The organism is Pseudomonas sp. FW305-3-2-15-C-LB1, assembly GCF_058787615.1.
Genome location: NZ_JBYSZX010000003.1, coordinates 346029 through 461371, shown reverse-complemented (window position 1 = coordinate 461371; position 115343 = coordinate 346029). Strand labels below are relative to the sequence as shown.

General features: G+C 61.8%; 97 protein-coding genes and 3 pseudogenes (2 of these 100 cut by a window edge). 64 read left to right on the top strand and 36 right to left on the bottom strand.

The window, feature by feature from the left end:
• A protein-coding gene (locus tag AC3WP7_RS08860; RefSeq protein WP_102591532.1) for a TonB-dependent receptor family protein crosses the window boundary here: on the top strand, nt 1-1115 show its 3' portion. Its footprint begins 970 nt before the window's first position; only the last 1115 of its 2085 coding nucleotides appear in the window; the start codon falls outside the window, past its left edge; its stop codon occupies nt 1113-1115.
• Here the strand turns inward: AC3WP7_RS08860 and AC3WP7_RS08855 are convergent, their stop codons facing one another.
• The 8 genes from AC3WP7_RS08855 to glnE are packed head-to-tail and all read right to left on the bottom strand — an operon-like array spanning nt 1116 to nt 11059.
• The gene (locus AC3WP7_RS08855; protein ID WP_102591531.1) at nt 1116-2558 is read right to left on the bottom strand and encodes a lipopolysaccharide kinase InaA family protein; all 1443 of its coding nucleotides are present in this window, start codon (nt 2556-2558) and stop codon (nt 1116-1118) included.
• Entirely contained in the window at nt 2558-3310 is a 753-nt protein-coding gene (locus AC3WP7_RS08850; RefSeq protein WP_093121299.1) for a lipopolysaccharide kinase InaA family protein, read from the bottom strand. The genes AC3WP7_RS08855 and AC3WP7_RS08850 overlap by 1 nt, the downstream gene beginning before the upstream one ends.
• Nucleotides 3307-4041, bottom strand: coding sequence for a lipopolysaccharide kinase InaA family protein (locus AC3WP7_RS08845; RefSeq protein ID WP_092246544.1), 735 nt, complete (start codon nt 4039-4041; stop codon nt 3307-3309). Before AC3WP7_RS08845 ends, AC3WP7_RS08850 begins: the two co-directional genes overlap by 4 nt.
• Complete coding sequence (gene rfaP / locus AC3WP7_RS08840) at nt 4041-4847, bottom strand: lipopolysaccharide core heptose(I) kinase RfaP (protein WP_102591530.1); 807 nt, start codon at nt 4845-4847, stop codon at nt 4041-4043. Before rfaP ends, AC3WP7_RS08845 begins: the two co-directional genes overlap by 1 nt.
• Nucleotides 4844-5968, bottom strand: a complete 1125-nt coding sequence (locus AC3WP7_RS08835; protein WP_092246541.1) for a glycosyltransferase family 4 protein — start codon at nt 5966-5968, stop codon at nt 4844-4846. The genes rfaP and AC3WP7_RS08835 overlap by 4 nt, the downstream gene beginning before the upstream one ends.
• Nucleotides 5968-7029: a lipopolysaccharide heptosyltransferase I gene (waaC, locus tag AC3WP7_RS08830; protein WP_093513455.1), complete on the bottom strand. Its 1062-nt coding sequence runs from the start codon at nt 7027-7029 to the stop codon at nt 5968-5970. The genes AC3WP7_RS08835 and waaC overlap by 1 nt, the downstream gene beginning before the upstream one ends.
• Before the next feature lies 1 nt (nt 7030).
• A complete protein-coding gene (gene waaF / locus AC3WP7_RS08825; RefSeq protein WP_102591529.1) occupies nt 7031-8065 on the bottom strand; it encodes a lipopolysaccharide heptosyltransferase II in 1035 nt (344 codons plus the stop codon).
• 54 nt (nt 8066-8119) lie between these two features.
• Complete coding sequence (gene glnE / locus AC3WP7_RS08820; RefSeq protein WP_071492321.1) at nt 8120-11059, bottom strand: bifunctional [glutamate--ammonia ligase]-adenylyl-L-tyrosine phosphorylase/[glutamate--ammonia-ligase] adenylyltransferase; 2940 nt, start codon at nt 11057-11059, stop codon at nt 8120-8122.
• A gap of 383 nt (nt 11060-11442) precedes the next feature.
• On the opposite strand from glnE, the gene aceE reads away from it, so the two are divergent.
• From aceE to msrA, 4 genes are all read left to right on the top strand, one after another.
• Nucleotides 11443-14088: a pyruvate dehydrogenase (acetyl-transferring), homodimeric type gene (gene aceE / locus AC3WP7_RS08815; RefSeq protein WP_058423512.1), complete on the top strand. Its 2646-nt coding sequence runs from the start codon at nt 11443-11445 to the stop codon at nt 14086-14088.
• A gap of 11 nt (nt 14089-14099) precedes the next feature.
• Nucleotides 14100-15737 (top strand): dihydrolipoyllysine-residue acetyltransferase, encoded by a 1638-nt coding sequence (aceF, locus tag AC3WP7_RS08810; RefSeq protein WP_102591528.1) that lies wholly within the window; start codon nt 14100-14102, stop codon nt 15735-15737.
• 315 nt (nt 15738-16052) lie between these two features.
• A complete protein-coding gene (locus AC3WP7_RS08805; protein WP_071492324.1) occupies nt 16053-18746 on the top strand; it encodes a putative bifunctional diguanylate cyclase/phosphodiesterase in 2694 nt (897 codons plus the stop codon).
• Between the two features lie 73 nt (nt 18747-18819).
• Nucleotides 18820-19467 carry a peptide-methionine (S)-S-oxide reductase MsrA gene (gene msrA / locus AC3WP7_RS08800; RefSeq protein WP_071492325.1) on the top strand — a complete coding sequence of 216 codons (648 nt, stop codon included), beginning with the start codon at nt 18820-18822 and terminating at the stop codon, nt 19465-19467.
• A gap of 127 nt (nt 19468-19594) precedes the next feature.
• Here the strand turns inward: msrA and AC3WP7_RS08795 are convergent, their stop codons facing one another.
• Nucleotides 19595-20431, bottom strand: a complete 837-nt coding sequence (locus AC3WP7_RS08795) for a 23S rRNA (adenine(2030)-N(6))-methyltransferase RlmJ (RefSeq protein ID WP_102591527.1) — start codon at nt 20429-20431, stop codon at nt 19595-19597.
• A gap of 174 nt (nt 20432-20605) precedes the next feature.
• On the opposite strand from AC3WP7_RS08795, the gene AC3WP7_RS08790 reads away from it, so the two are divergent.
• Nucleotides 20606-21883, top strand: a complete 1278-nt coding sequence (locus tag AC3WP7_RS08790; protein WP_093121305.1) for an O-acetylhomoserine aminocarboxypropyltransferase/cysteine synthase family protein — start codon at nt 20606-20608, stop codon at nt 21881-21883.
• Here the strand turns inward: AC3WP7_RS08790 and AC3WP7_RS08785 are convergent.
• From AC3WP7_RS08785 to putP, 3 genes are all read right to left on the bottom strand, one after another.
• Complete coding sequence (locus AC3WP7_RS08785; RefSeq protein ID WP_102591526.1) at nt 21869-22552, bottom strand: DUF4123 domain-containing protein; 684 nt, start codon at nt 22550-22552, stop codon at nt 21869-21871. The genes AC3WP7_RS08790 and AC3WP7_RS08785 overlap by 15 nt on opposite strands.
• 26 nt (nt 22553-22578) lie before the next feature.
• On the bottom strand, nt 22579-24552 hold the full coding sequence (locus AC3WP7_RS08780; RefSeq protein ID WP_102591525.1) for a type VI secretion system Vgr family protein: 1974 nt from the start codon (nt 24550-24552) through the stop codon (nt 22579-22581).
• Between the two features lie 204 nt (nt 24553-24756).
• Entirely contained in the window at nt 24757-26241 is a 1485-nt protein-coding gene (gene putP / locus AC3WP7_RS08775) for a sodium/proline symporter PutP (RefSeq protein ID WP_071492330.1), read from the bottom strand.
• A 460-nt stretch (nt 26242-26701) separates the two neighbouring features.
• On the opposite strand from putP, the gene putA reads away from it, so the two are divergent.
• Both putA and AC3WP7_RS08765 read left to right on the top strand, forming a co-directional pair.
• On the top strand, nt 26702-30655 hold the full coding sequence (putA, locus tag AC3WP7_RS08770) for a trifunctional transcriptional regulator/proline dehydrogenase/L-glutamate gamma-semialdehyde dehydrogenase (protein WP_102591524.1): 3954 nt from the start codon (nt 26702-26704) through the stop codon (nt 30653-30655).
• A gap of 204 nt (nt 30656-30859) precedes the next feature.
• Nucleotides 30860-32662, top strand: coding sequence for an acyl-CoA dehydrogenase (locus tag AC3WP7_RS08765; RefSeq protein ID WP_102591523.1), 1803 nt, complete (start codon nt 30860-30862; stop codon nt 32660-32662).
• On the opposite strand, the gene AC3WP7_RS08760 is transcribed toward AC3WP7_RS08765, so the two are convergent.
• Both AC3WP7_RS08760 and AC3WP7_RS08755 read right to left on the bottom strand, forming a co-directional pair.
• A complete protein-coding gene (locus AC3WP7_RS08760; RefSeq protein ID WP_071492333.1) occupies nt 32659-32952 on the bottom strand; it encodes a cell division protein ZapA in 294 nt (97 codons plus the stop codon). The genes AC3WP7_RS08765 and AC3WP7_RS08760 overlap by 4 nt on opposite strands.
• Nucleotides 32949-33179 (bottom strand): hypothetical protein, encoded by a 231-nt coding sequence (locus AC3WP7_RS08755; RefSeq protein WP_058423524.1) that lies wholly within the window; start codon nt 33177-33179, stop codon nt 32949-32951. Before AC3WP7_RS08755 ends, AC3WP7_RS08760 begins: the two co-directional genes overlap by 4 nt.
• Before the next feature lie 277 nt (nt 33180-33456).
• On the opposite strand from AC3WP7_RS08755, the pseudogene AC3WP7_RS08750 reads away from it, so the two are divergent.
• From AC3WP7_RS08750 to selO, 5 genes and pseudogenes are all read left to right on the top strand, one after another.
• Nucleotides 33457-34179 (top strand): annotated as a pseudogene (locus AC3WP7_RS08750) (MCP four helix bundle domain-containing protein); the annotation flags it as partial.
• Between the two features lie 30 nt (nt 34180-34209).
• A complete protein-coding gene (locus tag AC3WP7_RS08745; RefSeq protein ID WP_371917382.1) occupies nt 34210-35082 on the top strand; it encodes a methyl-accepting chemotaxis protein in 873 nt (290 codons plus the stop codon).
• 234 nt (nt 35083-35316) lie between these two features.
• Entirely contained in the window at nt 35317-37059 is a 1743-nt protein-coding gene (locus tag AC3WP7_RS08740) for a potassium/proton antiporter (protein ID WP_058423526.1), read from the top strand.
• 50 nt (nt 37060-37109) lie between these two features.
• Nucleotides 37110-40448, top strand: a complete 3339-nt coding sequence (gene mscK / locus AC3WP7_RS08735; RefSeq protein ID WP_071492335.1) for a mechanosensitive channel MscK — start codon at nt 37110-37112, stop codon at nt 40446-40448.
• Between the two features lie 48 nt (nt 40449-40496).
• Nucleotides 40497-41960 carry a protein adenylyltransferase SelO gene (gene selO, locus AC3WP7_RS08730; protein ID WP_102591521.1) on the top strand — a complete coding sequence of 488 codons (1464 nt, stop codon included), beginning with the start codon at nt 40497-40499 and terminating at the stop codon, nt 41958-41960.
• 45 nt (nt 41961-42005) lie between these two features.
• Here the strand turns inward: selO and AC3WP7_RS08725 are convergent, their stop codons facing one another.
• Nucleotides 42006-42407: a helix-turn-helix domain-containing protein gene (locus tag AC3WP7_RS08725; protein WP_038846491.1), complete on the bottom strand. Its 402-nt coding sequence runs from the start codon at nt 42405-42407 to the stop codon at nt 42006-42008.
• A gap of 8 nt (nt 42408-42415) precedes the next feature.
• The gene (locus AC3WP7_RS08720; protein ID WP_093513466.1) at nt 42416-42703 is read right to left on the bottom strand and encodes a type II toxin-antitoxin system HigB family toxin; all 288 of its coding nucleotides are present in this window, start codon (nt 42701-42703) and stop codon (nt 42416-42418) included.
• A 237-nt stretch (nt 42704-42940) separates the two neighbouring features.
• On the opposite strand from AC3WP7_RS08720, the gene trxC reads away from it, so the two are divergent.
• Complete coding sequence (trxC, locus tag AC3WP7_RS08715; RefSeq protein ID WP_092246493.1) at nt 42941-43375, top strand: thioredoxin TrxC; 435 nt, start codon at nt 42941-42943, stop codon at nt 43373-43375.
• Nucleotides 43376-43432: 57 nt separating this feature from the next.
• On the opposite strand, the gene AC3WP7_RS08710 is transcribed toward trxC, so the two are convergent.
• Nucleotides 43433-44203, bottom strand: a complete 771-nt coding sequence (locus tag AC3WP7_RS08710) for a ParA family protein (RefSeq protein ID WP_071492339.1) — start codon at nt 44201-44203, stop codon at nt 43433-43435.
• Nucleotides 44204-44552: 349 nt separating this feature from the next.
• On the opposite strand from AC3WP7_RS08710, the gene AC3WP7_RS08705 reads away from it, so the two are divergent.
• The 20 genes from AC3WP7_RS08705 to AC3WP7_RS08610 are packed head-to-tail and all read left to right on the top strand — an operon-like array spanning nt 44553 to nt 61900.
• Entirely contained in the window at nt 44553-45272 is a 720-nt protein-coding gene (locus AC3WP7_RS08705; RefSeq protein ID WP_092246490.1) for a beta-ketoacyl synthase chain length factor, read from the top strand.
• Complete coding sequence (locus AC3WP7_RS08700) at nt 45248-46060, top strand: lysophospholipid acyltransferase family protein (RefSeq protein ID WP_092246487.1); 813 nt, start codon at nt 45248-45250, stop codon at nt 46058-46060. Before AC3WP7_RS08705 ends, AC3WP7_RS08700 begins: the two co-directional genes overlap by 25 nt.
• A complete protein-coding gene (locus tag AC3WP7_RS08695; RefSeq protein ID WP_071492342.1) occupies nt 46038-46307 on the top strand; it encodes a phosphopantetheine-binding protein in 270 nt (89 codons plus the stop codon). The genes AC3WP7_RS08700 and AC3WP7_RS08695 overlap by 23 nt, the downstream gene beginning before the upstream one ends.
• A gap of 9 nt (nt 46308-46316) precedes the next feature.
• Nucleotides 46317-46571, top strand: a complete 255-nt coding sequence (locus AC3WP7_RS08690) for an acyl carrier protein (protein WP_016979215.1) — start codon at nt 46317-46319, stop codon at nt 46569-46571.
• Nucleotides 46568-47113 carry a COG4648 family protein gene (locus AC3WP7_RS08685; RefSeq protein WP_092246484.1) on the top strand — a complete coding sequence of 182 codons (546 nt, stop codon included), beginning with the start codon at nt 46568-46570 and terminating at the stop codon, nt 47111-47113. Before AC3WP7_RS08690 ends, AC3WP7_RS08685 begins: the two co-directional genes overlap by 4 nt.
• Entirely contained in the window at nt 47110-48780 is a 1671-nt protein-coding gene (locus tag AC3WP7_RS08680) for an acyl-CoA synthetase family protein (protein ID WP_092246481.1), read from the top strand. Before AC3WP7_RS08685 ends, AC3WP7_RS08680 begins: the two co-directional genes overlap by 4 nt.
• Entirely contained in the window at nt 48773-49507 is a 735-nt protein-coding gene (locus AC3WP7_RS08675; RefSeq protein ID WP_092246478.1) for a glycosyltransferase family 2 protein, read from the top strand. Before AC3WP7_RS08680 ends, AC3WP7_RS08675 begins: the two co-directional genes overlap by 8 nt.
• On the top strand, nt 49504-50439 hold the full coding sequence (locus tag AC3WP7_RS08670; protein ID WP_092246475.1) for a lysophospholipid acyltransferase family protein: 936 nt from the start codon (nt 49504-49506) through the stop codon (nt 50437-50439). The genes AC3WP7_RS08675 and AC3WP7_RS08670 overlap by 4 nt, the downstream gene beginning before the upstream one ends.
• On the top strand, nt 50423-51964 hold the full coding sequence (locus tag AC3WP7_RS08665; protein ID WP_092246472.1) for an HAL/PAL/TAL family ammonia-lyase: 1542 nt from the start codon (nt 50423-50425) through the stop codon (nt 51962-51964). Before AC3WP7_RS08670 ends, AC3WP7_RS08665 begins: the two co-directional genes overlap by 17 nt.
• The gene (locus AC3WP7_RS08660; RefSeq protein WP_093528536.1) at nt 51957-52382 is read left to right on the top strand and encodes an acyl-CoA thioesterase; all 426 of its coding nucleotides are present in this window, start codon (nt 51957-51959) and stop codon (nt 52380-52382) included. Before AC3WP7_RS08665 ends, AC3WP7_RS08660 begins: the two co-directional genes overlap by 8 nt.
• A gap of 29 nt (nt 52383-52411) precedes the next feature.
• The gene (locus AC3WP7_RS08655) at nt 52412-53065 is read left to right on the top strand and encodes an outer membrane lipoprotein carrier protein LolA (protein ID WP_092246465.1); all 654 of its coding nucleotides are present in this window, start codon (nt 52412-52414) and stop codon (nt 53063-53065) included.
• Nucleotides 53055-55367, top strand: a complete 2313-nt coding sequence (locus tag AC3WP7_RS08650) for an MMPL family transporter (protein ID WP_102591520.1) — start codon at nt 53055-53057, stop codon at nt 55365-55367. Before AC3WP7_RS08655 ends, AC3WP7_RS08650 begins: the two co-directional genes overlap by 11 nt.
• 33 nt (nt 55368-55400) lie before the next feature.
• The gene (locus AC3WP7_RS08645; protein WP_093121333.1) at nt 55401-56648 is read left to right on the top strand and encodes an NAD(P)/FAD-dependent oxidoreductase; all 1248 of its coding nucleotides are present in this window, start codon (nt 55401-55403) and stop codon (nt 56646-56648) included.
• Nucleotides 56645-57379 carry a class I SAM-dependent methyltransferase gene (locus tag AC3WP7_RS08640; protein WP_092246456.1) on the top strand — a complete coding sequence of 245 codons (735 nt, stop codon included), beginning with the start codon at nt 56645-56647 and terminating at the stop codon, nt 57377-57379. The genes AC3WP7_RS08645 and AC3WP7_RS08640 overlap by 4 nt, the downstream gene beginning before the upstream one ends.
• Entirely contained in the window at nt 57376-57858 is a 483-nt protein-coding gene (locus AC3WP7_RS08635) for a hypothetical protein (RefSeq protein WP_092246453.1), read from the top strand. The genes AC3WP7_RS08640 and AC3WP7_RS08635 overlap by 4 nt, the downstream gene beginning before the upstream one ends.
• Nucleotides 57855-59021 carry a beta-ketoacyl-[acyl-carrier-protein] synthase family protein gene (locus AC3WP7_RS08630; RefSeq protein ID WP_102591519.1) on the top strand — a complete coding sequence of 389 codons (1167 nt, stop codon included), beginning with the start codon at nt 57855-57857 and terminating at the stop codon, nt 59019-59021. The genes AC3WP7_RS08635 and AC3WP7_RS08630 overlap by 4 nt, the downstream gene beginning before the upstream one ends.
• Nucleotides 59018-59479: a hotdog family protein gene (locus AC3WP7_RS08625; protein WP_092246447.1), complete on the top strand. Its 462-nt coding sequence runs from the start codon at nt 59018-59020 to the stop codon at nt 59477-59479. The genes AC3WP7_RS08630 and AC3WP7_RS08625 overlap by 4 nt, the downstream gene beginning before the upstream one ends.
• Entirely contained in the window at nt 59476-60204 is a 729-nt protein-coding gene (locus AC3WP7_RS08620; protein WP_092246444.1) for a 3-ketoacyl-ACP reductase FabG2, read from the top strand. The genes AC3WP7_RS08625 and AC3WP7_RS08620 overlap by 4 nt, the downstream gene beginning before the upstream one ends.
• Nucleotides 60204-61430 carry a beta-ketoacyl-ACP synthase gene (locus AC3WP7_RS08615; RefSeq protein WP_071492357.1) on the top strand — a complete coding sequence of 409 codons (1227 nt, stop codon included), beginning with the start codon at nt 60204-60206 and terminating at the stop codon, nt 61428-61430. Before AC3WP7_RS08620 ends, AC3WP7_RS08615 begins: the two co-directional genes overlap by 1 nt.
• Nucleotides 61431-61456: 26 nt before the next feature.
• Nucleotides 61457-61900, top strand: a complete 444-nt coding sequence (locus AC3WP7_RS08610; RefSeq protein ID WP_093513474.1) for a hypothetical protein — start codon at nt 61457-61459, stop codon at nt 61898-61900.
• Nucleotides 61901-62060: 160 nt separating this feature from the next.
• Here AC3WP7_RS08610 and AC3WP7_RS08605 read toward each other — a convergent pair whose 3' ends face one another.
• On the bottom strand, nt 62061-62954 hold the full coding sequence (locus AC3WP7_RS08605; RefSeq protein ID WP_093528528.1) for a LysR family transcriptional regulator: 894 nt from the start codon (nt 62952-62954) through the stop codon (nt 62061-62063).
• 124 nt (nt 62955-63078) lie between these two features.
• On the opposite strand from AC3WP7_RS08605, the gene AC3WP7_RS08600 reads away from it, so the two are divergent.
• Entirely contained in the window at nt 63079-64353 is a 1275-nt protein-coding gene (locus AC3WP7_RS08600; RefSeq protein WP_092246434.1) for an MFS transporter, read from the top strand.
• Nucleotides 64354-64472: 119 nt separating this feature from the next.
• On the opposite strand, the gene hemE is transcribed toward AC3WP7_RS08600, so the two are convergent.
• From hemE to AC3WP7_RS08545, 11 genes and pseudogenes are all read right to left on the bottom strand, one after another.
• Nucleotides 64473-65540, bottom strand: a complete 1068-nt coding sequence (gene hemE / locus AC3WP7_RS08595; RefSeq protein ID WP_093121351.1) for a uroporphyrinogen decarboxylase — start codon at nt 65538-65540, stop codon at nt 64473-64475.
• Nucleotides 65541-65781: 241 nt separating this feature from the next.
• A complete protein-coding gene (locus tag AC3WP7_RS08590; protein ID WP_092246428.1) occupies nt 65782-67200 on the bottom strand; it encodes an FAD-dependent oxidoreductase in 1419 nt (472 codons plus the stop codon).
• A 32-nt stretch (nt 67201-67232) separates the two neighbouring features.
• Nucleotides 67233-71678 (bottom strand): glutamate synthase large subunit, encoded by a 4446-nt coding sequence (gene gltB / locus AC3WP7_RS08585; RefSeq protein WP_092246425.1) that lies wholly within the window; start codon nt 71676-71678, stop codon nt 67233-67235.
• Between the two features lie 351 nt (nt 71679-72029).
• Nucleotides 72030-73589, bottom strand: coding sequence for an SPOR domain-containing protein (locus tag AC3WP7_RS08580; protein ID WP_093121355.1), 1560 nt, complete (start codon nt 73587-73589; stop codon nt 72030-72032).
• Nucleotides 73590-73599: 10 nt separating this feature from the next.
• Nucleotides 73600-74700, bottom strand: coding sequence for a 3-dehydroquinate synthase (aroB, locus tag AC3WP7_RS08575; protein WP_102591518.1), 1101 nt, complete (start codon nt 74698-74700; stop codon nt 73600-73602).
• 125 nt (nt 74701-74825) lie between these two features.
• The gene (aroK, locus tag AC3WP7_RS08570; protein ID WP_003171222.1) at nt 74826-75344 is read right to left on the bottom strand and encodes a shikimate kinase AroK; all 519 of its coding nucleotides are present in this window, start codon (nt 75342-75344) and stop codon (nt 74826-74828) included.
• A 4-nt stretch (nt 75345-75348) separates the two neighbouring features.
• A pseudogene (locus tag AC3WP7_RS08565) lies at nt 75349-76605 on the bottom strand (type IV pilus secretin PilQ); the annotation flags it as partial.
• A 139-nt stretch (nt 76606-76744) separates the two neighbouring features.
• Nucleotides 76745-77710, bottom strand: a complete 966-nt coding sequence (locus AC3WP7_RS08560; RefSeq protein WP_102591517.1) for a pilus assembly protein PilP — start codon at nt 77708-77710, stop codon at nt 76745-76747.
• A complete protein-coding gene (locus AC3WP7_RS08555; protein WP_102591516.1) occupies nt 77707-78261 on the bottom strand; it encodes a PilN domain-containing protein in 555 nt (184 codons plus the stop codon). Before AC3WP7_RS08555 ends, AC3WP7_RS08560 begins: the two co-directional genes overlap by 4 nt.
• A complete protein-coding gene (pilM, locus tag AC3WP7_RS08550; protein ID WP_093121363.1) occupies nt 78258-78911 on the bottom strand; it encodes a type IV pilus assembly protein PilM in 654 nt (217 codons plus the stop codon). The genes AC3WP7_RS08555 and pilM overlap by 4 nt, the downstream gene beginning before the upstream one ends.
• 23 nt (nt 78912-78934) lie before the next feature.
• Nucleotides 78935-79081: a hypothetical protein gene (locus AC3WP7_RS08545; RefSeq protein ID WP_156682174.1), complete on the bottom strand. Its 147-nt coding sequence runs from the start codon at nt 79079-79081 to the stop codon at nt 78935-78937.
• 51 nt (nt 79082-79132) lie between these two features.
• Here AC3WP7_RS08545 and AC3WP7_RS08540 point away from each other — a divergent pair, with 51 nt between their 5' ends.
• The gene (locus AC3WP7_RS08540) at nt 79133-81592 is read left to right on the top strand and encodes a penicillin-binding protein 1A (RefSeq protein ID WP_371914370.1); all 2460 of its coding nucleotides are present in this window, start codon (nt 79133-79135) and stop codon (nt 81590-81592) included.
• A gap of 206 nt (nt 81593-81798) precedes the next feature.
• On the opposite strand, the gene AC3WP7_RS08535 is transcribed toward AC3WP7_RS08540, so the two are convergent.
• The 3 genes from AC3WP7_RS08535 to rpmE form a co-directional block, all read right to left on the bottom strand.
• Nucleotides 81799-83067, bottom strand: a complete 1269-nt coding sequence (locus AC3WP7_RS08535; RefSeq protein ID WP_071492370.1) for a malic enzyme-like NAD(P)-binding protein — start codon at nt 83065-83067, stop codon at nt 81799-81801.
• Between the two features lie 181 nt (nt 83068-83248).
• Nucleotides 83249-84055: a thermonuclease family protein gene (locus AC3WP7_RS08530; protein WP_102591515.1), complete on the bottom strand. Its 807-nt coding sequence runs from the start codon at nt 84053-84055 to the stop codon at nt 83249-83251.
• Between the two features lie 14 nt (nt 84056-84069).
• On the bottom strand, nt 84070-84303 hold the full coding sequence (gene rpmE / locus AC3WP7_RS08525; RefSeq protein WP_005784030.1) for a 50S ribosomal protein L31: 234 nt from the start codon (nt 84301-84303) through the stop codon (nt 84070-84072).
• Between the two features lie 215 nt (nt 84304-84518).
• Here rpmE and AC3WP7_RS08520 point away from each other — a divergent pair, with 215 nt between their 5' ends.
• The 10 genes from AC3WP7_RS08520 (at nt 84519) to AC3WP7_RS08475 (ending at nt 97195) form a co-directional block, all read left to right on the top strand.
• A complete protein-coding gene (locus AC3WP7_RS08520; protein WP_092246398.1) occupies nt 84519-86738 on the top strand; it encodes a primosomal protein N' in 2220 nt (739 codons plus the stop codon).
• Nucleotides 86739-86848: 110 nt separating this feature from the next.
• On the top strand, nt 86849-88585 hold the full coding sequence (gene argS / locus AC3WP7_RS08515; RefSeq protein ID WP_092246395.1) for an arginine--tRNA ligase: 1737 nt from the start codon (nt 86849-86851) through the stop codon (nt 88583-88585).
• A 1-nt stretch (nt 88586) separates the two neighbouring features.
• Entirely contained in the window at nt 88587-89288 is a 702-nt protein-coding gene (locus AC3WP7_RS08510) for an SPOR domain-containing protein (RefSeq protein ID WP_025858692.1), read from the top strand.
• 195 nt (nt 89289-89483) lie between these two features.
• Nucleotides 89484-90014 (top strand): ATP-dependent protease subunit HslV, encoded by a 531-nt coding sequence (hslV, locus tag AC3WP7_RS08505; protein ID WP_010563201.1) that lies wholly within the window; start codon nt 89484-89486, stop codon nt 90012-90014.
• Nucleotides 90015-90051: 37 nt separating this feature from the next.
• The gene (gene hslU, locus AC3WP7_RS08500; protein WP_092246392.1) at nt 90052-91389 is read left to right on the top strand and encodes an ATP-dependent protease ATPase subunit HslU; all 1338 of its coding nucleotides are present in this window, start codon (nt 90052-90054) and stop codon (nt 91387-91389) included.
• A 148-nt stretch (nt 91390-91537) separates the two neighbouring features.
• Nucleotides 91538-91915, top strand: a complete 378-nt coding sequence (locus AC3WP7_RS08495; protein ID WP_071492374.1) for a gamma-butyrobetaine hydroxylase family protein — start codon at nt 91538-91540, stop codon at nt 91913-91915.
• Between the two features lie 249 nt (nt 91916-92164).
• Nucleotides 92165-93844 (top strand): class II poly(R)-hydroxyalkanoic acid synthase, encoded by a 1680-nt coding sequence (phaC, locus tag AC3WP7_RS08490; RefSeq protein ID WP_102591514.1) that lies wholly within the window; start codon nt 92165-92167, stop codon nt 93842-93844.
• Nucleotides 93845-93929: 85 nt separating this feature from the next.
• Nucleotides 93930-94775: a poly(3-hydroxyalkanoate) depolymerase gene (phaZ, locus tag AC3WP7_RS08485; protein ID WP_016979176.1), complete on the top strand. Its 846-nt coding sequence runs from the start codon at nt 93930-93932 to the stop codon at nt 94773-94775.
• A gap of 89 nt (nt 94776-94864) precedes the next feature.
• Complete coding sequence (phaC, locus tag AC3WP7_RS08480) at nt 94865-96547, top strand: class II poly(R)-hydroxyalkanoic acid synthase (RefSeq protein WP_102591513.1); 1683 nt, start codon at nt 94865-94867, stop codon at nt 96545-96547.
• Between the two features lie 27 nt (nt 96548-96574).
• Nucleotides 96575-97195, top strand: coding sequence for a TetR/AcrR family transcriptional regulator (locus tag AC3WP7_RS08475; protein ID WP_071492378.1), 621 nt, complete (start codon nt 96575-96577; stop codon nt 97193-97195).
• Nucleotides 97196-97231: 36 nt separating this feature from the next.
• Here AC3WP7_RS08475 and AC3WP7_RS08470 read toward each other — a convergent pair whose 3' ends face one another.
• Nucleotides 97232-97906, bottom strand: coding sequence for a response regulator transcription factor (locus tag AC3WP7_RS08470; RefSeq protein ID WP_256572950.1), 675 nt, complete (start codon nt 97904-97906; stop codon nt 97232-97234).
• Between the two features lie 368 nt (nt 97907-98274).
• Between AC3WP7_RS08470 and AC3WP7_RS08465 the strand changes: the two genes are divergently transcribed.
• The 6 genes from AC3WP7_RS08465 (at nt 98275) to AC3WP7_RS08440 (ending at nt 104724) form a co-directional block, all read left to right on the top strand.
• Nucleotides 98275-98856 (top strand): fimbrial protein, encoded by a 582-nt coding sequence (locus AC3WP7_RS08465; protein WP_092246382.1) that lies wholly within the window; start codon nt 98275-98277, stop codon nt 98854-98856.
• Nucleotides 98857-98949: 93 nt separating this feature from the next.
• On the top strand, nt 98950-99738 hold the full coding sequence (locus tag AC3WP7_RS08460; protein ID WP_102591512.1) for a fimbrial biogenesis chaperone: 789 nt from the start codon (nt 98950-98952) through the stop codon (nt 99736-99738).
• A complete protein-coding gene (locus AC3WP7_RS08455; protein WP_093513482.1) occupies nt 99735-100493 on the top strand; it encodes a fimbrial biogenesis chaperone in 759 nt (252 codons plus the stop codon). The genes AC3WP7_RS08460 and AC3WP7_RS08455 overlap by 4 nt, the downstream gene beginning before the upstream one ends.
• Nucleotides 100494-100636: 143 nt before the next feature.
• Complete coding sequence (locus AC3WP7_RS08450; protein ID WP_093121386.1) at nt 100637-103180, top strand: fimbria/pilus outer membrane usher protein; 2544 nt, start codon at nt 100637-100639, stop codon at nt 103178-103180.
• A gap of 56 nt (nt 103181-103236) precedes the next feature.
• Nucleotides 103237-104175: a fimbrial protein gene (locus AC3WP7_RS08445; protein ID WP_092246369.1), complete on the top strand. Its 939-nt coding sequence runs from the start codon at nt 103237-103239 to the stop codon at nt 104173-104175.
• 21 nt (nt 104176-104196) lie between these two features.
• Entirely contained in the window at nt 104197-104724 is a 528-nt protein-coding gene (locus AC3WP7_RS08440) for a fimbrial protein (RefSeq protein ID WP_102591511.1), read from the top strand.
• Nucleotides 104725-104795: 71 nt separating this feature from the next.
• Here the strand turns inward: AC3WP7_RS08440 and AC3WP7_RS08435 are convergent, their stop codons facing one another.
• The 3 genes from AC3WP7_RS08435 to AC3WP7_RS08425 form a co-directional block, all read right to left on the bottom strand.
• On the bottom strand, nt 104796-105746 hold the full coding sequence (locus AC3WP7_RS08435) for a phasin family protein (RefSeq protein ID WP_102591510.1): 951 nt from the start codon (nt 105744-105746) through the stop codon (nt 104796-104798).
• A 12-nt stretch (nt 105747-105758) separates the two neighbouring features.
• Entirely contained in the window at nt 105759-106181 is a 423-nt protein-coding gene (locus tag AC3WP7_RS08430; RefSeq protein WP_102591509.1) for a phasin family protein, read from the bottom strand.
• Between the two features lie 105 nt (nt 106182-106286).
• Nucleotides 106287-106562: a polyhydroxyalkanoic acid system family protein gene (locus tag AC3WP7_RS08425; RefSeq protein WP_071492386.1), complete on the bottom strand. Its 276-nt coding sequence runs from the start codon at nt 106560-106562 to the stop codon at nt 106287-106289.
• Between the two features lie 144 nt (nt 106563-106706).
• Here AC3WP7_RS08425 and ubiE point away from each other — a divergent pair, with 144 nt between their 5' ends.
• From ubiE to AC3WP7_RS08365, 12 genes and pseudogenes are all read left to right on the top strand, one after another.
• A complete protein-coding gene (ubiE, locus tag AC3WP7_RS08420; RefSeq protein WP_016972732.1) occupies nt 106707-107477 on the top strand; it encodes a bifunctional demethylmenaquinone methyltransferase/2-methoxy-6-polyprenyl-1,4-benzoquinol methylase UbiE in 771 nt (256 codons plus the stop codon).
• A complete protein-coding gene (locus AC3WP7_RS08415) occupies nt 107477-108100 on the top strand; it encodes a ubiquinone biosynthesis accessory factor UbiJ (protein WP_093121393.1) in 624 nt (207 codons plus the stop codon). The genes ubiE and AC3WP7_RS08415 overlap by 1 nt, the downstream gene beginning before the upstream one ends.
• Nucleotides 108097-109701 (top strand): ubiquinone biosynthesis regulatory protein kinase UbiB, encoded by a 1605-nt coding sequence (gene ubiB, locus AC3WP7_RS08410; RefSeq protein ID WP_071492388.1) that lies wholly within the window; start codon nt 108097-108099, stop codon nt 109699-109701. Before AC3WP7_RS08415 ends, ubiB begins: the two co-directional genes overlap by 4 nt.
• A gap of 41 nt (nt 109702-109742) precedes the next feature.
• Nucleotides 109743-110135, top strand: coding sequence for a phosphoribosyl-AMP cyclohydrolase (gene hisI, locus AC3WP7_RS08405; protein WP_058423690.1), 393 nt, complete (start codon nt 109743-109745; stop codon nt 110133-110135).
• Between the two features lie 2 nt (nt 110136-110137).
• Nucleotides 110138-110470 carry a phosphoribosyl-ATP diphosphatase gene (locus AC3WP7_RS08400; protein WP_071492389.1) on the top strand — a complete coding sequence of 111 codons (333 nt, stop codon included), beginning with the start codon at nt 110138-110140 and terminating at the stop codon, nt 110468-110470.
• Between the two features lie 26 nt (nt 110471-110496).
• Entirely contained in the window at nt 110497-110775 is a 279-nt protein-coding gene (locus AC3WP7_RS08395; protein WP_016979166.1) for a twin-arginine translocase TatA/TatE family subunit, read from the top strand.
• 10 nt (nt 110776-110785) lie between these two features.
• A complete protein-coding gene (tatB, locus tag AC3WP7_RS08390) occupies nt 110786-111190 on the top strand; it encodes a Sec-independent protein translocase protein TatB (RefSeq protein WP_102591508.1) in 405 nt (134 codons plus the stop codon).
• Entirely contained in the window at nt 111187-111975 is a 789-nt protein-coding gene (gene tatC, locus AC3WP7_RS08385; RefSeq protein WP_058423693.1) for a twin-arginine translocase subunit TatC, read from the top strand. The genes tatB and tatC overlap by 4 nt, the downstream gene beginning before the upstream one ends.
• Nucleotides 111972-112679 carry a 16S rRNA (uracil(1498)-N(3))-methyltransferase gene (locus AC3WP7_RS08380; RefSeq protein WP_102591507.1) on the top strand — a complete coding sequence of 236 codons (708 nt, stop codon included), beginning with the start codon at nt 111972-111974 and terminating at the stop codon, nt 112677-112679. Before tatC ends, AC3WP7_RS08380 begins: the two co-directional genes overlap by 4 nt.
• A gap of 172 nt (nt 112680-112851) precedes the next feature.
• A pseudogene (locus AC3WP7_RS08375) lies at nt 112852-113910 on the top strand (methyl-accepting chemotaxis protein); the annotation flags it as partial.
• The gene (locus AC3WP7_RS08370) at nt 113896-114768 is read left to right on the top strand and encodes a methyl-accepting chemotaxis protein (protein ID WP_371322038.1); all 873 of its coding nucleotides are present in this window, start codon (nt 113896-113898) and stop codon (nt 114766-114768) included. The pseudogene AC3WP7_RS08375 and the gene AC3WP7_RS08370, both read left to right, overlap by 15 nt.
• A gap of 106 nt (nt 114769-114874) precedes the next feature.
• Nucleotides 114875-115343, top strand: the 5' end (the start) of a protein-coding gene (locus AC3WP7_RS08365; RefSeq protein WP_093121397.1) for a methyl-accepting chemotaxis protein. Its footprint extends 1439 nt past the window's final position; the window shows 469 of its 1908 coding nt (coding positions 1-469); it begins with the start codon at nt 114875-114877; the stop codon falls past the right edge of the window.

The following is a 115343-nucleotide window of genomic DNA, read 5'->3' as shown; positions in this document are numbered from 1 at the left end:
TGGTGCAATTCGACCGCAAGTTCTATGGCGGCAGCGTGCGTTGGATACAGCCTATTGAAAGCGCACCGGGCGAGCTAATGATCATCTCCGGCCTGGATTTCGATCAAAGCGAAGACAGTCGCCACGGCTACCAGAACTACAGCGGCAACACCCTCGGCGTAAAAGGCCAACTGCGCCGCGATGAAATCGACACCGCCCGCAGTCTCGACCCCTATATCCAGGCCAACTGGGCCCTCGACCGCTGGACCCTGCAAGCCGGCGTCCGGCACAGCACCATGCAGTTGGACGTTGACGACCAGTTCCTCAGCAACGGCGATTCCAGCGGCAACAAGACCTATCAGAAAAATACGCCGTCAATGAGCGTGATGTATGCGTTCACGCCTGAACTGCATGGTTATGTGAGCGCGGGCAAAGGCTTCGAAACACCAACCCAGGCCGAATTGGCCTATGCGCCGGGCAATGTGGAGGGCTTCAACTTCGGCTTGAAACCGTCAGAGAGCACACAGTACGAAGTGGGATTAAAGGCCCAAGTGAAAAATACCAGGATCAATGCGGCCGTATTCCAGATAACTACAGAAGATGAGTTAGTGGTCGCTCAATCCAAAGACGGCCGCACCAGTTACCAAAACGCCGGCCGCACCCTGCGCCGCGGCTTCGAACTGGGCATCGAAAGCCAGCTCAGCGAGCACTGGAGCGCCAACCTCGCCTACACCCGCCTGCAAGCCACCTACGACAGTGACTTCGTCAGCGGCAACACCGCCGTCGACAAGGGCAACTACCTGCCGGGAGTCCCTCAAACCACGCTGTTCGCAGAACTGAGCTGGAAACCAAGGGACTGGGTCAGCACCGCACTCGAAGGGATGTACCGCAGCCAGGTCTACGTCGAAGACACCAACAGCCAACACGCCGCCCCGGCCTACAGCGTATTCAACTGGCACGCCCGCTTTGAGCAGAAAGTCGAACACTGGACCTTCCACCAGACCCTGCGCCTGGACAACCTGCTCGACCGCCAGTACGTCGGCTCGGTGATCGTCGGCGACGGCAATAACCGCTACTACGAAGCGGCGCCTGGACGTTCGTGGTATGCAGGCGCCGGGGCGGAGTATCGGTTCTGATCAGTTGATGTCTCGTGGCAACCGCTGATCAATCAATTGGTACAACGCACTGCTTTCGGGCCAGTTACGCATGAACCGCGCCCGGTCCTTGGCATACGCCGGGGCGAAGCTCGCCTCGGAGCCGTGCTGACACATGGCGTCCAGGTCGATCAGCGACCAGCGGCCCTGGTCCCAGAACAGGTTGTGGCCCTTGAAATCGCCATGGCTGATGCGTTCACGGATCAGCTCGGCGAACAGGTGATCCAGCGCCTGCAGTTCGTTTTCCGGCGCGTCACCATTTTCAACGTACGGTGCGAAGCGCTCGATGATGTCCGGGCCCGGCAGGTATTCGGTAACCAGGTAAGCGCGACGGCGCAACCAGAAGAAGCGTTTTTCCAGCACCGCCAGCGGCTTGGGCGTGGCGATACCGAGGAACGCCAGGCGGTTGCCTTCGCGCCAGGAGTGCCAGGCACGGCTCGGACGCCAGAAGCGTTTGAGCCAGTGGGCGAAGCCCTTGATGTTATAGCGCTTGATCACCAGCGGCCGACCGGCCACCTCGACCTTGGCCACGCTGGCGGCGCCGCCGGTCTTGTACAAATGCCCCTGGTCCAGCAGTGCGTCAGCCTGTTCCAGCACCGGTAGCATGGCCGGTTCCTCTTCCCGCCGGATCGCGCGCAAGGCAAAGGCGCCGCGCACCACGCTGAACAGCGTGCATTCACGGCCGACCTTGCTCAGGAAGTCCTTGAGGCGCCAGGCACTGACTTTACGCACCTGTTTCTCCAGGGCTTCCAGCGGCAGGGCGTGCTCGCCGTTGCTCAGCAGGTAGTACACCAGCAGCTCTTCGGTAAACGGCTCGATATTCTTCGGCAACTGGGCGAAAAACACCCCGAGGTTTTCCAGCACACGGTTGCGTGAGAGCGGTTTACCCGCTTCTTCGACGCGGATCCCGGCGCCATCGATCAGGTACAGCTTGCCGTCCTGGCGCAGCAGGTTGTCCAGGTGCAGGTCTTCCTGCCATAGGCCCCTGGTGTGCATCTGCGCAATGACACCCAGCGCTTCGGCCAGCACGGCGGTTTGTTCGTCAGCCAGCGGCGGCAGGTCTTCGACGGCCTGCCAGGCAGCGGCCAGGCTTTCGGCGCCCTCGATGAACTCGAACAGCAGCCAGCCGCCCTCGCCTTCCTGCAAGCCATCGGCCAGCAGCAACGGCGTGGTCAGGCCTTGCTCGGCGAGCAGGCGCACGCCGCTGAGTTCACGCTGAAAGTGCCGCGCCGCCTTGCTGCCCACCAGTAACTTGGCCAAAACCGGACGACCGCGCCAGACCGCCGCCCCCACATAACGCTCGCCCGGCAGCACACGTAACAGGCTCAGCAGTTGCAACTGGCCCGGGCCGGCCGCATCGGCCAGTTCGAGGGTCAGTGGCAGCCCGGGGTTACGGCCGGCGGCTTTAAGCTCGGACAGACGCATCAACGGTTTTCCTTGTGACTACGGCGCGCGGTCAGTTTCTGCAGCCAGCTGGTGACCAGCGCGCTGTCCTTCGATTGATCAAGATAGGCGGCCAACAGTTGGCGCACCTGTTCATCCGACCACTGCGGTGCACGTCGCAACAACGGCTCCAGGTCCTTGACCCGATCGCGCCAGCCGAACAGCAGCGGGCGGGTTTTCTCAAGGTCGATCAACTGCGCGGCATAGCCGTCGCCGGTGGCCTGCATAAAAATATGCTTGGGATAAAAACAGCCATGCACCTGGCCGACGCTGTGCAACCGACGTGCAAGCTGACCGCAGGCCAGCAGGATCGCGTGGTGCTGGGCGTCGCTCAATTGAGGCCACTGCCCCAGCAGCGAATCCAGGTCATTCCAGCCGTCCAGGGCACGGGTCAGCAGCATGGCGCGATGCTCGCCGCCCACCTTGCGCTCGCCGTAGAAAGCCGCCTGCAAGGCAGGGATGCCGAGCTTGCGGTAACGACTGATATTGCGGAACTCGCGGGAGAAACTCGGCTCGCCAAAGGGACGGTGCAGGCTGCGCGTCAGGTAGTTGCTCTGACGCTTGAGGTAATAACCGTGGCCGTCCAGCTCCAGACGAAACACGCTGCTCCAGCCGCCGCGACTGGTGTTGGGTTCATCCACTGCATCCAGTTGTTTGGCCCACAGGGCGTCGAACGTCGCCAAGCCGTTGCGCTCCAGCAGCGCCCGGTCTTCAGCCGCCAGGAAATCACTCATTCACGTCCCTCGAAAAACTTCACCACGTGGCGAATACGCTGTTTGTCCGCTGCACTCAGGTGTCGGCGCTGACGGTATTGCATGTAGAAACGCAGGCGCTGGGTGGCGGACAAGTGATACTTGGCCACCTTGTCCAGGCAGGCCAGGTCTTTGGTGATGCGGTACTTGAGCCAGAACCCGCGCCAGAAATCGCCGTTGGGGCAGTCGATCAGGTACAGGGTCTGCTGGTCATCGATCAACAGGTTGCGCCACTTCAAGTCGTTATGGGTAAAGCGATGATCGTGCATGGTGCGTGTGTATTCGGCGAGCTGACGGCTCACCGCGTCGACCCACTTGGGGTCGCGCAGGCGCGCATCGTTGCGCTCGGCCAATACCGAGAGGTCTTCGGTCTTCGGCAGCTCGCGGGTGATCATTGCCCCACGATCATAGGCCAGGCCCTTTCGCTCCAGCCCCCAGGCAACCACATCAGCGGTGGGAATACCCCATTTGGCGAAACGCTTGAGGTTCTGCCATTCGGACTTGACCCGCGGCTTGCCCAGGTAGCGCCGCAGCCCTTTGCCGGCACCAATGTAGCGCTTGACGTAATAGTTGACCCCGCAACGCTCCACGCGGATCACTTCCGACAGCGGATCGCGGGTCAGGCGCTCGCCCTGCAGGGCGAAGACCGCTTCGAGGTTGCCGAAATCATCCGCCAGGCTGGCGTACGCAGGTTCCAGGTTCCAACCCGCCATCAGATCGCATCCCCATAACGCAGCTTGCGCGCATACAGCTTGTCGGCCTTGCGCTGCATCAGGCTCAGTGACGCCGATTGCTCAGCGAGGATCTGGCGCAGCGGCTGGCGGAAGTAGCCCTTGAGGAAACGCAGCTTGTCGCGACGGGTGAGGCCGATATCCAGCGCCGAGTAGTACAGCGCGGACAGGTCCTTGTCGCGCCAGCGCAGCGGCAGATGGGCACGCAGTTGAGCGCGGTGCAGGTCGATCACCGACAGCTTGATGTTGTTCGCATCGATGGGCCTGGCGGTGTCCAGCAGGAAGTGGCACAGGTAGCAGTCGCGGTGGTTTACGCCACCCCGGTGCATATCGCCAACCATGCGCGCCAGCTCGGCCGTGAGGGCATGACGCAACGCGGGCGCAGGCGGTTCGGCGACCCAATTGATCGTGACGTCTTCGAGGCTGAGGGTCGGCGCCAGCTCTTCGGTGATGATGAACGAGTGCTGGTCCGCCGGGTTGCTGCCCTTCTCGCCGAAAGCCACGCTGGTCATGGTCGGCACGCCGAGTGCCTGAAGTCGATGAATCGCCGCCCATTCAAGGCCTGCGCCCAGCACCGGCAGCTTGGCGGTAATCAGGTTCTTGAAGATTTCGCCCCAGCCGATGCCACGGTGGATCTTCACGAAATACGGACGGCCATCCACCACGGTGCGCAGCGTGCGGCGCGCCGCCAGCTCACGGAATACCTGGCCTTGCAGTTTCTCGACTTCGGCGAAGGCATCAAGCCCGGCCCACAATGTCTTGAACGGTTCGGCAAGAATCAACTTCATCGTTTTGGCTCCGCCAGAATCACATCCGCAGCGCGCTGCGGCATGCTGTAAAGGTCGGCCGTCTCAGCGAAGGCCAGGCCATTGCGGCTCCAGGCCGCGCGCTGTGCAGTGTCGGTGAGCATGTGCGTCAGGTACTGGTTGAGCTGCGCTTGTTCAAACGGCTCATCCAGTACCAGGCCACTGTCGGCCTCGGCAATGTAGTGGGCATACCCACATACCGCCGAGACCAGCACCGGCAACCCGGCCACCAGGGCTTCGAGCAAGACGGTGCCGGTGTTTTCGTTGTACGCCGGGTGAATCAACAGGTCGGCGCCCAGCAGGAAACGCGGGATATCGCTGCGGCCCTTGAGGAACTGCACGTTATCGCCCAAGCCCAAGGTGGCGCTTTGCAGTTGGAATACCTTGGGGTCGTCCTGGCCGATTACAAACAGGCGCGTGCGTTTTTTCAATTCAGGCGGCAACGCGGCCACGGCCTTGAGGCTGCGGTCGACCCCTTTGGTCTTGAAGCCCGAGCCGATCTGCACCAGCAGCAACTCGTCGTCGCCGAGGTTGAATTCCTTGCGGAAACCCTCACGGATTTCGGCGGCATTCGGCGGTGCGCGGCGGTCCTGGGCAATGCCCGGTGGCAGCAGGTGGAAGCGCTCCACCGGGGTGTTGTAATGCTTGATGAACAGCGGCTGCTGCACTTCGGAAATCATCAGGACTTCGGTCTTGGCGTCCTTGGCGAACACTGCGCGTTCGTACTCGGCGAAGTGCTTGTAGCGGCCGAAATAGCGGTACAGCGAGTGGCGCAGGTTTTGCGCCTTGTCTTCAAAGCAACCGTCGGCGGCGTAGTACACGTCCAGGTTGGGCATTTTGTTGAAGCCGATCAGGCGGTCCACTGGGCGCCTGGCCAGGTCGGCAGCCATCCAGGCGCTGAGCTTTTCATTGCGCCGATGGTTGAAGAACGCCTTGACCGGCGCCACCAGCACTTCGAAGCCGGGCGGGATGTCGCCCTCCCAGATCAGCGTGTACACACGAATCTGATGGCCGCGCTGCTGGCACTCCAGGGCGATGCGCATGAAGTCGCGCTGCAGGCCACCGAAGGGGAAATATTTGTACAGCACAAAAGCCAGTTGCATCAGTGCAGCTCCTCAGCCAATAACAACGTGCTCAGTCGGCTTGCCACACGCTCTGGGTTCAGGCGCGTGAAGCACAGGGGCGACTCGCGCTTGAGGTCGAACCGACGCAGGTCGTCGGCCGTCGGTTGATAGGTACATTGCTTTTGCAGGCACGGCGCGCAGGGGAAGTCGCTGGCCAGATGAATCTGGCGCTTGCCGTAGGCACCGGTCAGGCCGGGGTTGGTCGGGCCGAACAGGGAGATGGTCGGCACATCCAGCGCGGCGGCCAGGTGGCCGAGACCGGTGTCCACCGCCACACAGGCGCGAGCGCCGGCCAATACACGAGCCACACCGGCCAGGTTCAGCTTGGGTAGCACCTCGGCGTTTTGCAGGCCCTGGGCCAGGCGTTCGGCACGGGCTTTTTCGGCGGCGTTACCCCAGGGCAATTTCACGTCGACACCCAGGCGCCCCATGCGCTCGGCCAGCTCGCGCCAGTAGGCTTCGGGCCAGTGCTTGGTGTCCCAGGTGGTGCCGTGCAACAGCAGCACAAAAGGTTTTTTCGGCGGCAGGCCCAGGAGCTTTTCAGTGCTCAGGCCGTAGTCGCCCAGGCCTTTGGGCAGGTCATATCCGAGCGCCACGGCGAATAACTGGCGCAGACGCTCCACCGCGTGTTGCCCTCGCGCAACGGCGAGGCGTCGCGAATAGAAACGCGCGGCCATCGGCTCGCGGGCGGAGTTTCTGTCGAAACCCGCGACGGGCGCACGCACATAACGGGTCAGCCAGGCGCTTTTCAGCAGGCCCTGGGCGTCGATCACCAGATCGTATTTGGTCGACTGGACTTGCTGCTTGAAGCGCCGCCATTCGCCACTCTTGATGGTTTGCCAGATGTTTTTGCGCCAGCGACGGATCGCCACCGGGATCACCTTGTCGACTGCCGGGTGCCAGGTGGGAATCTCGGCAAAGCCTTCTTCCACTACCCAGTCGAATTGAATGCCGGGGATCGCCCGCGCCGCGTCGGTCAGCGCCGGCAAGGCGTGGATCACGTCGCCCAGGGATGAGGTCTTGATTACCAGTACGCGCAAGCTATCGGACCTCGACCGCAGAGCCCTGCAACCGCTGCAAGGCCTCGTTCACCGGCTGTGGCAACAACTGGCGCATGCAATTGTAGTGGCCGAAACGGCAGGTACGGTCAAAACATGGGCTGCACTCCAGGCCCAGGCGCACCACTTCGACCTGATCGGCCAAGGGCGGCGTGAAGCCCGGCGAGGTGGAGCCATACACCGCCACCAGCGGGCGGTTCAGCGCAGCGGCCACGTGCATCAGGCCGGAGTCGTTGGACACCACCGAATCGGCGCAGGACAGCAGGTCGATGGCCTCGGCCAGGGACGTGTCGCCACTGAGGTTCACTGCCTCTTCACGCAGGCCGGGGATCAGGCGCTGGCGAATGTCTTCACCTACCGGATGGTCCTTCTTCGAACCGAACAGCCACACCTGCCAGCCTTCGCGGATCTTCGCCTCGGCCACCTTCGCGTAATGCTCCGACGGCCAGCGCTTGGACTCGCCAAACTCGGCGCCGGGGCACAAGGCCAACACCGGCCGGTCCAGGCTCAGGCCGAACTTGGCCAGGGCCGCGTCGCGGCTCAGCGGGTCGATCTGCAGGCTCGGGCGCGGATACGGCTTGGGCAACTCGGCACCCGGCTCATAGGCCAGGGCCATGAAGCGTTCGATCATCAGCGGGTAGCGGGCTTTGTCCAGCGTGCGCACGTCATTGAGCAGCACGTAGCGGAACTCGCCGCGCCAGCCGGTGCGCTTGGGGATACCGGCAAAATACGGCACCAGCGCCGACTTGAGCGAGTTGGGCAGCAGGATCGCCTGGTCGTACTCACCCGCCAGGGACTTGCCGATGCGACGGCGGGTTGCCAGCTCCAGGGCACCGTGGCCGAGCGGGAAGCTCAAGGCCTTGCGCACCTCGGGCATGCGCTCGAGGATCGGCCGGCTCCACTCGGGGGCGAGCACGTCGATCTGGCAGTCCGGGTAACGCACGCGCAGGCACTGGAAGAGTGTCTGCGCCATCACCATGTCACCGACCCAACTGGGCCCAACGATCAGAATATTCATGTAGTTTCCACAAACGATGCGGGGAGGCTTATGCCTCCCCGCCGTAATAGTGTTTCAGCTCAGCCCCAGCGCCTGCCAGATTCGCATTACCTGGCGCCGTTCGTCGGCAAACTGATCCCCGGCCACTGTACCGGCCTCGTTCTGCAAGGCCTGGCGGTGCGCGGCGGATCGGTAGGCCTTATACACCTCACGCAGCAGATGGGCATCGGCGGCGGGCATCAAGCCTACCTGCTCCAGGCCTTCCAGAATGCGGATATTGTCGGTGTAGCGCAGCAACGATGGATGTTGCGCAGACCACGCCAAAGCCGCGTATTGCACCATAAATTCAATATCGACGATACCTCCGGCGTCCTGCTTGAGGTCGAACAGCGCCGTGGCTTCGAAGGCATTGGCGCCGGTGCCGGCCGCCGTGCCCTTGGTGCCCAGGTTGTCACGCATCTTGGCGCGCATCTCGCTGACCTCCTGGCGCAGCTTCGCCAGGTCCCGCTCCTGCCCCAATACCTTAGCCCGTACCCGCTCGAACGCCTGGCCCACATCCTGGCTGCCCACCAGCACCCGCGCACGAATCAGGGCCTGATGCTCCCAGGTCCAGGCTTCATTTTGCTGATAGCGCTCAAACGCCCCCAGCGAACTCACCAACAAACCGGATGCGCCGGAAGGTCGCAGGCGCATGTCCACTTCATACAACTGGCCCGAGTTGGTCTGGGTGGTCAGCAGGTGGATGATGCGCTGGCCCAGGCGCGTGAAGAACTGCGCACCGTCGATGGGCTTGGCGCCATCGGTTTCCGCCTGGGGATCACCGTCGTGGATAAACACCAGGTCCAGGTCCGAACCATGCCCCAGTTCTATACCGCCGACTTTCCCATAACCGACAATGATAAACCCAGGATCGCACAGGGTGCCGTCCAACCGCTGCGGCGAGCCATGGCGCGCCACGGTCTGGCGCCAGGCCAGGGCCAGCACCTGTTCGAGGATGGCCTCGGCGAGCCAGGTCAGGTAGTCGCTGACTTTCATCAGCGGCAGGCTGCCGGCAATCTCCGAGGCCGCCACGCGCAGGCGGTGGGCCAGCTTGAAGTGCCGCAGGGCTTCCATCTGTTGCTCAAGGTCATCTTCGGGGATGCGTGTAAGACGCTCGCGTAGTTCGGCGGCCAGTTCCGGCGCCAGCGGTGGCTTGAACAGGCGGCCTTCGTTGAGCAATTCGTCGAGCAACAGCGGGAAACGGGTGATCTGCTCGGCGATCCACGGGCTCGCGGCGCACAGGGTCAGCAGACGGCGCAGGGCATCGGGGTTTTCCGTGAGCAGCACCAGGTAAGCGGAACGCCGGGCGACGGCTTCCACCAGCGGCAACACGCGCTCCAGCACCAGGTCCGGGTTGGCGTGCTCGACCGCCTGGGCAAGCAGGCGCGGTATAAAAGCATCCAACCGTTCGCGCCCCAAACGCTGCATGGCCCGCAGTTGCGGGCTGTTGCGCAGGCCGGCCAACGCCTTGAGCGCCTTGGCCGCGTCGGTAAAACCACCTTCGGCCAACTGACGGCAGGCCGCCTCTTCATCCTGGGATTCCTCCCAAAGCGGCAGCCACTCACCGCCCACCACCAACTCGCTTTCTTCGCCCTCTTCTTCATCCGGATCGGCGATCACCTGGCGGAAGTGCCAGTCCACCCGACCGCGCCAGTACATCAGGCGCTCGTGGAAAGCGTCCCAATCGGCAAAGCCCAACATAAAGGCAATGCGCGCCTGGTCTTCGGGGCTGTCCGGAAGCATTTGTGTCTGGCGATCGGCAATCGCCTGGATCGCGTGCTCGGTGTAACGCAGGAATTCGTAGCCATTGCGCAATTCGGCAATCACCGCCGGCGGCAGGTAACCCTGGCCTTCCAGGGTGCCGAGCACCTTGAGCAGCGGGCGCTGTTGCAGGCTCAGGTCGCGGCCGCCGTGGATCAACTGGAACGCCTGGGCGATAAACTCCACTTCGCGGATGCCGCCCGAGCCCAGCTTGATGTTGTCGGCCATGCCTTTGCGCCGTACTTCCTGCTGAATCAACTGCTTCATCGTGCGCAGCGCTTCGATGGCGGAAAAGTCCAGGTAGCGGCGATAGACGAACGGCCGCAGCATGTCGAGCAGTTGTGCACCGGCCACCTGGTCGCCGGCCACGACCCGCGCCTTGATCATGGCGTAGCGTTCCCAGTCACGGCCCTGATCCTGGTAATACTGCTCCAGCGCGTTGAAGCTCAGTACCAGCGCACCGGCCGAGCCGTAGGGGCGCAGGCGCATGTCGACGCGAAACACAAAGCCGTCAACGGTGATCGGGTCGAGGGCCTTGATCAGTTTCTGACCAAGGCGGATAAAGAATTCCTGGTTATCCAGGGCGCGTTTCACACCCACCGTCTCGCCACCTTCGGGGTAGGCGAAGATCAAGTCGATATCCGACGACAGGTTCAACTCCACCGCACCGAGCTTGCCCATGCCGAGGATCACCATGTGCTGCGGCTCGCCGCTGCGCCGCCCGGTGGGCGTGCCGAACTGTACGCAGTGACGTTGGTACAGCCACTGGTAGGCCTGGTCGATGCAGGCGTCGGCCATGTCGGAAAGGTCGCGGCAGGTTTGCACCAGGTCGGCCTGGCGGGTCAGGTCGCGCCAGATGATGCGCACTTGCTGGCGCGTGCGCTGGCGACGCAGCACACGGCCGAGTTCATCTTCTGTTTCGACTTGTTGCACAGCGCCAGCAATCTGCCCGCACAGCTCGCCGGGCGCAAAACCCCGGTCCAATTCGCCCCAGGCGGCCAGTTCGAGCAACATCAAAGGGTCACGAACACTCTGTTCAATGACGAAATCACTGGCGGCGCACACGCGGGCGAAGTCGGCCCACCGTTGCGGCGTCCACGCAGAAAGTCCATGATCGTCGTCCAGCGCGGCCACTGCGTCACGAAATGACTGCTCGGCCCGCTGGGCTTTTGGCAAGAGAATGGCCGGTAGTTGGGCCAGTGTTGGAAGGCTCATGGTCTATCCTTGATCGGCGTGTAATTGGCTACGTGTTGTGAACGCAAGGACCACGCTCTATGAAGGACTGTCGAACAAAGGTTAGAAATAGCTGAAATTAATTTCATTTTGGCAGCCAACATCAAGCTTTCACCTTTTCTTGTTCGCAAAAGATCAACAATAACGATTATGCTCACCAGCCAGACCGAGCCATACGCTCAGTCTTGTGTAGTTTTACTACTCGTATATACATTCGAAAGGCTGAAATGGCCGACGATTTGTAGTAAAACTACAGGACGCCGAAGCAACCTTCGGCCATCCAAGAATTTATGTCGTCTGCCCACAAGGCCAGTCGCAAACTTCAGGCAACCGATTCTGGTAGCCTTTCCGCCCTGGAGCAAGCCATGCAAGACCTCGATCCCGTCGAAACCCAGGAATGGCTGGACGCCCTGGAATCGGTTCTCGACAAAGAAGGCGAAGACCGTGCTCACTACCTGATGACCCGTATGGGCGAACTCGCGACCCGCAGCGGCTCGCAACTGCCTTACGCCATCACTACGCCATACCGCAACACCATCCCCGTTACCCACGAAGCACGCATGCCTGGCGACCTGTTCATGGAACGCCGCATTCGCTCGCTGGTACGCTGGAACGCCATGGCGATGGTAATGCGCACGAACTTGAAAGATTCGGACCTGGGCGGTCACATCTCCAGCTTCGCTTCCAGCGCAACCCTGTATGACATCGGCTTCAACTACTTCTTCCAGGCCCCGACCGACGAACACGGCGGCGACCTGATCTACTTCCAGGGCCACACCTCGCCAGGCGTCTACGCCCGTGCGTTCATGGAAGGCCGCATCAGCGAAGAACACATGAACAACTTCCGCCAGGAAGTGGACGGTAACGGCCTGTCGTCGTACCCGCACCCTTGGCTGATGCCTGATTTCTGGCAGTTCCCGACCGTATCCATGGGCCTGGGCCCGATCCAGGCGATCTACCAGGCACGCTTCATGAAGTACCTGGAAGCCCGTGGCTTCATCCCTGAAGGCAAACAGAAGGTCTGGTGCTTCCTGGGCGACGGCGAGTGCGACGAGCCGGAATCCCTGGGCGCCATCTCCCTGGCCGGCCGCGAGAAGCTGGACAACCTGATCTTTGTCATCAACTGCAACCTGCAGCGCCTCGACGGCCCGGTTCGCGGCAACGGCAAGATCATCCAGGAACTCGAAGGCGTGTTCCGCGGCGCCCAGTGGAACGTGACCAAAGTCATCTGGGGTCGTTTCTGGGACCCACTGCTGGCCAAGGACGTCGACGGTATCCTGCAGCGTCGCATGGACGAAGTCATCGACGGCGAGTACCAGAACTACAAGGCCAAGGACGGCGCGTTCGTCCGCGAACACTTCTTCAACACGCCTGAACTCAAGGCGATGGTTGCCGACCTGTCCGACGACGAAATCTGGAAACTCAACCGTGGCGGCCACGACCCGTACAAGGTCTACGCGGCGTACCACGAAGCGGTCAACCACAAAGAACAACCGACCGTCATTCTGGCCAAGACCATCAAGGGTTATGGCACCGGTGCCGGCGAAGCGAAGAACACTGCGCACAACACCAAGAAAGTCGATGTCGACAGCCTGAAGTTGTTCCGTGACCGCTTCGACATCCCGGTCAAGGATGAAGAGCTGGAAAACCTGCCGTTCTTCAAGCCGGAGCCGAACAGCGCCGAAGCCCGCTACCTGGCCGAGCGCCGCGCCGCACTGGGTGGTTTCGTGCCACAACGCCGCGCGCAGAGCTTCAGCGTACCGACGCCGGACCTGAGCACCCTCAAGGCTATCCTTGACGGCTCGGGCGACCGTGAAATCTCCACCACCATGGCCTTCGTGCGGATCCTCGCGCAGTTGGTCAAGGACAAGGACATCGGCCCGCGCATCGTCCCGATCATCCCGGACGAAGCCCGTACCTTCGGTATGGAAGGCATGTTCCGTCAGTTGGGCATCTACTCCTCCGTCGGCCAGCTCTACGAGCCAGTCGATAAAGACCAGGTGATGTTCTACAAGGAAGACAAGAAGGGCCAGATCCTCGAAGAAGGCATCAACGAAGCGGGCGCAATGAGCTCCTTCATCGCTGCCGGTACTTCGTACTCCAGCCACAACCAGCCGATGCTGCCGTTCTACATCTTCTATTCGATGTTCGGCTTCCAGCGTATCGGCGACCTGGCCTGGGCAGCAGGCGACAGCCGTACCCGTGGCTTCCTGATCGGCGGCACCGCCGGTCGTACCACGCTGAACGGCGAAGGCCTGCAACACGAAGACGGTCACAGCCACATCCTGGCTGCCACCATCCCGAACTGCCGCACCTTTGATCCAACCTACGGCTACGAGCTGGCGGTGATCATCCAGGACGGCATGAAGAAGATGACCGAAGAGCAGCAGGACGTTTTCTACTACATCACTGTGATGAACGAGTCCTACCAGCAGCCAGCCATGCCGGCCGGCGTGGAAGAAGGCATCATCAAGGGCATGTACCTGCTCGAAGAAGACACCAAGGAAGCAGCGCACCACGTACAGCTGATGGGCTCCGGCACCATCCTGCGCGAAGTGCGTGAAGCGGCCAAGATCCTGCGTGACGAGTTCAACGTCGGCGCCGACGTATGGAGCGTGACCAGCTTCAACGAACTGCGTCGCGATGGCCTGGCCGTAGAGCGTCACAACCGCCTGCACCCTGGCCAGAAGCCACAGCGCACCTTCGTTGAAGAGTGCCTGACCGGCCGTAAAGGCCCGGTGATCGCTTCGACCGACTACATGAAACTGTTTGCTGAACAAATTCGCCAGTGGGTCCCGTCCAAGGAATTCAAAGTCCTGGGCACCGACGGTTTCGGCCGCAGTGACAGCCGCAAGAAGCTGCGTCACTTCTTCGAAGTTGACCGTCACTTCGTGGTGTTGGCAGCCCTGGAAGCCTTGGCTGACCGTGGTGAGATCGAACCGAAGGTGGTGGCTGACGCTATCGTCAAGTTCGGGATCAACCCGGAAAAACGCAACCCACTGGACTGCTGAGGAGACTTTTTGTGAGCGAACTCATTCGCGTACCTGACATCGGCAGCGGTGAAGGTGAAGTAATCGAGCTGTTTGTGAAGGTCGGCGACACCGTCGAAGCCGACCAGAGCATCCTGACCCTGGAATCGGACAAGGCGAGCATGGAAATCCCTGCTCCCAAGGCCGGCGTGGTCAAGAGCCTGAAAGTGAAGCTGGGCGACCGCCTGAAAGAAGGCGACGAACTGCTGGAGCTGGAAATCGAAGGTGCCGCTGATGCGGCCCCTGCGCCGGCGGCCCCTGCTGCCGCCGCTGCACCTGCGCCTGCTGCTGAAAAACCTGCCGAAGCGCCTGCCGCTGCCGCACCTGCCGCCGCCACTGTCCAGGACATTCACGTCCCGGACATCGGTTCGTCGGGCAAGGCCAAGATCATCGAGCTGCTGGTCAAGGTCGGCGACACCGTCGAAGCCGACCAGTCGCTGATCACCCTGGAGTCTGACAAAGCCTCCATGGAAATCCCTTCGCCGGCTGCCGGCGTGGTGGAAAGCATTGCGGTCAAGCTGGAAGACGAAGTCGGCACCGGTGACTTCATCCTCAAGCTGAAAGTACAAGGCGCTGCGCCTGCCGCCGCCCCAGCCCCGGCCGCTGCTCCAGCCGCCAAGGCTGAAGCCGCACCGGCTGCCGCTGCACCTGCACCTGCTGCAAAAGTCGAGGCCGCTCCGGCCGCTGCTGCTGCCGCACCTGCGCCAAGCGGTGCCAAGGTTCACGCCGGCCCTGCCGTGCGTCAGTTGGCCCGTGAGTTCGGCGTGGAGCTGAGCGCTGTGTCGGCCACTGGCCCTCACGGTCGCGTGTTGAAGGAAGACGTGCAGGTTTACGTCAAGGCCATGATGCAGAAAGCCAAGGAAGCGCCAGCTGCTGGCGGCGCTACCGGTGGTTCGGGCATTCCGCCGATCCGCACCGTGGACTTCAGCCGCTTCGGCGAAGTCGAAGAAGTGCCGATGACCCGCCTGATGCAAATCGGCGCGGCCGGCCTGCACGCCAGCTGGCTGAACATCCCACACGTAACGCAGTTCGACCAGGCCGACATCACCGACCTGGAAGCTTTCCGCGTTGCGCAGAAAGCCGTGGCCGAAAAAGCCGGCGTGAAACTGACCGTGCTGCCGCTGCTGCTCAAGGCCTGTGCCTACCTGCTCAAGGAGCTGCCGGACTTCAACAGTTCGCTGGCGCCAAGCGGCAAGGCGATCATCCGCAAGAAGTACGTGCACATCGGTTTCGCGGTGGACACCCCGGATGGCCTGCTGGTACCGGTGATCAAGAACGTCGACCAGAAGAGCCTGCTGCAACTCGCTGCCGAAGCCGCCGCGCTGGCTGCCAAGGCCCGCGACAAGAAGCTCACCCCGGACGACATGCAGGGCGCATGCTTCACCATCTCCAGCCTCGGTCACATTGGCGGTACTGGCTTTACGCCAATCGTCAACGCGCCGGAAGTGGCGATCCTGGGTGTGTCCAAGGCGACTATCCAGCCGGTTTGGGACGGTAAAGCGTTCCAGCCGAAGCTGATGCTGCCGCTGTCGCTGTCCTACGATCACCGTGTGATCAACGGCGCCGCCGCTGCGCGCTTCACCCAGCGTCTGGGCCAAGTGCTGAACGATATCCGCACGATCTTGCTGTAAACCGTCACGGCCTCCTCTTCACTGAGGAGGCCTGGCTGTATCGATTTTCGAGCGCCACGCTCGTACCTCAACCCCGCCACTTGGCGGGGCTTTTTTTGCCGGCTTTCCGGCAGGAAACTGGACATACAAGACAGGTTTGTACACCTTCCATCACCTCGATTGCAGAAATCCCTTCCGCAGCCGATAACCCCGTTATAGCACTTAGCCTTCATCCTCTCTTGTCAGCCCGCGCCGCATGATGCAACCTTGCCGCAGGCAACAGAAAAGAGGGCGTGAGCCCGGCGCCGTGCGCGTTATTTCAAGTGAGTCTCCCCCATGAAAAGCCAGCCCGATGTCGCCCGAATGGCGGCCGAGGTAGTGACGCAGTTACCGGTGCCTTCGCGCCTCGGTATGCTGCGTTTCGAGCGGCTTAATGAGGCAAGCTGGGCCCTCCTTTACCTCGACCCCAATTGCGAGCGCCAATTCGGCCTACCGGCGGTCGAGCTGTGCGCGCTGATCGGCACTCCTTACGCCAGCCTGATGGAGCCCCAGGCGCGCTATCAACTGCACGACATCATCCAGCAGCAACTGAACCAGAGCCCGCACTACCTGGTGCGCTACACCCTGCACACCAGCGACGGCCCGCTGAGCCTGCTGGAAATGGGCGAAGCCTACAAACAACACAATCGCCACCTGCTGCGCGGCTACCTGATGGTGGTCGATGGCCTGTTCAGTGAAATCCCCACTGCCGTGCCCACGGCAGACCTGGAGAACCAGAACAGCCGCCTGCAGATCGCCCTGGAACTCAACCAGCGGGCCCAGCAGGAACAGTTGCAGCACCTTGAGCGGGTGCGCGCCCAACAGGAGTTGATCCTGCTGCTGGCCCGTCAGCGCTACACCACTAACAATTCGCTGCAGGAAGCTGCCGAGCTGATCACCCGCAGCGCCTGCGATATCTACCAGATCGACTGCGCCAGCATCTGGAACCTTGAAGGCCAGCGCCTGGTGCCGATCTCCGCTTACCACCGCGCAGACGGGCAGCATCACTTGCCCGAGCCTATCGACGCCAGTTGCTTCCCGGACTACCTGGAAGCCTTGCACTCCAGCCGGGCCATCGACGCCACCAACGCACTGCGCGACCCGCGCACCCGAGAAATGGCCGACAGCCTGCGCGACAAAGACATCCACGCGATGCTTGACGCGAGCATTCGCGTCGATGGCCATGTGGTGGGCGTGCTGTGCCTGGAGCAAAGCGGCAGCACCCGCGCCTGGCAGGCCGATGAAATTGCCTTTGCCGGCGAGCTGGCCGACCAGTTCGCCCAGGTGATCAACAACCACAACCGCCGCACCGCCACCAGCGCCCTGCACCTGTTCCAGCGTGCCGTGGAACAAAGCGCCAACGCCTTTCTGCTGGTCAACTGCGATGGTGTAGTGGAGTACGTCAACCCAAGCTTTACTGCGATCACCCAGTACAGCGCCGAAGAGGTCCACGGCCACCGCCTGGCCCAATTGCCGGCGCTGGAGAACCTCAGCGAATTGCTGTTCGACGCTCCCTCGAGCCTGGCCAAAAGCAACAGCTGGCAGGGCGAATTCAAGAGCCGGCGCAAGAACCTGGAGCCCTACTGGGGGCAGCTGTCGATTTCCAAGGTGTATGGCGACAACCGTGAGCTGACGCACTACATCGGCATCTACGAAGACATTACCCAGACCAAGCTGGCCCAGCAGCGTATCGAGCGCCTGGCCTACACGGACAACCTGACCAACCTGGGCAATCGCCCGGCGTTCATCCGCAACCTCGATGAACGCTTCGCCCGTGACAGCGACAGCCCGATCAGCCTGCTGCTGGTGGACATCGACAACTTCAAGCGCATCAACGACAGCCTAGGCCACCAGACCGGTGACAAGCTGCTGATCAGCCTGGCCCGGCGCCTGCGCAACAGCCTGAGCACCGGTGGCAGCCTGGCGCGCTTTGCCAGCAACGAGTTTGCGGTGCTGCTCGACGACACCGACCTGGAAAGTGGCCAGTTGGTGGCCAGCCAATTGCTCGCGACCCTCGACAAGCCGATGTTCGTCGACAACCAGTTGATCAGCGTCACCGGCTCCGTGGGCCTGGCCTGCGCGCCACTGCATGGCCGCGACCCGCAGACCCTGATGCGTAACGCCGGCCTGGCCCTGCACAAGGCCAAGGCCAACGGCAAACATCAGGTGCAGATCTTTACCGAAGCGCTGAATGCCGAGGCCAGCTACAAGCTGTTCGTCGAGAACAACCTGCGCCGCGCCCTCACCCAGAACGAACTGGACGTGTTCTACCAGCCCAAGCTGTGCCTGCGCAGTGGCCGTCTGCTGGGCATGGAAGCGCTATTGCGCTGGAACCATCCGGAAAAAGGCATGATCCGCCCTGACCAATTCATCAGCGTGGCTGAAGAAACCGGCCTGATTATCCCCATCGGCAAATGGATCGCGCGCCAGGCCTGTCGCATGAGCCGTCAGTTGACCGCCGCTGGCATGGGCAACTTGCAGGTGGCGATCAACCTGTCACCCAAGCAGTTTTCCGATCCGGACCTGGTGGCCTCGATCGCCACGATCCTCAAGGAAGAAAAACTGCCGGCCAACCTGCTGGAGCTGGAACTGACCGAAGGCCTGTTACTGGAAGCCACCGAAGACACGCGCCTGCAGCTTGATCAATTGAAGAGCTTCGGCCTGACCCTGGCCATGGACGACTTCGGCACCGGTTACTCGTCGTTGAGTTACTTGAAAAAATTCCCTATCGACATCATCAAGATCGACCGCAGCTTCATCCACGAAATCCCGGACAACCAGGACGACATGGAAATCACCTCGGCGGTGATCGCCATGGCCCACAATCTCAAGCTCAAGGTGGTGGCCGAGGGCATCGAGACCGCCGAGCAACTGGCGTTTCTGCGTCGGCACCGTTGCGATGTGGGCCAGGGCTACCTGTTCGACCGGCCGATCCCCGGCGCCGAGCTGCTGGCGATGCTGAAACGCTACCCGCGCGGCCCTATCGCCTGACAGCGCTGTAACACTCGGGCACACTGGCGGTCTCAATCTTTATTGCTAACTCAACCTGACGAGAGGACTGATCATGGTCTTGCGCTCGGAAATTCTGGTGAACAAAAACGTGCTACCTACTCAAGAACAAGCTCTGCCTGGCCGTGAAACCCCGATGGCATTGCCGGAGACGCACTTCGTCAATGGCAACCCGCTGCTCGGACCGTTCCTCGATGACGTCGGCTTTGCAATCTTCGGCCTGGGCTGCTTCTGGGGTGCCGAGCGTCGGTTCTGGCAGCGCGATGGCGTGGTCAGCACTGTGGTCGGTTACGCCGGCGGCTACACGCCCAACCCGACCTATGAAGAAGTCTGCTCGGGCCTGACCGGCCACAGCGAAGTGGTGCTGGTGGTGTATGACCAGGCCAAAGTGAAATACGAAGACTTGTTGAAAATGTTCTGGGAACTGCACAACCCCACCCAGGGCATGCGCCAGGGCAATGACATCGGCAGCCAGTACCGCTCAGTGATTTATGCCACCACGCCGGAACAACTGGCGGCGGCGCAGGCCAGCGCCAAGGCGTATCAAGCCGAACTGACCAAGGCCGGCCTGGGTGCGATTACCACCGAAATCGAAGAGGCACCGACGGTGTACTTCGCCGAGGCGTATCACCAGCAGTACCTGGCGAAAAATCCGCAGGGCTATTGCGGGATTGGTGGCACCGGTGTGACCTGCCCGATCTAAAGCCGACACGGGTAAAATGTGGGAGGGGGCTTGCCCCCGATAGCGGTGTGTCAGTCAGTACATCTGTAACTGATAGATCGCTATCGGGGGCAAGCCCCCTCCCACATGAGGTATTCACAAGGCGTGGTTACTCAGCGATGAGCCAATCCATCTGCCACCCGCCCTGGGTCTGCCCAAGCTTCCTGGACAGCCACGGCAGCAGCTCACGCAGCTCCTCTTCCAGCCCCCACGGCGGGTTGGCGATGGCCAGGCCCGAGCCGGTCAGGGTGTTGGGGGTGTCCAGCGGATGCACCAGTAACTCCACTCGCAGCAACTTCGGCGCGCCGGTGCCGGCCAGGTCCTGGTAGAAACGACGCAACATGCGCTGGTCTTTCACCGGGTACCAGATGGCCGCGACGGTCTGGCGCATACGGCCCACGGCTTCCTTGAGGGAGGCGGCGCAGCGTTGCATCTCGTCGAGCTTTTCGAACGGCGGGTCGATCAGCATCAGCGCGCGCTTTTCCGGCACCGGCAACAGCGCACGCGGTACGTGCCAACCTTCGCCCAGGTGCACTTTGACGCGGCGGTCACCCTTCATGTTGTCCTTGAGCAACACGCCGTCTTCCGGGTGTTTCTCATTGAGCAGCACGCGGTCCTGAGGGCGCGTCAGGCGCCGCGCCAGCTCGGGCGAACCAAGGTAGTAGCGCAACTCGCCATCCGGGTTCATCTCATGCAGCACGCGCATGTAATCGGCGGTCAACGGCGGCAGGTCGCTTGCGCCCCACAGGCGGGCGATGCCTTCCAGGTATTCACCGGTGCGGTTGGCCTGGTCGCCCTGCAGGTCGTACAGACCGATCCCCGCATGGGTGTCGAGGTAGGCGAACGGCTGCTCCTTGCGCGACATCAGGGCGATGAGGCGGGTCAAGGTCAGGTGTTTGAAGACATCGGCGTGGTTGCCGGCGTGAAAGGCGTGACGATAATTCATGGTTGCTCCTGCGCAGGAGGCGAAGTTTACCTTTTACGCAAGCGTTGGTGCAGGGCAACGTGCCGGGCGGTACTTATATCGAAAAGACAGGCTTTCACCTGAAAAAAGTCTAAATATCAATGATGACTCGGACTTATTGTGGCGATCCACACTCCAGGGAGGTCCATCACCATCATGAAAGACGCCACCATCGCACTGCACCACGGCTTCCAGTCGGACCCGACCACCAAGGCTGTTGCTGTGCCGATCTACCAGAATGTTGCCTTCGAATTCGACAACGCCCAGCACGGCGCCGACCTGTTCAACCTGGACGTGCCCGGCAATATCTACACGCGGATCATGAACCCCACCAACGACGTGCTGGAGCAACGCATCGCCGCGCTCGAAGGCGGTATCGCAGGCCTGGCGGTGTCGGCCGGCAGCGCGGCGATCCACTACGCGATCCAGACGCTCACCCGCGCCGGGGACAATATTGTCACCACCCCGCAACTCTACGGCGGCACCTACACCTTGTTCGCGCACTTGCTGCCCAGCTTCGGCGTCGATGTTCGCTTTGCCCGGGATGACTGCGCCGAAGCCATCGCCGAGCTGATCGACGACAACACCAAGCTGGTGTACTGCGAAAGCATCGGCAACCCGGCGGGCAACATCGTCGACCTGGAAGCCCTGGCCAACGTCGCCCACGCGCACGGCGTGCCGCTGGTGGTGGATAACACCGTGGCCACGCCGATCCTGTGCAAACCCATCCGGTTCGGCGCCGATATCGTGGTGCACTCGGTGACCAAGTACATCGGCGGCCACGGCAACTCCCTGGGCGGCGTGATCGTCGACAGCGGCAACTTCCCCTGGACCGACTACCCGCAGAAATTCCCCGGGCTCAACAACCCCGAGCCCGCCTATCACGGCGTGGTCTACACCGAGAAATTCGGCCCGGCCGCCTTCATCGCTCGCGCCCGCACCGTTCCACTGCGCAACACCGGCGCGGCACTGGCCCCGATGAACGCCTTCCTGCTGCTGCAAGGCCTGGAAACCCTGGCCCTGCGCATGGAGCGCCATACTGAAAACGCCCTGAAGGTCGCACAGTTCCTGCAAGGCCATGTCGAGGTAGAGTGGGTCAGCTACGCAGGCCTGCCGGACCACCCGCACCACGAACTGGCGCAGAAGTACTTGCAAGGCAAACCGTCAGCAATCCTTTCATTTGGCTTGAAGGGCGGCTATGAGGCCGGCGTGCGCTTCTATGACGCACTGCGCATCTTCAAGCGCCTGGTGAACATCGGCGATGCCAAATCCCTGGCCTGCCACCCGGCCTCCACCACCCACCGGCAGATGAACGAGCAAGAACAGGCCAAGGCCGGCGTGAAGCCGGAGATGATTCGCCTGTCGGTGGGCATCGAGGCCATTGAAGACCTGATCGAGGATTTGCAGCAGGCGCTGGGCTCAACTCAGCTCTGAGGCCAGGTAATCAGCCAGCGCTTCATGGCTGATACCCGATCGACGCGCAAAGTAGGCGACCTTGTGCTGCAAGGTCGCCGGCGCAAAAGCGGTGTAGAGGTCGGGTCGCTGCTCTTCGAGCCACTGCAACAGGTTACCGACCAGGGTTTGCGGCGATTGCTCCGCCAAGTGCTCCAGCAAAGGTACCGGCACTCGCCACCATGGGCTGGCTTTGGCGGCAGTGACCGGGCCAGTCGCAACAGTCAGCGATTGGCCATTAATGAGGTATCGCGGGAACACCGGCAACAGCTCTTCACCGCAGCGCTGAATGATCGGCAGAAACTGCGCGCCATCCCAAAAGCGCAAAAATACCTCTTGCCCATCGGCCAGGTACACCTTGGTCAGGCTTTGCAGGTGTGCGACCACCACGTCCAATGGGCATGACGATACGGCCAGCCAGCCCCAATCCGTGGCGTCTGTGGCGGCAGCCCATTCCAGGAACGCGCTACCTGGATCGACGATGCCTACATAGGGCATCACCTCCTCCCAGGTCGCATAGGCCGTACTGGCCCAAACGGGATGCAAAGGCGCTCCGCCGGCCAGCGTTCGCCACGCATTCAAGGGCTGGGCGTCGCTGGCAGCGCCGAGTACTGCGAAGATCTTTTCACCAGCAAGCAAGGGTTGAAGCATCGACGTAGAGTCCTTCTGGGTGGAGGTCAAGTGAGATTGCACTGGCCGTTCCTGCATCGTTCGCACTCTTCGCAAAACGGTGCACTGCGTTTCAGGCTGGCGACCTGCACACGGGACAGCGGAGCCGGGATCACTGCCAACAGTTTTTCCTTCACCCCCGGCATCAACGGCGCCGCTACTGCAGCGGGCGCCCCGCCAGGCTGGATCGGCACGCTGCTGAAAATGCCACCGGCAGACAGGGTGATCGACTGCCCACCCGCCTGAATCGTGACGGTCGCGCCCGCGTCGATGACGATGCTTTGTCCTGCGCCTATCTGGATGGTCTGCCCGGCCCGGACCTGCTGCGAACCGCCCACCACCAGATGGTCGTCCTGCTTGAGGTCGGTCAGGCGGTTGCCATGATTTATCCGCTGTTCCTCGCCCTGCACTTCATGGTGCGATTCGCCGTCCACCGTCACCCGATGGTCATGCAGCACATGCTGCGTCCAATCCCGCTGGGCGCGCAGATAGATTTCCTCGGCCCCCTTGCGATCCTCGATGCGTAGCTCGTTGTAGCCACCGCCCCCAGGGCTGCTCTGGCTGCGCAAGATGCTTCGGGTCTTGTCCGCCGGTAAATCAAGGGGTACCTGTGTTGCCGCATTGGGCAGGCAACCCATCACCAGTGGCATATCCGGGTCGCCATTGACGAAGCCCACCAGAACTTCCATGCCGACCCGCGGAATCAACACCGAACCATAACGATCATGAGCCCAACCGCTGGCAACCCTCAGCCAGCAGCTGGACTGATCGTTGCGTTCACCGTTGCGGTCCCAGGCAAACTGCACCTTGACCCGGCCGTACTCGTCACAATGGATTTCACTGTCGGCTGGCCCCGTCACCACTGCGTTCTGGTAACCCGATATGAGCGGCCGCGACATCAGGAGCGGTGTTCGAAACAGCACGTCCCAGGGCGTTACGACAAATTCATTGCTGTAGCCTTGGGAGGATTCATCGCCATACCCTTCAGGGGCAGATTCCTCAAGCACCTGAGGCTGCCGCCCTGTATGGTGCAACTGAGTGACCAGCCACAAGGCATTCCACTCCTGGCGAGGGTGACCAGCCATCTTCAGGAACTGTCCGGTGACCAACGCCGGTTGATCGCTATGGCCACGGGCCTGGCGGTAATCGCTGCGATGACGCTCCAGCACGCGTTGCGCCAGGTACTTGCCACGCTCACGATCTTCGAAGTGCCCTGGGTAACGCTGGTCGTTCAGAGTCGGTTGCCGATTGCTGGAGACTGCGCTTTCCAACGTCAGGTTCGGCTTTTTGAAGTCGTAGTCCCGCAGATTCACACCGCTGGTGCGGGTCTTCAGCCGCAGAATAAAGCGCTTGATCGCAGGCCCATCGGCCACCATCCCGGAGCCGGGTGAATATGGCGTGACGTGATCCGGCTTCGCGAACACACTCTGGTCGTCGCCAAACACCAACAGGTGGCGCTCGGGGCTGTGCTGGAAGTGATAGTGAATGCCCCATTCGGCACACAAGCGTTGAATAAACTCCAGATCGGTTTCGCCGAACTGAACACAATACTCACACTCGGGGTACTTGCCGCTCAGATGAAATGCGAAGGCATCAGCTTTGATGGCCTGGGCCTCCAATACCTGTGCAATGATCTGGGGCACTGTTTTTTTCTGAAAGATCCGCTGATGAGTGCTGTGCTCCAGATAAGCCAGCTGCGGCATCAGGGTGATCTGATAGCGCGTAAGGCGCCTGCCCGAATCACCTTGTGCGACCCGATACACCAGGCCATGAATGCCATGGCCATTGGCATCAAACCCCAGGAACGCCTGGCTGTGCAGCAGGCTCTCAAGGTCCAGGTCGGGTTGCTCGCTGACCAACTCCAGGTCAAAGCGAAAAGGCAGGCTGATGAACTCAGTCCCCATGAACCCGTGGACCTTGAATTCACTGGGTTCCCCATTGAGGGACAGGGTAAAGGCACTCTGATTGGCAGGAGCTAACATCCGGTGTTTCTCTGCAAGGGGTAAGGGGCCGATTCTGCATCACGGTTGTCCTCTGCCGAGCACGCGCCAGACAAATCAGTAAAACCCTACAAAAACGCGTACGAATCCTCTCTGGGTCGGCGTAAAGCACACGCAAAAAAAGGCCCGCTATCCATAGGAAGCGGGCCTCTCTTTCAACTCATCAGGCGCTTAAGGCCCGGCGAATTACTTGTTGAGGTTGTAGTCTTTTTCCGCCGCATCAAAACGCTCGACCATACCCGCAGTCGGTGCGCCCATCTTGCTCACGACGTAGATCGCGAGGCTGGCGAAGATGAAGCCTGGGATGATTTCGTACAGGCCCAGCAGCTCAAAGTGTTTCCACACGATCACGGTGATCGCGCCGACCAGGATACCGGCCAGTGCGCCGTTGCGGGTCATGCCTTTCCAGATCACCGAGATCAGCACCACAGGACCGAACGCGGCGCCGAAACCGGCCCAGGCGTAGCTCACCAGGCCCAGTACGCGGTTGTTCGGGTTGGCGGCCAGGCCGATAGCGACCAGGGCCACCAGCAGCACCATGGCACGACCGACCCACACCAGCTCAACCTGGGAGGCGGTCTTGCGCAGAAAGGTTTTGTAGAAGTCTTCGGTCAGGGCGCTGGAGCACACCAGCAATTGGCAGCTCAGGGTACTCATCACGGCAGCCAGGATGGCCGACAGCAACACACCGGCAATCCATGGGTTGAACAGCAGCTTGGCCAGCTCGATGAATACGCGTTCGTGGTTTTCAGTCACAGGACCGGCCACTTCCGGGTGTGCCGAGAAGTAGGCAATACCGAAGAAGCCCACCGCCACCGTGCCGCCCAGGCACAGGATCATCCAGGTCATGGAGATACGACGCGCCTTGGCAATCGACTTCACCGAATCCGCCGCCATGAAGCGCGCCAGGATATGCGGCTGGCCGAAGTAACCCAGGCCCCAGCCCATCAGCGAAATGATGCCGATGAAGGTGGTGTTTTTCAGCATGTTGAAGTTGTCAGGGTTCTTGGCTTCGATGGCCAGGAAGGTGGTGTCGACGCCACCAGTGGCCAGCAACACGATGATCGGCGTGAGGATCAGCGCGAAAATCATCAGGGTGGCCTGTACGGTGTCAGTCCAGCTCACGGCCAGGAAACCACCGACGAAGGTGTAGGCAATGGTCGCTGCGGCACCGGCCCAAAGGGCGGTCTCGTAGGACATGCCGAAAGTGCTTTCGAACAAGCGGGCACCGGCAACGATGCCGGAAGCGCAGTAAATGGTGAAGAATACCAGGATCACCACGGCGGAGATGATCCGCAGCAGGCCGCTTTTATCTTCGAAACGGCTGGAGAAATAATCCGGCAGGGTCAGGGCGTCACCGTTGTGCTCGGTCTGGACCCGCAGGCGACCGGCGACGAACAGCCAGTTGAGGTAGGCACCGACGATCAGGCCGATGGCGATCCAGCTTTCCGACAGGCCGGACATGTAGATTGCGCCCGGCAGGCCCATCAACAACCAGCCGCTCATGTCGGAAGCACCGGCCGACAAGGCTGTCACCACGCTACCGAGGCTGCGACCGCCCAGGATGTAGTCGGAAAGGTTGTTGGTGGAGCGATAGGCCATGAAGCCGATCAGCACCATTGCTGCGATGTAGATCACGAACGTGATCAGGGTTGGATTACTAACGCTCATAAGAGTGACGCCCTGGCTTTGTTTTTATGTAGCGGCGGTCTGTCAGACGACCACCCACTGGAAGTAGGTAGACGTAGCTGCGTGCCGCGCATTTATGACTGACGTTTCCCCAGGAAAGCCGCCAGCCGATGAACCAAACCTCAGAGGTGGTTGCACCTTGGGCGCGAATGCTATTCAACAAAGCAAATAAGGTGCAACCAGTTTCGCGAGAATAAGTTGCACCTTGATGTTAAATGCGCAAAACACCTCGTTTTTGCTCCTTTTCGGAGCAAGAACAGCCGATCTCAGAAGCAAACGCACCAAGGCGAAGCGGATTCCGTCGAAGGCCGGTTTTTTTCCCGATCACGATCGAAAAAATCATGAAGAAAATGGGTTGCACCCGGTTGCACCTCAGCATGCGCAAAGCTAATCTTGCCGCCAGCTGATGCCACTCGGTAGTGGCACCCATGAGGATAAGAAAATGGCTACGACCACCCTTGGGGTCAAACTTGACGACCCGACCCGCGAGCGCCTCAAGGCCGCCGCGACCTCCATTGATCGCACGCCGCACTGGCTGATCAAGCAGGCGATTTTCAATTACCTGGAGAAACTGGAGGGTGGTGCAACCCTGACCGAACTCAATGGTTTGAGCAGCAAGGACGCCGACGACGCGGGCGAGGTCCAGACCGACCACGCCCACCAGTGCTTCCTCGAATTCGCCGAAAGCATCCTGCCGCAATCCGTGCTGCGTGCGTCGATCACTGCCGCTTACCGTCGCCCCGAGCCGGAAGTGGTGCCGATGCTGATCGAACAGGCCCGCCTGCCGGCGCCGATGGCCGAAGCCACCAACAAGCTCGCCGCCTCGATTGCCGAAAAACTGCGTAACCAGAAGAGCGCCGGCGGCCGTGCCGGGATTGTCCAGGGCCTGCTGCAAGAGTTTTCCCTGTCGTCCCAGGAAGGTGTCGCCCTGATGTGCCTGGCCGAAGCGCTGCTGCGCATCCCGGACAAGGGCACCCGCGACGCGCTGATCCGCGACAAGATCAGCACCGGCAACTGGCAGCCGCATTTGGGCAACAGCCCGTCGCTGTTCGTCAACGCCGCCACCTGGGGCCTGCTGCTGACCGGCAAACTGGTCGCCACCCACAATGAAGCCGGCCTCACCTCGTCCCTGAGCCGCATCATCGGCAAGAGCGGCGAGCCGATGATCCGCAAGGGCGTCGACATGGCCATGCGCCTGATGGGCGAACAGTTCGTCACCGGCGAAACCATCGCCGAAGCCCTGGCCAATGCGAGCAAATTCGAAGCCAAGGGCTTCCGCTATTCCTACGACATGCTCGGTGAAGCCGCGCTCACCGAGCACGATGCCCAGAAGTACCTGGCCTCGTACGAACAAGCCATCCACTCCATCGGCAAAGCCTCCCACGGCCGTGGGATTTATGAAGGCCCGGGCATTTCCATCAAGCTGTCGGCGCTGCACCCGCGCTACAGCCGTGCGCAGTATGAGCGCGTGATGGATGAGCTGTACCCGCGCCTGCTGTCCCTGACGCTCCTGGCCAAGCAATACGACATCGGTTTGAACATCGACGCCGAAGAAGCCGACCGCCTGGAGCTGTCCCTGGACCTGCTCGAGCGCCTGTGCTTCGAGCCTCAACTGACTGGCTGGAACGGCATCGGTTTCGTGATCCAGGCCTACCAGAAGCGTTGCCCGTATGTGATCGACTACGTCATCGACCTGGCGCGCCGCAGCCGCCACCGCCTGATGATCCGCCTGGTAAAAGGCGCGTACTGGGACAGCGAAATCAAGCGCGCCCAGGTCGAAGGCCTGGAAGGCTACCCGGTGTACACCCGCAAGGTGTACACCGACGTGTCCTACATCGCCTGCGCACGCAAACTGCTGTCGGTACCGGAAGTCATCTACCCGCAGTTCGCCACGCACAACGCCCACACGCTTTCGGCCATCTACCATATCGCCGGTCAGAACTATTACCCCGGCCAGTACGAGTTCCAGTGCCTGCACGGCATGGGTGAGCCACTGTACGAGCAGGTTGTAGGCAAGGTTGCCGATGGCAAGCTGAACCGTCCGTGCCGCGTGTATGCACCGGTCGGCACCCACGAAACGCTGCTGGCCTACCTGGTCCGTCGCCTGCTGGAAAACGGCGCGAACACTTCGTTCGTCAACCGTATTGCCGACCAATCCATCTCGATCCAGGAGCTGGTGGCCGATCCGGTGGCCAGCATCGAGCAAATGGCCACGCTGGAAGGCGGCTTCGGCCTGCCGCACCCGCGCATTCCATTGCCACGTGACCTGTACGGTAGCGACCGCGCCAACTCGGCCGGTATCGACCTGGCCAACGAACATCGCCTGGCATCGCTGTCGTGTGCCCTTCTCGCCACCGCTCACAACAACTGGAAAGCCACGCCGATGCTCGGTTGTACCTCCAGCGAGCAAGCAGCGGCGCCGGTGCTCAACCCGTCCGACCTGCGTGATGTAGTCGGTCATGTACAAGAAGCCACCGTCGAAGACGTCGACAACGCCATCCTGTGCGCAATCAGTGCCGGTCCGATCTGGCAGGCCACCCCGCCCGCCGAACGCGCCGCTATCCTGGAGCGCGCCGCCGACCTGATGGAGGGCGAGATCCAGCCGCTGATGGGCCTGCTGGCCCGCGAAGCCGGCAAGACCTTCGCCAACGCCATCGCCGAAGTGCGTGAAGCCGTGGACTTCCTGCGCTACTACGCGGTGCAGGCACGCAACGACTTCACCAACGACGCCCACCGGCCACTGGGCCCGGTGGTCTGCATCAGCCCGTGGAACTTCCCACTGGCCATCTTCAGCGGCCAAGTCGCCGCCGCATTGGCCGCCGGCAACCCGGTACTGGCCAAGCCGGCCGAACAAACTCCGCTGGTCGCCGCGCAAGCCGTGCGCATCCTGTTGGAAGCCGGTATTCCGGAAGGCGTGCTGCAACTGCTGCCGGGCCAGGGCGAAACCGTGGGTGCCCGCCTGGTGGGGGATGATCGCGTCAAAGGCGTGATGTTCACTGGCTCTACCGAAGTGGCGCGTCTGCTGCAACGTAATGTCGCGGGCCGCCTGGACGCCCAGGGCCGTCCGATCCCGTTGATCGCCGAAACCGGCGGCCAGAACGCGATGATCGTCGACTCCTCGGCGCTGACCGAACAAGTCGTGATCGACGTGGTGTCTTCGGCCTTCGACAGCGCCGGCCAGCGTTGCTCGGCCCTGCGCGTACTGTGCCTGCAGGAAGATTCAGCAGACCGTGTGATCGAAATGCTCAAGGGCGCCATGGCTGAATGCCGCCTGGGCAACCCGGAGCGCCTGTCGGTGGATATCGGCCCGGTGATCGACGCCGAAGCCAAGGCCGGCATCGAGAAACACATCCAGGCCATGCGCGACAAAGGCCGCAACGTATACCAGGTGGCGATTGCCGATGGTGAAGAGATCAAGCGCGGCACCTTCGTGATGCCAACCCTGATCGAACTGGAAAGCTTCGACGAGTTGCAACGCGAGATCTTCGGTCCGGTACTGCACGTGGTGCGCTACAAGCGTAAAGAGATCGACCAGCTCATCGGCCAGATCAACGCCTCCGGCTACGGCCTGACCCTGGGCGTGCACACCCGCATCGACGAGACCATCGCCAAGGTGATCGACAACGTCAATGCCGGTAACGTCTATGTGAACCGCAACATCGTCGGTGCCGTGGTCGGCGTACAACCGTTCGGCGGCGAAGGCCTGTCGGGCACTGGTCCGAAAGCCGGCGGCCCGCTGTACCTGTACCGCCTGCTGTCGACCCGTCCTACGGATGCGATCGAGCAATCCTTCGTACGCGGCGACGCACTGGCCGCACCGGATGTTCGCTTGCGCGACGCCATGAGCCAACCGCTGACGGCCCTCAAAACCTGGGCCGACAGCAACCAGTTCAGCGAACTCAGCGCCCTGTGCAGCCAGTTCGCCGCGCAATCGCAAAGCGGTATCACCCGCCAACTGGCCGGCCCGACCGGCGAGCGCAACAGTTACGCCATCCTGCCCCGCGAGCACGTTCTGTGCCTGGCGGACGTGGAAGGTGATCTGTTGACGCAACTGGCGGCGGTACTGGCCGTAGGCGGTTCGGCGGTATGGCCGGAATCTGACCTGACCAAGGCCTTGTTCCCACGCCTGCCGAAGGAGATTCAGGCGAAGATCAAGCGCGTGGCCGACTGGACCAAGGACGAAGTGGTGTTCGATGCGGTATTGCACCACGGTGATTCCGACCAGTTGCGCGCGGTGTGCCAGCAAGTGGCACAGCGTGGTGGCGCGATTGTCGGGGTGCATGGCTTATCCCAGGGCGAGACGGCGATTGCGCTGGAGCGTTTGGTGATTGAGCGGGCGTTGAGTGTCAACACCGCTGCGGCGGGTGGTAACGCCAGCCTGATGACCATCGGCTAACTGCCTGACGAAATGCGGTAAAAAATGTGGGAGGGGGCTTGCCCCCGATAGCGGTGGATCAGCCAATGCACTTGGTGACTGACACATCGCCATCGGGGGCAAGCCCCCTCCCACATTTGCCTGTGCATCACCCAAATCAATGTTGCTATCCAGCCTCTATTCGCGCACTTAGACTCAGGCCAATTCCTCCAAAGGTAATCCGCCATGTCCGAGACGCTGCTCAGTTCCCGCAATCTGGCTTTCGAGCTGTACGAAGTCCTCGATGCCGAGGGCCTGACCCAGCGCGAGCGGTTTGCCGAGCACAATCGCGAAACCTTCGACGCGGCCATCAGCACCGCCCGCAGCATTGCGGAAAAATACTTTGCGCCCCACAACCGCAAGAACGACGAGAACGAACCGCGCTACGAAGACGGCAAGGCCATTCTGATTCCGGAGGTCAAACCGGCGGTGGATGCGTTCCTTGGAGCCGGTTTCCTCAACGCAGCACGCAGTTTCGAAGCCGGTGGCATGCAACTGCCCACCCTGTTGTCACAAGCCTGTTTCGCGCACTTCCAGTCGGCCAACGCCGCGTCCACGTCCTACCCGTTCCTGACCATGGGCGCCGCCAACCTGATCGAAAGCTTCGGCACCGCGGATCAGAAACAACGCTTCCTGCAACCGATGATCGACGGCCGTTTCTTCGGCACCATGGCCCTCACCGAACCCCACGCCGGCTCATCGCTGTCGGATATTCGCACCCGCGCAGAACCAGCGGCTGACGGCACCTATCGCCTCAAGGGCAACAAGATCTTTATTTCCGGCGGCGATCACCCGCTGTCGGAAAACATCGTGCACATGGTGCTGGCCAAGCTGCCGGAAGCGCCCGCCGGGGTGAAGGGCATTTCGCTGTTTATCGTGCCCAAGTTCCTGGTCAACGACGATGGCAGCCTGGGCGAGCGCAACGATGTGTTGCTGGCCGGTCTGTTCCACAAGATGGGCTGGCGCGGTACCACCTCCACGGCGTTGAATTTCGGCGATAACGGCAACTGTGTCGGCTATCTGGTGGGCAAGCCGCACCAAGGTTTAAGCTGCATGTTCCAGATGATGAACGAGGCGCGCATCGGTGTAGGTATGGGCGCGGTAATGCTTGGCTACGCCGGCTATCTCTATTCCCTGGAGTACGCCCGCGAGCGCCCTCAAGGTCGCCTGCCCGACAGCAAGGATCCTACAACCGCACCGGTCTCGATCATCCAGCACGCCGACATCAAGCGCATGCTGCTCACACAAAAATCCTATGTGGAAGGCGCCTTCGACCTGGGCCTCTACGCCGCACGCCTGTTCGACGACACCACCACCCTGGAAACCGAAGACGCGCGCAAACAGGCCCATGAACTGCTGGACCTGCTGACCCCCATCGTCAAATCCTGGCCGTCGGAGTTCTGCCTCAAGGCCAACGAACTGGCGATCCAGATTCTCGGCGGCCACGGCTACACCCGTGAATACCCGGTGGAGCAGTACTACCGTGATAACCGCCTGAACCCGATCCATGAAGGCACCCATGGCATTCAGTCCCTGGATTTGCTGGGGCGCAAGCTGGCACAGAATGGCGGCGCGGGCTTGAAGCAACTCATCAGGTTGATCGCCGAAACCGGCGCCCGTGCGCAGCAATATCCAAGCCTCACTGCACTGAGGGAACCGCTGGAACAACTGGTGAACCGCCTGCAAGGCGTGACCATCGGCCTGCTGACGGATCTCGCCCAGGGCAAGGTCAACAGCAGCCTGGCGAACTCGGCGCTGTACTTGAAGGTGTTCGGGCATACGGTGATTGGCTGGCGCTGGCTGGAACAGGCAATTCGCGCCGAAGAAGGCTTGGCCAAGGGCAATGCGGCCGATGTGGCCTTCTACAAAGGCAAGCTCCGGGCTGCCCGGTACTTCCTGACCTGGGAAGTACCGGGCTGCCATCATGAACTGGCGATTCTGGAGGCACGCGATGACACGTGCCTCGGTATGCAGGATGAGTGGTTCTAAGGCGTTCCGATCGCCTTGGAAATCACATCGACCGTGGCGCTGACTTGCTCTTGGTAACGGTCGAGTTCCTGCTGGTGAGCCTGCTGCATTTCGATCTGCTCGGCGCACAGGTTCAGCGCCGCCAGCACCAGTAATTTGTCACCGATCAGGGTCGGGTACTTTTTCTTGGTGGTGGCCAGGGAGGCCTTGAGCAGGGTCACGGCGTGCATCAGGGTCTTATCTTCCCCAGGCGGGGCCTTGATCGAGTAATCCTCTCCGAGAATCGAAACGACCTTTATCCCTTCACTCATGCGCTGACAGGCCCTGCACTCACACGCTCAACCAGCGCCTGGATACGGGCGGCGGTGGCGCCGTGCTTCTCTTCCTGTTCCATCAGGCTCAGTTGCAGGCTGTCGTTCTCATCCTTGGCGCGGGCCAGTTCGGCCTTGAGGGATTCATTGCTGCCCAGCAGGTCCTGATTCTGTTGTACGAGGTCGCTGACGAGTTGTTCCAATTGGCTGAGGGATGCTTCTAACATTTTGATTTCTCTGGCTTTTCAAAGGGCGGTGACGATAAAGAAAATTCACCTCGGATGCCAGGGTTATCCCCGGCGCGCGGCCCGATTTTTAAGGGCCGGGCCGCACTTTCGAGCCTTAGTGACTGCATTTACCGGATCTGGTTCCTGAATCAGTCAAACCCCTCGTCAGGTGCGACAAAACCGCACACGCCCCTTTAGACTTTAGTCGTACGACCGATAGAGAGGCACACCCCGTCTCACGGCCGCACGGATCGCGCTTCTCCCCCAGGATTCCCGCATGTCGCTTCGTAATATGAATATCGCTCCGAGGGCCTTCCTCGGCTTCGCGTTTATTGGTGCGTTGATGTTGTTTCTCGGTGTGTTCGCCCTGAATCAGATGAGCAAGATCCGCGCCGCCACCGAAGACATCACCCTGTCCAGCGTGCCGAGCATTCGCGCCCTGGATGAGTTCACCCAACTGACCCTTCGCCTGCGGGTGCTGTCGTACCGACTGCTGACCAACCGTGAACCGGATGTGCAACAGAAAACCCTGGAAGCCTTCGAGCTGCGCAACCAGCAGATCCGCACCGCCCAGGGCATCTACGAAAAACTGATCGAGAGCAGTGAGGAGCGCTCGACCTATGACGAGTACGTACGCCTGCTCGGCCAGTACCACCAGATTGAAGAGCGCATGAAGAGCCTGTCACGGGCCAATCAAGTGGAAGAACTGCGCAGCCTGCTCAACACCGAATTGCTCAGCAATTCCGAGCAAGTCAACGCCGTGCTCACGCGGCTGCTGGACCTCAACAACACGATGGCCCTGGCCACCAATAAGGATGCCGAGGACCAATACAACATGGCCTTCAACCTGGTGGTAAGCCTGTTGGTGGTCGCCACCCTGCTGACCCTGCTGTTTGCCTGGCTGCTGACCCGCAGCATCACACTGCCCATTTCCCAGGCATTGGAAGCTGCGGAAGAAGTGGCCGAAGGCAACCTGACCCGCCCGATCAAGGTCGACGGCAACGACGAAGCCGGGCGCCTGCTGGCAGCCATGGCCAAGATGCAGGACAAGCTGCGCGACACCCTGCAACGCATCGCCGGTTCCGCCACCCAGTTGGCATCGGCCGCCGAAGAGTTGAACGCGGTCACCGACGAAAGCGCCCGTGGCCTGACCCAGCAAAACAATGAAATCGAACAAGCCGCCACAGCGGTGAATGAAATGACCAGTGCCGTCGAAGAAGTTGCTCGCAATGCGGTGAGCACCTCCGAAGCGTCGCGCAACGCCACCGCCTCCGCCGGTGATGGCCGTGATCTGGTGCAGGAAACAGTCAGCGCCATCGAGCGCATGAGCGCCGACGTGCAAGCCACCGCGACCCTGATTGGCGACCTGGCCAATGAGTCCCGCGATATCGGCAAGGTACTCGACGTGATCCGTGGCCTGGCCGACCAGACTAACCTGCTGGCCCTGAACGCGGCGATTGAAGCCGCGCGTGCCGGTGAAGCCGGTCGCGGCTTTGCGGTAGTGGCCGATGAGGTGCGGGCCCTGGCCCATCGCACACAGCAGTCGACCAGCGAAATCGAGCGGATGATCGGCAGTATCCAGGCCGGCACCGAGCACGCGGTGGATTCGATGCGCAACAGCACCGAACGCGCCGAATCGACGCTGAACATCGCCAAAGGTGCCGGGATGTCGCTGGATACCATCAACACCGCAATCGTCGAGATCAACGAGCGCAACCTAGTGATCGCCAGCGCGGCCGAAGAGCAGGCGCAGGTGGCGCGGGAAGTGGACCGCAACCTGGTGAACATCCGCGATTTGTCGGTGCAGTCAGCCACTGGTGCCAGCCAGACGAGTGCGGCGAGCAGTGAGCTGTCGCGCCTGGCGGTGGACTTGAACGGGATGGTCAGCCGCTTCCGCCTCTAACTGACACAACTGGGTCGAAATTGTGGGAGGGGGCTTGCCCCCGATGACGGTGTATCAGCCAGCTTATCTGTAGCTGAACCATCGCAATCGGGGGCAAGCCCCCTCCCACATTTAGATCTGTGCCTGTCTTTAAAAGCTTTTTGACAGCGCAGCAATTCAACAGGTTAGAATCGCTGGCACGTAGACTGCATGGTCAGTTTGCGCCCTGTCTTGTTTGCCCGTGGAGTATTGCCTTTGAATGCGACGACCATCAACAGCCTGTTCCTGATCGGCGCGTTGCTGGTAAGTGCGAGCATTCTAGTGAGTTCTCTTTCGTCCCGCCTGGGGATCCCGATCCTGGTGATCATCCTGGCCGTGGGCATGGTCGCCGGCGTCGACGGCGGCGGCATCATCTTCGACAACTACCCGACCGCCTACCTGGTGGGCAACCTCGCCCTGGCCGTGATCCTGCTTGATGGCGGTTTGCGCACGCGGGTGGCGAGTTTCCGCGTGGCACTCTGGCCGGCGTTGTCGCTGGCCACGGTGGGGGTGTTGATTACCACCGGCCTCACCGGCATGGCCGCGGCCTGGCTGTTTGACCTCAATATCATCCAGGGCTTGCTGATTGGTGCGATTGTCGGCTCGACGGACGCCGCAGCCGTGTTCTCGCTGCTCGGCGGCAAAGGCCTGAACGAACGGGTCACCGCCAGCCTGGAGATCGAATCCGGCAGCAACGACCCGATGGCGGTGTTCCTCACGGTTACCCTGATCGACATGCTCGCCAGCGGCCAGACCGGCCTGCACTGGAGCCTGCTGACGCACCTGGTGCGCGAATTCGGCATCGGCGGCATCGTCGGCCTGGGCGGCGGCTGGTTGATGTTGCAGATGGTCAACCGCATCAACCTGGCCACCGGCCTGTACCCGATCCTGGTGATCGCCGGTGGCCTGTTCGTATTTGCCGTGACCAACGCCCTGCACGGCAGCGGCTTCCTCGCCGTGTACCTGTGCGGCCTGGTGATAGGCAACCGCCCGGTGCGCAGCCGTCATGGCATTCTGCATATGCTCGACGGCATGGCCTGGCTGGCGCAGATCGGCATGTTCCTGGTGCTGGGCCTGCTGGTCACGCCCCATGACTTGCTGCCGATTGCGTTGCCGGCCCTGGGCCTGGCGCTGTGGATGATCCTGTTTGCACGGCCGCTGTCGGTGATGGTTGGCCTGCTGCCCTTCAAGGCGTTCCATGGCCGCGAAAAAGCCTTTATCGCCTGGGTCGGGTTGCGCGGCGCGGTGCCGATCATCCTGGCGGTGTTCCCGCTGATGGCCGGCCTGCCCCATGCGCAGCTGTACTTCAACCTGGCGTTCTTTATCGTGCTGGTGTCACTGCTGGTGCAGGGCACGAGCCTGCCGTGGGTGGCCAAGCTGCTCAAGGTCACCGTCCCGCCGGACCCGGCGCCGATTTCCCGCGCGGCGCTGGAAGTGCACGTCACCAGCGAATGGGAGCTGTTCGTCTACCGCCTGGGCGCGGAAAAATGGTGCATCGGCGCCGCCCTGCGCGAGCTGAAAATGCCCGAAGGCACGCGGATTGCCGCGCTGTTCCGTGGCCAGCAACTGCTCCATCCGTCGGGTAGTACCGTGCTGGAAGTCGGCGACCTGCTCTGCGTGATCGGCCACGAACACAACCTGCCAGCCCTGGGCAAACTGTTCAGCCAGGCACCGCAACGCGGGCTGGATCTGCGCTTCTTCGGCGACTTCGTGCTGGAAGGCGATGCCCAGCTGGGCGCGGTGTCGGCCTTGTACGGCCTGAAGCTGGAGGGCATCGACCCGGACATGCCGCTGAGCAGCTTCATCACCCAGAAAGTCGGGGGCGCGCCCATCGTCGGCGACCAGGTGGAGTGGAACAACACCATCTGGACCGTTGCGGTCATGGACGGGAACAAGATCGGCAAAGTGGGCGTCAGATTCCCCGAAGGAAGTCGCCCGGGCCCCGGACTCTTCCTCTAAACTGCGGGGCGACGACGCCCCCGATTCTTCACCTTGCACGACCGGTCTCTATGCCAACCTTGCGCACTCTTCTCGCCACTGCCCTGCTGAGCCTGACCCTGTGTGTCGGCGTTGTCCACGCCGCCGACCCGCCCAGCGCCGAGGCTATCCAGCAAACCCTGGACAAGCTGCCCGACCGCAAACTGCCCGACGCCGACATGAAGGCGCTGCAGACCATTCTGCAGCAGACCCTGACGTATCTGGGCAACAAGCAGGATTACGAGCAGCGCCTGGCCGACCTCAAGCGCCAACTGGAAGACGCCCCGCGCCAGACCACCGAGAACCAGCGCGAACTGACGCGGCTCAAGGCAACCAAAGTCATCCCGGTCGCCCAGCGCTACGCCAGCCTGCCGGTGCCACAGCTTGAACAGTTGCTGGTGCAGCGCAGCACCCAGCAAGGCGACCTGCAAAAAGAACTGGCCGATGCCAACAGCCTGTCCATCGCCGCCCAGACCCGTCCTGAGCGCGCCCAGACTGAAATCAGCAACAGCCAGACACGCATTCTGCAGATCAACTCGACCCTCAAGGCCGGTAAAGACAACGGCAAGACCCTCAGCGCCGACCAGCGCAACCAGCTCAACGCCGAACTTGCGGCCCTCAACGCGCTGATCCCCCTGCGCCGCCAGGAACTGGCTGGCAACAGCCAGCTGCAAGACCTGGGCAACAGCCAGCATGACCTGGTGATGGAAAAGACCGCACGCCTGGAACAAGAGATCCAGGACCTGCAGACCCTGATCAACCAGAAGCGCCTGGCCCAGTCCCAGCAGACCGTGACCCAGCAGTCCATCGAAGCGCAAAAAGCCGGTGGCAGCAGCCTGCTGGCCACGGAAAGCGCGGCCAACCTGAAGCTGTCCGACTACCTGCTCAAAAGTACCGACCGCCTCAACGACCTGACGCAGAAGAACCTGCAGACCAAGCAGCAACTGGACACCGTGACCCAGAGCGACTCGGCCCTGGACGAGCAAATCAACGTGCTCAAGGGCAGCCTGCTGCTGTCAAAGATCCTCTACAAGCAAAAGCAGGCCCTGCCGCGTCTCACCGTGGACCGCGACCTGGCGGACGACATCGCCAACATTCGCCTGTACCAGTTCGAGGTCAACCAGCAGCGCGAGCTGATCAGCTCGCCCAGCGCCTATGTGGATAACCTGCTGGCCAACCAGGCGCCGGAAGACGTCACCCCGCAACTGCGCCGCACCTTGCTCGAATTGGCGATCACCCGCAGCGACCTGCTGGAGCGCCTGAGCCGTGAACTGAGCGCGCTGCTAAACGAATCCATCACGTTGCAACTGAACCAGAAACAACTGCTTAGCACCGCCACCACCCTGCGCGCGACGCTGGATGAGCAGATGTTCTGGATTCCCAGCAACAAGCCGCTGGATACCGAATGGCTGGAAACCGTCCCCGCGCACCTGAGCAAGCAAGTCGCCACCCTGCCCTGGGCGTCCAGCGTCAGCGAACTGTATGACGGCCTGACCCAACGCCCGCTGCTGTTCCTGCCCCTGCTGCTGTTGATCGGCGCGTTGCTGTGGCGTCGTAAAAACCTGTACCAGCGCCTGAACAAGGTGCACCTGGACATCGGCCACTTCAAGCGCGACAGCCAGTGGCACACGCCCCAGGCCATCCTGATCAACATCCTGCTGGCGATGCCGGTGTCCCTGGGCTTGGCGTTGTGCGGCTACGCGCTGCAAATCGACGCCCGTGGGCAAAACGCCAACCTCGGTTCAGCCCTGTTGCAGATCGCTCAGGCCTGGCTGGTGTTCTACACCGCCTATCGCATCCTGGCGCCCGGTGGCGTGGCCGAACTGCACTTTCGCTGGGAAAAGCCCCAGGTCGAATTCCTGCAAGGCTGGGTGCGCAAACTCGGGCTGGTGGTATTGGCCCTGGTGGCCGTGGTCGCCATCGCTGAACACCAACCCGCGGCGCTGGCCGACGACGTGCTGGGCATCGGCGTGGTGCTGACCTGCTACGCGCTGATGGCCTGGCTGCTGGGCCGCCTGTTGCTCAACAGCCCTACGCACGAAAAGGCTTCGCTGTTTCGCAAGGCCGTGGGCCTGTTGTTTACCGCGCTGCCCATCGCGCTGTTTATCGCCGTGTGCTTCGGCTACTACTACACCGCACTCAAGCTCAGCGACCGGCTGATCAATACCCTGTACCTGCTGATGTTCTGGCTGGTGATCGAAGCCACCTTCGTCCGTGGCCTGGGCGTTGCCGCCCGGCGCCTGGCCTATGCGCGCGCCCTGGCCAAACGCCAGGCCGCCAAGGAAGCCGGCGACGGCGAAGCGGTGATCGAAGAACCGACCCTGGACATCGAGCAGGTCAACGAGCAGTCCATGCGCCTGATTCGCCTGGCATTGCTCGGCGGTTTTATCGCCGCGCTGTATTGGGTGTGGGCGGACCTGATCTCGGTATTTTCCTACCTGGATAACGTCACGCTGTACGAATACACCAGCGGCACAGGTGCGAATATCAGCATGGTGCCCATCAGCATCGGCGACTTGCTCGGCGCGCTGATCATCATCGGCATTACCTTCGCGCTCGCGCGCAACTTGCCGGGTTTGCTCGAAGTATTGGTGCTGTCCAAACTGGACCTGGCCCAGGGCAGCGCCTACGCGACCACCACGCTGCTGTCCTACGTGATTGCCGGCGTCGGTTTCGTCTCCACCCTGTCGACCCTCGGCGTGAGCTGGGACAAGTTGCAATGGCTGGTGGCGGCGCTGTCGGTGGGCCTGGGCTTTGGCATGCAGGAGATCTTCGCCAACTTCATCTCCGGCATCATGATCCTGTTCGAACGCCCGGTGCGCATCGGCGACACCATCACCATCGGCAACCTGTCGGGCACGGTGAGCAAGATCCGCATCCGCGCCACGACGATCACCGACTTTGACCGCAAGGACATCATTGTCCCGAACAAAACGTTCATTACCGGACAACTGATCAACTGGTCGCTGACCGACACCATTACCCGCGTCACCCTCAAGCTCGGCGTGGACTACGGCTCCGACCTGGACCGCGTGAAGGAACTGCTGCTCAAGGCCGCCCGCGAGAACCCGCGGGTACTCAAGGAGCCGGAACCCCATGTGTACTTCCTCAACTTCGGCGAAAGCACCCTCGACCATGAACTGCGCATGCACGTGCGCGACCTGGGCGACCGCAACCCGGTGATCGATGAAGTGAACCGCTTTATCAATCGCGAGTTCAAGAAAGAGCACATCAACATCTCGTTCCGCCAGATGGAGGTCTATCTCAAGAACCTCCACGGCCAGGAATACAAACTGGTGGAAGTCGACACCCCGGCCAAGCCCGCCAATGACGGCGGCGTGCAGGAACCACCACCGAGCAAACTCGACTAACCGCGCTATCCCCAGCAGAATGCTCGGACATTCTGCTGGAGATGGCCGGTGAAAGCCCTCGACGAACTGACCTTCGACAACCGCTTCGCACGCCTGGGCGATGCGTTCTCAACCCACGTATTGCCCGAGCCCCTCGACGCACCGCGCCTGGTCGTGGCGAGCGAGGCCGCCATGGCCCTGCTCGACCTGGACCCCGCCGTTGCCGAAACACCGGTGTTCGCCGAACTGTTCGGCGGGCACAAACTGTGGGCCGAGGCAGAGCCGCGGGCGATGGTCTATTCCGGGCATCAGTTCGGCGGCTACACCCCGCAATTGGGTGACGGCCGTGGGTTGTTGCTGGGCGAGGTGTACAACCAGGCGGGCGAGCATTGGGACCTGCACCTCAAGGGCGCCGGCATGACGCCTTACTCACGCATGGGCGATGGGCGTGCCGTGCTGCGCTCGTCGATCCGCGAATTCCTGGCGTCCGAAGCGCTGCATGCGCTGGGCATCCCCAGCAGCCGCGCGCTGTGCGTGATCGGTTCCGACACCCCGGTGTGGCGCGAAAAACAGGAACGCGGCGCGATGGTATTGCGCATGGCGCACAGCCATATCCGCTTCGGGCATTTCGAATACTTCTACTACACCAAGAAACCCGAGCAGCAGGCGCAACTGGCCGAACACGTGCTCAACCTGCACTACCCCGAATGCCGCGAACAGCCCGAGCCGTACCTGGCGATGTTCCGCGAAATCGTCGAGCGCAATGCCGAGCTGATCGCCAAATGGCAGGCATATGGCTTCTGCCACGGGGTGATGAACACCGACAACATGTCGATCCTCGGTATCACCTTCGACTTCGGGCCGTTTGCATTCCTGGACGACTTTGACGCGCACTTCATCTGCAACCACTCGGATCACGAAGGGCGCTATTCCTTCAGTAATCAGGTGCCGATCGGGCAGTGGAACTTGAGTGCATTGGCGCAGGCGCTGACACCGTTTATCAGCGTCGATGCGTTGAAGGAAGCACTTGGGTTGTATCTGCCGCTTTATCAAGCGAACTACCTGGACCTGATGCGCCGCCGCTTGGGGCTGACCACCGCCGAAGACGATGACCAGCAACTGGTCGAGCGTTTACTGAAGCTGATGCAAAACAGCGGCGTGGATTACACCCTGTTCTTCCGGCACCTGGGGGATGAATCGGCGGCGTTGGCCGTAGCGCGGCTGCGCGATGACTTTGTCGACCTGGCCGGGTTTGATGCCTGGGCCGAGCAGTACAAGGCGCGCGTTGAGCGGGATGGGGAATTCAGCCAAGAACAACGCCGTGCGCGGATGCATGCGGTGAACCCTCTGTATATCCTGCGCAACTACCTGGCGCAGAACGCCATCGTTGCCGCCGAATCCGGGGATTACAGCGAAGTGCGGCGGTTGCATGCGGTGCTTTCCAAGCCGTTTGAGGAGCAAGCGGGGATGGAGCAGTACGCACAGCGGCCGCCAGATTGGGGGAAACATTTGGAGATTAGTTGTTCGTCATAGGAGGCCTATCCAGAAGATCGCCCACCGCCGTGATCGTGATCGTGATCAGATGAACATATCCACAGGGACCTTGAAGAACTCCGCCAGCCAACGAATCTGCCGAACGTTCAGCTGGCGTTTTCCACTCAGGATTTCTGAGACAACCGACTGAGCGCCGACACCAGGCAGGTCACTTTGCGTCAAGCCATGCTCCTGCATCATTGAACGCAATACATCGACACCGCTCGCCTCAGGTATTGGCCAATGCTCTAAGTCATAGGCCTCAACCCAATCACCGATGATATCGACCAGCCCCATCAGCGGATGGGTTTCATCGTCCCCCACGATATCCAGCAATTCGTCGAGCGCCTCTACCAACACATCGTAATCAGCCTCGGTTTTCGGCTTACGCAACAAGGGGGACACGAACTGCCAATGCTCGGCGACTTGCTCGATCAATACACTCATTTTTCCCATTACTCCTTCCACTTACCCTTGTCGTATTCACGATGGTCCAAAACATGCCGGATGTAGAGACGCTGCATTCGATAGCGCACGATGGCAATAAGGCGGAGCTTGTTGCCTCCGATATTGAACACATGCAGCGCCCCCACTTTATCCACAGCAGGGAAAACTGCTCTCAAAGTCGCAAAGTCTTCAGGGTTGATGACTTTGACCTTCCGATGCCACTCATCCAGAGCACTGGCTGAGTGAGGCCATTTTTCCTTGGCATTTCGTATTTGCTTCGCACTGATCACTCGCATGCAACATCCCTATCGCATCTTGCTATGAAGGTTAAACTCGAACGCTGACTATCGCAATTTGCTATAGAGTCGATCGGACCGGTGGTGCTTTGTCGAACACGCTTTCACAGCCTAGGTAGGCATGCCCAACCAGCACGCAAAAATCTGTGAGCATATGCAACGCCGCTTCATAACTTGATAACACCTGCGTCCGGCTCCACATTGAACTTCACTGACTGCTTTCATTGGAGCCCCACCATGCCCGAACCTCTTGTCATCCCCTGCCCCCACTGCAACGGCCTCAACCGCATCCCCGGTGAACGCCTGGGTGATGCGCCCAAATGCGGGCGCTGCAAGCAGCCGGTTTTGTCGAACAAGCCGTTTGAGTTGAAGCAAGGCGACTACGCCAGTCAAATCAAGGGCGATTTGCCGTTGCTGGTGGATGTGTGGGCGGACTGGTGTGGGCCGTGTAAGTCGTTTGCGCCGGTGTTCGAGCAGGCGGCCGGGCAGTTGGCGGGCAAGTGCCGGTTGGCCAAGCTGGACAGCGAGGCCAATCAGCAGTTGTCGGCACAGTTGGGAATTCGCTCGATTCCCAGTTTGATTCTGTTCAAGAACGGCCGCGAAGCGGCGCGCCAGAGTGGGGCGCTTGCGTTGCCGCAATTGATGAGCTGGTTGCATAGCCAAGGCGTGTAACTCGGCCTTGGAAACCACCCATCCCCCTCCCACAGGGGTTTTGTGTTGTCTTTTGGATCACGCGTTTTCCAGCAGGTTATGCAACTCTACAAACTGCTGCGTCAGCTTGTGCCGTGGGTCCAGGTGGATCAGCGGCTTGCTCTCCTGGTGCGACTCACGCATGCGCACGGAGCTGGCCAAGTACACCGGCAGCACCGGCAACCCTTCTGCAATCAACTCATCCAGCATCTGCTGCGGCAGGCTCGCCCGGGCCTGGAACTGATTGACCACGATGCCTTCCACTTCGAGGTCCTCGTTGTGGTCTTCCTTCAACTCTTCGATCTCCGCCAGCAGACCATACAGGGCCTGGCGCGAGAAGCTGTCGCAATCGAAGGGGATCAGCACGCGATCAGCGGCAATCAGCGCTGAAACCGCATAAAAATTCAGTGCTGGAGGCGTATCCAGGTAAATCCGGTCGTAATCTTCGCTCAGCTCATCCAGCAGCTTTCGCAGCTTGTTGATCTTGTGCTTGGCCTCGAGCTTGGGCTGCAGGTCCGCCAGTTCTGCAGTTGCGGTGATCACGTGCAGGTTGTCGAAGGGGGTCTCGTAGATATCCACCCGGTTTTTCTTCGAAAACGGCCCGGAAGACAGGGTTTGCTTGAAGAATTCGGCAATACCCATGGGGATATCGTCGCCGGTCAGCCCAGTGAGGTATTGGGTTGAATTGGCTTGCGCATCGAGGTCCACCAACAGGGTTCGATAACCTTCGCTGGCGCTGACTGCCGCCAGGTTGCAGGCAATGCTGGACTTGCCAACGCCACCTTTTTGATTGAACACCACACGCCGCATGGAAAAACCTCCGTGTATCAATGAATGTCCGAGTGTAGAGGGCAAAAGCGCCTGTTAGCTACCTCGTTCATCCATGCACTGCTGCATCACGATGCCATTGGCACGATAGCTGTCATACACAGCCCACAGATTAAAAAGAACGGTCCGACAATCCATCCAGTCCTTGGGTAAAGGACAATCTGTCAATTCTTTCCACTATTTTGTAATCGACCGTGCACAAATCTTTACCAAAGTTTGCTAGAACCCCACGGCACCGGGATAATGCGCGCCATTCGGCTATTGTTCCCTGTCCCGGTATTCGGGGCCAAAAGTCGCACATGGAAGCCCGCAGGGGCGGGACAACTTCTCAGTGATCACTTTCAACATCGCCCAATGGCGCGCCTGGGCCCCCGGGCTCGATAGCGTGGATGACTGGCGCGCCTGGTGTCAGGCGCCGGCGTTGCTGCCCGCAAGTGATGCAGCCCCTGATGTCTCGTTCCTGCCGGCCATGCAGCGCCGCCGCCTGAGCAGGCTGGCGCGCATGGCGTTCAGCGTGGGTTGGCCACTGGCCGAAGGCCTGCAGGACCTGCCGCTGGTGTTTATCTCCCGGCATGGCGAAACCCCGCGCACCCTCGACATCCTCAGCGACCTGGCCAGCGAACAACCGCTGTCGCCAACCCAGTTCAGCCTGTCGGTGCACAATGCGGTGATTGGCCTTTGGTCGATCCTGCGCAATGAAACCAGCGAAATGACCGCCCTCGCCGCCGCCGGCGATGGCCTGGAACACGGTATGCTCGAAGCCGCCGCGCTGCTCAACGAAGGTGCGACGGCGGTTTTACTGGTGATAACCGAAGAGCAGGCGCCCGAAGCCTATGCCAGCTGGATCGTCGACGTGCCCTTCCCCTACGCCCTCGGTTTGCTGCTGACGCCGGGCGACGAGTGGCAACTGGAACTCGGTACCGGCACTGTCCAACCCACTCAAACCCAGTGGCCCCACGCCCTGAACCTGCTGCGCACCCTGCTCACCGAACAGGTCGCCTGCCAACATGCCTGGAAGAACCGCGTATGGAACTGGCAACGCAAGCCCTGAATGACAAACCACGAGACGCCTATTACTGGCGCCTGTTCGCCACCGCCGCCAGCTTTGCGCTGTTCGGTTTCGGCGGGTTGTGCCTGCGTTTGCTGGTGTTTCCTTTGCTCAGTTGCCTGCCAGGGGACGCTGCAAAGCACCGCAGCCGCGCCCGTCACACGATCAGTTGGCTGTTCTGGTTCTTTATCCGCCTGATGCAACGCGCCGGCGTGCTGACCTACAGCGTCGAAGGTGCCGAAAAGCTGGGTCGCCCGGGCCAGATGATCATCGCCAACCACCCATCGCTGATCGACGTGGTATTCCTGATCGGCCTGGTGCGCCAGGCCAATTGCGTGGTCAAGCAGAGCCTGTGGCAGAACCCGTTCACCCGCGGCCCGGTGCGCGACGCCGGTTATATCAGCAACGACGGCAGTGCCGAGATGCTCGATGCTGCCGCAGACGCCCTGCGCAGCGGCCAGACCCTGATCATCTTTCCCGAGGGCACCCGCACCACACCCGGCGCGGCGCCTGCCTTTCATCGCGGCGGTGCCGCCATTGCACTGCGGGGTGCGACAATCATCACCCCCGTGGTGATCAAGGTCAGCCCGACCACGCTGACCAAGGCCGAACCCTGGTATCGCATCCCTAAATGCCGCGTGCACTTCAGTTTGCGGGTGGGTGCCGATATAGAACCACAGGCGTTCGCAACACTGGGGCCCGCGCCCCAGGCCTCACGCAAGCTCAACGATTACCTGCATCACTATTTTATTAAGGAGCTCGCCGAAGATGAGCGACCAACACCGCCTTGAGCACGACATAAAGGCGCTGATCATCGAGGCCCTGGGCCTGGAAGATATCAGCGTCGACGATATCGGCAGCGATCAGACCCTGTTCGGCGAAGGCCTCGGCCTGGATTCGGTAGATGCCCTGGAACTGGGCCTGGCGATCCAGAAAAAGTACGGCATCAAGATCGATGCCGACGCCAAGGACACCCGCAATCACTTCACCAACGTGGCCAGCCTTGCGGCGTTCGTCACGGCCAGACAGGCAGCTTGAGACCGGACCATGCAAACTCGTGACGATATTTTCAACACCCTGCGCGATGCCTTGGTGGAACTGTTCGAACTGCCGCCGGAACGCGTTACCCTGGACGCCAACCTGTACCAGGACCTGGAAATCGACAGCATCGATGCCGTCGACTTGATCGACCATATCAAGCGCCAGACCGGCAAGAAGATCGCCGCCGAGGAATTCAAGGCTGTGCGCACCGTGAACGACGTGGTTGAGGCGGTGTACCGTCTGGTCACGCCTGCCGCATGAGCCGGTTGATCGGCCTTGGCCTGTTGCTGGCGGGGCTGCTGTACCCCTTTGCGGTGTATTACGGCACCGAACACTTCGCCCCGTGGCAATTCGGTCTGCTGCTCGGCAGTCTGTGGCTGCTGCGCGCGCTGACCGGTGCACGACGCCCGGGCAGCCGCGGGATGGCGCTGGCGGTGATCGTGTTCTGCCTGTTGCTCGCCTGGTTCGACAACCCCCGCCTGCTGCGCTGGTACCCGAGCCTGGTCAGCGCGTTCATGCTGGCGCTGTTCGGCCTGAGCCTCAAATATGGCCCGCCGATGGTCGAGCGCCTGGCGCGCATGACCGACCCGGTGCTGGCGCCGCATGCCATCGTGTACACCCGCCAGGTCACCGTGGTGTGGAGTGTGTTTTTTCTGTGTAATGGCCTGCTCGCCGCCGCCCTCACCCTGTGGGCACCGCTGAGCTGGTGGACGTTGTACAACGGCCTGATCGCCTACGGGCTGATGGGGCTGTTGTTTGCCGTGGAATGGCTGGTACGACAAAGGGTTCGAGGCCGCGTATGAATGGGTTGAAACTTGAGCACGTGCTGCTTGAGCCGCTGGAACAGCGTCCGGTTACCACCGAACCTGCCATGAATCACGCCCAACTGTGGGCATACTCCCTGAGCCTGGCGGCGGGCCTGCAAGCCCGCGGCATCCAGCGACTGGCCGTGTACCTGGAAGATGCCGGCCTGCTGGCGATTGCCCTGCTGGGTGCCTGGCGGGCCGGAGTCAGCGTACTGCTGCCCGCCGACCTGCAACCTCAGACCCGCCAACGCTGGGATGAGGCCGTCGATGCCTGGCTGACCGAAGCGGCTGACCTTGAGTCGCTGTATGCGGCGCCATTGAGCGCTGCCGCACTTGAACTGGACGCTTGCCAACTGAGCCTGTGCACCTCCGGCTCCAGCGGCGAACCCAAGCGCATCGACAAGACCCTGCGTCAACTGGCCAACGAGGTCGAGGCCCTGGAAACCCTGTGGGGCCAGGACCTCAAGGACGCCTGCATCATCGGCAGCGTCGCCACCCAACACATCTACGGTTTGCTGTTCCGCGTCCTGTGGCCGCTGTGCGCCGGCCGTACCTTTGTGCGCAAGCAACTGGCATTCCCTGAAGACATGCAGCGCGCCAGTCGCGAGCATGCGCACTTTGCCTGGGTTGCCAGCCCGGCACTGCTCAAGCGCATGGGCGATAACCTCGACTGGCCGGCACTGAGCAGCGTGTCGCGGGTGTTTTCGTCCGGCGGCGCGTTGCCGGTGGACGCCGCCGGCAGCCTGTATGACCGCTTGCAACAATGGCCGACCGAGATTCTCGGCAGCTCGGAAACCGGCGGCATCGCCTGGCGCCAAGGCGCACAGCCGTGGCAGCCGTTTACCGACGTGCAACTGAGCCAGGATGCCGACGGTGCCCTGCGCATTGCATCGCCTTACCTGCCTGAGGGGCATGTCGAACAGACCGCCGACGCCGCACGCATCCATGCCGATGGCCGTTTCGAGCTGCTCGGCCGCCTGGACCGCATCGTCAAGCTGGAAGAAAAACGCATCTCCCTGCCCATGCTGGAACACGCGTTGATGACCCACCCGTGGGTCGCCGACACCCGCCTGGGCGTAGTCCAGGAAAATCGCGCCTCGCTTGGTGCGCTGGTGGTGTTGAGCGCCGAAGGCCTGCATGCCTTGCGCAATCAAGGCCGCCGGACCGTCACCCAAACCCTGCGCCAACACCTGAGCCAGCACTGCGAAGCCCTGGCCCTGCCGCGTCGTTGGCGATTGCTGAGGCAGCTGCCGCTGAACAGCCAAGGCAAACTGCCTCAGGCCGACATCGAGGCACTGCTGCTGGCACCCCGGCCCAAGGCACCGGAAGTATTGGAGCGCGTCGAAGCCAACGGCGAATGGACCGTGCAACTGAGCGTCCCGCCAGACCTGGCCTATTTCAGCGGCCACTTCCCGGTCACGCCGGTGCTGCCGGGCGTGGTGCAAGTCGAGTGGGCGTTCAATCTGGGCCAACAACTGCTCGATTTGCCACCGAGTTTTGCGGGTATGGAAGTGCTCAAGTTTCAGCAATTAGTGCGCCCAGGCGATGGGATCGAACTGCACCTGCGCTTTGACCCGGAACGCGGCAAATTGTATTTCGCCTATCGCAACGGCGTAGCGGCCTGCTCCAGCGGACGCATTCAGTTGGTGGCATCCAATGCATAACCCCTGCGCCCTGATCCCGGTCTACAACCACGAAGCCGCCGTGCCGGCCGTGGTCCGCAGCCTGCTGGACAGCGGCCTGCCCTGCCTGTTGGTGGATGACGGCAGCAGCCCGGCGTGCGCAGCGGTATTGGCGCAACTGGCAACCCTGGACAACGTCACCCTGCTGACCTTGCCGAACAACCAGGGCAAAGGCGGCGCGGTGATGGCCGGCTTTCGCGAAGCCGCACGCCTGGGTTTCAGCCACGCCCTGCAAGTCGACGCCGACGGCCAGCATGACCTGCGCGAAGTCGAGACCTTTATCGACACCTCGCGTCGGCATCCCGATGCGATTATCTGCGGCTATCCCGAATACGACGACAGCGTGCCCAAAGGCCGCTTGTACGCGCGCTACCTGACCCACGTGTGGGTGTGGATCAACACCTTGTCGTTGCAGATCCGCGACTCGATGTGCGGCTTTCGCGTGTACCCGCTGGCACCGGTGCTGGCGCTGATGGACTCGGCCTACATCGGCACGCGCATGGACTTCGACTCCGACATTCTGGTGCGCCTGGCCTGGCGCAACCAACCGATGCGCTGGCTGCCGACCCAGGTGCATTACCCGGCCGATGGCCTGTCGCACTTCCGCCTGTTCCGCGACAACGTACGCATCTCGGCCATGCACACCCGACTGTTCTTCGGCATGCTGATCCGCGCGCCGATGATCCTGTGGCGGCGGTGGCAGGCATGAGTGACAGCAGCAAACACTGGGCCGACCGCGAGGAGCGCGGCAGCTATTGGCTGATGAAACTCACCGCCTTCGCCGCCAAGGTCCTTGGTCGTCGACTGCTGAGCCCGGTGTTGTACGGCATCGTCCTGTACTTCTTCCTGTTCGGCCGCACCGCCCGACAGAGCGCCTGGCAATACCAGCAGCGCCTGGCCGACTGGAGCGGGCGTGACGAACTGCGCCCTACCCACTGGAAAGTCTTCGGCCAGTTCATGGCCTTTGCCGACTCGTTGCTCGACAAGCTCGACGTGTGGAACGGCAAGTTGCGCCTGGAGCAGATTGAAATCAACGACCCTGCGCAATTGCGCGGGCAACTGCGGGGCGAGCGCGGGCAGATGCTGGTGGGCGCGCACCTGGGCAACCTCGAAGTGTGCCGGGCGCTGGCCGAGATCGGTGAACAGGTCACCATGAACGTGCTGGTGCACACCAAGCACGCCGAACAATTCAACCGTCTGTTGGGCGAGGCCGGGGCGACGCACTTGCGCCTGATCCAGGTCAGCGAGCTGGACCCGGCCACCATGCTGCTGCTCAGCCAGCGCCTGGATGACGGCGAGTGGCTGGCCATCGCCGGCGACCGCGTGCCGCTGCACGGTGGGCGCACGGTGCGTGTGGACTTCCTCGGCCACGACGCCGCCTTCCCCCAAGGCCCGTGGCTGCTGGCCGGCCTGCTCAAATGCCCGGTGAACCTGTTGATGTGCCTCAAGCACGGCAGCCGCTATCGCCTGAGCATCGAGCCGTTTACGCCGCTGATCGAATGGAAACGCACCACCCGCGAGCAGGTCATAGCCCTGTGGACCGCACGCTACGCCGCACGCCTGGGCGAGTTCTGCCTGGAAGCGCCCCGACAATGGTTCAACTTTTACCCTTTCTGGAAGACCGATGACCACGCATCTTGAGCCGGTAACCTTTGGCGAACGCCCTTTGCGCATCGAAGACGTGCTGGCCCTGGCCAACCGTCAAGCGCCTACGCAGTTGCAGGATGACCCCGCGTATCGCCAGCGCATCGCCAAGGGCGCGCAGTTCCTCGACTCGCTGCTGGACAAGGAAGGCGTGATCTACGGCGTGACCACCGGCTACGGCGACTCCTGCGTGGTGGCGGTGCCCTTGCAGCACGTCGAAGCGCTGCCGCGTCATCTGTACACCTTCCACGGTTGCGGCCTGGGCAAGTTGCTCGACGCCCAGGCCACCCGGGCGGTGCTGGCGGCTCGTTTGCAGTCGCTGTGCCACGGCGTATCCGGTGTGCGCGTGGAGCTGCTGGAGCGCCTGCATGCGTTCCTCGAACACGACGTGCTGCCGCTGATCCCGGAAGAAGGCTCGGTGGGCGCCAGCGGTGACCTGACGCCCCTTTCCTACGTGGCCGCAACCCTGTCCGGCGAACGTGAAGTGATGTTCCGTGGCGAACGCCGCCAGGCCGCCGACGTGCACCGCGAACTGGGCTGGAACCCGCTGGTGCTGCGCCCCAAGGAAGCCCTGGCGCTGATGAACGGCACCGCCGTGATGACCGGCCTGGCGTGCCTGGCCTTCGCCCGCGCCGACTACCTGCTGCAACTGGCCACGCGCATCACCGCGCTGAACGTGGTGGCGCTGCAAGGCAACCCGGAACACTTCGACGAGCGGCTGTTCGCCGCCAAGCCGCACCCGGGGCAGATGCAAGTCGCCGCCTGGCTGCGCAAGGACCTGGCCATCGATGCGCCGACCGCGCCACTGCACCGTCTGCAGGACCGTTACTCACTGCGCTGCGCGCCCCACGTCCTCGGCGTGTTGGCCGACAGCCTGAACTGGCTGCGTTCGTTCATCGAGATCGAGCTGAACAGCGCCAACGACAACCCGATCATCGACGCCGAAGAAGAACGCGTGCTGCACGGCGGGCACTTCTACGGCGGGCATATCGCCTTTGCCATGGACAGCCTCAAGACCCTGGTGGCCAACGTCGCCGACCTGCTCGACCGCCAGCTCGCACTGTTGGTGGACGTGCGCTACAACCACGGCCTGCCGAGCAACCTGTCCGGCGCGCCGGCTGACCGCGCCATGATCAACCACGGCTTCAAGGCGGTGCAGATCGGCACCAGCGCCTGGACCGCCGAAGCCCTGAAAAACACCATGCCCGCCAGCGTGTTCTCGCGCTCCACCGAGTGCCACAACCAGGACAAGGTGAGCATGGGCACCATCGCCGCCCGCGATGCGATCCGCGTGCTGGAGCTGACCGAACAGGTCGCCGCCGCAACTTTGCTCGCGGCCAACCAGGGCGTGTGGCTGCGGGCCCAGGCCGAGGATGCGCGGCCGCTGCCACCGGCCTTGGCCGCCATGCACGCGGAACTGGCCAAGGACTTCCCGCCGGTCATCGAAGACCGCGCCCTGGAAGGCGAACTGCGCCTGTGCCTGCAACGCATCGCCGAACAACACTGGAGGCTGCATGCGTAACCCTGGCGTGCTGCATTGCGACACTGAAATCCTCGTGCCGTTTTTTGACGTCGACACCATGAACGTCGTGTGGCACGGGCATTACGTGAAGTACCTGGAGGTGGCGCGTTGCGCGCTGCTGGACAAGCTCGGCCACAACTACGCGGCGATGCTCGAATCGGGCTACGCCTGGCCGGTGATCGACCTGCAACTGCGCTACGTGCGCGGCGCCGTGTTCGGCCAGACCATCAACGTACGCGCCAGCCTGGTGGAGTGGGAGAACCGCTTGAAGGTCAACTACCTGATCACCGACCTGGCCAGCGGCGAGCGTTTGACCCGCGCCAGCACCGTGCAAGTCGCGGTGGAAATCGCCACGCGCGAGATGCAACTGGCCTCCCCCAAAATTTTCACCGACGCCGTCGAAAGGGCCCTGAAATGAAATCCCATATGGGAGGGGGCTTACCCCCGATGGACTTCAACGATAACGCGATCCGCCGGACACTACGCAGCGCCCTCAGGCTCATCGCGGGCAAGCCCGCTGCCACATTTTTGATCGGGTTGTTCCTGAGCTTTAGTGCACATGCTTTTGACTTGCAACAACTCAGCGACCAACTGGCCAAACCCTCGGTGATCCACGGCAACTTCACCCAGGAAAAACACCTGCGTGCCCTGCCCCAGCCCTTGGTCAGCAAAGGCACCTTCGTGCTCGCCAAGGACCATGGCCTGCTGTGGCTGCTGAAAACGCCACTGCAACAGGACTACCGCATCAGCGCCCAGGGCATTGCCCGTCGCGACGCCAATAGTTGGCAACTGCTGCCGAACAAGAGCGCCGGTGCCGAACAAAATCGGCTGTTCCTCGCCGTACTGCAGGGCGACAGCAGCGGCCTGCAACGTGACTTCGAATTGAAGCTGCAAGGCGAGGCCAAGCAGTGGAAGTTGACCCTGATCCCGCGCTCGCTGTTGCTCAAGCAAGTCTTCACCCAGATCAACATCGACGGCGGCGACCTGGTGCAAACCATCGAACTGCTGGAAACCCAGGGCGACAGCACCGTGCTGCGCATGCAGGACAGCCATGCCGACCTGCCCCTGAGTGAAGCGGAGCAACACGACTTTGCCCAGTGAGCGCCTGCTGCCGCGCCTGTTCCTGATCCTGCTGGTGGCCGTGCTGGCCCTGGCCGGCTGGCAGTGGCGCCACGGTGCGCCGCTGTCGGCCAACCTGATGGAACTGGTGCCGGGCAACACCCCGGATGCGCTGGAACAGCAAGCCGAACAACGCATGCAGGAGCCGCTGAACCGCGAAATGCTGGTGCTGGTGGGACATGCCGACCGCCAGCAAGCCGTGGCCGTGGCGCAACAGTTGGGCGAGCGCTGGCAGGCCAGCGGGCTATTCGAAAAAGTGCAGTGGAACCTGCAAGCCGACTTGCCGGCGCTGCGCGAGCAATTGCTGCGTGGCCGCCTGGCGATGCTGTCAGCCAAGGACCGCGAGCAACTGATCGAGCATCCCGATGCGTTTATCCAGCAACGCGTACAGGCGCTGTTCGACCCCTTCACCGGATTCAGCCTGGTGCCGAGCCAGGATGACTGGCTGGGCCTGACCGGGCGTATCCAGAACAGCCAGCCGCAACACGGCTCGGTGCAACTGGATATCGGCAGCGGCGCATTGATCGCCGATGCCGACGGCAAAAGCTGGGTGCTGCTGCGGGCACGCACCACCGGCAATGCCTTCGACATGAAACTGCCGTTGCAGGTGGCGGATCTGCTCCAGGCGAGCCGCGAGCAAGCCGGTCAGCAAGGCGCGCAGTTGCTCGCCGCCAGCGGTTTGTTGTACGCCGCCAATGGTCAACAGCAGGCCACGCGGGAGATCACCTGGGTCGGCGGCGGCGCTACCGTTGGCATCCTGTTGTTGCTGTTGCTCGCCTTCCGCCGCTGGCGCGTGCTGCTGGCCTTTGTGCCGGTGCTGGTGGGCATGCTGTTTGGCGCGGTGGCCTGTGTGGCGCTGTTCGGCCATATGCATGTGATGACCTTGGTACTCGGTTCCAGCCTGATCGGCGTGGCGGTGGATTACCCGCTGCACTACCTGTCGAAGAGCTGGAGCCTGCAGCCGTGGCGCAGTTGGCCGGCGTTGCGCATCACCTTGCCCGGTTTGAGTCTGAGCCTGGCCACCAGTTGCATCGGCTACCTGGCGCTGGCCTGGACGCCGTTCCCGGCGCTGACCCAGATTGCGGTGTTCTCCGCGGCGGGACTGGTCGGTGCGTACCTGTCCGCCGTGTGTCTGCTGCCGGCGCTGCTCAAGGGCGTCGAACTGCGCCCGGCGCAATGGCCGCTGCGCGTCGCGCAATGCCTGTGGCTAGCGCGCGAGTCGCTGCTCAAGCGCGTGCCGAGCCCGGCATTGCTGGCGCTGGTGCTGCTGTTTTGCGCCGGTGGCCTGTGGCACTTGAACAGCAAGAATGATATCCGCCAGTGGATCGGCGCGCCGCCGCAGCTGCTGCAAGAAGCCCAGGCCGTGGCGCGGATCACCGGGTTCCAACCCACCAGCCAGTTTTTCCTGGTACGTGCAGACAACCAGCAACAGCTGTTGGAGCATCAACACGCGTTGGGCCAACGCCTAGATCAGTTGGTGAACATGGACAAGCTCCAGGGCTACCTGGCGCTCGATCAACTGGTCAGCCTGCCCGCCGAACAGCAACAACTGCGCGACGCACTGAACGCACTGCCGCAACACTGGCAGCCGCTGCTGGACCTCGGCGTGCCCGCCAGTGCCCTGCAAGCCGAAGTCGTACAGTTGCAAGCACTGCCCACCCAAGACATCGACGCCGCGCTGAAAGGCCCGCTGGCCGAGCCTTGGCGCACGCTGTGGCTCGGGCCGGTGGACGGCGGCGTGGCGGCGATGGTCAGCCTGCAAGGCTTGAACAACCCCGCGCTGCTGCGCGTGCAAGCGCTGGATCTGCCCGGCGTGCAGTTGGTCGACCGCCTGGGCGACTTGAACCGGGTGTTTGCCGACACCCAGATCAGCGCCGCTGAATTGAAGTTGATCTCCTGCGTCTTGATCGTCCTGCTGCTGATCCTGCCGTTCGGTCTCGGCGGGGCCTTGCGCATCGTCGCCCTGCCATTGCTGGCGGCGCTGTGCAGCCTGGCCAGCCTCGGTTGGCTGGGCCAGCCGCTGACGCTGTTCAGCCTGTTCGGCCTGCTGCTGGTCACGGCCATCAGCGTGGACTACGCAATCCTGATGCGCGAACAGATAGGTGGTCCTGCGGTCAGTCTTCTCGGCACATTGCTGGCGGCGCTGACGACCTGGTTGTCGTTTGGCCTGCTGGCCGTATCAAGTACGCCAGCGGTGAGCAATTTCGGCTTATCGGTCAGCCTGGGCCTGGCATTCAGCTTGATGCTGGCACCCTGGGCCGGGCGGCAGAAGCACGCCTTATGAATGTAATTATCGCCAATGTGGCAAGGAGCCCTCGTGCCCACAGTTGAAATGGAACGTCGCCAGGTGGTGGTGATCGGTGCCGGTCCATCCGGGGCTATCGCCGCCGCGCTGTTAAAGCGCAAAGGGCATGATGTATTGATCATCGAGCGCCAGCATTTCCCACGGTTTTCGATTGGCGAAAGCCTGCTGTCGCACTGCATCGACTTTATCGAAGAAGCCGGCATGCTCGACGCCGTGCAGGCGGCAGGTTTCCAGGTGAAAACCGGCGCTGCGTTTGCCTGGGGCGAGCGCTACAGCGCGTTTGATTTCGGCGACACCTTCAGCAACGGCAAACCCACTACCTTCCAGGTGCAGCGCGGCGAGTTCGACAAGTTGCTGGCCGATCAGGCAGCCAAGCAAGGCGTGGATATCCGCTACGGCGAAACCATTGTCGGCGTGGACTTCAAGGGCGAGTCGCGCTACCTGCATGTACGCAGGGAAAACGGCAGCGAGTACCACCTCAAGGCCAAGTTCGTGCTCGATGCCAGCGGCTACGGCCGGGTGTTGCCGCGCCTGCTGGAGCTGGATCTGCCGTCGGACTTTCCGGTGCGCCAGGCGGTGTTCACCCACATCGAAGATCGCATCGAACACCCAGGTTTCGAGCGCAGCAAGATCCTGGTGACCACACACCCGACCCAGCGTGATATCTGGTTCTGGACCATTCCGTTCAGCAACGGCCGCTGCTCGGTGGGTGTGGTCGCTGCCAAGCAGCATTTCGACGGTCGTGACAGTGACCTCGACGCCTGCCTGCGCGGCTTCATCGATGAAACCCCGAGCCTGGCCGGTGTGCTGCAAAACGCCGTATGGGATACGCCGGCGCGGACCATCGGCGGCTACGCGGCCAACGTCAAAACCCTGCACGGGCCTGGCTTTGCGCTGCTGGGCAACGCGGCGGAATTTCTCGACCCAGTGTTTTCTTCGGGCGTGACCATCGCCATGCGTTCGGCGAGCATGGCGGCCGGCGTGCTGCATCGTCAGCTCAACGGCGAAACCGTAGACTGGCAGACAGAGTTTGCCGAACCGTTGAAGCGCGGTGTCGATACGTTCCGCTGCTACGTCGAAGGCTGGTACGCCGGGACGTTCCAGGATGTGATCTTCCATCCGGGCAGTTCGCCGGAGATTCGCCGGATGATCGCGTCGATCCTCGCCGGTTATGCGTGGGATGAGCGCAACCCGTTTGTGAGTGAACCCAAGCGACGCTTGCGGATGTTGTCGGAAATTTGCGCAGGGGACGCCGCGTGAGCAGTCAGTATTTGAGTAAGAACTACGTCGAAGAAACCAGGTTCGGCTTCTGGTTCCTGCGCAGCCACACCTGGCAGCACCATGTGTTGCGCGTGGCGATCAACGACCTGCGCAGCCTGTTCACCGAACCACTGCCACAAGCGCCGGTGCTGCTGGACGCCGGTTGCGGCCAGGGCAAATCCTTCAAGCTGTTGCAGCAGGTGTTCGCCCCGAAGCGCCTGATCGGTCTTGACGCGGACCTGCACAGCCTGGAACTGAGCCGTGAAGAAGCGGCGCGCCAGGGCCTGGCCATCGAGCTGATCGGCAGTGACTGCGCCACCCTGCAGGTGTCGGACGACAGCGTGGACATCCTGTTCTGCCACCAGACCTTCCACCACTTGGTAGAGCAGCATCGCGCACTCAAGGAGTTCTACCGCGTGCTCAAGCCAGGCGGTTACTTGCTGTTTGCCGAGTCCACCGAAGCCTATATCGACACCTGGGTGATCCGCTGGCTGTTCCGCCACCCGATGCATGTGCAGAAAAGCGCCGAAGAATACCTGGAGATGCTCCGCGAACAGGGCTTTGAGTTCGGCCCGCAAAACGTCTCGTACCCGTACTTGTGGTGGAGCCGCTCCAGCGACTTCGGCCTGCTGGAACGCTGGGGTCTGCGCAAGGCACCGCCGGTGGGCCAACGCGAAGAAACCCTGGTCAACTGCGTGGCACGCAAACCACTGGCGAGTGCCAACCCATGATGCGCTGGCTGTTGATCGGTTGCCTGTTGCTGCTGGGCGCCTGCGCCAGCCAGGCGCCGTTGCCCGAGAAAATCCCGGCCCTGGCCTTGCCGCTGCAACTGCATGTGCAACGCCTGGCTGACGGCCAGAGCCAGGACTGGCTGTTGGTGATCCAGCGCGAAGCCAATGGCATTCGTTGGTCGATGATGGACCCCCTGGGCATTCCCCAGGCCCGGCAAAAGCTGATCGATGGCGAGTGGCAAGCCGATGGCTTGCTGCCGCCCAACCCCCAGGCACGCGAGCTGTTTGCCGCGCTGCTGTTTGCGCTGACCTCGGCGGATGACGTGCGTACGCTGTACCCCAGCGCGCAGGCGATGGATTTGACGCGCACCCTGCCGGGCCATTGGCAGATCGTGTACCAGTCGTCCGAGGTGTTCAGCGTAAACATGACTGGCCACCCCTTGAGCTACCGCATCACACCGCTAGGAGCGGCACGATGACCGCCTACCTGAACGCCCTGGGCGTGATTTGCGCCCTTGGCCGTGGCCAGGCGGAGGTCAGCCGCAGCCTGTTTGCCGGTGACTGCTCCGGCATGCGCGCCGAAAGCGGCTGGGTCCCAGACCGTGTGCTGCCGGTGGCCGGTGTGCACGGCGAGCTGGCAACCATCCCCGCTGAGCTGGGCCAGCAAAGCAGCCGTAATAACCAGTTGCTGCTGGAAGCGGCGTTGCAGATCGAGGGCGAGATCCGCCAGGCGATCCACACCTACGGCGCCTCACGAGTCGGTATCGTGCTCGGCACCAGCACCTCGGGTATCGATGAAGCCAGTCGCGGTATTGCCCATTACCTGCGCGAACACCAGTTCCCCGGCGATTACGATTACCGGCAGCAGGAACTCAGCGCCCCGGCGAACTTCCTCGCCGACTGGCTGCAACTGAGCGGCCCGGCCTATGTGATCTCCACCGCCTGCACCTCCAGCGCGCGCGCATTGATGAGCGCCCAGCGCCTGCTGGACCTGGGCGTGTGCGATGCAGTGATCTGCGGCGGCGTCGACAGCCTGTGCAAGCTCACGCTCAACGGGTTCAGTGCCTTGGAAGCGGTGTCGAACGAACGCTGCAACCCGTTTTCGGTGAACCGTAACGGCATCAACATCGGCGAAGCGGCCGTGCTGTTCCTGATGAGCAAGATGCCTGCCCCCATCGCCCTGCTGGGCAGCGGCGCCAGTTGCGATGCGCACCATATTTCCGCGCCGGAACCCACCGGCAAAGGTGCATTGCAGGCGATGCGCAAGGCCCTGGCCAGCGCGAAATTGCAGCCCGGGCAGATCGGCTATCTGAACCTGCACGGCACCGCCACCCAGCATAACGATGCGATGGAAAGCCTGGCGGTCGCCAGCCTGTTCCCCCACGGCGTGGCCTGCTCGTCGACCAAACCCCTGAGCGGGCATACCCTGGGCGCTGCCGGTGCGCTGGAAGCGGCGTTCTGCTGGTTGAGCCTGGTCCACCACCGGGTGCCGCCGCATGTATGGGATGGCCAGGCCGACCCGGCACTGCCCGCCTTGCACTGGGCGCAAGCCGCAGAGCCCCTGGAAAAACGCTGCCTGATGAGCAACTCGTTTGCCTTCGGCGGTAACAATGTCAGCCTGATTATTGGAGAGGCCCCATGATCGATTGGCCACTCGCCGAACTGCTGCCCCATGCGGGCGACATGATCCTGATCGACCAGGTGCTGTCGTTCGATGAAGAGCAGGTCCACACCCGCACCACAATCAAGCCAGGCGGCCTGTTCAACCGCGCTGACGGCAGCCTGCCGGCCTGGGTCGGCATCGAGTTGATGGCGCAAAGCGTCGCCGCCTACGCCGGTTGCCACGCGCGCCAGAAAGGTGAAGCGGTGGAACTGGGTTTCCTGCTCGGCACGCGCAAGTTCGAATGCAACGTGGAACACTTTCCGGCAGGCGCCGAGCTGAGCATCCACGGCCTGCGTTCCCTGGAAGACGACAATGGCATGGGTGTGTTCGAATGCCACCTGACCGGTGACGGTATCCAGGCGAGCGCCCGCTTGAATGTATTTCGACCGCCCCAGGCGGCCAATTATTTAGATGAATCGAAGGACGTAACGCCATGACTGAATCCGTACTGGTCACCGGCTCCAGCCGTGGCATCGGCCGCGCTATTGCACTGCGCCTGGCCCAGGCCGGGCATGACCTCGTGCTGCACTGCCGCAGCGGGCGTAGCGACGCCGATGCGGTGCAGGCCGAGGTTGAAGCCCTGGGCCGCAAGGCGCGGGTGCTGCAGTTCGATGTGGCGGATCGTGCGCTGTGCAAGGAAATTCTCGAGGCCGATGTGGAGCAACATGGCGCCTACTACGGCGTGGTGCTCAATGCCGGCCTGACCCGTGACGGCGCATTCCCGGCCCTGTCGGAGGAGGACTGGGACGTGGTGATGCGCACTAATCTGGACGGTTTCTACAACGTGCTGCACCCGGTGATGATGCCGATGATTCGTCGTCGCGCAGCCGGGCGTATCGTGTGCATCACGTCGGTTTCCGGTTTGATCGGCAACCGTGGCCAGGTCAACTACAGCGCGTCCAAAGCCGGCCTGATCGGCGCGGCCAAGGCCCTGGCCATCGAGCTGGGCAAGCGCAAGATCACCGTCAACTGCGTCGCCCCCGGCTTGATCGACACGGCGATGCTGGATGAAAACGTACCGGTGCAAGAGCTGATGAAAATGATCCCGGCGCAGCGCATGGGCACGCCGGAAGAAGTCGCCGGTGCGGTGAACTTCCTGATGTCGGCCGAAGCCGGCTATATCACGCGCCAGGTCCTGGCCGTGAATGGAGGCTTGTGCTGATGAAGCGCGTCGTCGTCACCGGCATGGCCGGCATGACCTCCCTGGGCAGCGATTGGGCGAGCATTTCGGCCAACTTCCGCGCCAACCGCAGTGGCATCCGGCGCATGGACGAGTGGGACCGCTTCACTGAATTGAACACGCGCCTGGCCGGGCCGATCGACGACTTCGTCGTGCCCGCCCATTGGACGCGCAAGCAACTGCGCAGCATGGGCCGCGTCTCGCGTCTGGCGGTGTGGGCGGCGGAGCAGGCGTTGCAGGACGCCGGCTTGCTCGGTGACGAGTCGATCAAGGACGGACGCATGGGCGTGGCTTGCGGCTCGTCCACCGGCAGCACGGACGAGATCAAGGCGTTCGGCAATATGCTGCTGAACTCGGTGGCCGAGGGGCTGAATGCCAACTCCTACGTGCGCATGATGCCGCACACCACGGCGGCGAATATCAGCATCTTCTTTGGCCTGACCGGACGGCTGATCCCCACGTCCAGCGCATGCACCAGCGGCAGCCAGGGCATCGGCTATGCCTATGAGGCGATCAAGTTCGGCCGCCTGCCCCTGATGCTCGCCGGCGGCGCCGAAGAGCTGTGCCCCACCGAAGCCATGGTGTTCGACGCGCTTTACGCCACCAGCCTGAAAAACGACGCCCCGCAAACCAGCCCACGCCCCTATGACAGTGGCCGCGATGGCCTGGTGATCGGTGAAGGCGGCGGCATGCTGGTGCTCGAAGAACTGGAACATGCGCTGGCGCGCGGTGCGCATATCCATGCCGAGATTGTCGGCTTCGGCAGCAATGCCGACGGTCAGCACACCACCCGCCCGGAGCAGAAAACCATGCGCCGCGCCATGGAGCTGGCCCTGGAAGACGCCGGGCTTGAGCCGTCCGCGATCGGCTACGTGAACGGGCATGGCACGGCCACCGACCAAGGCGACATCGCCGAAACCCTGGCCACCAGCAGCCTGTTCGGCACCCGCATGCCCATCAGTTCGCAGAAGAGTTTCCTCGGCCACACCCTCGGCGCGTGCGGCGCGCTGGAGTCGTGGTTCAGCATCGAGATGATGAACCGCGACCAGTACGTGCACACCTTCAACCTGGACACCGTCGACCCGCAATGCGGCGAGCTGGATTACCTGCAGGGTGACTTCCGCGAGATGCACCACGACTACGTGATGAACAACAACTTTGCCTTTGGCGGCGTCAACACCTCGCTGATTTTCCGCCGCTGGGCCTGACTCTTTAATCGATTGGAGAAAACGGAATGTCTTCCTTGCTACGCGTTACCTTGATCACCCTGGCCCTGCTGGTCAGCGCCGGCTGCACCAGCAAACCGATCCTCAATACCCAGCACGACCTGCCGGCCGACGCCCAGGTCAGCGAAGAAAAAATGAAAACGGTGATCGTCAACGCCCTGCAAAAGCGCGAATGGACGGTACAACGCCTCAGCCCGCAACTGGTGCAGGCCGAAATCACTGTGCGTAACCAGTACTACGCCGCCATCGACATCCGCTACACCCGCAACAGCTACGCCATCACCTACCGCGACAGCCGCGAACTGGGCTACAAGGATGGCAAGATCCATCGCAACTACAACCGTTGGGTGAACAATCTGGATAGCGACATCATGGCGGGCTTGCGCAGCAATGGCGTGAATGAGGCGGGGACGGCGGCGCAGTTGTTTGAGCAGACGGGGACGTCGAAGTAAGACCAGCGTCAGGCACACCCCCTCCGTGGTGAGCGGGCTATTGTGGTGAGCGAGCTTGCTCGCGCTGGGCTGCGTAGCGACCCCAAAGATCTTGGGAGCGCTTCGCACTCCAGCGCGGGGCAAGCCCGCTCACCACAACAAGCGCGCTCACCACAAAGCGTTATTGGGCAGCCTTGCGCGTCAACAACTCCACAAACGCCTCTGCCATGGGCGTCTGCGCGCCCTTGCGTTGCACCAGCCACACCGCCGTCATCGCCTCCTGATCCAGCAGCGTGCGATACACCACACCATCGATCCGAATGCGCTGGTAGGACGCCGGCAGTACCGACACGCCCAAGCCCGCCGCCACCAGGCCGATGATGGTCATCGCCTCCCCGGCCTCCTGGGCAAAGTGCGGGCTGAAGCCGGCATCACGCGCCAGGTTGAGCAACTGGGCATAGAGGCCGCTGCCGTAAGTGCGCGGGAAAAACACAAACGGCTCCTGTGCCAATTGCGCCAGGTGCAAACCACGCTCGCTGCCCGCCACCAACGGGTGACCCGCACTCAACACCGCCACCAAGGGTTCGCGCATCAACTCGACCACGCTCAAGGAATCCGGCAAGGGCAGTGGCCGCATCAAGCCCACCTGGATCGACTCATCCACCAGCGACTCGGCCACTTCGGTGCTGCTCATCTCCTGCAGGTTCAGATGCACCGCCGGGAATGCCTGGCGAAACGCGAAAATTGCCTGGGGAATACTGGAGTTGAACGGTGCCGACGAGGTGAAACCAATCTTCAATTCACCCAGCTCGCCCAACTGCGCCCGACGCGCCACATCCGCCGCCTTGTCCACCTGCGCCAGCACCAGCCGCGCCTCTTGCAAGAACAGCCGCCCGGCCTCGCTCAGCTCGACCCGACGATTGGTCCGCTCAAACAAACGTGCGCCCACCTCTTGCTCCAGCGCCTGAATCTGCTGGCTCAACGGCGGCTGCGAAATGCCCAACACCTGCGCGGCCCGGCCGAAATGCAGTTCTTCGGCGACGGCGATGAAGTACCGCAAGTGACGCAATTCCATGCAAACCTCATTAGGTCGTTAAAGCTATCAAACAGGTCGAACAATATATTGGAAAGAATCATTAGGGAGCTATATTCTTTTTTGCATTGCCGGTCCTGGCACGCTCTTCCTCCCCGAGGTCCCCGTGAAAGCTGCTGTCGCTCCACTCGCTCAAGAAGTCCCGCCCACTGCCCTGGATGAGGTGGTGGCCCAGCTCAATGACGAGTACATCGAAAAAGGCACGCCGATGTTCATGCGTACGGTGCTGGCACTGTTCTCCGGCGGTTTCGCCACTTTTGCGCTGCTGTATTGCGTGCAGCCGATGATGCCGGCGCTGTCCCACGAATTTTCCATCAATGCGGCACAAAGCAGCCTGATCCTGTCGGTGGCCACGGCGATGCTCGCATGTGGTTTGTTGATCACCGGGCCGATTTCCGACCGCCTGGGGCGCAAGCCGGTGATGGTCTCCGCGTTGTTCTGCGCCGCGCTGGCGACCATCGCCAGCGGCCTTATGCCGACCTGGGAAGGCATCCTGCTGATGCGTGCACTGGTGGGTCTGTCGCTCAGCGGCCTGGCCGCCGTAGCCATGACCTACCTGAGCGAAGAAATCCACCCGCAGCACATCGGCCTGGCCATGGGCTTGTACATCGGCGGTAACGCAATTGGCGGCATGAGCGGGCGGCTGATCATCGGCGTGTTGATCGACTTCGTCAGTTGGCACACCGCGATGCTGATCATTGGCGGTCTGGCGCTGATCGCCGCCACGGTGTTCTGGAAGATCCTCCCCGAATCACGCAACTTCCGCGCTACCAGTCTCAAGCCGCGCAGCCTGGTGGATGGCTTTGTCATGCATTTCAAGGACGCTGGCCTGCCGTGGCTGTTCCTCGAAGCGTTCCTGTTGATGGGCGCGTTCGTGACGATGTTCAACTACATCGGCTATCGCCTGCTGGCCGATCCTTATGACCTGAGCCAAGCCGTGGTCGGCCTGCTGTCGCTGGTGTACCTCTCGGGCATCTACAGCTCGGCGAAAATCGGCTCCCTGGCTGACCGCCTTGGCCGCCGTCGCGTGCTGTGGGGCACCATCGTGCTGATGCTGGCCGGCATGGCCCTGACCTTGTTCACCCCCCTGTGGCTGGTTGTGCCGGGCATGCTGATCTTCACCTTCGGCTTCTTCGGCGCCCACTCGGTGGCCAGCAGCTGGATCGGCCGCCGCGCGGTGAGAGCCAAGGGGCAAGCGTCGTCGCTGTACCTGTTCTGCTACTACGTGGGGTCGAGTATTGCCGGGACGGCAGGCGGGTTCTTCTGGCACTTCGCCGGGTGGAACGGGATCGGCGCGTTTATCGTGGCGCTGTTGATCGGGGCGTTGCTGGTGGCGTTGAAGTTGGCAAAGTTGCCGCCGTTGGGGCAAGCGAAGGCCTGAGTTTCTCTGGCTTTTAATGTGGGAGGGGGCTACACCCCGATGAGGGTAGATCAGTCATAGTTGTACTGACTGGTACACCGCCATCGGGGGCAAGCCCCCTCCCACATTCGTTTTGCGTGTTATTCGTGATACTGCGCCGACAGCTCATGCACCGCGCGCAGGAACGCACCCGCATGCTCCGGATTCACTTCCGGGGTGATGCCATGGCCGAGGTTGAACACGTGCCCGGTGCCTTTGCCGTAGCTGGCCAGGATGCGGCCAACTTCGGTGCGGATGGCTTCCGGCTTGGCGTACAGCACGGTCGGGTCCATGTTGCCTTGCAGCGCGACCTGGCCACCAACGCGACGGCGAGCCTCGCCAATGTCGCAGGTCCAGTCCAGGCCCAATGCATCCGCACCAGCGCCGGCAATGCTTTCCAGCCACAGGCCGCCACCTTTGGTGAACAGGATCACTGGCACCTTGCGCCCTTCGTGTTCGCGGATCAGGCCGCTGACGATCTTGCGCATGTAGGCCAGGGAGAACTCCTGGTACGCCGCCGCCGAGAGGTTGCCACCCCAGGTGTCGAAGATCTGCACCGCCTGGGCGCCGGCCATGATCTGGCCGTTGAGGTAGGAGGTGACCGACTGTGCCAGCTTATCCAGCAGCAGGTGCATGGCTTGCGGGTTGTCGTAGAGCATGGCCTTGGTCTTGCGGAAGTCTTTCGACGAGCCGCCTTCGACCATGTAGGTGGCCAGGGTCCAGGGGCTGCCGGAGAAGCCGATCAACGGCACGCGGCCGTTAAGCTCGCGGCGGATGGTGCTGACGGCGTCCATCACGTAACCGAGGTCTTTGTGGGGGTCTGGAATCGGCAGGGCTTCGATATCGGCCAGGGTGCTGACGACTTTCTTGAAACGCGGGCCTTCGCCGGTCTCGAAGTACAGGCCCTGGCCCATGGCGTCAGGGATGGTGAGGATGTCGGAAAAAAGGATGGCCGCGTCCAATTGTGGATAGCGGTCCAGCGGCTGCATCGTGACTTCGCAGGCGAACTCCGGGTTCATGCACAGGCTCATGAAATCGCCGGCGTTGGCACGACTGGCGCGGTATTCCGGCAGGTAGCGACCGGCCTGGCGCATCATCCACACAGGGGTGACGTCCACGGGTTGCTTGAGCAGGGCACGAAGGAAACGGTCGTTCTTGAGGGCAGTCATGTCGGCATCCGCAAAAAAAGTGCGGGCATTTTCTCAGAGCCAGACGCAAAAGGCACGGTATGAGCCGTGCCTTTTGTCTATCGGGTCAATTTGTCGCGGACATGAAAGCGCTACAAAAATAAACGTGGGAGGGGGCTTGCCCCCGATTGCAGTGTGTCAGTCCCAGTATCTGTAACTGAACCACCGCTATCGGGGGCAAGCCCCCTCTCACATTTTTGACCGCATTTCAGCCTGAACGAGATTAGACGTTCAGGTAATCCAGGATCCCTTCGGCGGCATTGCGGCCTTCGAAGATCGCGGTTACCACCAGGTCAGAACCGCGCACCATGTCGCCACCGGCGAAGATCTTCGGGTTGCTGGTCTGGTGCTTGTACTGGCCTTGTTCCGGGGCTACGACGCGGCCCTGGCTGTCGGTCTGGATCTGGAATTGCTCGAACCACGGCGCCGGGCTTGGGCGGAAGCCGAAGGCGATGACCACGGCGTCGGCCGGGATGATCTCTTCGGAACCCGGGATCGGCTCGGGGCTGCGACGGCCACGGGCGTCCGGCTCTCCGAGGCGGGTCTCGACCACCTTCACGCCTTCGACGCGGTCTTCACCGACGATTGCAATCGGCTGGCGGTTGTAGAGGAATTTCACACCTTCTTCTTTGGCGTTCTTCACCTCTTTGCGCGAGCCGGGCATGTTGGCTTCGTCACGGCGATAGGCACAAGTCACCGACTTGGCGCCCTGGCGGATCGAGGTGCGGTTGCAGTCCATCGCGGTGTCACCACCGCCGAGCACCACGACCTTCTTGCCTTTCATGTCGACGAAGTCTTCCGGCGACTTTTCAAAGCCCAGGTTGCGGTTGACGTTGGCGATCAGGAAGTCGAGCGCGTCATAAACGCCCGGCAGGTCCTCACCGGCAAAACCGCCCTTCATGTAGGTGTAGGTGCCCATGCCCATGAACACGGCATCGTATTCTTCGAGCAGTTGCTCCATGGTGATGTCCTTGCCGACTTCGGTATTGAGGCGGAACTCGATACCCATGCCGGTGAACACTTCACGACGGTTACTCAGGACGGTTTTTTCCAGCTTGAACTCGGGGATGCCGAAGGTCAGCAAGCCGCCGATTTCCGGGTTCTTGTCGAACACCACCGGGGTCACGCCGCCACGCACCAGCACGTCGGCACAGCCCAGGCCCGCCGGGCCCGCGCCGATGATCGCGACGCGCTTGCCGGTCGGCTTGACCTTGGACATATCCGGGCGCCAGCCCATGGCGAACGCGGTGTCGGTGATGTACTTCTCCACCGAACCGATGGTCACCGCGCCGAAGCCGTCGTTGAGGGTGCAGGCACCCTCGCACAGACGGTCCTGCGGGCACACCCGGCCGCAGACTTCCGGCAGGGTGTTGGTCTGGTGCGACAGCTCGGCGGCAGCGAGGATATTGCCCTCGGCCACCAACTTGAGCCAGTTGGGAATGAAGTTGTGCACCGGGCACTTCCATTCGCAATACGGGTTACCGCACCCCAGGCAGCGGTGGGCCTGGTCGGCCGAGTGCTGGGGTTTGAAGGGTTCGTAGATTTCCACGAACTCTTTCTTGCGTTGACGCAACAGTTTCTTCTTCGGATCTTTGCGCCCGACATCGATGAACTGGAAGTCGTTATTCAGACGTTCAGCCATGTTAAAACCTCATCAAACTCTTCAGGCGCATATCACTGCGGGTTGGCACGGATGCTGGAAAGCAACGATTTCAGGTTGGCAGCCTTGGGCTTGACCAGCCAGAAACGACGCAGGTAATCATCGAGGTTTTCGGCGAGGTTACGACCCCATTCGCTGCCGGTTTCCTCGACGTACTCGTCCAGCACGTGCTGCAAGTGGTTCCGGTAGGACTCCATGGCTTCGCCGCTGATCCGCTGGATCTCGACCAACTCGTGGTTGACCTTGTCGACGAAGGTGTTGTCCTGGTCGAGCACGTAGGCGAAACCGCCGGTCATGCCCGAACCGAAGTTGTAACCGGTCTTGCCCAGTACCGCGACAAAGCCCCCGGTCATGTACTCGCAGCAGTGATCGCCAGTGCCTTCCACCACGGTGTGGGCACCGGAGTTACGCACGGCGAAACGCTCGCCGGCAGTACCGGCAGCGAACAGCTTGCCACCGGTGGCGCCGTACAAGCAGGTGTTGCCGATGATGGCACTGTCCTGGGTCTTGTACACGCTGCCTTTAGGCGGAACGATCACCAGCTTGCCGCCGGTCATGCCCTTGCCCACGTAGTCGTTGGCGTCGCCTTCCAGGTACATGTGCAGGCCGCCGGCGTTCCACACGCCGAAGCTCTGGCCCGCGGTGCCCTTGAAGCGGAAGGTGATCGGCGCTTTCGCCATGCCCTGGTTACCGTGCTTGCGCGCGATTTCGCCGGAGATGCGTGCACCGATGGAACGGTCGCAGTTGCAGATATCCAGGGCGAACTCGCCACCGCTGGCGTCGTTGATCGAGGAACCGGCCATGTCGACCATCTTCTCGGCCAACAGGCCTTTGTCGAACGGCGGATTACGGTCCACGCCGCAGAACTGCGGTTTGTCGGCCGGGATATGATCGCTGCCCAACAGCGGCGTCAGGTCCAGGTGGTTCTGCTTGGCGGTCTGGCCTTCGAGGACTTCCAGCAGATCGGTACGGCCGATCAGCTCTTCCAGCGAACGCACGCCCAGCCTGGCCAGCCACTCACGGGTCTCTTCGGCGACGTAGGTGAAGAAATTCACCACCATGTCGACGGTGCCGATGTAGTGATCCTTGCGCAGCTTCTCGTTCTGAGTGGCGACACCGGTGGCGCAGTTGTTCAGGTGGCAGATGCGCAGGTACTTGCAGCCCAGGGCGATCATCGGCGCAGTGCCAAAGCCAAAGCTCTCCGCACCGAGGATCGCGGCCTTGATCACGTCGAGGCCGGTTTTCAGGCCGCCGTCGGTCTGCACGCGCACCTTGCCACGCAGGTCGTTGCCGCGCAGGGTCTGGTGGGTTTCGGCCAGGCCGAGTTCCCACGGCGCGCCGGCGTACTTGATGGAAGTCAGCGGCGAAGCGCCGGTGCCGCCGTCGTAGCCAGAGATGGTGATCAGGTCGGCATAGGCCTTGGCCACGCCAGCGGCGATAGTGCCCACGCCGGCTTCCGCCACCAGCTTCACCGAGACCAGCGCCTGCGGGTTGACTTGTTTCAAGTCGAAAATCAGCTGCGACAAGTCTTCGATCGAATAGATGTCGTGGTGCGGCGGCGGCGAGATCAGGGTCACGCCCGGCACTGCATAACGCAGCTTGGCGATCAGACCGTTGACCTTGCCGCCTGGCAGTTGGCCGCCCTCGCCCGGCTTGGCGCCCTGGGCAACTTTAATCTGCAGCACTTCGGCGTTGACCAGGTATTCCGGGGTTACACCGAAACGGCCGGTCGCGACCTGCTTGATTTTCGAGCTCTTGATGGTGCCGTAGCGCGCCGGGTCTTCACCGCCTTCGCCGGAGTTGGAACGCGCCCCCAGGCGGTTCATGGCTTCGGCCAGGGCTTCGTGAGCCTCGGGCGACAACGCGCCCAGGGAGATACCGGCGGAGTCGAAGCGCTTGAGGATCGATTCCAGCGGCTCGACTTCGGCGATGTCCATCGGCGTGTCCAGGGTCTTCACCTTGAACAGGTCACGGATCATCGACACCGGGCGGTTGTCCACCAGGCTCGTGTATTCCTTGAACTTGGCGTAGTCGCCCTGCTGCACGGCGGCTTGCAGGGTGTTGACCACGTCCGGGTTGTACGCGTGGTACTCGCCACCGTGCACGAACTTGAGCAGGCCGCCTTGCTGGATCGGCTTGCGCGCGCTCCAGGCTTCGGCTGCCAGGGCTTTCTGTTCAGCTTCGATATCGACGAAACGTGCGCCCTTGATGCGACTTGGCACGCCCCGGAAGCTCAGCTCGCAGACTTCTTCGGACAGGCCGATGGCTTCGAACAGTTGCGCACCACGATAAGACGTAACGGTGGAGATGCCCATCTTCGACAGGATCTTCAGCAGGCCTTTGGTGATGCCCTTGCGGTAGTTCTTGAACACCTCATAGAGGTCGCCCAGCACTTCACCGGTACGGATCAGGTCACCCAGCACTTCGTACGCAAGGAACGGGTACACCGCCGAGGCGCCGAAACCGATCAGCACCGCAAAGTGATGCGGGTCTCGGGCGGTGGCGGTTTCGACAAGGATGTTGGAGTCGCAACGCAGGCCTTTTTCGGTCAGGCGGTGGTGCACCGCGCCAGTCGCCAGCGAGGCGTGGATCGGCAGCTTGCCCGGCGCGATGTGGCGGTCGGTCAGTACGATCTGGGTACGACCGGCACGCACGGCTTCTTCGGCCTGGTCGGCGACGTTGCGCACCGCGGCTTCAAGGCCGAGGCTCTCGTCGTAGTTCAGGTCGATGATCTGGCGGTCAAAGCCTGGGCGCTCCAGGGTCATCAGCGAGCGCCACTTGGCCGGAGACACGACCGGCGAGCTGAGGATCACGCGGGAGGCGTGCTCAGGCGACTCCTGGAAGATGTTGCGCTCGGCACCGAGGCACACCTCCAGGGACATCACGATAGCTTCGCGCAGCGGGTCGATAGGCGGGTTGGTCACCTGGGCGAACTGCTGGCGGAAATAGTCGTACGGCGTACGCACGCGCTGGGACAGCACGGCCATCGGCGTGTCATCGCCCATGGAGCCAACCGCCTCGTAGCCTTGCTCACCGAGCGGACGCAGCACCTGGTCGCGCTCTTCGAACGTGACCTGGTACATCTTCATGTATTGCTTGAGTTGGTCCACGTCGTAGAACGCCGAACCATGGTCGTTGTCTTCCATAGTCGCCTGGATGCGCAGGGCGTTCTTGCGCAGCCATTGCTTGTACGGGTGACGGGACTTCAAGCGGTTGTCGATGGCGTCGGTGTCGAGGATCTGCCCGGTTTCGGTGTCCACGGCCAGGATCTGGCCCGGCCCCACGCGGCCTTTGGCGATGACGTCTTCGGGCTTGTAGTCCCACACGCCGATTTCCGAAGCCAGGGTGATGAAACCGTTGGTGGTGGTGACCCAACGCGCCGGGCGCAGACCGTTACGGTCGAGCAGGCATACCGCGTACCGACCGTCGGTCATGACCACGCCGGCCGGGCCGTCCCACGGCTCCATGTGCATCGAGTTGTACTCGTAGAATGCACGCAGGTCCGGGTCCATGGTCTCGACGTTCTGCCACGCTGGCGGAATGATCATGCGCACGCCACGGAACAGGTCGATGCCGCCGGTGACCATCAGTTCGAGCATGTTGTCCATGCTGGAGGAGTCGGAACCCACGCGGTTGACCAGCGGGCCGAGCTCTTCCAGGTCCATCAAATCGTTGGCGAACTTGGTGCGACGGGCCACGGCCCAGTTGCGGTTGCCGGTGATGGTGTTGATCTCGCCGTTGTGGGCGAGGAAGCGGAATGGCTGGGCCAGCGGCCATTTCGGCAGGGTGTTGGTGGAGAAGCGCTGGTGGAACACGCAGATTGCGGTCTGCAGGCGCTCATCGCTCAGGTCTGGATAGAAGGCGGTGAGGTCCGCCGGCATCATCAGGCCTTTATAAATGATGGTCTTGTGGGAAAAGCTGCAGATGTAGTGGTCGGTGTCGGCGGCGTTGGCCACGGACGAGCGGCGACGCGACGTGAACAGCTTGATCGCCATGTCCTGGTCGCTCAGGCCGTCCCCGGCGATGAACACTTGCTCGATCTGCGGCAGGCGCTCGAGGGCCAGGCGGCCGAGCACACTGGTGTCGATGGGCACTTTGCGCCAGCCGACGAGTTGCAGGCCGGCAGCCAGGATCTCGCGGTTCATGTTCTCGCGAGCGGCTTCGGCTTTGACCGGGTCCTGGTTGAAAAACACCATGCCCACGGCGTACTGCTTGGGCAGGTCGACCGCAAATTGCTCTTTTGCGACAGCGCGCAGGAACAGGTCGGGCTTTTGAATCAGCAAGCCACAGCCGTCACCGGTCTTGCCGTCGGCGTTGATCCCACCGCGGTGGGTCATGCAGGTCAGGGCCTCGATGGCCGTTTGCAAAAGGGTATGACTGGGCTCGCCCTGCATATGGGCTATCAGGCCGAAACCGCAGTTATCCTTGAATTCATCGGGTTGGTACAGACCTGCTTTCATAGACACTTTCTCACCAGGCTGCCTCTTATTCCGAGGCAAATTTCTTTTCAATTCAACCGGTTACCTTCCACGCCGAACGTACGCCGGCTTAGCGGGGGCAAAAGGGAGGTCATTGTACACACCGACACAGACGCTCACAAATTTAGCGACGAAATGTCGCAAATCTATGTCGCATTTATGAAAGGTTTAAAGCGATATGCTGTGCTAGTCAAAACTTTTTTAATTCTGACCGCTACGACTCAAAAGCCACTGTGACGCAGACACCACAAAGCGCGCGGTCTCTAGAGACAGCACGCACTTGCGGTTTTTTTGAGGTGCCGGGAGGGCGGCCTGGGTAAGGCCGCCGGATCTTCAGCGAGTTGTTGCGAGTTCTTGTTGAACGCTGGCAACAGTGCGAGGCCAAGGTTTACCAGCCTGAACCTTCGCTGGCAAGGCCTTGATGGCAGAATCAGCCGCTGCACGGCTGGAGAAACTGCCATAGGTGATCACGTAGAGAGGCTTGCCGTTGAGCACTTTCTTGAAATAACGGTACTCGCCGCCCTGCTCTTTCACGAACGCCTGGGCGTTGGCTTCGGAGCTGGTGCCGAGGATCTGCACCACGAAGTTGCCGGAAGGCTGGCTGCCATACCAGCCGCTACCTGCAGCACCGGCCTTGGCAACGGTGGCGGCTGGTTTTTCAGCAGGCTTGGCAGCCGGGGCCGGAGCGGGCTTGGCGGCTGGCGCAGGCGCAACCGGTTTGGTCACAGGCGCAGGCTTGGCGGTTGCAACAGTCGGTGCCGGCGTCGGTTTTGCCGCTGGCTGACCGGCTGGCACGCCCGCAGGGGGTGCAGTGGTCGTGACGGTCGGCGGTGTTGCGCTGGAACCTTCCACCGGCACGCCGTCATCACCTTCGGAGATACCACCGGCTTCTTCGGCGAGCGGGCCGCGCATGACGGGTTGGCCAACCATCGGCAGGTTGGTCGGTTGCCCGGAATTGGCGAACTCGACGTTTGGCGTGGGTTTGCCCAGTGGCAACTGCGCCTGTTCGGTTGGCGCGCCGGCCGTGGTCGGTGCCTTGCTGCGGCCTGGAATCAACCAGGCGGCGGCGACAGCGACCACGACAACGGCGGAAATAGCCAATACGTGTTTCTTAGGCATAGAGAACCCCATCTTTGGACGCTTGACCGCTGTGCGGCTGGCAATCATGGCTTCGATCATGGCATCGCGGGCAACCTGGTTGATGGTGCCAGGCCAGCCGTCGGAGCTTTCGTGAATATCAGAGATCTGTTGAGCGGAGAAAAGTTCGATACCCGCGCCCGCGCCTTCCAGGCGTTGAGCCAGGTATTCGCGGGTTTCTTCCTCTTCGTACGGCTGCAGTTCGATGACGTGGAACAGCTCCTGATCACCGCTGATCTGCTCCAGCTCGGCAATCAGCGACGACTCACCAAACAGGAACACGTGGGGACGACCTTCCGGCGTACCGGCCGCCAGCGCCAGCAGCGCTTCGAGGGCGGATTCGTCGAGCTGCTCGGCGTCATCCACCAGCAGGTAGACTTCCTGGCCGGTCAGGCCCAGTTGCACCACTTGCTTGAGGATTGCGTTCGGTTCGGCAGTCGCCACGTCCAGCGCCTGGGCGACCTGGCGCAACACGCCCGCCGCATCACCGGCACCACGGGCCGACACCACCACGCTCTGCACCGACTGCTTGTTAGTGCTGGCCACCAGGGCCTGGCGCAGCAAGGTCTTGCCGCTGCCCAAAGGGCCGGTCACGACCAGCAGCAATTGGCTGTAGCGCGCGAGGTGATGCAACTGGCCGAGCACTGGTTTGCGCTGGGCCGGGAAAAATTTGAAACCAGGCACCCGTGGAGCAAAAGGGTCGTGGCTTAACTGGTAATGGCCGAGGAACGCCTCGTCGGCATGCAAACTAGTCATCGGGATCTTATTAACCTTTAAGCTGGGCCAGGGCGCGGTAATCCGCTCCCAGCGTGGCCTGTAAAATCTCTTTCGGATAATCGTCGGTCACCACCGCTTCGCCCATGTGGCGCAGCAGCACCAGTCGCAGTCGACCGTCGATCACTTTCTTGTCTATTGCCATATGTTCGAGGAAATCTGCCTCGGTCATCTCTTCAGGCGGAATCACCGGCAAACCGGCGCGCTGGAACAGGCGGATGCCACGGTCACGCTCCTGGGCACTGATCCAGCCCAGGCGCTGCGACATCTCCAGTGCCATCACTGTGCCAGCCGCCACGGCCTCTCCATGCAACCACACACCATAGCCCATGTGGGTTTCGATCGCATGGCCGAAGGTGTGACCCAGGTTCAAGGTGGCCCGTACGCCGGACTCCCGTTCGTCGGCATTCACCACGAGTGCCTTGGCGCCACAGGAGCGGGAAATGGCTTCGGTGAGGGCCGCCTGGTCGAGATTGCGCAAGGCGTCGACGTGCTCTTCCAGCCAGGTCAGGAAAGGTTCGTCGCAGATCAGCCCGTACTTGATGACTTCCGCCAGACCCGCCGACAGCTCACGCGGCGGCAAGGTGTTGAGAGTCGCGGTATCGATCAGCACGGCTTGGGGCTGGTAGAACGCGCCGACCATGTTCTTGCCCAGCGGATGGTTGATGCCGGTCTTGCCGCCCACCGACGAATCCACCTGGGACAACAGGGTGGTCGGCACCTGGATAAAGTCCACGCCACGCTGGTAGCAGGCCGCTGCAAAGCCGGCCATGTCGCCGATGACACCGCCGCCCAGGGCGATCACGGTGGTGCGGCGGTCATGACGTGCAGTCAGCAGGCCATCAAAGATCAGTTGCAGGGTTTCCCAGTTCTTATGGGCCTCGCCGTCGGGCAGGATCACAGAAATAACGGAGTACGCCGCGAGGCTGCGGCTCAGACGCTCAAGATACAGCGGCGCGACCGTTTCATTGGAGATGATCGCCACTTGCCGCCCGGCAATATGCGGTGCGAGCAACTCGGGCTGGTCCAACAGACCTTCGCCAATATGGATCGGGTAGCTGCGCTCGCCTAGATCGACCTTAAGTGTCTGCATGTGTCCCCGCGTTGAAGATGTATTGACGACCGGTAACGTCAAACGCTGACGCTGCCTGATGGCTCTACGCCACACCTTGGGAGGTGTTGGCGCGCCGCCGAGAATAGCGCATTTCGGGCCTGGCTTTAACGGGGTGGCAGCCGTTGCAGGCGCTCAAGAATGTCGAGGACCACCATCCGGGGTGGCCGCTCATCGGTTTCTACCACCAGATCGGCAATTTCCCGATACAGCGGATCGCGCAGCGCCAGCAAATCCCGCAGGGTTTTCTCCGGGTTGGCCGTGCGCAGCAACGGGCGATTGCGATCACGGGCGGTACGGCCCACTTGCTGCTCGACCGACGCATGCAGGTAGACCACCCGGCCACCGGCATGCAGCGCGCGGCGGTTCTCGTCACGCATCACCGCGCCCCCACCCGTCGCCAATACCACGCCATCGCAGCCGCACAGCTCGGCAATCATCGCCTGCTCGCGATCACGAAAGCCCAGTTCGCCTTCCTTATCGAAGATCCATGGGATATTGGCACCCGTGCGCAATTCAATTTCCTTGTCGGAATCTTTGAACGGCAGGCGCAGCTCTTTGGCCAGCAAACGGCCGATGGTGCTTTTTCCAGCGCCCATCGGTCCTACAAGAATCAAATTTCGCACAGAATCAACGACTCACAGCAATCGCCTGGTTATTCATAATACGCGGAGTCAGGAATACCAGCAGCTCGGATTTTTTCTCCGCCAGCACATCGCGCCGGAAAAGGCGGCCAAGATACGGCACATCGCCCAAAAATGGCACTTTATCTACCACTTTGCTTTGGGTATTGGAGAAAACCCCGCCGATGACGATGGTCTCGCCATCCTTGACCAGCACCTTGGCATTGACCTCGTTTTTCTTGATCGGCGGCACGTCGTTGAGTTTATTGAGATAGTCGGGCTCATCCTTGGTGACTTTCACCTCCATGATCACGCGGTCGTCAGGAGTGATTTGCGGGGTGACCTCCAGCGACAGCGAGGCTTCCTTGAACGACACCGAGGTCGCGCCGCTGGAGCTGGATTCCTGATAGGGAATCTCGGTGCCCTTGAGGATGCGTGCGGTTTCCTTGTCGGACGTGACCACCTTGGGTTGCGAGACGATTTCGCCGTTACCGGTTTTCTCCATGGCGGTGAGCTCCAGGTCCAGCAGCAGGTTGTCGGTGATAAAGGCGATGCCCAAGCCCGAGGTGCCGTTGAGTGTTCCCAAGTCCACGAAAGGTGAACTGGGTGGGTTTTCCGGCGGCTCCGCGCCTTCAGGCAGAGGTTTGGGAATGCCACCCGCGCTCCAGTTGCCGCGAGCGAGCCGCCCACCCCAGCGCGCGCCCAGGCTTTTGTCATAATCGACATTCGCCTCGACAATCCGCGCCTCGATCATGACCTGGCGCACCGGCACATCCAGCTGCGCCACGATCCTGCGCAGTTCCTCCAGCCGCTCGCCAGTCTGATAGGCGATGATGTTGTTGGTGCGATCATCCACCGCCACCGAGCCACGCTCATCGGTGACGCCCTCAAGGCCCGTGAATGACTGAAACAACTTGGCCAGGTCCGCCGCCTTGGCGTAATTGACCTGCAACAGCTCCCGACGCAACGGCGCCAGTTCGGCCATTTGCTTGCGCGACTCCAGCGTCAGCAGCTCACGCGCGGCCAACTCCTCGGCGGGCGCGACCAGCAACACACCGGCCTTTACCCGCTTATCCAGGCCCTTGGCTTGCAGCACCAGGTCCAACGCCTGATCCCAAGGTACATCCTTTAGACGCAGGGTGATCGAGCCCTGCACATCGTCGCTGGCAACCAGATTGAGGCCCGCCACATCGGCAATCTGCTGCAGCGCGGTGCGCAACTCGATGCTCTGGAAGTTGAGGTTCAGCTTGTCGCCGGTGTAAGCGCTCGACGTGGCGCTGCCAGGCGGTGGCAACTGGATCAGGTCTACACGATTGGGCACAGCAACAGCCATCGGCGCCGTGAACGCTATCCATAGCGCCACACCGAAGGACAAGAAAATCCTTTTCATTGATTCGATTCCGTTATGAGTTGACGTTCAACACCAGGGTTCGCGGGCGCTCCAGCCATGCACCCTGACCATCGGGAAACAGCTCGACCAGCTCTATGTGACGCTCATGGATGGCCGTGACCCGGCCATGGTCCGGCCCCAGATAGTCACCGACCGCCAGGCGATGCACCGTGGAGGCCGCACGCAGCAAGGCAAAAACCTGCGACCCGCGAGACAGCGTGCCGACCATTTCGAACTGGTCCAGCGCAAGGCTTTCCAGGGCTGCACGTGGCCGCGCGAGATCTGGCGCACGGGCTGGCCGCCCAGGTAGATGATCGACCTGAACGGCAAGCCGCTGAAAAGGGTCGCGCAGCCCAGAAGCCTCGTAGACAAAGGGCTGCCCTTGCCGGGCCTGACCGCCTCCCCCGCCGCCCGGCTGCCAGTAGCTCTTGACCAGCAGATCAAGGCGCAGCAGCTTGCCATCCCGCCGCAGGACCACATCATGCACCGTCGCGATTCGCGCCAGACCACCCAAGCTACTCAGGAACGTCGCCAGGTCGTGGTAAGCCCCTGTCACGCCGACCTGTACCGGCTGCTCGTGATAGTACGGCTGAGACTGTTCGTCCAATGGCGTGACGCTCTCGACCACCAGACCATTGGCCAATGCCAAGTGCGCGATGTCTTCCAGCAAGCCGGGCATTTCGGATTCGCCCGGCAACGCCCGGAAAAGCTCATCGGCTTTCACCTGCATCACTTGGAGCTGCTGCGTGCGCGCTTCAAGGGGGGCAGCCATGGCCGTCTTTTGAGCGACTTGCTGTTGCAGGGCCACTTCCCGCACCTCGACCTGGCTTAGCCGCTGACGCGACGGGCTCAGGTACACAAGGTCACCCACCACAAATATCAGGCTCGCCAGCGCACAGCCCAACAGGGCCTTGCCAGGTAGGGGCCATTTTGCAGCGTTGTGAGTGAGTGCAGAAAGATTGAGCCTCAACGGGCTCAAGGTTGCGCCTCGGAAGGCTCGCCCTGTCGCACCATCAGCTGGAATTCATTGTTGCCACGCACGCCCTCGGTTCGCACCTGTTGCAACCGCGTGGAGTGGGCGCCTTGCGCGGCCTCCAGGCGACGCATCAGTTGGGCGATATCCTGGCTCGACTCGGCACTGCCGCTGATACTCACCGTATCGCCCTTCGCCACCACTTCATGCAGATGGACACCATCGGGTACTGCGCGCGTCAACTGATCCAACAATTGCGCACCGGACGAGCGGGAGTCGTGCAGGTCCTGCACAACCTTCATGCGCTGCGCCAACTGCTGGCTTTGCTCCTGCAGGTCGTCGATGGTCTTGATGCGCGAATCCAGGCCGGTGATTTGCTTGCCCAGATGGTCATTACGGGTCACTTGCCGGTCAATGGCCTGGTCGATCACCTGGTCCGCCAGCCACACGGCTGCGAGCGCCGCGCAGGCGAACGCCAGCAGGCACGCCAGCAGGTACTTGCGTCGCCGCTCCGCCAGCGCCTGGCGCCAAGGCAAAAGGTTGATTCGTGTCTTCAAGCGAAACTCCTCAGGGCCAACCCGCAAGCAATTCCCATCCCGTGGGCGTCCACGGCCCATTGTGCACCATCGACTCGATGGCCCGGCGTGAAGCTGGCGAAATCCTGACTGCATGCGCGCGCCAATGCAAACGCTTCGACATCGACCACCCTCGGCACCAGCCCGGCCAGCGCCAGAACCGCCTCCCGTGCCTCGACGTGTTCCTTCAGGCACGCCGCCAGCAGCACCTCGACACGACCTGGGTCCAGGGCGGTCGGCCCGCGCACTTGAAAGTCGATGGCCACGTCATCCAATGGATAAGGAATGTACTGGTCTGCCTCCATCTGGATCATCCAGGCCATCTCATCGTCGGTGAGCCCAGCCTCCATCTCGATTATGCGCGTGATCACCGAGGGCCCGGATACCGCAGCGGCAGCACCACGGACCGACGTTGCCATTCGCGACAACGCACTGCGCAAGGTGCGTCCCACGCCTTCGAGATCCAGAAATGTGCCGTCGACCACCGAGCGTACCGGCAATGCCTGGGTGACATAGGCCCGAATGTGGTAACCCGTGATTGAACGGCCCAGCTCCACCAGCCGGATTGCCGTGTCATTGATGTCGACGCCCAGCAGGGTATCGAGTTTTCCCGTGAAAAATCCTTTTCCCATAAAACTCCCTAAAGCTTTGCCTGTCATACCGCCTGATTGCCGCCGGGCGCCATGCATTCGGTCGACTTGTTGAGCAGGTGCGAATGACGCCCCAAGTCGAAAAATGCTTTAATGCCCAGCGTTTTTTGCCGCTTTTTATCTGCAGCTCGGGTCGATCCATCGATTGCCATGCAAGCCCCGACGCCTAACCCATTCTTTTCTCTGGAAATCCAAAAGCCTTGATTCGTCTGCTGAAGTTTTTCGGGTACTCCATTGTCGCCATCGTTTGCGGGCTGCTGCTCGTGCTCAGCGGGGCCTACCTCTACCTTAGTCCGGGTTTGCCCTCCGTAGAGGCTCTCAGAAGTATCCAGTTGCAGATTCCTTTGCGGGTCTACAGCAGCGATGAAAAACTGATCGCGGAGTTCGGCGAAATGCGCCGCACACCGATCCGTTTTGCCGATATTCCACCCAATTTCATCAGCGCCCTGCTCTCGGCTGAGGACGATAATTTTGCCAACCACTATGGCGTCGACCCCAGCAGCCTGGTGCGTGCGGCCACGCAATTGGTAAAAAGCGGACACATTCAATCCGGCGGCAGCACCATCACCATGCAGGTGGCGAAGAACTTCTTCCTGACCAGCGAGCGCAGCTTTTCGCGCAAGGCCACCGAGATCCTCCTGGCACTGCAAATCGAACGCCAGTTGACCAAGGATGAGATCCTTGAGCTGTACGTGAACAAGATTTACCTGGGCAACCGCGCCTACGGGATCGAGGCGGCCTCGCAGGTCTACTATGGCAAGTCCATCCGTGACGCCAGCCTGGCGCAGATGGCCATGATCGCCGGCCTGCCCAAGGCGCCCTCACGCTTCAACCCCCTGGCCAACCCGGCGCGCAGCAAAGAGCGCCGCGACTGGATCCTGGGGCGCATGTACAAGCTGGGCAAGATCGACCAGGCCGCTTACGAAAGCGCCATCGCCGAGCCGTTGAATGCCAGCTACCACGTGCCGACGCCGGAAGTGAACGCCCCTTACATCGCCGAAATGGCGCGCGCCGAGATGGTCGGCCGCTACGGCAGCGAGGCGTATACCGAAGGTTTCCGCGTGACCACCACCGTGCCGAGCGACTTGCAGGATATCGCCAATAATTCGGTGCATTCCGGCCTGATCACCTATGACCAGCGTCACGGCTACCGTGGCCCCGAATCACGCCTGCCGGGCAAGACCCTGAGCGCGTGGACCACCGAGTTGGGCAAACAACGTGCGATCAGCGGCCTGGAGCCGGCCATCGTCACCCAGGTGAAAAAAGATGGCGTGCAGGTCCTGACCCGCACCGGCGAAGCCCATGTGGCATGGGACAGCATGAAGTGGGCGCGCCCGTTCCTGAACACCAACAGCATGGGCCCGATGCCCAAGCAACCGTCGGACGTGGCGCAGGTGGGCGATTTGATCCGCGTACAACGCCAGAAGGACGACAGCCTCAAGTTCAGCCAGGTGCCGCTGGCCCAGGGCGCACTGGTGTCGCTGGACCCGCAGAACGGTGCAATCCGTGCCCTGGTCGGTGGCTTCGCGTTCGAGCAGAGCAACTACAACCGCGCGACCCAGGCCAAACGCCAACCGGGCTCGAGCTTCAAGCCGTTCATCTACAGCGCCGCGCTGGACAACGGCTACACCGCCGCCAGCCTGGTCAACGATGCACCCATCGTGTTTGTCGACGAGTACCTGGACAAGGTCTGGCGCCCGAAGAACGACACCAACACCTTCCTTGGCCCGATCCGCATCCGCGAAGCGCTGTACAAGTCGCGTAACCTGGTGTCGATCCGCTTGCTGCAGGCAATGGGCGTGGGCAAGACCATCGATTACATGACGCGCTTCGGTTTCGCCAAGTCAGACCTGCCGCCCAACCTGTCCCTCGCCCTGGGCACCGCGACCCTCACACCGATGGAAATCGCCACCGGCTGGAGCACCTTTGCCAACGGCGGCTACAAGATCACACCGTACCTGATCGACAAGATCGAAAGCCGCAACGGCGAAACCCTGTTCACCGCCAACCCACCACGCGTGCCCGGTGACGTGGTCAACGGCGTGGCAGCGACGGATGGCCTGGCAGCGCCAAGCAATGGCGGCATCACCATCGAGCCAACCCCAGGCACGACGCAGGCCGCCAACGGTACCCCGGCGGAGCCACAGGCGCCGGCAGTTGCCGAGCGTATTGTCGACGGCCGTACCACTTATATTCTCAACAGCATCCTGGAAGATGTGATCAAGAAGGGGACCGGCCGCCGCGCCCTGGCGCTGAACCGGCCGGACATCGCCGGCAAGACCGGTACCACCAACGAATCCAAGGACGCCTGGTTCTCCGGCTACAACGCCGACTACGTGACCACCGTGTGGACCGGCTATGACCAGCCGGAAAGCCTGGGTCGCCGCGAGTTCGGTGGCACCGTCGCGCTGCCGATCTGGATGAGCTACATGGGCGCAGCCTTGAAGGACAAGCCGCCGCACACCCAGCCGGAGCCGGAAGGCATCCTCAGCCTGCGCATCGACCCGATCAGTGGCCGTGCAGCTTCGCCAAGCACGCCGAACGCGTACTTCGAACTGTTCAAGAGCGAAGACACGCCGCCGTCGGTCAACGAGCTGGGCAATGGCGTTGCACCGGGTAGCCCGCTGCCGGCGGATGAGGCGGCGCCGATCGATCTGTTCTAGTGAGATTTATGGCCTGAAACAGATTCAATGTGGGAGCGGGCTTGCTCGCGATTGCGGTGTGTCAGGCGCCACATGAGCTGATTGATCCATCGCTATCGCGGGCAAGCCCGCTCCCACACTTGGGTCTCCACAAGGCCCAAGTGAATCGCCACAAAAAAGCCCCGACTCGCAAGAGCCGGGGCTTTCTGTTGGTGCGCTACAACGGCTTAGCCGTTGAACACATCATCCACGCTTTTCAGCGGGTAGTGCTTCGGATACGGCAGGGTGGCCACGCCGGTCTCGATGGCGGCCTTGGCCACGGCATCGGAGATCAGGGTGATCAGGCGCTTGTCCATTGGTTTCGGGATGATGTACTCACGACCGAATTCCAGCTTGGCGCCACCGTAGGCGTCGCACACGTCCTGAGGCACCGGCAGCTTGGCCAGTTCACGCAGGGCATTGGCGGCAGCCACTTTCATCTCTTCGTTGATGCGCTTGGCGCGAACATCCAGGGCGCCACGGAAGATGAACGGGAAGCCCAGTACGTTGTTGACCTGGTTCGGGTAGTCCGAACGGCCGGTGGCCATGATCACGTCGCTGCGGGTGGCGTGAGCCAGTTCCGGCGAGATCTCCGGGTCCGGGTTGGAGCAGGCGAACACGATCGGGTTGGCCGCCATGGACTTGAGGCCTTCGGCGCTCAGCAGGTTCGGGCCGGACAGGCCGACGAACACGTCTGCACCGTCGAGGGCGTCAGCCAGGGTACGCTTGTCGGTGGCGTGGGCAAACATCGCCTTGTACTGGTTCAGGTCGGTACGCTCGGACTGGACCACGCCCTTGCTGTCGACCATGAAGATGTTTTCCAGCTTGGCGCCCATGCTCACCAGCAACTTCATGCAGGAGATGGCCGCAGCGCCGGCGCCCAGGCAGACGATCTGCGCGTCAGCCAGGGTCTTGCCAGCGATTTCCAGGGCGTTGATCATGCCGGCCGCGGTTACGATCGCGGTGCCGTGCTGGTCATCGTGGAATACCGGAATGTCGCACTGTTCGATCAGGGCCTTTTCGATCTCGAAGCACTCAGGTGCCTTGATGTCTTCCAGGTTGATGCCACCGAAGGTGATGGAAATGCGCTTGACCGTGTCGATGAAAGCCTGCGGGCTTTCGGAGTCGACTTCGATGTCGAAAACGTCGATGCCGGCAAAGCGCTTGAACAGCACGCCCTTGCCTTCCATGACTGGCTTGGAGGCCAATGGACCGAGGTTGCCCAGGCCGAGAATCGCGGTGCCATCGGAAATCACTGCAACCAGGTTGCCTTTGCCGGTGTACTTGTACGCCAGTTCGGGGTCGCGGGCGATTTCACGTACGGGCTCGGCAACACCAGGGCTGTAGGCCAGCGACAGGTCGCGGGCGGTGGCAGTGGCCTTGGTGAGCTCTACACTCAGCTTTCCTGGACGAGGATGGGCATGATATTCGAGAGCGGCAGTTTTCAAATCAGACATATCGGCATTCCGCTTTTACTGTTGGTCGACGGACCGCCGAGGATACGCGTGTCGCAAAGTCCCTACAAGACTGGGTAGTCACAGGTGTCAAGGCCCCAAAGCGCCGTACTTTGGCCTAAGGCCACGGGATACAAGGGGTTAACTGTTCACAATCGAATAAAAAAATGTCTACAATTTTTTATTAATCAGCCGATTTGAGCATGCTGGGGTCGGTCAGCGGCAGCAACCAACGTGCCTGGCCGTTTTTCCGGCCACCCCGTCTGGATCGATCCTGCACCCAGCCACGGGCCTCGACTGCCCTGCCTTGCAGACCACTGAGCAATACGGAGTCGAACCGGCGGGCGAGTTCGGGTGCAATGCGTAATACCAGTGAACCCTGCAACTCGATCCAGATTCCACCACGATTGCGTTCGACCTTGCTCACTCGGCCGCTGACCAGGGCGAAGCCGGACTGCTTGAGTTGCGCCACGCTTTGCACGGGTGACTGCTGCCATACGCCCAAACGCGCGTCACGGGCGCTGTCCTGCGCAGCTGTCTGGCAAGCGACAAGATCGACATTGGGCGCGACCCCCACCTGAAACCCCAGGCCTTCGGCCAGCAGTTGCGCCTCAAGATTCTTTCCATCAGCGCTGTAGAGGTGGGCCAAGGTACGGCCGTAGCGGTCCTTGCTCTCGCGCCCCGGCACCAAGCCAACCCGGCCGCCACTGGCCTCAACCAACACCTGCAAACGCTGGCGGGCCGCAACGGCGTAGGGCTCGTCGGAGCGGCCTTGCTTGCCGGTTTCCGGGGCATTGAGACCGATCATCCGCACACTGCGGCCATCCTTGAGGCGCACGGTGTCGCCATCCACCACGCGTTGCACCTCCACCCGGGCCAAGGCGGACGGCGCGGGGCAAAACACGTCGGCCTGGGCGACTGAAAGCCAAATCCCAGGCACAAAAAAGGCGCCCACACGGGACGCCTTTTTCAACAGCTGGCAAAAGCCCATAAGGCTTTTGAGCCTTACTCTGCTGGAGTAGCAGCAGGCTTCTTGCCGAAAGCACCAAAGCGATCTGCGAAGCGCTGTACACGGCCGCCGGTGTCCAGAGTTTTCTGCTTACCGGTGTAGAACGGGTGGCACTCGTTGCATACGTCAGTACCCAGTGGCTTGCACAGGTTCGAACGGGTTTCGAACTTGTTGCCGCAGCTGCAGGTGACTTCGATGGTTTCGTACGCTGGATGGATATCGGCTTTCATGGCACTTCCTCGGGCTAGCGTGCCGCCACTCGACACTATTGTCGAATACCGCACGTAATTAGGCCGCGGATTCTACCAGACCTTTTCAATCACGCAAGCTGCACATCTGGCTGAAAACCTCCTTTCATCAGAAAACCGTGGCATACCCAAGCCCTCCCGGCTCTGCTAGGCTCCCGCCCCTGCGCCACCGCCTGCCTTTATATGAGACTCCTCGCGTGCCCGACGCCATTCTGCGCCTCGCCCTGCCTTCGCCCCTGCGCCGCCTGTTCGATTACCGGGCGCCGGCCGGCGTACTGCGGGCGCAGTTGCAACCGGGCATGCGTGTGCGTGTGCCGTTCGGGCGGCGTGAGATGATCGGCATTCTGGTTGAAGTCACCGACCACAGCGAAGTGCCGGCCGAAAAACTCAAGCCCGCGCTGGCCATCCTCGACACCACCCCTCCACTGCCACCCGCGCTGTTCAAGCTGTGCCTGTGGACCGCTCAGTATTACCAGCACAGCCTGGGCGATACGTTGAGCTGGGCCTTGCCGGTGCTGCTGCGCCAGGGCGAACTGGCCGAAGCGCGTCAGGAGCGCTTCTGGTCGATGGTGCCCGGCGCGCGCCTCGACGACCCGCGCATCGCCCGTGCCCCACGCCAACGTGAAGCACTGGCCACGCTGGCGCAGCATCCCCATGGCGTGGCTCATCAACTGCTGAGCAAGCTGATGCTGAGCAAAGACAGCCTCGACCTGCTGCTTGCCAAAGGCCTGGTACAGGTGGAAATCCGCAAGCACGCCCCTGACGCCCGCCACGAACACTGGCTGGCCCAGCCGGAATTGCCGCTGAACCCCGAGCAACGCGCCGCCTACGAAGCGATCCGCGCAGGCTTCGACAGCTTCCACGCTTTCCTGCTGGCCGGCGTCACGGGCAGCGGCAAGACCGAAGTCTATTTGCAGTTGATCCGCGAAACCCTGCAAGCCGGCAAACAGGCGCTGGTGCTGATCCCCGAGATCAACCTCGGCCCGCAGACCCTGGCGCGCTTCGAGCAGCGTTTCAATGCGCGTATCGCGCTGGTGCATTCGGCGGTCAACGACCGCGAGCGCCTGGAGTCCTGGCTGGCAGCGCGGGATGGCGAGGCCGACATTATTATCGGCACCCGTTCGGCGCTGTTCACCCCGATGAAAAACCCCGGGCTGATCATCATCGACGAGGAACACGACGGCTCCTATAAACAGCAGGAAGGCCTGCGCTACCACGCCCGCGACCTGGCGCTGGTGCGCGCTCGCCAGGAAGACATCCCGATTGTGCTGGGCTCGGCCACACCGTCCCTGGAAAGCCTGCACAACGCCTACACCGGCCGTTACGGCCTCTTGCGCCTCAACGAACGGGCGGGCGGCGCCAAGCAACCACGTTTCCTGCGCCTGGACGTCAAAAGCCGCCCGCTGGACAGCGGTATTTCCGGGCCAATGCAACAAGCCATCGGCCAGACCCTCGCCGCTGGTCAGCAGGTGCTGGTGTTCCTCAATCGGCGCGGCTTTGCGCCGACGCTGCTGTGCCATGACTGCGGCTGGATGTCCGAGTGCGAGCGCTGCGACGCGCGCATGACGGTGCACCAGCGCCACGGCGAACTGCGCTGCCATCACTGCGGCCATGTGGAGCGGGTGCCGCGCCATTGCCCGCAGTGCGGCAAAGTCGACCTGCGACCGGTAGGCGCAGGCACCGAGCGCGCCGAGGAACGCCTGGGCATCCTATTCCCGGATTACCCGGTGCTGCGGGTCGACCGTGACAGCACGTCGCGCAAAGACGCGATGAACCAGCTGTTCGCCACCATCCAGAAAGGCCAGCCGTGCATCCTCATCGGCACGCAGATGCTTGCCAAGGGGCATCACTTTCCACGGGTGACCCTGGTGTCGATCCTGGATGCGGACGGTGGGCTGTTCTCCGGGGATTTCCGTGCCAGCGAGCGCATGGCGCAGTTGATCGTGCAGGTTGCGGGCCGCGCAGGGCGTGCCGAGGAGCCAGGCCGAGTGATTATCCAGACGCACCTGGCCGACCATCCGCTGCTGATCCAGCTCACCGAGCAAGGCTACTTCGCCTTCGCCGAACAGGCCCTGAGCGAACGTCGCGCCGCCGGCCTGCCGCCGTTTTCCCACCTGGCACTGCTACGCGCCGAAGCGCACAAGCCGGGGCAGGCCGAAGGTTTCCTGGATGAAGCGTGCAGCGCAGCCGAACGTTTGCTTGGTGAACTGGGTCTGAGCGGCATCGAACTGCTCGGCCCGGTGCCTGCGCCCATGGAGCGCCGCGCCGGGCGTTATCGCGCTCAGCTACTCTTGCAGGCAACCTCCCGCGCACCGCTGCATCGGCTATTAAGTAGCTGGTTGCTTGCCCTGGAGCAAATGCCCAGCGGCCGGCAAGTGCGATGGTCGTTGGACGTAGACCCGGTAGATTTGTATTAACCCTGGCCACAGGTCCCGCGAAGGTTGGCAAGCCCGCCCTCGCCACGGATAATGCCCAGTTTTTCCACCTGCGCATCGCGCGCCGCCGCTTGCGGTCGAAAGAGAACACCATGAAAGACACCATTCGCCAGCTGATCCAACAAGCCCTCACCCAACTCGTCAACGAAGGTGTGTTGCCTGAAGGCCTGTCGCCGGCGATCCAGGTGGAAAACACCCGCGACAAGACCCACGGTGACTTCGCCAGCAACATTGCGATGATGCTGTCCAAGCCGGCCGGCATGAAACCGCGCGACCTGGCGGAAAAAATCATCGCCGCGCTGCCGGCCGACGAAAGCGTCACCAAGGCCGAAATCGCCGGCCCCGGTTTTATCAACTTCTTCCAGAATACCCAGGCCCTGGCTTCGCGCCTGGATGCAGCCCTGGCCGACGCCAGGATCGGCGTGCTCAAGGCCGGCCCGCTGCAGCGCGTGGTCATCGACCTGTCGGCACCGAACCTGGCCAAAGAGATGCACGTGGGCCACCTGCGCTCCACCATCATCGGCGATGGCGTGGCGCGGGTGCTGGAGTTCCTCGGCGACAGCGTGATCCGTCAGAACCACGTGGGCGACTGGGGCACCCAGTTCGGCATGCTGATGGCTTACCTGCAAGAAAACCCGATCACCAGCAACGAGCTGTCGGACCTGGAAAACTTCTACCGCGCCGCCAAGAAGCGCTTCGACGAATCCGAAGAGTTCGCCGACCGCGCCCGTGGCCTGGTGGTCAAACTGCAAGCCGGTGACGAGGAATGCCTGGCGCTGTGGAACCGTTTCCGTGAGATCTCGCTGTCGCACTGCCAGGAAATCTACGATCTGCTCAACGTCAAGCTGACCATGGCCGACGTGATGGGCGAAAGCGCCTACAACGACGACCTGATCAACGTGGTCAACGACCTCAAGGCCCAGGGCCTGCTGGTGGAGAGCAACGGCGCGCAATGCGTGTTCCTCGAAGAATTCAAGACCGCCGACGGCGAGCCGCTGCCGGTGATCATCGTCAAGGCCGATGGCGGCTACCTGTATGCCACCACCGACCTGGCGGCCGTGCGCTACCGCAGTGGGGTGCTCAAGGCCGACCGTGCGCTGTATTTCGTCGACCAGCGCCAGGCCCTGCACTTCCAGCAGGTGTTCGAAGTGGCACGCCGCGCGGGCTTCGTCACCCACCCGATGCACATGGAACACATGGGCTTCGGCACCATGAACGGCGCCGATGGCCGCCCGTTCAAGACCCGTGACGGCGGCACCGTGAAGCTGATCGACCTGCTGACCGAAGCCCAGGAACGTGCCTACAACCTGGTGAAGGAAAAGAACCCGGAACTGGCCGAGGCCGACCTGCGCAACATCGCCCGCGTGGTAGGCATTGGTGCGGTGAAATACGCCGACCTGTCCAAGCACCGCACCAGCGACTACAGCTTCAACTTCGAGCTGATGCTCAACTTCGAAGGCAACACCGCACCGTACCTGCTTTACGCCTACACCCGCGTGGCCGGCGTGTTCCGCAAGCTGGGCAAGGACTTCAGCGAAGTTGAAGGGCACATCGTGCTGGACGCCCCGCACGAGCAGGAACTGGCCGCCAAGCTGGCACAATTCGGCGAAGTGCTGAACAGCGTCGGCGAAAAAGGCACGCCGCACATCCTGTGCACCTACCTGTACGAAGTCGCCGGCCTGTTCTCCAGCTTCTACGAGAACTGCCCGATCCTGACTGCCGACGACGAAGCCCAGAAGCAAAGCCGCCTGCGCCTCGCCGCCCTGGCTGGACGGACCCTCAAGCAAGGCCTGGAACTGTTGGGCCTGGAAACACTGGAGCGTATGTAAGTTGGCTGCCAAGAAAAAACCTGCACCCAAGCGCGGCGCCAGCCGCTATCAGGCCCCGGCGAAGAAGCCGATCCCGGGCTGGTTGTGGATGGCGATCGGCCTCACCGTCGGCGCGTTTATCGTATTCCTGATGAAACTTGATCCGGGCAAGGGCGATGACGTCAAACGGGTCAAGCAGGAGCAACAGAAGGCCACGAAAATGGCCGAAGCCAACAAGACTGCGCCGAGCCCGACCGCTCCGGTAAAGCCGAAGTACGACTTCTACACGCTGTTGCCCGAATCGGAAGTGATCGTGCCGCCGGACGCCGTGCCGGAGAAAACCCTGCCGACGCCGCAAGTGCCAACCACCCCGGTCACCCCGGCGGAGGCCGCTAAAATCGACACAGCGCGCGCCCAGGCCGCATTGGCCGGGATCACCCCGCCGCCAGCACCGCCGGTGGCCGAGACCAAGGCCGCGCCAGTGACCAAGTTCTTCCTGCAAGCGGGCTCGTTCCCCAAACAGGCGGATGCGGACCGCGTGCGGGCGCAAATCATTCTGCTGGGCCAGTCGGTGACGGTGGAGTCCGGCACTGTGAAGGATGCGACCTGGTATCGCGTACTGGTAGGACCGTTCAGCAACCGTGAACAGCTGACCGTGGCGCAAAAGCAATTGGCCGGCGCGGGTTTTAGCAACCTGTTGTTACAACAACGCCAGAGCCGCTGACCTTCAGCCAACCTGGATCAAATGTGGGACGGGGCCTGTCCCCTCCCACATTTGGTTTTGCAGCGCTGTGGAATGTGTGTCAGACCCTTGAGCACCACTCGTCCGCCATAACCCCCTATGGTTGAAATCCCCTCCGCCACCCCCATATGAGTTTGCATCAGGGCATTTTCGCCCCGCTGCGTGGAGACTCTCCCCTTGACCACCATCGTTTCAGTACGTCGCCACGGCAAAGTCGTCATGGGCGGCGACGGCCAGGTTTCCCTGGGCAATACCGTGATGAAAGGCAACGCCAAGAAAGTGCGTCGCCTGTACCACGGCCAGGTTCTCGCGGGCTTTGCCGGCGCTACCGCCGACGCCTTCACCCTTTTCGAACGTTTCGAAGGCCAATTGGAAAAACACCAGGGCCACCTCGTGCGCGCCGCAGTCGAACTCGCCAAAGAATGGCGCACCGACCGCTCCCTCAGCCGCCTGGAAGCCATGCTGGCCGTCGCCAACAAAGACGCGTCCCTGATCATCACCGGCAACGGCGATGTGGTTGAGCCCGAACATGGCCTGATCGCCATGGGTTCCGGCGGTGGCTACGCCCAGGCGGCAGCCAGCGCACTGTTGAAGAAAACCGACCTGTCGGCCCGCGAAATCGTCGAGACTGCCCTGGGCATCGCCGGCGATATCTGCGTGTTCACCAACCACAACTTCACCATTGAGGAGCAGGACCTCGCCGAGTAAGCCGTAGGCTTATTCCCGCTTGAGGCCGCCAAACATTATGTCCATGACTCCCCGCGAAATCGTCCATGAACTCAACCGCCATATCATCGGCCAGGACGATGCCAAGCGCGCCGTAGCCATCGCGCTGCGTAACCGCTGGCGCCGGATGCAACTGCCCGAAGAACTGCGCGTTGAAGTAACGCCAAAGAACATCCTGATGATCGGCCCGACCGGCGTCGGCAAAACCGAGATCGCACGTCGCCTGGCCAAACTGGCCAACGCGCCGTTCATCAAGGTAGAAGCCACCAAGTTCACCGAAGTAGGCTATGTGGGCCGTGACGTCGAGTCGATCATTCGTGACCTGGCAGACGCAGCCCTGAAAATGCTGCGCGAACAGGAAATGACCAAGGTCAGCCATCGCGCCGAAGACGCCGCCGAAGAACGCATCCTCGACGCCTTGCTGCCACCGGCACGCATGGGCTTCAACGAAGAAGCCGCACCGGCCTCGGACTCCAACACCCGCCAGCTGTTCCGCAAGCGCCTGCGTGAAGGCCAGCTGGACGACAAGGAAATCGAGATCGAAGTCGCCGAAGTGTCCGGCGTCGACATCTCTGCCCCGCCTGGCATGGAAGAGATGACCAGCCAGTTGCAGAACCTGTTCGCCAACATGGGCAAGGGCAAGAAGAAAAGCCGCAAGCTCAAGGTGAAGGAAGCGCTGAAACTGGTGCGCGACGAAGAAGCCGGGCGCCTGGTGAATGAGGAAGAACTCAAGGCCAAGGCCCTGGAGGCGGTCGAGCAGCATGGCATCGTGTTTATCGACGAGATCGACAAGGTGGCCAAGCGCGGTAACTCCGGCGGCGTCGATGTGTCCCGTGAAGGCGTACAGCGCGACCTGCTGCCGCTGATCGAAGGTTGCACCGTGAACACCAAGCTGGGCATGGTCAAGACCGACCACATCCTGTTTATCGCCTCCGGTGCGTTCCACCTGAGCAAGCCAAGCGACCTGGTGCCGGAGCTGCAAGGCCGCCTGCCGATTCGCGTGGAGTTGAAGGCGCTGACCCCGGGCGACTTCGAACGCATCCTCAGCGAGCCGCACGCCTCGCTCACCGAGCAGTACCGTGAACTGCTGAAAACCGAAGGCTTGGGCATCGAGTTCCAGCCAGACGGCATCAAGCGCCTGGCGGAGATCGCCTGGCAGGTCAACGAGAAGACCGAGAACATCGGTGCCCGTCGCCTGCACACCTTGCTGGAGCGGCTGCTGGAGGAAGTGTCTTTCAGTGCCGGCGACCTGGCCGGTGCGCAGAATGGCGAAGTGATCAAGATCGACACGGCTTACGTCAACAGCCACTTGGGCGAATTGGCGCAAAACGAAGACTTGTCGCGCTATATTCTGTAAGCCTCACACAGAATCGCTTCGCTTCAATGTGGGAGGGGGCTTGCCCCCGATAGCGGTCTATCAGACAGATATATGCTGACTGACACACTGCCATCGGGGGCAAGCCCCCTCCCACATTTTGAGGCCGGTTCCATCAGGATTATTGCCAATGTCGAAGTTTCCCACTGCTGTAAACCTGCACAAAACCTCCAACACCCTCGGCCTCACCTACGGGCCCGACGAAGTGTACCAACTCCCTGCCGAACTGTTGCGCACCCACTCGCCTTCCGCCGAGGTCCAGGGCCACGGCAAACCTATCCTGCAATTCGGCAAGCTCAACGTGAAGCTGATCAAGATCGAACCGGCCGGCCAGTACGCACTGAAATTGACCTTCGACGACGGGCATGACAGTGGACTGTTCACCTGGGACTACCTCTATCAGTTGGCCGTGCGTCAGGACGCGCTGTGGGCCGACTATCTTGCCGAACTCAAAGCCGCTGGCAAAACCCGCGACCCGAGCGAGTCGGTCGTACGGCTGATGCTCTAGCTCAGGCGTCTTGCTCTTTAGAGCGCATTTTCTAATTTCATCTGCTTGAATGCCCTGTCGCGTGGCCAACGATTGGCCCGCTTGCGAAAAAAATTAAACTCGGGTAACCAATGGAACTGGCAAGTTCCCTGCATTTGACGATGTGGTATCAACGGTCACCCGAGTCGCAGTACCAGGCTTGTGTTGTGTATCGAAACTGGGTGCGCAGCGGTCCCCGGTACTCGTCTTTCGGACAATGGAGCGTCGTAGATGAGTAACAAGAACAACGATGACTTGAAACGCCAGGCCTCGGAAAACACTCTGGGGCTCAACCCGATCATCGCGTTACGTAAAAAGGATTTACTCGCCTCGGCGAAGATGGTGCTGACCCAAGCCATCAAGCAACCGTTGCACAGCGTCAAGCACGTCGCCCATTTTGGCGTCGAGCTGAAGAATGTGATGTTTGGCAAATCCGCGCTGGTGCCGGAAAGCGATGACCGTCGTTTCACCGACCCGGCCTGGAGCCAGAACCCACTCTACAAGCGCTACCTGCAAACCTACCTGGCGTGGCGCAAGGAACTGCACGACTGGATCGACGACAGCAACCTGTCGGAACAGGACATCAGCCGTGGCCACTTCGTGATCAACCTGATGACCGAAGCCATGGCCCCCACCAACAGCGCGGCCAACCCGGCGGCGGTCAAGCGTTTCTTTGAAACCGGCGGCAAGAGCCTGCTCGACGGCCTGTCCCACCTGGCCAAGGACATGGTGCACAACGGCGGCATGCCCAGCCAGGTCAACATGGGCGCCTTTGAAGTGGGCAAGACCCTGGGCACCACCGAAGGCGCGGTGGTGTTTCGCAATGACGTGCTGGAGTTGATCCAGTACAAGCCGATCACCGAACAGGTGCACGAACGCCCGCTGCTGGTGGTGCCGCCGCAGATCAACAAATTCTATGTATTCGACCTGAGCCCGGAGAAGAGCCTGGCGCGCTTTTGCCTGCGCAACGGCCAGCAGACGTTCATCGTCAGCTGGCGCAACCCGACCAAGGCGCAGCGCGAGTGGGGCCTGTCGACCTATATCGAAGCGCTGAAAGAAGCCGTCGATGTGGTCACCGCGATCACCGGCAGCAAAGACGTGAATATGCTCGGCGCCTGCTCCGGCGGCATCACCTGCACCGCCCTCTTGGGCCACTACGCGGCGCTGGGGGAGAAGAAGGTCAACGCCCTGACCCTGCTGGTGAGCGTGCTGGACACCACGCTGGACACCCAGGTGGCGCTGTTCGTCGACGAGCAGACCCTGGAGGCGGCCAAGCGCCATTCCTACCAGGCCGGCGTGCTCGAAGGCCGCGACATGGCCAAGGTGTTCGCCTGGATGCGCCCCAATGACCTGATCTGGAACTACTGGGTGAACAACTACCTGCTGGGCAACGAGCCGCCGGTGTTCGACATCCTGTTCTGGAACAATGACACCACGCGCTTGCCGGCGGCGTTCCACGGCGATCTGATCGAACTGTTCAAGAACAACCCACTGGTGCGCGCCAACGCACTGGAAGTGTGCGGCACGCCCATCGACCTGAAGCAGGTCACTGCCGATATCTATTCATTGGCGGGCACCAACGATCACATTACGCCGTGGCAATCCTGCTACAAGTCGGCGCAGCTGTTTGGTGGCAAGGTCGAGTTCGTGCTGTCGAGCAGCGGGCATATCCAGAGCATCCTCAACCCGCCGGGCAACCCCAAGGCGCGCTACCAGACCAGCGATGGCCTGGCGGGCAAGCCGCTTGAGTGGCAGGAGAATGCGACCAAGCATACGGATTCGTGGTGGCTGCATTGGCAGGCATGGCAGGCGGAGCGAGCGGGCAAGTTGAAGAAGGCGCCGACGAGTTTGGGTAACAAAACCTACGCCGCAGCAGAGGCGGCGCCCGGCACCTACGTACACGAACGCTAAATTGAAATGCATTCAAATGTGGGAAGGGGCTTGCCCCCTCCCACATTGACCGCATTCCGGCTGTAACACTTCACAGGGTTTGAGCATGCCGCAACCGTTCATCTTCCGTACCATCGACCTGGATGGCCAGACCATCCGCACGGCGGTACGCCCGGGCAAGCCTCACTTGACGCCGCTGCTGATCTTCAATGGCATCGGCGCCAACCTTGAGTTGGTGTTTCCGTTCGTCCAGGCGCTGGACCCGGACCTGGAAGTGATCGCCTTCGATGTGCCCGGCGTGGGCGGCTCGTCGACACCCAATCGACCGTACCGCTTTCCCGGTTTGGCCAAACTCACCGCGCGTATGCTCGATTACCTGGACTATGGCCAGGTGAATGCGGTTGGCGTGTCCTGGGGCGGCGCGCTGGCGCAGCAGTTTGCCTATGACTACCCGGAGCGGTGCAAAAAGTTGATCCTCGCAGCCACGGCGGCGGGTGCAGTGATGGTGCCGGGCAAGCCAAAAGTGCTGTGGCTGATGGCCAGCCCGCGCCGCTACATCCAGCCGTCCCACGTGGTGCGCATCGCGCCGATGATCTACGGCGGTTCGTTCCGCCGCGATTCGAAACTGGCCGCCGAACACGCCAGCAAAGTGCGCTCGGCCGGCAAGCTCGGCTACTACTGGCAACTGTTCGCCGGGTTGGGCTGGACCAGCATCCACTGGCTGCACAAGATCCGCCAGCCCACCCTGGTGCTGGCGGGGGACGATGACCCGCTGATCCCGCTGATCAACATGCGCATGCTCGCCTGGCGCATTCCCAATGCACAGTTGCACATCATCGATGACGGCCACCTGTTCCTGATCACCCGGGCCGAAGCCGTGGCGCCGATCATCATGAAGTTTCTTGAAGAGGAGCGCATGCGCGCGGTGATTCATCCGCGACCGGCTGTGTAAGGACCACACCGCCGCGCAACTTGCCAGGAACCGACTATGGTTCTGAATTGGCGTGCCTGTTTGATGGCTTGACGAAGGAGTGTTGGCTCATGCGAGAAAGACCCGTGACGAACCCGGCGCCCACCCCCGCCGCGTTCATCAACGCGCAAAATGCGATCACCGGCCTGCGCGGCCGGGATTTGCTGTCGACGCTGCGCAGCGTGGCTGCCCATGGCCTGCGCAACCCGGTGCATACCGTTCGGCATGCCTGGGCGCTGAGCGGGCAACTGGGCCGCGTACTGCTCGGTGAAACCGTGCACGAACCCAACCCCAACGACAGCCGCTTCAACGACCCCACCTGGAAGCTAAACCCCCTGTACCGCCGCAGCCTGCAGGCCTATCTGAGCTGGCAGAAGCAGACCCGTCACTGGATCGATGACAGCACCCTCAGCGACGATGACCGGGCCCGTGCGCACTTTGCCTTCTCATTGCTCAACGATGCGGTCTCGCCCTCCAACACCCTGCTCAATCCGTTGGCGATCAAGGAGCTGCTCAACTCCGGCGGCAACAGCGTGGTGCGTGGGGTGACCAACCTGGTCGAAGACCTGCTGCACAACAATGGCCTGCCGCGCCAGGTGAGCAAGCACGCCTTCGAAGTGGGCAAGACGGTCGCCACCACCCCCGGTTCGGTGGTGTTTCGCAATGAGCTGCTGGAGCTGATCCAGTACAAGCCCATGAGCGAAAAACAGTACGCCAAGCCGCTGCTGGTCGTGCCGCCGCAAATCAACAAGTTCTACATTTTCGACCTGAGCCCGGCCAACAGCTTTGTGCAGTACGCCCTGAAAAACGGCCTGCAGACCTTCATGGTCAGCTGGCGCAATCCGGATGTGCGGCATCGCGAATGGGGCCTTTCCACCTATGTAGCCGCGCTGGAGGAAGCACTCAACGTCTGTCGCGCGATCAGCGGCGCCCGCGAGGTCAACCTGATGGGCGCCTGCGCCGGCGGCCTGACCATCGCCGCGCTGCAAGGCCACCTACAGGCCAAGCGCCAGCTGCGCCGCATCTCCAGCGCAAGTTACCTGGTGAGCCTGCTGGACAGCCAGATCGACAGCCCCGCCACCCTGTTCGCCGACGAGCAGACCCTGGAAGCCGCCAAGCGTCGCTCCTACCAGCAAGGCGTGCTCGACGGCCGCGACATGGCCAAGGTGTTTGCCTGGATGCGCCCCAATGACCTGATCTGGAACTACTGGATCAACAATTACCTGCTGGGCAAGGAACCACCGGCCTTCGACATCCTGTACTGGAACAACGACAACACGCGCCTGCCCGCCGCCTTGCACGGCGACCTGCTGGACTTCTTCAAGCACAACCCACTGAGCCATCCCGGCGGCCTGGAAGTGTGTGGCACGCCCATCGATTTGCAGAAGGTCACGGTGGACAGTTTCAGCGTGGCCGGCATCAACGACCACATCACGCCGTGGGATGCGGTGTATCGCTCCACTCAGTTGCTGGGCGGCGAGCGGCGCTTCGTGCTGTCCAACAGCGGGCATATCCAGAGCATTCTCAACCCGCCGGGCAACCCCAAGGCCAACTACGTCGAAAACCTCAAGCTGAGCAGCGACCCACGCGCCTGGTATTACGACGCCAACCACATCGAAGGCAGCTGGTGGCCGCGTTGGCTGGAGTGGATCCAACAGCGTTCCGGCGTACAACGCGAAACCCTCACCGCCCTGGGCAACCAGAATTACCCACCGATGGAAGCGGCACCGGGCACTTACGTGCGCGTGCGCTGAGCTCAACGATCACCTTAAGAAGACTGGATGAAGACCCGCGACCGTATCCTTGAATGCGCCCTGCAACTGTTCAACCAGAAGGGCGAACCCAACGTGTCGACCATGGAGGTGGCCAATGAAATGGGGATCAGCCCCGGCAACCTCTACTACCACTTCCATGGCAAGGAGCCGCTGGTCCTGGGGCTGTTCGAGCGTTTCCAGAATGAGCTGGCGCCCCTGCTGGACCCACCGCCAGACGCGCAATTGGAAGCCGAGGATTACTGGCTGTTCTTGCACTTGATTGTCGAGCGCATGGCGCATTATCGGTTTCTGTTTCAGGACCTGTCGAATCTGGCAGGGCGCCTGCCGAAGCTGGCCAAGGGCATTCGCAACCTGCTGACGGCGCTGAAACGGACCCTGGCGTCATTGCTGGCGCGGTTGAAGACGGCAGGACAACTGGTCAGTAGCACCCAGGCCCTTGGGCAACTGGTGGAGCAGATCACCATGACCTTGCTGTTCTCCCTGGATTACCAACGGATTCTCGATCGTGAAGGCGAAGTACAGGTGGTGGTTTACCAGATCATGATGCTGGTGGCGCCCCATCTGCTATCGCCGGCACGCCAGACAACTGAGCAATTGGCCCTGCGTTATCTGGACAGGCCGATTTAAATACTCGCGCAAGTCAAACATTCAAACCACGCGGCGCTAATCAGGACGACCAAACTGCTTGGTAAACATAAAAAGCTCACTGTCGGTCCTGATACCCAACTTCCGATACGCCGACTGTTTTTGTGTACTGATAGTACTCGCACTACGCGAAAACTTTGCCGCGATTGAATTCACGGACATTCCGTCCAGAAAACAACGCAGGACTTCCTGTTCCTTGGGGGTCAAGGCGCCGCTCAATCGTACCGGCAGTGAATGTTCAAGTGTCGACTTGATATTCTCCCGTGCCAGAACAGACTCTCCCTCCTGCAGCACCGACAACATGCAACGCTGCAGGTAAATCCGCCCCTGGGCGACAGTCCGAATAGCCACGATCAATTCCGTGAGGTGTTCGGTCTTGCCCAGCACTCCAAAGCTTCCGGCCTTCAACGCCAGTATCACCGTTGCACGCGTGCAGCGGGATGACACAACGAGCACCTTGCAACGTTTGAAACGCCTGCCCAGCATCTGGATCAGGCCGAGGCCATCGATGTCTGACGGCCCCAGTGTAAAGTCCATCACCACCACATCCGCAGGTTGTTGGCCGAGCGCATCAAGCAACTCCCTGGATGTACCGAAGGAGCCGATGACCTCCAGGTCGGGCTCTTTGCGCAGGCCCAGTTCAATTCCCTGCCGAACCATTTCATGGTTATCCAGCAACATGATGGTGTGCATTTCAGACACCCGGAAGTTCGCTCAAGTAAGTACAAATTAGTACACATATGCTCGCTGCACGAACAGTGTATAGCGCAGCCTTTTTCGTGAATCAATCCATCAAAAACAGCCAACATGCTCCTGACAAGTTATTCCTACATACATGTCTTACATTAAAACCCTACAGACACTACCCCATACAATTGTTTTAATTAAAATTTTAGACTTCGAATATTTACGAGATAAATCTCGTGACCTGTCGATAGGCAAAAATAACGTTCCCAGCCAAATTACTGCCACCTGCCATTCGGTAAAAAAACGAAACAAATTACCGATGCAACACTTCAATGTGTGGCGGGTTACTCAGATAACTCACGATTGGGAACACTATGAAAGTCCACGTTTTCTCCACCCTCGCCGTAGTACTCGCCTTAGCCGCAGCGGTTTCGCAGCCGGCACAGGCTGCCAACGACGGAACCATCAACTTCACCGGGTTGGTGAGCGATACGACCTGCACCATTGAAGGCGCAGCGCCAGGCACCGGCGCCGTGGTCAAAGACGTCAACCTTGGTGGCGTGTCCGCCGCACGCCTGCAGAAACCGGGTGATCGCGCCAACCTGACCGGCTTCACCATCCGCATTGGCGCACCTGGCGAAGGTGGCTGCACCAACGGACGCACCGCAATGGTTGCTTTCGACCCTACCAGCCCGGCGATTGATGTGGCGACCGGGCGCTTGAACATCGACGGCTACGATGACCCATCCGACACCACCAACGCCAAGAACGTACAGGTTGAGGTGACTAACCGTAATGGCACTCCGATCAACGTTTACACGGAAAAATCCGAAGGTGTGGTCATCGCCGACAACCAGGCTGTCATTCCATTGGCCGCACAGATGTACGCCAGTGGTGTCGCGACTGAAGGTACTGTCAAGACCCGCGTCGGCTTCATGGTCGTGTACGCCGATTGATAGAAAAGCGGGCCCGCTCTGGCGGGCCTTGCACGCAACGGGCCTGCCGCCGCCAGGCAGGCCCACTCGCTTGATTCGAAGAGAGCTTTGAGCATGAAAAAGCTGGCCTGCCTCGTGCTTTACACCTGTGGTGTTGCGGGGTTATTGCTGCAAGCAGTTCCCGCCCGGGCCGGGGTCATTATGCATGGCACCCGCGTGATCTATCCCGCTGACCAGCAGGAAGTGGTGGTACGCCTGGAGAACAAAGGTGACCGTCCAGCGCTGGTACAAGCCTGGCTGGACACGGGCGATATCCGCTCGACGCCGGCGACGGTACGCACGCCGTTTACCCTTTCGCCACCGATTTTCCGCGTTGAGCCCCACCAGCAGCAGGCGCTGCGGCTGCGCTATACCGGAGCGGCCGCAGCCCCCGATCGCGAAAGCCTCTACTGGCTGAATGTGCTGGAAGTACCACCGCTTACCGCCGGTACCGAACAAGGCAACCAGATCGAACTGGCATTTCGGACCCGCTTGCGTGTGTTCCTGCGACCGCAGGCATTGCCCTACTCCGTAGCCAGCGCTGCGTCAAAGCTGCAATGGAAACTGGTCGCCCATGAGCATGGCTACGCCCTGCAAGCCACCAACCCCACGCCATATCATGTTTCCCTGAGTTCGGTGGATTTGCTGAGCGAAGGAAAACGATTCACTAAAGCACCAAACAAAGAGGCCAACGACAGCCTGATGATGCCGTGCGGCGACGTGAAGCTGTTTGCACTGCCATTGTTGCGCGAATACCCCACCGGCGCGCTGAACGTCGAATTCACCGCCGTCAGCGACTTCGGTGCCCGCGTGCGCCACTCGGCAAGCGTCACACCATCAGACGCCAGGCGATCGAAACCATGAATGCCATTTTCACTTCACACTGGGTGGCCCGTCTCATTGCATTGACACTTGCGCTTTCCGGTGCCGCCGTCGGGCACGCCAGTGTGGTCATTGGCACCACTCGGATCATCTACCCGCAGCGCGACAAGGAGGTGACGGTCAGGCTCGAAAGCAAGAACCAGGCACCCGTGCTGGTCCAAGTCTGGCTGGACAGCGGTGACGAACACTCGACCCCGGATAGGGCCACGGTGCCGTTTATCGCCACGCCGCCGATCTTTCGCATGGATCCAGGCAAGCAGCAGGTCGTACGCCTGGCGTACACGGGCGACACCTTGCCCACGGAACAGGAAAGTCTGTTCTGGCTCAACCTGCTGGAGGTGCCCGCGCACTCCCAGGAGGCCAATCAGTTGCAACTGGCGTTCCGCTCGCGGATCAAGCTGTTTTTCCGACCGTCGAACCTGCCTTCCGGGGTCGACGCGGCACCGGGAAAACTGCAATGGCGGCGTGAATCGACCGCGCAAGGCCAGGTACTGGAGGTCTATAACCCCACGCCTTACTACGTAACCTTCGAACAGGTCGAGTTGCTGGAGTCCCGGCAGCGCCATCCACGCAAGGCTGCGTCTTCAGGTGCTGGAAACATGGTGGCGCCGGGTGATCGCACGCGCTTTGAACTGCCCAGCCTCAACACCCCGCCAGGCAGCGCCGCCACCGTGGAGTTCCAGACACTCGACGACTACGGAGTGCGCAATACCCACAGTGCCCGGGTCTCGACATGACCCCGAGAGCTGCCTAGCGCCGTATTGGCCCGCCTCTCCGCGCTACTGACCTCACTGCACACGTTGGTTTGATGCCCGGTTTTCAGGGTAGGGCTTCCCATTGCCCAAATTCGGACAGCCCCTATTTTTTGGAAGTGGTACACATGAGTTTTAACACCCGCGCCAGTTTAAGAAACTGGCCTTTTGCGCGTCATCAATTGATGCTTGCGACGCGCTGCCTTTTACTGATGAGCAGCGCCTATGCTGTGGGCGCCCAAGGTGCCGAGAATGTCAGGTTCAACCCGGCCTTCTTCCCGGATGGGGTTGGCGGCCAACAAGTCGACATAGGCAAATTCAGCCAGGGTAACGTCGTGCTGCCCGGCAGCTACCGCACCGACGTTTATCTCAATGGCCAATGGATTGGGCGCGAAAGCCTCACGTTTGTCGCGGTAAAGGGCCGAGATTCCGCACAGATGTGCCTGGAGCGAGATGTCGTGCTCAGGTTTGGCATCGACTTGGACGCGGCACAAGCTCAACCCAGCGAAGCCAGACAAACGCCCACTCCCGCGTTTGCACCCTGCGAAGACATCTCAACCTACCTGCCGGGAAGCACCGGTCAATTCGACCCGGGCGAAAACCGCCTGACCCTGCAGGTTCCTCAGATCTACCTGGCACGTAAAGCGCGCGGTTATGTCGACCCCAGGCACTGGGACGGCGGGGTCGATGCGGCTTTCGTGCGCTACAACGCCAACACCTTTGAGACCCGCACAAATGGCCGCTCCGTCGACTCTCATTACCTGGGCCTGAATACGGGGCTCAATCTGGGAGACTGGCACTGGCGCCACAGCGGCAGCTTCAGCCAGACCGATACCTCCTCGGGCTATCAGCGCAGCAGCACCTATGTGCAGCGCGAGTTGAGCCCGCTGCGATCACAGATGATGCTCGGCGAAATCTATACCCCAGGCGAACTGTTCGACAGCGTGCGCCTGCGTGGTGCCAGCCTGTTCAGCGATGATCGGATGCTGCCGGACTCTCAGACCGGGTTCGCCCCGGTCGTGCGCGGCATCGCCGAGACCAATGCACGGGTCACCGTGCGCCAACGGGGCGTGTTGTTGGATGAAGTGTCGGTCGCTCCTGGCCCGTTCGTGCTCAACGATTTGTTTCCTACCGGTTATGGCGGCGACTTGACCGTCACGGTGACCGAGGCAGATGGCCGTCGACGCGAATTCATAGTGCCATTCGCCGCCAACGCCAATCTGCTGCGCACTGGCCACAGCCGCTATTCCCTTAGCGTCGGCAGGATGGATGAAATCGGCCTGCGCCATCCCCCAAGGCTGGTACAAGCCACTTACCAGCACGGCCTCAGTAACCTGGTGACCGGCTACACCGGGACGGTGGCGGGTGACGACTACTTGTCGCAATTGCTGGGCGCGGCATTCAATACCCCGTATGGAGCGCTCTCCCTTGACCTGACCCACTCAGATGCAACATTACCGGGCCACGGTTCACGCCAGGGGCAAAGCGTGCAGCTGCGCTACAGCAAGAACTTCACCGACACCGGCACCCACTTCGCCCTCGGCGCCTACCGATACTCCACGCAAGGCTTTCTGAGCATCGCCGACGCCGCACGGGTGCGCGACCTCGCCATCGGCGGGCACAACTTGGATAACGTATCGCGTCTGCGCGACAGGATGGACATCAGCCTCAATCAAAGCTTGAGCAACGGCACGGTCTACCTGACCGGATCCTCGCAAAACTACTGGAACCGCACCAGCGGCAACCTGACCTTTACCACCGGTTACAGCGGCAACTGGAAGGGCCTGCGCTACACCCTCAGCGCCCAGCGCACCAAGGATCTGCTGAGCGAGCGGGTCGACAAGCAAGTGGAACTGACCCTGAGCCTGCCCTTAGGCAGCGACGCACGCTCCCCCACCCTGACCACCACTGTCTATCGCGGCGATCAAAGCAGCGGTGAACGGATGAACCTCGGCGGCACCCTGGGCGAGCGCGGCCAATTCAGCTACGGAGTGGGGGGTAGCCGTACGCAGGGCCGCAGTAACTCGGTCTCTGCCGACATGAAATACCAGACCAGCCACGGCGTGCTGTCTGCAGGGTTCGGCCAGAGCAACGCCTACCGCGCAACGTCCCTGGGCATGACCGGCGGCATCGTCGCTCACGCAGGTGGTGTGATTTTCGCACCGGAACTGGGCGAAACCATTGGCATTGTCCAGGCCCCAGGCGCACAAGGTGCGCGGATCAATGGCAATCACGGCGCCCAGGTCGGCAAGGGCGGGTATGCCGTGGTGCCGTACCTCACACCTTATCGCCAGAACGTGGTCGAGTTGGACCCCAAGGATCTGTCTGTAGATGTGGAACTCAAGAGCGCCGCGCAAAACGTCGCCCCCCGTGCAGGCTCGGTGGTGAAACTGCACTTCGACACCGTCAGCGGCCAAGCCTTATTGATCTCTGCATTACGCAAGGATGGCAGCCTGCTGCCCTTCGGTTCCGATGTGTTCGACGAGAATGGCGACAGCGTCGGCGTGGTCGGCCAGGGTGGCAAAGCCTTTGTGCGCGTACCGCGCTCCCAGGGGGTACTGGCGGTGAAGTGGGGGTCCGAGGGAAACGCTTCCTGCCGGCTTCGTTACGACGTCAGTGGACAACAGGGTGCCAACCGCTTGCTTCAGGTGGACGCAGGTGCATGCCAATGACTGCGGCCGGCCGTTCATCCCGTGTTTACACAGCCACTTTTCACGATGGACTGAAGATGAAACATCACCTCCCCCTCCTGGCGGCACTACTGGCCCTGGGCACATCGATCACTGCACAGGCGGCCTGTGACAGGTACCCGGATGCAACGCTGACCCTCAATACGGCCACGACAATCAGCGTGCCGGACAGCATTCCTGTCGGCGGCGTGATCCTGCGACAGGCGTTCAACGGCACATCGCCCGGCTTCACAACCCATTGCTGGGGGCAGACGCTGAGGACGATTACCGGGCGCTACGCACGCGATCTGTACCCCGGCACACTCATCTATCGCACTGAGGTGCCCGGTATCGGTATCACGGTGTCGATGACATGGGCCGATGGCGGGCCGGCAAACTTCGGGCTCTTCAGTCAGCACACCGTTATGTACCCCGGGAAAGTCCAAAGCTTCACCTCGGCGCAAGTCACTTTCTACAGGATGGGCACAGTGGCAGACGGGACCATACCCAGTGGGAGCCTCTGGGAGGACAGGTGGCATAACGTCCCGGAAAGTTTTCGATTGGTGTTCGGCAACGCCATACGTTTCATCCGGGCTCCCGCCACTTGTGACCTGGCCGCCGGGGACGTCAACCGCCTGATCACACTTGCCCCGATCAATGTCGGCGATTTGAACGACGCAGCGTACGCCGGCGTTCAGAACTTCGATCTCACCGCCAATTGCACCGATGCCGGCAGCGTCACCTTTCGTTTTACCGGGACGCCCGCGCCAGACAACACCGCACTGTTCGCCAATACGGGCACTGCCCAAGGCATAGGGCTGTGGCTCTACTCACGCATCAACGGCGTGCCTCAGACCATCAGCGTCAATGACCAGCGCACGGTGACGGTGTCCGGTGATCGGGCAGTCTTGCCGCTCAGCGCCGCGTACCACAAAAACGGCAGGGTCAGCCCAGGCACTCTGGCTAGTACCGCCACCGTCAGCATTACCTACAACTAACTGAAACCCGAGGAAAACCCGATGCACCTTCGAAGCATTCCCCTGCTGATGACCATGATTGGCGGACTCGTCAGCCTCACCGCCCACGCCGCGACTACCGGCACTTTGAGTTTCGCCGGACAAGTCAACGCCGGCACCTGCAACCTGGCAGCGGGCGACGAAAATCGGAACATTACGTTGCCAACGATCAAGATTTCCGACCTGGACGCGAGCCCCTCCGCCGGCCAGCTCGACTTCGAGGTTACCGCCGACTGCGAATCGGATATCCGTAACGTGATCTTCCTATTTGCCGGAACACCCGCCGTGGGTAACGGCGAGTTATTTGCCAATACCGGCGGCTCAAAAGGCACTGCGCTGTGGCTGACACATCGCGCGCCCACCCTTTCGACCATCCCCGCCAATGGCACCCCTGAGCAGCGCAGCCGAACTGTGACGACGAACGGCAACAAGGCTGTACTTCCCCTCGCGGCGGCTTACCATAAGACTGGTGAAGCCATCACCCAGGGCAGCCTGCTCAGCGCGGTCACCGTTTCCATCACTTACAACTGACGAAACGGTCTTAAGGGGTAAAAAAATGCCCGACCTTCGTAGGCCGGGCATTTTTCGTCTCCTGGAAAAAATCAGGACTGACTGGATGGCGTCGGGGTTACCGGCGTTGCAGTCGGGGTCGCAGCAGCAGGGGTCGGCGCGGACACCGAGTTGGCTGTGGAGGCGGTTGGCGCAGTAGCAGGCTTGGCAACAGCTGGCTTCGGTGCTGCTGGTTTTTTCGCTACCGCAGGCTTCTTCGCGGCGGCTGGTTTTGCCGCTGGCTTGGCAGCCGGTTTCGCGGCGGCCGACTTGGCGGCTGGCTTGGCCGCTGCGGTTTTGGTCGCTGGCTTGGCGGCAGGTTTTGCTGCTGGTTTTGCTGCTGGTTTTGCAGCAGCCTTGGCTGCGGGTTTAGCCGCTGGTTTAGCGGCTGGCTTGGCAGCAGCTTTCGCAGCGACAGGCTTGGCAGCGGGTTTGGCTGCAGCAGTTTTGGCGGCTGGCTTCGCAGCAGCCTTGGCCGCTGGTTTGGCGGCCGGCTTGGCGGCGGCTTTTACCAGAGGCTTGGCGGCAGTTTTGGCAGCCGGTTTGGCCGCTGCTGTTTTAGCGGCAGGCTTGGCAGCAGGTTTGGCGGCTGCGGTTTTCGCCGGAGCCACTTTGGCGCCGGTGAGTTTTTCAATTTGCCTGGTCAGGGTATCGACCTTGCTGTGCAGCGTTTTGAGTTCAGCTTTACTCGGCACGCCCAGTCGCGAAACGGCACTGGCGAGGCGCTTGTCGAAAGTCTGTTCCAACTTCTCCCAAGTGTCAGCAATGCTGGATTTGGCAGAGCCGGCAGTTGCCTTGGCCGCTTCAACTTTTTTTCCAACCGTGGTTTTGGTCAACTTCTCGGCCTTCTCGCCGTCCTTGACCAAAGTCTCGAAGTATTTGCCGCCGTCACTGCTAACCTTCGAGTACACGCCTAAACCAGCAAGCCAGATCTTACGGGAATATTTTTCAACTTCCCCGACCCACGAGCTGCCTTCTTTCTGAGTAGTCTTTTTAACAGCCATCCCGATGTCTCCTTAGTGTTTACGCGCGACACGTTCTAGCAATGTCGTCAGCTCTTCGAGCTTAGCAGAGAGTGTCTCAACGTCATGTTTAGACGCAATGCCGATTCGATTCAAGGCATTGGCAACGCGAGTATCAAAAGCTTTTTCAACTTTATCCAGCTGAACTTCTACCAGACCTTTGACTGCGGAGACATTACTCTTTACTTGGTCAATCTGACTGTTGGCGGCCTCAAGTTGTTCAACTGCAACTTTTTTGCCTTTGCTTTCAACATGTTGCCCAGTTTTAACCAGCTCTTTGAAGTACTCGCCGCCCTCGCTTCCGACCTTGGCGTAAGCCCCCAGACCCGCCAACCAAATCTTGCGGGCGTAGGACTTGACCTCGCTCAGGGTGGTGGTCTGGGCGTCGATTTTTTTCTTCAGGATAACTTTGGCCATGGTGCACCTCACGCAGAATAGGGGGGAGGAACGGCCCACAGGAGTTGAGGGCTTGGGCACAAAGTAGGCGGGAAAATTAGAATCGGCACCCTAAGAACAATGGGATCACGCCAGCGCCTTATCCAGGGCCTTTTCGATTTCGGACTTGATGGTGCCACTCATGGCCGACATCAACAGCCCCAGCTCCACATCAATGCGCAGCGAATCCTCAGCGACTAATACCGTGCCTTTAACCCCCGAACGCTTGAGATTCAAGGTATCGCCGGACCACGACGGCTCCAGGCCGTATTGCTCCTTGAGTTTGTGCGCCAACTTGTCGGCCTTCGCCCGCGCGCCCTCTTTACCCAGGGAATGTGCACGCTCAACAGTTATACGGGCCATTGCAATGACTCCTCTTTATAGGGACTTGGATACCTTCGATGCGGCAAAAGGTCTCGCTGACCGCCCATCTTACCTTCAGCCTTGCCAAGACAAAGCAGGCCTTGGGGATTATCATGTCCCGCATTCTCTTTTGGTGACAGCGATATGACTGATCAGCGCAAAGGCAGCGATGCCGAACCCACCACTCACTTCGGCTTCAAGAACGTCCCGGAAAGCCAAAAAGCGGAAAAAGTCGCCGAGGTGTTCCACTCCGTGGCAGCCAAGTACGACTTGATGAACGACGTGCTGTCGGGCGGCATGCACCGCCTGTGGAAGCGGTTCACCATCGAGTTGTCGGGCGTTCGCCCCGGCAACCGCGTGCTGGACATCGCCGGCGGCACGGGCGATCTGGCGGCCAAGTTCTCCAAGCTCGTCGGCCCGACCGGCCAGGTGGTGCTGGCCGACATCAACAGTTCGATGCTCAAGGTCGGTCGCGATCGCCTGCTGGATAAAGGCGTGGCCGGCAATATCGAGTTCGTCCAGGCGGATGCCGAGAAGCTGCCATTCCCGGACAACCATTTCGACTGCGTGACCATCGCCTTCGGCCTGCGCAACGTGACCCATAAGGAAGACGCGATCCGCTCGATGCTGCGCGTACTCAAGCCGGGTGGCCGCCTGTTGGTGCTGGAGTTCTCCAAGCCGACCAATGCGGTGATGTCCAAGGTCTACGACACCTACTCGTTTGCCTTCATGCCACTGGTGGGCAAGCTGGTGCTCAATGACCCGGACAGCTATCGGTACCTGGCCGAATCGATCCGCATGCACCCCGACCAGGAAACCCTGAAGTCGATGATGGTAGAGGCCGGTTTCGACCGCGTGACCTACCACAACATGACCTCGGGTATCGTCGCCCTGCATCGCGGCATCAAGCCCTGATGCTGATCAAAGGCCTTCTCGCCAGCGTTGAACACGGCCTCAACCGTGTGCTGCGCCTGGACAGCACCGCCCTGGCACGGCTTGCGCACCTCAACGGCAAAGTCATTGCCGTCGATTGCCGCAGCCCCAGCTTGCAGCTGTTTATCCTGCCCAGCGATGAAGGCCTGATGCTCGCGACCCAGTGGGCCGCCGACGCCGACTGTACGCTGCGTGCGCCGGCATCGAGCCTGTTGCACCTGGCCCTGAGCCGCAACAAGACCGCCATCCTGCACAGCGCCGAAGTCGAGCTGGAAGGCGACAGCTCGGTGCTGATGGACCTCGCCGCCATCCTGCAGGACCTGGAACTGGACTGGGAATACGAACTGTCGCGCTGGATCGGCCCCGTCGCCACCCAGTTGATCAGCGGGCACCTGCGCAGCCGTTCGCGCTGGTACCAGCAAGGGTTCGCCAGCCTCAACCAGAACCTCGCCGAATACCTGAGCGAAGAATCGCGCACCCTGGTCGGGGAGCGGGAAGCGCAAGCGCGCTTTCGTGAACTCGACAAGGCCAAAATCGACCTGGAACGCCTTGAGGCGCGCTTCGAGCGCCTGAGCCGTTCCCTTGATCCAAGCGATAACGCATGAAGCTGCTCGCCGTCCGCCGTTTGTTTCGTATCCAGCGCGTCGTAATCCGCTACCGCCTCGATGACCTGCTGTTCGCCCTGCCCCTGCCGTGGTTCCTGCTCGCCGTGCGCTATGTGCTGCCATGGCGCTGGTTCCCGCGCAAACAGCTGGAACTCAGCAGAGGCGCACGCCTGCGCCTGGCCTTGCAGGACCTGGGGCCGATCTTCATCAAGTTCGGGCAGATCCTCTCGACCCGCCGCGACCTGCTGCCCGAAGACATCGCCGACGAGCTGATGCTGCTGCAGGACCGCGTGCCGCCGTTCGACTCCCAGCAATCGATGAAGCTCATCGAAGAGCAACTGGGCAAGAAGATCAGCGACGTGTTCAGCCGTTTCGACGTCGACCCGCTGGCCTCGGCCTCGGTCGCCCAGGTGCACGCCGCGCAACTCAAGACCGGCGAAGAAGTGGTGGTGAAGGTGATCCGCCCCGGCCTCAAGCCGATCATCGGCCAGGACCTGGCGTGGCTGTTCATCCTCGCCCGCGCTGCCGAGCGCTTCAGCGCCGACGCACGCCTGCTGCACCCGGTGGACGTGGTCGCCGACTACGAAAAAACCATCTACGACGAACTCGACCTGCTGCGCGAAGCGGCCAACGCCAGCCAGCTCAAGCGCAACTTCGAAGGCTCGCCGTTGCTGTACGTGCCGCAGGTGTACTGGGACTGGTGCCGCCCGAAAGTACTGGTGATGGAGCGCATCTACGGCGTGCAGGTCACCGACCTCGCGACCCTGGCCGACCAGCGCACCGACATGAAGATGCTTGCCGAGCGTGGCGTGGAGATTTTCTTCACCCAGGTGTTCCGCGACAGTTTCTTCCACGCCGACATGCACCCGGGCAACATCTTCGTGAGCACGGTCAACCCGTGGAGCCCGCAGTACATCGCGATCGACTGCGGCATCGTCGGCAGCCTGACTCCGGAAGACCAGGACTACCTGGCGCGCAACCTGTTCGCCTTCTTCAAGCGCGACTACCGTCGTGTGGCGCAATTGCACATCGACTCGGGTTGGGTGCCGGCCGAGACCAAGCTCAACGAGTTCGAAGCGGCGATCCGCACGGTGTGCGAGCCAATCTTCGAAAAACCGTTAAAAGATATTTCCTTCGGCCAGGTGCTGATGCGCCTGTTCCAGACCGCGCGGCGCTTCAATATGGAAGTGCAGCCACAATTGGTGCTATTGCAGAAAACCCTGCTGAACATCGAAGGCCTGGGCCGCCAGCTGTACCCGGACCTCGACCTGTGGAACACCGCACAGCCGTTCCTCGAACGCTGGATGCGCGAGCGTATGAGCCCGAAAACCATGCTCGGCAACCTGCACAGCCAGATGGAGCAACTGCCGCATCTGGCCAACATGACCCGCGACCTGTTGGAGCGCATGTCCCAACCCCACGCCAAGGACCCGTCGCCGCCCTGGAAGAAGCCCAAGGACGACTGGTTCCTGCGCCTGCTGGGCGCCGCGCATCTGGTCGGCGGCGTCATGCTCGCCATTGGTGGCCCGCTGAACCCACTGGGCCACTGGCCGGCCGGCATCATGGTCGCCGTGGGTGTTTATCTGATCGTGCGTCGATAGCCAATCCGGTTATACACTGTCGCAAATTGCCGGAGCTGAACATGAAAGACTGGCTGGACGAGATCAAGTGGGACAGTGACGGCCTGGTGCCGGCCATTGCCCAGGACTACAAGACCGGGCGCGTGCTGATGATGGCCTGGATGAACCGCGAGGCCCTGAGCCTCACCGCCACTGAGCAGCGTGCCATCTACTGGTCACGCTCGCGTGGCAAACTGTGGCGCAAGGGCGAAGAGTCCGGGCACGTGCAGACCCTGCACGAGATGCGCATCGACTGCGACGCCGACGTGGTGATCCTGATGGTCGAGCAGATCGGCGACATCGCCTGCCACACCGGCCGTCACAGCTGCTTCTATCGCGTGTTCGAGAACGGCGAATGGAAAGTCGTGGAGCCGGTGCTCAAAGACCCGCACGCTATCTACTCGGCAGGACACTAGACATGAGCGATACCCTGAACCGTGTGGCCCAGGTGCTGGAAGACCGCAAAGGCGCGGACGCCGACAGCTCCTACGTCGCCAGCCTGTACCACAAGGGCCTGAACAAGATTCTGGAAAAACTCGGCGAAGAGTCCATCGAGACCATCATCGCCGCCAAGGATGCGCAGCTCAGCGGCGACTGCAGCGATGTCATCTACGAGACCGCCGACCTGTGGTTCCATAGCCTGGTCATGCTCGCCCAACTGGGGCAGCACCCACAGGCTGTGCTGGATGAACTGGACCGTCGCTTCGGCTTGTCCGGGCACGCCGAGAAGGCCTCGCGCCCGTCCGCCTGAATAACCAAGACTAGAGGATACGCAGCATGGGCATTTTTGACTGGAAACACTGGATCGTCATTCTGGTGGTCGTGGTACTGGTATTCGGCACCAAGAAACTCAAGAACCTGGGCACCGATGTGGGCGAGTCGATCAAGGGCTTCCGTAAAGCCATGAACGACGACGAAAAGCCGGCCGACCCTGCCGTCAACCCCGTGCCTCCGGCGCAGCCTGTGCACCCGCAGGCGACCCAGCCAATCACCGAGCGTCGTACTTTCGACGTACAGGCTGAGAAAGTCGAAGAGCCGACCCGCAAAGACTCGTGAGCACTGACTAATGTTTGGTATCAGCTTCTCTGAACTGCTGCTCGTCGGCCTCGTGGCCCTGCTGGTATTGGGGCCGGAACGCCTGCCCGGTGCAGCGCGCACGGCCGGCCTGTGGATCGGGCGCCTGAAACGCAGTTTCAACGCCATCAAACAGGAAGTTGAACGGGAAATCGGCGCCGACGAGATCCGCCGGCAACTGCACAACGAGCACATCCTCTCGTTGGAGCAGGAAGCCCGCAAGATTCTGTCGCCCGTGCAGGAGCCTGCCAAACCGGTCGAACCTGCGGCTCAAAACAGCATCGCGCCAACCGTTGAAGCCGCTCCCGTGGCACCCTCCGAGCCAACCCAGCCTGCGCCGACGCCTGCCGCGTCGCCCGCGCCCCATGACCCTACATTGCCGCCGCGAGCCCCATGAGCGCTGATAAACCGGAAAACGACCAGCACATGCCGCTGGTCTCGCACCTCACCGAGCTGCGTACCCGCCTGCTGCGTTGCGTAGCGGCCATCTTCATCATCTTTGCCGGGTTGTTCGCCTTTACCCAGCAGATCTACACCTTCGTCTCCACGCCGCTGCGCCAGTACCTGCCGGCCGGCGCGACGATGATCGCCACCGATGTGTCGTCGCCGTTCCTCACGCCGCTGAAGCTGACCATGATGGTCTCGCTGTTCCTGGCGATCCCGGTGATCCTGCACCAGATCTGGGGCTTCATCGCGCCGGGCCTGTACAAGCACGAGAAACGCATCGCGGTGCCGTTATTGGTGTCGAGCATCCTGCTGTTCTACACCGGCATGGCGTTCGCCTACTTCCTGGTGTTCCCGCTGATCTTCAAGTTCTTCGCCGCCGCCACCCCGGCCGGTGTGGAAATGATGACCGACATCACCAGCTACCTCGACTTCGTGATGACGTTGTTCTTCGCCTTTGGCGTGGCCTTCGAAATTCCGGTGGCCGTGGTGTTGCTGGTATGGATCGGCGTGGTCAACGTGGCGTACCTGAAGAAGATTCGCCCGTACGTGATCATCGGCTGCTTCGTGGTCGGCATGATCCTCACGCCGCCGGACATCTTCTCCCAGACCCTGCTGGCCGTGCCGATGTGGATGCTGTTCGAGATCGGCATCCTGTTCAGCAGCCTGATCAGCAAGCGCGGCGAACACCCGGACGACCAGCGCGACGACGACCAGCCGCCAGCGACCCAGCCGTGAACCTGTTGCTGCTGGAGGAGGCCGACTTCATCGCGGCAGACAGCGTGGTGCTGCGTGATCGGCGCCTGGTGCACATGCAGGAAGTCCACCGCGCCGCCGTAGGTGACAGCCTGCGCGTCGGCCGCCTCGGCGGGTTGATGGGCAATGCCCAACTGCTGCGCCTGGAGGCCACTGAAGCCGAGTTGCATGTGAGCTTCGACCAACCGCCGCCGGCCAAACTGCCGCTGACCCTGCTGCTGGCCCTGCCGCGCCCGAAGATGCTGCGCCGAGTGCTGCAGACCGTAGCGGCCATGGGCGTGCCCAAAGTAGTGCTGGTCAACAGTTACCGGGTCGAGAAGAGCTTCTGGCAAACCCCCTTCCTGGAGCCCGAGGCGATTCGCGAGCAATTGATCCTCGGCCTGGAACAGGCGCGGGACACGGTGCTGCCCGAGATCATTATCGAGAAGCGCTTCAAGCCGTTTGTCGAAGACCGCCTGCCGGCACTGGTTGAAGGCACCCTGGGCCTGGTCGGTCATCCTGGCGACTACCCAGCCTGCCCCCGCGGCCTCGACGAACCAGTGACTCTGGCGATTGGTCCCGAGGGCGGCTGGATTCCCTACGAAGTGGACCTGCTGGCCAAGGCCGGCTTGCAGCCGGTGCAACTCGGCGCCCGCATCCTGCGCGTCGAAACCGCCGTCACCGCCCTGCTCGCCCGCCTCTTCTAACCGCCCTGAGTAACCCTGTGGATTGCAGTGGGTCAGCTACAGATAAGCTGGATGACACACCGCTATCGGGGGCAAGCCCCCTCCCACATGGACACAGCTTCGCTACAGAATTGCGCGTGCTGGCCGATACCCTTTGAATAAGTCCAAGCCTTGTTCCAGGGGAGTTCGCAGCATGTATCGTTGGTTAGCCGAAAAGCTGGGGAATGTCAGCGTCAAAACCAAACTCGGCGTGGGCTTCGGCCTGGTATTGCTGCTCACGTTGATGATCACCTTCACCGGTTGGACCGGCTTGGGGGATGTCACCAGTCGCGGTGACAAGCTGGGCTATATCTCCAGCCTCAACGGGCTGACCAAGGACTTGCGCCTGGCGCGGCTGGACTTCGAAATGCGTCGCGGCGAACAAGGCACGGACGCGGTCAACGGCTTGATCGCCAAACTGGACAGCGGCCTCAAAACCGCCGCCGACCTGATCGAGCAACCCGCCGACAAGGCCCTGGTGGAACAGCAACAGGATGCCCTGAACCAATACAAAAAAGCCTTTGGCGCCATGGTCCAGGCCGGGCTCAAACGTGAAGGTGCGCGCAGCAGGCTGGGCGACACCGCCGACAACGCCGTGGCCAAGGTCAGTGAGGTGGAAAAATCCCTGCTGCAAGGCGATAGCGTCACCCAGTTCAACAGCGTGGTCGACCTGAGCAAACTGATCCAGCAAGCGCGCTTCCAGGTGCGTGGCTACACCTACAGCGGCAAGGTCGAGGCCGAGCAACCGGCCCTGGATGCCATCGACAATGCCCTGAAGAAAATCACCGAACTCGAAGGACAACTGCCCGCGCAGTACCAGGCCAACCTGCAGGAGGCCAGCACTTCGCTGCAAGCCTACCGCGCTGCCGTCAGCCAGTACCGCGACTCCCAGACGGCCGCCGCTGCTGCGCTGAAAATCATGAGCGCCCAGGGCGACACTCTGCAGAGCCACAGCGAACAACTCACCACGTCGCAAACCGTGGTGCGCGACACCGACGCCGCACATGCCAAACAACTGTTGCTGCTGGCGACCGTGCTGGCGTTGATCTTCGGCCTGGTGGCCGCCTGGGCCATCACCCGCCAGATCATTCTTCCGCTGAACCAGACGCTGCAGGTGGCCGAACGCGTGGCCTCCGGCGACCTCAGCCACAACCTCACTTCCGTGCGCCAGGATGAACTGGGCCAGTTGCAACGCGCCATGCAAAGCATGACCGTCGGCCTGCGGGAGCTGATCGGCGGGATCAGCGAAGGTGTCACCCAGATCGCCAGCGCCGCCGAGCAGCTGTCGGCCGTGACCGAACAGACCAGTGCCGGCGTCAACAGCCAGAAGGTCGAGACCGACCAGGTCGCCACCGCCATGAACGAAATGGCCGCCACCGTGCAGGAAGTCGCGCGCAACGCCGAGGAAGCCTCTGAAGCGGCCGTGGCTGCCGATCAACAGGCCCGTGAGGGTGACAAGGTAGTGGGTGAAGCCATCGCCCAGATCGAACGCCTGGCCACCGAGGTGGGCAACTCCACCGTTGCCATGGGCGACCTGAAGCGTGAAAGCGACAAAATCGGCAGCGTGCTTGATGTGATCAAGTCCGTTGCCCAGCAAACCAACCTGCTGGCCCTCAACGCCGCGATTGAGGCCGCACGTGCCGGGGAAGCCGGGCGAGGCTTCGCCGTGGTGGCGGATGAGGTGCGCAGCCTGGCCCAGCGCACCCAGAAGTCCACCGAAGAGATCGAAGAGCTGATCGTCGGCCTGCAGAGCGGCACCCAGCAGGTCGCGACCATCATGGACAACAGCCGCGGCCTCACTGACAGCAGCGTCGAGCTGACCCGTCGCGCCGGCAGCGCGTTGGCGAGCATCACGCGCACGGTCTCGACCATCCAGGCGATGAACTCGCAGATTGCCACTGCCGCAGAACAGCAAAGTGCGGTGGCTGAGGAGATCAACCGCAGCGTATTGAACGTGCGCGATGTGTCGGAACAAACCTCTTCGGCCAGTGAAGAAACCGCCGCCTCCAGTGCCGAGCTCGCACGCCTGGGCATTTACCTGCAGACACTGGTGGGGCGCTTCCGCATCTAATCAGCACCTTGTGAAATTTCCTACGCAGTTATCAGCCCAGCAATACTCCGAATCGAATTAGCGTTTCTTTTGTCGCGAAACGCTTTTTCAGATTTGGAGGTTCACCATGCTTCCTCTACTGACCCGTTGGCTGGTCAATGCCAGCGTCCGCCTCAAGCTCGCCCTGGGGTTTGGCCAGGTGCTCATGCTCAGCTTCGCCATCGCCGCGACCGGCTGGCAAGCCCTGAATGCGGTGTTGTTCCGCTCAGGCAACCTGACTGCCTTGAGCCAACTGTCGGTTGTCGCTGAAGCCATGCGTGCGGACCGTATCGTGTACCGGACCCTGGCGGACACGGCCAGCCTGGACAAAATGAAGAGGCAGGTCGTTCAGATCGATGAGCACCTCGGCTTCCTGTCAACCCATCTGAAAGACCCAGCCGACTTGCAGCGCGTCCAGGAAGCGGAACGCCTGTCGGCCAGCTTCAAGGCGGCGCTGGTGGAGCTGCCGCCGTTGATCCAGGCGCGCGAAAACTTACGCTCCCCCCTCCACGCGACAGCACTCCAGGCCAGCGACACGCTCGCACAACTGGCCAGCG

Coding starts and splice junctions, on each gene's coding strand:
- AC3WP7_RS08855 (WP_102591531.1), bottom strand. CDS start 2,558: ATGCGTCTGTCCGAGCTTAAAGCCGCCGGCCGTAACCCCGGGCTGCCA.
- AC3WP7_RS08850 (WP_093121299.1), bottom strand. CDS start 3,310: ATGAGTGATTTCCTGGCGGCTGAAGACCGGGCGCTGCTGGAGCGCAAC.
- AC3WP7_RS08845 (WP_092246544.1), bottom strand. CDS start 4,041: ATGGCGGGTTGGAACCTGGAACCTGCGTACGCCAGCCTGGCGGATGAT.
- rfaP (WP_102591530.1), bottom strand. CDS start 4,847: ATGAAGTTGATTCTTGCCGAACCGTTCAAGACATTGTGGGCCGGGCTT.
- AC3WP7_RS08835 (WP_092246541.1), bottom strand. CDS start 5,968: ATGCAACTGGCTTTTGTGCTGTACAAATATTTCCCCTTCGGTGGCCTG.
- waaF (WP_102591529.1), bottom strand. CDS start 8,065: ATGAATATTCTGATCGTTGGGCCCAGTTGGGTCGGTGACATGGTGATG.
- glnE (WP_071492321.1), bottom strand. CDS start 11,059: ATGAGCCTTCCAACACTGGCCCAACTACCGGCCATTCTCTTGCCAAAA.
- aceE (WP_058423512.1), top strand. CDS start 11,443: ATGCAAGACCTCGATCCCGTCGAAACCCAGGAATGGCTGGACGCCCTG.
- AC3WP7_RS08805 (WP_071492324.1), top strand. CDS start 16,053: ATGAAAAGCCAGCCCGATGTCGCCCGAATGGCGGCCGAGGTAGTGACG.
- msrA (WP_071492325.1), top strand. CDS start 18,820: ATGGTCTTGCGCTCGGAAATTCTGGTGAACAAAAACGTGCTACCTACT.
- AC3WP7_RS08795 (WP_102591527.1), bottom strand. CDS start 20,431: ATGAATTATCGTCACGCCTTTCACGCCGGCAACCACGCCGATGTCTTC.
- AC3WP7_RS08790 (WP_093121305.1), top strand. CDS start 20,606: ATGAAAGACGCCACCATCGCACTGCACCACGGCTTCCAGTCGGACCCG.
- AC3WP7_RS08785 (WP_102591526.1), bottom strand. CDS start 22,552: ATGCTTCAACCCTTGCTTGCTGGTGAAAAGATCTTCGCAGTACTCGGC.
- AC3WP7_RS08780 (WP_102591525.1), bottom strand. CDS start 24,552: ATGTTAGCTCCTGCCAATCAGAGTGCCTTTACCCTGTCCCTCAATGGG.
- putP (WP_071492330.1), bottom strand. CDS start 26,241: ATGAGCGTTAGTAATCCAACCCTGATCACGTTCGTGATCTACATCGCA.
- putA (WP_102591524.1), top strand. CDS start 26,702: ATGGCTACGACCACCCTTGGGGTCAAACTTGACGACCCGACCCGCGAG.
- AC3WP7_RS08765 (WP_102591523.1), top strand. CDS start 30,860: ATGTCCGAGACGCTGCTCAGTTCCCGCAATCTGGCTTTCGAGCTGTAC.
- AC3WP7_RS08760 (WP_071492333.1), bottom strand. CDS start 32,952: ATGAGTGAAGGGATAAAGGTCGTTTCGATTCTCGGAGAGGATTACTCG.
- AC3WP7_RS08755 (WP_058423524.1), bottom strand. CDS start 33,179: ATGTTAGAAGCATCCCTCAGCCAATTGGAACAACTCGTCAGCGACCTC.
- AC3WP7_RS08745 (WP_371917382.1), top strand. CDS start 34,210: ATGGCCAAGATGCAGGACAAGCTGCGCGACACCCTGCAACGCATCGCC.
- mscK (WP_071492335.1), top strand. CDS start 37,110: ATGCCAACCTTGCGCACTCTTCTCGCCACTGCCCTGCTGAGCCTGACC.
- AC3WP7_RS08725 (WP_038846491.1), bottom strand. CDS start 42,407: ATGAGTGTATTGATCGAGCAAGTCGCCGAGCATTGGCAGTTCGTGTCC.
- AC3WP7_RS08720 (WP_093513466.1), bottom strand. CDS start 42,703: ATGCGAGTGATCAGTGCGAAGCAAATACGAAATGCCAAGGAAAAATGG.
- trxC (WP_092246493.1), top strand. CDS start 42,941: ATGCCCGAACCTCTTGTCATCCCCTGCCCCCACTGCAACGGCCTCAAC.
- AC3WP7_RS08710 (WP_071492339.1), bottom strand. CDS start 44,203: ATGCGGCGTGTGGTGTTCAATCAAAAAGGTGGCGTTGGCAAGTCCAGC.
- AC3WP7_RS08700 (WP_092246487.1), top strand. CDS start 45,248: ATGGAACTGGCAACGCAAGCCCTGAATGACAAACCACGAGACGCCTAT.
- AC3WP7_RS08695 (WP_071492342.1), top strand. CDS start 46,038: ATGAGCGACCAACACCGCCTTGAGCACGACATAAAGGCGCTGATCATC.
- AC3WP7_RS08690 (WP_016979215.1), top strand. CDS start 46,317: ATGCAAACTCGTGACGATATTTTCAACACCCTGCGCGATGCCTTGGTG.
- AC3WP7_RS08685 (WP_092246484.1), top strand. CDS start 46,568: ATGAGCCGGTTGATCGGCCTTGGCCTGTTGCTGGCGGGGCTGCTGTAC.
- AC3WP7_RS08680 (WP_092246481.1), top strand. CDS start 47,110: ATGAATGGGTTGAAACTTGAGCACGTGCTGCTTGAGCCGCTGGAACAG.
- AC3WP7_RS08675 (WP_092246478.1), top strand. CDS start 48,773: ATGCATAACCCCTGCGCCCTGATCCCGGTCTACAACCACGAAGCCGCC.
- AC3WP7_RS08670 (WP_092246475.1), top strand. CDS start 49,504: ATGAGTGACAGCAGCAAACACTGGGCCGACCGCGAGGAGCGCGGCAGC.
- AC3WP7_RS08665 (WP_092246472.1), top strand. CDS start 50,423: ATGACCACGCATCTTGAGCCGGTAACCTTTGGCGAACGCCCTTTGCGC.
- AC3WP7_RS08660 (WP_093528536.1), top strand. CDS start 51,957: ATGCGTAACCCTGGCGTGCTGCATTGCGACACTGAAATCCTCGTGCCG.
- AC3WP7_RS08655 (WP_092246465.1), top strand. CDS start 52,412: ATGGACTTCAACGATAACGCGATCCGCCGGACACTACGCAGCGCCCTC.
- AC3WP7_RS08635 (WP_092246453.1), top strand. CDS start 57,376: ATGATGCGCTGGCTGTTGATCGGTTGCCTGTTGCTGCTGGGCGCCTGC.
- AC3WP7_RS08630 (WP_102591519.1), top strand. CDS start 57,855: ATGACCGCCTACCTGAACGCCCTGGGCGTGATTTGCGCCCTTGGCCGT.
- AC3WP7_RS08625 (WP_092246447.1), top strand. CDS start 59,018: ATGATCGATTGGCCACTCGCCGAACTGCTGCCCCATGCGGGCGACATG.
- AC3WP7_RS08620 (WP_092246444.1), top strand. CDS start 59,476: ATGACTGAATCCGTACTGGTCACCGGCTCCAGCCGTGGCATCGGCCGC.
- AC3WP7_RS08615 (WP_071492357.1), top strand. CDS start 60,204: ATGAAGCGCGTCGTCGTCACCGGCATGGCCGGCATGACCTCCCTGGGC.
- AC3WP7_RS08610 (WP_093513474.1), top strand. CDS start 61,457: ATGTCTTCCTTGCTACGCGTTACCTTGATCACCCTGGCCCTGCTGGTC.
- AC3WP7_RS08605 (WP_093528528.1), bottom strand. CDS start 62,954: ATGGAATTGCGTCACTTGCGGTACTTCATCGCCGTCGCCGAAGAACTG.
- hemE (WP_093121351.1), bottom strand. CDS start 65,540: ATGACTGCCCTCAAGAACGACCGTTTCCTTCGTGCCCTGCTCAAGCAA.
- AC3WP7_RS08590 (WP_092246428.1), bottom strand. CDS start 67,200: ATGGCTGAACGTCTGAATAACGACTTCCAGTTCATCGATGTCGGGCGC.
- gltB (WP_092246425.1), bottom strand. CDS start 71,678: ATGAAAGCAGGTCTGTACCAACCCGATGAATTCAAGGATAACTGCGGT.
- AC3WP7_RS08580 (WP_093121355.1), bottom strand. CDS start 73,589: ATGACTAGTTTGCATGCCGACGAGGCGTTCCTCGGCCATTACCAGTTA.
- aroB (WP_102591518.1), bottom strand. CDS start 74,700: ATGCAGACACTTAAGGTCGATCTAGGCGAGCGCAGCTACCCGATCCAT.
- pilM (WP_093121363.1), bottom strand. CDS start 78,911: ATGGGAAAAGGATTTTTCACGGGAAAACTCGATACCCTGCTGGGCGTC.
- AC3WP7_RS08545 (WP_156682174.1), bottom strand. CDS start 79,081: ATGGCAATCGATGGATCGACCCGAGCTGCAGATAAAAAGCGGCAAAAA.
- AC3WP7_RS08535 (WP_071492370.1), bottom strand. CDS start 83,067: ATGTCTGATTTGAAAACTGCCGCTCTCGAATATCATGCCCATCCTCGT.
- AC3WP7_RS08530 (WP_102591515.1), bottom strand. CDS start 84,055: ATGGGCTTTTGCCAGCTGTTGAAAAAGGCGTCCCGTGTGGGCGCCTTT.
- rpmE (WP_005784030.1), bottom strand. CDS start 84,303: ATGAAAGCCGATATCCATCCAGCGTACGAAACCATCGAAGTCACCTGC.
- argS (WP_092246395.1), top strand. CDS start 86,849: ATGAAAGACACCATTCGCCAGCTGATCCAACAAGCCCTCACCCAACTC.
- hslU (WP_092246392.1), top strand. CDS start 90,052: ATGTCCATGACTCCCCGCGAAATCGTCCATGAACTCAACCGCCATATC.
- AC3WP7_RS08495 (WP_071492374.1), top strand. CDS start 91,538: ATGTCGAAGTTTCCCACTGCTGTAAACCTGCACAAAACCTCCAACACC.
- phaC (WP_102591514.1), top strand. CDS start 92,165: ATGAGTAACAAGAACAACGATGACTTGAAACGCCAGGCCTCGGAAAAC.
- phaZ (WP_016979176.1), top strand. CDS start 93,930: ATGCCGCAACCGTTCATCTTCCGTACCATCGACCTGGATGGCCAGACC.
- phaC (WP_102591513.1), top strand. CDS start 94,865: ATGCGAGAAAGACCCGTGACGAACCCGGCGCCCACCCCCGCCGCGTTC.
- AC3WP7_RS08475 (WP_071492378.1), top strand. CDS start 96,575: ATGAAGACCCGCGACCGTATCCTTGAATGCGCCCTGCAACTGTTCAAC.
- AC3WP7_RS08470 (WP_256572950.1), bottom strand. CDS start 97,906: ATGCACACCATCATGTTGCTGGATAACCATGAAATGGTTCGGCAGGGA.
- AC3WP7_RS08465 (WP_092246382.1), top strand. CDS start 98,275: ATGAAAGTCCACGTTTTCTCCACCCTCGCCGTAGTACTCGCCTTAGCC.
- AC3WP7_RS08460 (WP_102591512.1), top strand. CDS start 98,950: ATGAAAAAGCTGGCCTGCCTCGTGCTTTACACCTGTGGTGTTGCGGGG.
- AC3WP7_RS08455 (WP_093513482.1), top strand. CDS start 99,735: ATGAATGCCATTTTCACTTCACACTGGGTGGCCCGTCTCATTGCATTG.
- AC3WP7_RS08450 (WP_093121386.1), top strand. CDS start 100,637: ATGAGTTTTAACACCCGCGCCAGTTTAAGAAACTGGCCTTTTGCGCGT.
- AC3WP7_RS08445 (WP_092246369.1), top strand. CDS start 103,237: ATGAAACATCACCTCCCCCTCCTGGCGGCACTACTGGCCCTGGGCACA.
- AC3WP7_RS08440 (WP_102591511.1), top strand. CDS start 104,197: ATGCACCTTCGAAGCATTCCCCTGCTGATGACCATGATTGGCGGACTC.
- AC3WP7_RS08435 (WP_102591510.1), bottom strand. CDS start 105,746: ATGGCTGTTAAAAAGACTACTCAGAAAGAAGGCAGCTCGTGGGTCGGG.
- AC3WP7_RS08430 (WP_102591509.1), bottom strand. CDS start 106,181: ATGGCCAAAGTTATCCTGAAGAAAAAAATCGACGCCCAGACCACCACC.
- AC3WP7_RS08425 (WP_071492386.1), bottom strand. CDS start 106,562: ATGGCCCGTATAACTGTTGAGCGTGCACATTCCCTGGGTAAAGAGGGC.
- ubiE (WP_016972732.1), top strand. CDS start 106,707: ATGACTGATCAGCGCAAAGGCAGCGATGCCGAACCCACCACTCACTTC.
- AC3WP7_RS08415 (WP_093121393.1), top strand. CDS start 107,477: ATGCTGATCAAAGGCCTTCTCGCCAGCGTTGAACACGGCCTCAACCGT.
- ubiB (WP_071492388.1), top strand. CDS start 108,097: ATGAAGCTGCTCGCCGTCCGCCGTTTGTTTCGTATCCAGCGCGTCGTA.
- hisI (WP_058423690.1), top strand. CDS start 109,743: ATGAAAGACTGGCTGGACGAGATCAAGTGGGACAGTGACGGCCTGGTG.
- AC3WP7_RS08400 (WP_071492389.1), top strand. CDS start 110,138: ATGAGCGATACCCTGAACCGTGTGGCCCAGGTGCTGGAAGACCGCAAA.
- AC3WP7_RS08395 (WP_016979166.1), top strand. CDS start 110,497: ATGGGCATTTTTGACTGGAAACACTGGATCGTCATTCTGGTGGTCGTG.
- tatB (WP_102591508.1), top strand. CDS start 110,786: ATGTTTGGTATCAGCTTCTCTGAACTGCTGCTCGTCGGCCTCGTGGCC.
- tatC (WP_058423693.1), top strand. CDS start 111,187: ATGAGCGCTGATAAACCGGAAAACGACCAGCACATGCCGCTGGTCTCG.
- AC3WP7_RS08370 (WP_371322038.1), top strand. CDS start 113,896: ATGCAAAGCATGACCGTCGGCCTGCGGGAGCTGATCGGCGGGATCAGC.